This window comes from Micromonospora sp. BQ32, assembly GCF_059358895.1.
Window position 1 is genome coordinate 1 of the sequence record NZ_JCADBI010000003.1, and the last position, 115,343, is coordinate 115,343.

Annotated in this window: 94 protein-coding genes and 2 pseudogenes (1 of these 96 running past the window's edge); 64 read left to right on the forward strand and 32 right to left on the reverse strand. The window is 69.8% G+C overall.

Going from position 1 to position 115,343, the window contains the following annotated elements:
* Positions 1-83 precede the first annotated feature (83 nt).
* A pseudogene (locus tag AC5L30_RS07050) lies at positions 84-569 on the forward strand (RICIN domain-containing protein); the annotation flags it as partial.
* A 514-nt stretch (positions 570-1,083) separates the two neighbouring features.
* The gene (locus AC5L30_RS07055; RefSeq protein WP_494866102.1) at positions 1,084-2,385 is read left to right on the forward strand and encodes an RICIN domain-containing protein; all 1,302 of its coding nucleotides are present in this window, start codon (positions 1,084-1,086) and stop codon (positions 2,383-2,385) included.
* 73 nt (positions 2,386-2,458) lie between these two features.
* On the opposite strand, the gene AC5L30_RS07060 is transcribed toward AC5L30_RS07055, so the two are convergent.
* Positions 2,459-3,229, reverse strand: a complete 771-nt coding sequence (locus AC5L30_RS07060; RefSeq protein ID WP_433317442.1) for a FadR/GntR family transcriptional regulator — start codon at positions 3,227-3,229, stop codon at positions 2,459-2,461.
* A 147-nt stretch (positions 3,230-3,376) separates the two neighbouring features.
* Between AC5L30_RS07060 and AC5L30_RS07065 the strand changes: the two genes are divergently transcribed.
* The 8 genes from AC5L30_RS07065 (at position 3,377) to AC5L30_RS07100 (ending at position 11,436) form a co-directional block, all read left to right on the forward strand.
* Positions 3,377-4,639 carry an ABC transporter substrate-binding protein gene (locus AC5L30_RS07065; RefSeq protein ID WP_494866103.1) on the forward strand — a complete coding sequence of 421 codons (1,263 nt, stop codon included), beginning with the start codon at positions 3,377-3,379 and terminating at the stop codon, positions 4,637-4,639.
* A 4-nt stretch (positions 4,640-4,643) separates the two neighbouring features.
* Entirely contained in the window at positions 4,644-5,624 is a 981-nt protein-coding gene (locus AC5L30_RS07070; protein ID WP_494866104.1) for a carbohydrate ABC transporter permease, read from the forward strand.
* Positions 5,624-6,451, forward strand: a complete 828-nt coding sequence (locus AC5L30_RS07075; RefSeq protein WP_494866105.1) for a carbohydrate ABC transporter permease — start codon at positions 5,624-5,626, stop codon at positions 6,449-6,451. Before AC5L30_RS07070 ends, AC5L30_RS07075 begins: the two co-directional genes overlap by 1 nt.
* Position 6,452: 1 nt before the next feature.
* Positions 6,453-7,676: a mandelate racemase/muconate lactonizing enzyme family protein gene (locus tag AC5L30_RS07080; protein WP_494866106.1), complete on the forward strand. Its 1,224-nt coding sequence runs from the start codon at positions 6,453-6,455 to the stop codon at positions 7,674-7,676.
* 106 nt (positions 7,677-7,782) lie between these two features.
* Positions 7,783-8,808, forward strand: a complete 1,026-nt coding sequence (locus AC5L30_RS07085; RefSeq protein ID WP_494866107.1) for a zinc-dependent alcohol dehydrogenase — start codon at positions 7,783-7,785, stop codon at positions 8,806-8,808.
* A complete protein-coding gene (locus tag AC5L30_RS07090; protein ID WP_494866108.1) occupies positions 8,805-9,566 on the forward strand; it encodes an SDR family NAD(P)-dependent oxidoreductase in 762 nt (253 codons plus the stop codon). Before AC5L30_RS07085 ends, AC5L30_RS07090 begins: the two co-directional genes overlap by 4 nt.
* A complete protein-coding gene (locus tag AC5L30_RS07095; protein WP_494866109.1) occupies positions 9,563-10,435 on the forward strand; it encodes an amidohydrolase family protein in 873 nt (290 codons plus the stop codon). The genes AC5L30_RS07090 and AC5L30_RS07095 overlap by 4 nt, the downstream gene beginning before the upstream one ends.
* The gene (locus tag AC5L30_RS07100) at positions 10,432-11,436 is read left to right on the forward strand and encodes an aldo/keto reductase (protein ID WP_494866110.1); all 1,005 of its coding nucleotides are present in this window, start codon (positions 10,432-10,434) and stop codon (positions 11,434-11,436) included. Before AC5L30_RS07095 ends, AC5L30_RS07100 begins: the two co-directional genes overlap by 4 nt.
* Positions 11,437-11,525: 89 nt before the next feature.
* Here the strand turns inward: AC5L30_RS07100 and AC5L30_RS07105 are convergent, their stop codons facing one another.
* A complete protein-coding gene (locus AC5L30_RS07105; protein WP_494866111.1) occupies positions 11,526-15,068 on the reverse strand; it encodes a ThuA domain-containing protein in 3,543 nt (1,180 codons plus the stop codon).
* Between the two features lie 521 nt (positions 15,069-15,589).
* Between AC5L30_RS07105 and AC5L30_RS07110 the strand changes: the two genes are divergently transcribed.
* From AC5L30_RS07110 to AC5L30_RS07135, 6 genes are all read left to right on the forward strand, one after another.
* Positions 15,590-17,101 (forward strand): sugar ABC transporter ATP-binding protein, encoded by a 1,512-nt coding sequence (locus AC5L30_RS07110; RefSeq protein WP_494866112.1) that lies wholly within the window; start codon positions 15,590-15,592, stop codon positions 17,099-17,101.
* A gap of 55 nt (positions 17,102-17,156) precedes the next feature.
* Positions 17,157-18,128 (forward strand): ABC transporter permease, encoded by a 972-nt coding sequence (locus tag AC5L30_RS07115; protein ID WP_494866113.1) that lies wholly within the window; start codon positions 17,157-17,159, stop codon positions 18,126-18,128.
* Between the two features lie 2 nt (positions 18,129-18,130).
* Positions 18,131-19,114, forward strand: a complete 984-nt coding sequence (locus AC5L30_RS07120) for an ABC transporter permease (protein WP_091401048.1) — start codon at positions 18,131-18,133, stop codon at positions 19,112-19,114.
* Between the two features lie 25 nt (positions 19,115-19,139).
* Entirely contained in the window at positions 19,140-20,312 is a 1,173-nt protein-coding gene (locus AC5L30_RS07125; RefSeq protein ID WP_494866114.1) for a substrate-binding domain-containing protein, read from the forward strand.
* Between the two features lie 7 nt (positions 20,313-20,319).
* Entirely contained in the window at positions 20,320-21,171 is an 852-nt protein-coding gene (locus tag AC5L30_RS07130) for a sugar phosphate isomerase/epimerase family protein (protein ID WP_494866115.1), read from the forward strand.
* A gap of 80 nt (positions 21,172-21,251) precedes the next feature.
* Positions 21,252-23,645 (forward strand): RICIN domain-containing protein, encoded by a 2,394-nt coding sequence (locus tag AC5L30_RS07135; protein WP_494866116.1) that lies wholly within the window; start codon positions 21,252-21,254, stop codon positions 23,643-23,645.
* Positions 23,646-23,711: 66 nt separating this feature from the next.
* Here AC5L30_RS07135 and AC5L30_RS07140 read toward each other — a convergent pair whose 3' ends face one another.
* Positions 23,712-24,008 carry a hypothetical protein gene (locus AC5L30_RS07140; RefSeq protein WP_494866117.1) on the reverse strand — a complete coding sequence of 99 codons (297 nt, stop codon included), beginning with the start codon at positions 24,006-24,008 and terminating at the stop codon, positions 23,712-23,714.
* 16 nt (positions 24,009-24,024) lie between these two features.
* Between AC5L30_RS07140 and AC5L30_RS07145 the strand changes: the two genes are divergently transcribed.
* From AC5L30_RS07145 to AC5L30_RS07165, 5 genes are all read left to right on the forward strand, one after another.
* Entirely contained in the window at positions 24,025-26,490 is a 2,466-nt protein-coding gene (locus tag AC5L30_RS07145) for a glycoside hydrolase family 43 protein (protein ID WP_494866118.1), read from the forward strand.
* Positions 26,491-26,630: 140 nt separating this feature from the next.
* A complete protein-coding gene (locus AC5L30_RS07150) occupies positions 26,631-29,051 on the forward strand; it encodes a family 43 glycosylhydrolase (protein WP_494866119.1) in 2,421 nt (806 codons plus the stop codon).
* Positions 29,052-29,078: 27 nt separating this feature from the next.
* Positions 29,079-29,711, forward strand: coding sequence for a hypothetical protein (locus tag AC5L30_RS07155; RefSeq protein ID WP_494866120.1), 633 nt, complete (start codon positions 29,079-29,081; stop codon positions 29,709-29,711).
* Between the two features lie 59 nt (positions 29,712-29,770).
* Positions 29,771-30,850 carry a hypothetical protein gene (locus tag AC5L30_RS07160; RefSeq protein WP_494866121.1) on the forward strand — a complete coding sequence of 360 codons (1,080 nt, stop codon included), beginning with the start codon at positions 29,771-29,773 and terminating at the stop codon, positions 30,848-30,850.
* Positions 30,851-31,268: 418 nt separating this feature from the next.
* The gene (locus AC5L30_RS07165; protein ID WP_494866122.1) at positions 31,269-32,819 is read left to right on the forward strand and encodes a pectate lyase family protein; all 1,551 of its coding nucleotides are present in this window, start codon (positions 31,269-31,271) and stop codon (positions 32,817-32,819) included.
* 171 nt (positions 32,820-32,990) lie between these two features.
* Here the strand turns inward: AC5L30_RS07165 and AC5L30_RS07170 are convergent, their stop codons facing one another.
* The 5 genes from AC5L30_RS07170 to AC5L30_RS07190 form a co-directional block, all read right to left on the reverse strand.
* Positions 32,991-34,301 (reverse strand): radical SAM protein, encoded by a 1,311-nt coding sequence (locus tag AC5L30_RS07170; RefSeq protein WP_494866123.1) that lies wholly within the window; start codon positions 34,299-34,301, stop codon positions 32,991-32,993.
* Positions 34,302-34,362: 61 nt separating this feature from the next.
* Complete coding sequence (gene sodN / locus AC5L30_RS07175; RefSeq protein WP_494866124.1) at positions 34,363-34,767, reverse strand: superoxide dismutase, Ni; 405 nt, start codon at positions 34,765-34,767, stop codon at positions 34,363-34,365.
* 112 nt (positions 34,768-34,879) lie between these two features.
* On the reverse strand, positions 34,880-35,677 hold the full coding sequence (locus AC5L30_RS07180) for an inositol monophosphatase family protein (protein ID WP_494866125.1): 798 nt from the start codon (positions 35,675-35,677) through the stop codon (positions 34,880-34,882).
* Between the two features lie 69 nt (positions 35,678-35,746).
* Entirely contained in the window at positions 35,747-36,343 is a 597-nt protein-coding gene (locus AC5L30_RS07185) for a hypothetical protein (protein ID WP_494866126.1), read from the reverse strand.
* 37 nt (positions 36,344-36,380) lie between these two features.
* Positions 36,381-36,827 carry an iron chaperone gene (locus tag AC5L30_RS07190; protein WP_494866127.1) on the reverse strand — a complete coding sequence of 149 codons (447 nt, stop codon included), beginning with the start codon at positions 36,825-36,827 and terminating at the stop codon, positions 36,381-36,383.
* Between the two features lie 128 nt (positions 36,828-36,955).
* On the opposite strand from AC5L30_RS07190, the gene AC5L30_RS07195 reads away from it, so the two are divergent.
* The gene (locus tag AC5L30_RS07195) at positions 36,956-37,705 is read left to right on the forward strand and encodes a tetratricopeptide repeat protein (protein ID WP_494866128.1); all 750 of its coding nucleotides are present in this window, start codon (positions 36,956-36,958) and stop codon (positions 37,703-37,705) included.
* Here AC5L30_RS07195 and AC5L30_RS07200 read toward each other — a convergent pair.
* The 3 genes from AC5L30_RS07200 to AC5L30_RS07210 are packed head-to-tail and all read right to left on the reverse strand — an operon-like array spanning position 37,702 to position 40,515.
* On the reverse strand, positions 37,702-38,418 hold the full coding sequence (locus tag AC5L30_RS07200; RefSeq protein ID WP_494866129.1) for an NADPH-dependent F420 reductase: 717 nt from the start codon (positions 38,416-38,418) through the stop codon (positions 37,702-37,704). The genes AC5L30_RS07195 and AC5L30_RS07200 overlap by 4 nt on opposite strands.
* A 26-nt stretch (positions 38,419-38,444) precedes the next feature.
* Positions 38,445-39,473 (reverse strand): LLM class flavin-dependent oxidoreductase, encoded by a 1,029-nt coding sequence (locus AC5L30_RS07205; RefSeq protein ID WP_355421463.1) that lies wholly within the window; start codon positions 39,471-39,473, stop codon positions 38,445-38,447.
* Positions 39,466-40,515, reverse strand: coding sequence for an LLM class flavin-dependent oxidoreductase (locus tag AC5L30_RS07210; RefSeq protein ID WP_494866130.1), 1,050 nt, complete (start codon positions 40,513-40,515; stop codon positions 39,466-39,468). Before AC5L30_RS07210 ends, AC5L30_RS07205 begins: the two co-directional genes overlap by 8 nt.
* A gap of 109 nt (positions 40,516-40,624) precedes the next feature.
* Here AC5L30_RS07210 and AC5L30_RS07215 point away from each other — a divergent pair, with 109 nt between their 5' ends.
* Together AC5L30_RS07215 and AC5L30_RS07220 are read left to right on the forward strand one after the other, a co-directional pair.
* A complete protein-coding gene (locus tag AC5L30_RS07215) occupies positions 40,625-41,116 on the forward strand; it encodes a MarR family winged helix-turn-helix transcriptional regulator (RefSeq protein WP_494866131.1) in 492 nt (163 codons plus the stop codon).
* Between the two features lie 273 nt (positions 41,117-41,389).
* Positions 41,390-43,258 carry an ABC transporter ATP-binding protein gene (locus AC5L30_RS07220; RefSeq protein ID WP_494866547.1) on the forward strand — a complete coding sequence of 623 codons (1,869 nt, stop codon included), beginning with the start codon at positions 41,390-41,392 and terminating at the stop codon, positions 43,256-43,258.
* 131 nt (positions 43,259-43,389) lie between these two features.
* Here AC5L30_RS07220 and AC5L30_RS07225 read toward each other — a convergent pair whose 3' ends face one another.
* Together AC5L30_RS07225 and AC5L30_RS07230 are read right to left on the reverse strand one after the other, a co-directional pair.
* Entirely contained in the window at positions 43,390-43,878 is a 489-nt protein-coding gene (locus tag AC5L30_RS07225) for a nitroreductase/quinone reductase family protein (protein ID WP_494866132.1), read from the reverse strand.
* Positions 43,879-44,057: 179 nt separating this feature from the next.
* Complete coding sequence (locus AC5L30_RS07230; protein ID WP_494866133.1) at positions 44,058-44,822, reverse strand: hypothetical protein; 765 nt, start codon at positions 44,820-44,822, stop codon at positions 44,058-44,060.
* A 345-nt stretch (positions 44,823-45,167) separates the two neighbouring features.
* Here AC5L30_RS07230 and argS point away from each other — a divergent pair, with 345 nt between their 5' ends.
* Complete coding sequence (gene argS / locus AC5L30_RS07235) at positions 45,168-46,886, forward strand: arginine--tRNA ligase (RefSeq protein WP_494866134.1); 1,719 nt, start codon at positions 45,168-45,170, stop codon at positions 46,884-46,886.
* A gap of 21 nt (positions 46,887-46,907) precedes the next feature.
* Here argS and AC5L30_RS07240 read toward each other — a convergent pair whose 3' ends face one another.
* From AC5L30_RS07240 to AC5L30_RS07250, 3 genes are all read right to left on the reverse strand, one after another.
* Positions 46,908-47,249, reverse strand: a complete 342-nt coding sequence (locus AC5L30_RS07240) for an ArsR/SmtB family transcription factor (RefSeq protein WP_030333934.1) — start codon at positions 47,247-47,249, stop codon at positions 46,908-46,910.
* A gap of 189 nt (positions 47,250-47,438) precedes the next feature.
* Positions 47,439-48,632, reverse strand: a complete 1,194-nt coding sequence (locus tag AC5L30_RS07245; protein ID WP_494866135.1) for an endo-1,4-beta-xylanase — start codon at positions 48,630-48,632, stop codon at positions 47,439-47,441.
* 353 nt (positions 48,633-48,985) lie between these two features.
* Positions 48,986-49,816: a PIG-L family deacetylase gene (locus AC5L30_RS07250; protein ID WP_494866136.1), complete on the reverse strand. Its 831-nt coding sequence runs from the start codon at positions 49,814-49,816 to the stop codon at positions 48,986-48,988.
* A gap of 179 nt (positions 49,817-49,995) precedes the next feature.
* On the opposite strand from AC5L30_RS07250, the gene AC5L30_RS07255 reads away from it, so the two are divergent.
* On the forward strand, positions 49,996-50,901 hold the full coding sequence (locus AC5L30_RS07255) for an alpha/beta fold hydrolase (RefSeq protein WP_494866137.1): 906 nt from the start codon (positions 49,996-49,998) through the stop codon (positions 50,899-50,901).
* Positions 50,902-50,905: 4 nt separating this feature from the next.
* Here the strand turns inward: AC5L30_RS07255 and prfH are convergent, their stop codons facing one another.
* A complete protein-coding gene (prfH, locus tag AC5L30_RS07260; protein WP_494866138.1) occupies positions 50,906-51,520 on the reverse strand; it encodes a peptide chain release factor H in 615 nt (204 codons plus the stop codon).
* Positions 51,517-52,701 carry an RNA ligase RtcB family protein gene (locus AC5L30_RS07265; RefSeq protein ID WP_494866139.1) on the reverse strand — a complete coding sequence of 395 codons (1,185 nt, stop codon included), beginning with the start codon at positions 52,699-52,701 and terminating at the stop codon, positions 51,517-51,519. The genes prfH and AC5L30_RS07265 overlap by 4 nt, the downstream gene beginning before the upstream one ends.
* Before the next feature lie 172 nt (positions 52,702-52,873).
* Between AC5L30_RS07265 and AC5L30_RS07270 the strand changes: the two genes are divergently transcribed.
* Together AC5L30_RS07270 and AC5L30_RS07275 are read left to right on the forward strand one after the other, a co-directional pair.
* The gene (locus tag AC5L30_RS07270; protein ID WP_494866140.1) at positions 52,874-53,404 is read left to right on the forward strand and encodes an AAA family ATPase; all 531 of its coding nucleotides are present in this window, start codon (positions 52,874-52,876) and stop codon (positions 53,402-53,404) included.
* Positions 53,405-53,459: 55 nt separating this feature from the next.
* Positions 53,460-53,906, forward strand: coding sequence for a YybH family protein (locus AC5L30_RS07275; RefSeq protein WP_494866141.1), 447 nt, complete (start codon positions 53,460-53,462; stop codon positions 53,904-53,906).
* Between the two features lie 96 nt (positions 53,907-54,002).
* Here the strand turns inward: AC5L30_RS07275 and AC5L30_RS07280 are convergent, their stop codons facing one another.
* Entirely contained in the window at positions 54,003-55,121 is a 1,119-nt protein-coding gene (locus AC5L30_RS07280; protein ID WP_494866142.1) for an ice-binding family protein, read from the reverse strand.
* Between the two features lie 313 nt (positions 55,122-55,434).
* On the reverse strand, positions 55,435-56,091 hold the full coding sequence (locus tag AC5L30_RS07285) for a class I SAM-dependent methyltransferase (protein WP_494866143.1): 657 nt from the start codon (positions 56,089-56,091) through the stop codon (positions 55,435-55,437).
* Positions 56,092-56,220: 129 nt separating this feature from the next.
* On the opposite strand from AC5L30_RS07285, the gene AC5L30_RS07290 reads away from it, so the two are divergent.
* Positions 56,221-56,976, forward strand: coding sequence for an SDR family oxidoreductase (locus AC5L30_RS07290; RefSeq protein WP_494866144.1), 756 nt, complete (start codon positions 56,221-56,223; stop codon positions 56,974-56,976).
* A gap of 9 nt (positions 56,977-56,985) precedes the next feature.
* On the opposite strand, the gene AC5L30_RS07295 is transcribed toward AC5L30_RS07290, so the two are convergent.
* Together AC5L30_RS07295 and AC5L30_RS07300 are read right to left on the reverse strand one after the other, a co-directional pair.
* Positions 56,986-59,217: a hypothetical protein gene (locus AC5L30_RS07295; protein WP_494866145.1), complete on the reverse strand. Its 2,232-nt coding sequence runs from the start codon at positions 59,215-59,217 to the stop codon at positions 56,986-56,988.
* 153 nt (positions 59,218-59,370) lie between these two features.
* A pseudogene (locus AC5L30_RS07300) lies at positions 59,371-59,553 on the reverse strand (helix-turn-helix domain-containing protein); the annotation flags it as partial.
* A gap of 109 nt (positions 59,554-59,662) precedes the next feature.
* Between AC5L30_RS07300 and AC5L30_RS07305 the strand changes: the two are divergent.
* From AC5L30_RS07305 to mmsB (AC5L30_RS07390), 18 genes are all read left to right on the forward strand, one after another.
* Positions 59,663-60,811, forward strand: a complete 1,149-nt coding sequence (locus AC5L30_RS07305) for an FUSC family protein (protein WP_494866146.1) — start codon at positions 59,663-59,665, stop codon at positions 60,809-60,811.
* 91 nt (positions 60,812-60,902) lie between these two features.
* Positions 60,903-61,427 carry a hypothetical protein gene (locus AC5L30_RS07310; RefSeq protein WP_494866147.1) on the forward strand — a complete coding sequence of 175 codons (525 nt, stop codon included), beginning with the start codon at positions 60,903-60,905 and terminating at the stop codon, positions 61,425-61,427.
* A gap of 73 nt (positions 61,428-61,500) precedes the next feature.
* A complete protein-coding gene (locus tag AC5L30_RS07315; protein WP_494866148.1) occupies positions 61,501-62,343 on the forward strand; it encodes a DUF4097 family beta strand repeat-containing protein in 843 nt (280 codons plus the stop codon).
* 50 nt (positions 62,344-62,393) lie between these two features.
* Positions 62,394-63,371 carry an ATP-binding cassette domain-containing protein gene (locus AC5L30_RS07320; protein WP_494866149.1) on the forward strand — a complete coding sequence of 326 codons (978 nt, stop codon included), beginning with the start codon at positions 62,394-62,396 and terminating at the stop codon, positions 63,369-63,371.
* Positions 63,368-64,156: an ABC transporter permease gene (locus tag AC5L30_RS07325; RefSeq protein WP_494866150.1), complete on the forward strand. Its 789-nt coding sequence runs from the start codon at positions 63,368-63,370 to the stop codon at positions 64,154-64,156. Before AC5L30_RS07320 ends, AC5L30_RS07325 begins: the two co-directional genes overlap by 4 nt.
* A gap of 743 nt (positions 64,157-64,899) precedes the next feature.
* Complete coding sequence (gene araB, locus AC5L30_RS07330; RefSeq protein WP_494866151.1) at positions 64,900-66,582, forward strand: ribulokinase; 1,683 nt, start codon at positions 64,900-64,902, stop codon at positions 66,580-66,582.
* Positions 66,579-67,271 (forward strand): L-ribulose-5-phosphate 4-epimerase, encoded by a 693-nt coding sequence (locus AC5L30_RS07335; RefSeq protein ID WP_494866152.1) that lies wholly within the window; start codon positions 66,579-66,581, stop codon positions 67,269-67,271. Before araB ends, AC5L30_RS07335 begins: the two co-directional genes overlap by 4 nt.
* Positions 67,272-67,400: 129 nt before the next feature.
* Positions 67,401-68,405: an ABC transporter substrate-binding protein gene (locus AC5L30_RS07340; protein ID WP_494866153.1), complete on the forward strand. Its 1,005-nt coding sequence runs from the start codon at positions 67,401-67,403 to the stop codon at positions 68,403-68,405.
* Between the two features lie 187 nt (positions 68,406-68,592).
* Positions 68,593-70,134, forward strand: a complete 1,542-nt coding sequence (locus AC5L30_RS07345; protein ID WP_494866154.1) for a sugar ABC transporter ATP-binding protein — start codon at positions 68,593-68,595, stop codon at positions 70,132-70,134.
* Positions 70,131-71,201, forward strand: a complete 1,071-nt coding sequence (locus tag AC5L30_RS07350) for an ABC transporter permease (protein WP_494866155.1) — start codon at positions 70,131-70,133, stop codon at positions 71,199-71,201. The genes AC5L30_RS07345 and AC5L30_RS07350 overlap by 4 nt, the downstream gene beginning before the upstream one ends.
* Positions 71,198-72,187 (forward strand): galactofuranose ABC transporter, permease protein YjfF, encoded by a 990-nt coding sequence (yjfF, locus tag AC5L30_RS07355; protein WP_494866156.1) that lies wholly within the window; start codon positions 71,198-71,200, stop codon positions 72,185-72,187. The genes AC5L30_RS07350 and yjfF overlap by 4 nt, the downstream gene beginning before the upstream one ends.
* Before the next feature lie 26 nt (positions 72,188-72,213).
* Positions 72,214-73,716, forward strand: coding sequence for an L-arabinose isomerase (gene araA / locus AC5L30_RS07360; protein WP_494866157.1), 1,503 nt, complete (start codon positions 72,214-72,216; stop codon positions 73,714-73,716).
* Between the two features lie 344 nt (positions 73,717-74,060).
* On the forward strand, positions 74,061-76,157 hold the full coding sequence (locus AC5L30_RS07365; RefSeq protein ID WP_494866158.1) for a family 43 glycosylhydrolase: 2,097 nt from the start codon (positions 74,061-74,063) through the stop codon (positions 76,155-76,157).
* A gap of 412 nt (positions 76,158-76,569) precedes the next feature.
* On the forward strand, positions 76,570-77,556 hold the full coding sequence (locus AC5L30_RS07370; RefSeq protein ID WP_494866159.1) for a LacI family DNA-binding transcriptional regulator: 987 nt from the start codon (positions 76,570-76,572) through the stop codon (positions 77,554-77,556).
* 326 nt (positions 77,557-77,882) lie between these two features.
* Positions 77,883-79,529 carry a glycoside hydrolase family 27 protein gene (locus AC5L30_RS07375; protein WP_494866160.1) on the forward strand — a complete coding sequence of 549 codons (1,647 nt, stop codon included), beginning with the start codon at positions 77,883-77,885 and terminating at the stop codon, positions 79,527-79,529.
* 316 nt (positions 79,530-79,845) lie between these two features.
* Positions 79,846-80,988: a multiple monosaccharide ABC transporter substrate-binding protein gene (gene chvE, locus AC5L30_RS07380; RefSeq protein WP_494866161.1), complete on the forward strand. Its 1,143-nt coding sequence runs from the start codon at positions 79,846-79,848 to the stop codon at positions 80,986-80,988.
* Between the two features lie 81 nt (positions 80,989-81,069).
* The gene (mmsA, locus tag AC5L30_RS07385; protein WP_494866162.1) at positions 81,070-82,608 is read left to right on the forward strand and encodes a multiple monosaccharide ABC transporter ATP-binding protein; all 1,539 of its coding nucleotides are present in this window, start codon (positions 81,070-81,072) and stop codon (positions 82,606-82,608) included.
* Positions 82,605-83,855, forward strand: coding sequence for a multiple monosaccharide ABC transporter permease (gene mmsB / locus AC5L30_RS07390; protein WP_494866163.1), 1,251 nt, complete (start codon positions 82,605-82,607; stop codon positions 83,853-83,855). The genes mmsA (AC5L30_RS07385) and mmsB (AC5L30_RS07390) overlap by 4 nt, the downstream gene beginning before the upstream one ends.
* A 272-nt stretch (positions 83,856-84,127) precedes the next feature.
* Here the strand turns inward: mmsB (AC5L30_RS07390) and AC5L30_RS07395 are convergent, their stop codons facing one another.
* Positions 84,128-85,504 (reverse strand): CBM96 family carbohydrate-binding protein, encoded by a 1,377-nt coding sequence (locus AC5L30_RS07395; protein WP_494866164.1) that lies wholly within the window; start codon positions 85,502-85,504, stop codon positions 84,128-84,130.
* 220 nt (positions 85,505-85,724) lie between these two features.
* Here AC5L30_RS07395 and AC5L30_RS07400 point away from each other — a divergent pair, with 220 nt between their 5' ends.
* From AC5L30_RS07400 to AC5L30_RS07425, 6 genes are all read left to right on the forward strand, one after another.
* On the forward strand, positions 85,725-87,035 hold the full coding sequence (locus tag AC5L30_RS07400) for an MFS transporter (protein ID WP_494866165.1): 1,311 nt from the start codon (positions 85,725-85,727) through the stop codon (positions 87,033-87,035).
* Entirely contained in the window at positions 87,032-88,015 is a 984-nt protein-coding gene (locus tag AC5L30_RS07405) for a TolB family protein (protein ID WP_494866166.1), read from the forward strand. Before AC5L30_RS07400 ends, AC5L30_RS07405 begins: the two co-directional genes overlap by 4 nt.
* 122 nt (positions 88,016-88,137) lie before the next feature.
* Positions 88,138-89,664 carry an alkaline phosphatase D family protein gene (locus AC5L30_RS07410; protein ID WP_494866167.1) on the forward strand — a complete coding sequence of 509 codons (1,527 nt, stop codon included), beginning with the start codon at positions 88,138-88,140 and terminating at the stop codon, positions 89,662-89,664.
* Positions 89,665-89,678: 14 nt separating this feature from the next.
* Positions 89,679-90,995 (forward strand): hypothetical protein, encoded by a 1,317-nt coding sequence (locus tag AC5L30_RS07415; RefSeq protein ID WP_494866168.1) that lies wholly within the window; start codon positions 89,679-89,681, stop codon positions 90,993-90,995.
* A gap of 280 nt (positions 90,996-91,275) precedes the next feature.
* Positions 91,276-92,442, forward strand: a complete 1,167-nt coding sequence (locus AC5L30_RS07420; RefSeq protein ID WP_494866169.1) for a M23 family metallopeptidase — start codon at positions 91,276-91,278, stop codon at positions 92,440-92,442.
* A 64-nt stretch (positions 92,443-92,506) separates the two neighbouring features.
* Entirely contained in the window at positions 92,507-93,880 is a 1,374-nt protein-coding gene (locus tag AC5L30_RS07425; RefSeq protein WP_494866170.1) for an N-acetylmuramoyl-L-alanine amidase, read from the forward strand.
* A 22-nt stretch (positions 93,881-93,902) separates the two neighbouring features.
* Here the strand turns inward: AC5L30_RS07425 and AC5L30_RS07430 are convergent, their stop codons facing one another.
* Genes AC5L30_RS07430 through AC5L30_RS07440 form a run of 3 tightly spaced genes read right to left on the reverse strand, consistent with a single transcriptional unit; the run spans position 93,903 to position 97,642 of the window.
* Positions 93,903-94,481 carry a TetR/AcrR family transcriptional regulator gene (locus AC5L30_RS07430; protein ID WP_494866171.1) on the reverse strand — a complete coding sequence of 193 codons (579 nt, stop codon included), beginning with the start codon at positions 94,479-94,481 and terminating at the stop codon, positions 93,903-93,905.
* A gap of 51 nt (positions 94,482-94,532) precedes the next feature.
* A complete protein-coding gene (locus tag AC5L30_RS07435) occupies positions 94,533-95,198 on the reverse strand; it encodes a PH domain-containing protein (RefSeq protein WP_494866172.1) in 666 nt (221 codons plus the stop codon).
* Positions 95,199-95,227: 29 nt separating this feature from the next.
* On the reverse strand, positions 95,228-97,642 hold the full coding sequence (locus tag AC5L30_RS07440) for a PEP/pyruvate-binding domain-containing protein (protein WP_494866173.1): 2,415 nt from the start codon (positions 97,640-97,642) through the stop codon (positions 95,228-95,230).
* 122 nt (positions 97,643-97,764) lie between these two features.
* On the opposite strand from AC5L30_RS07440, the gene AC5L30_RS07445 reads away from it, so the two are divergent.
* Together AC5L30_RS07445 and AC5L30_RS07450 are read left to right on the forward strand one after the other, a co-directional pair.
* Complete coding sequence (locus AC5L30_RS07445; protein ID WP_494866174.1) at positions 97,765-98,424, forward strand: M23 family metallopeptidase; 660 nt, start codon at positions 97,765-97,767, stop codon at positions 98,422-98,424.
* Between the two features lie 73 nt (positions 98,425-98,497).
* Positions 98,498-98,728: a DUF2188 domain-containing protein gene (locus AC5L30_RS07450; protein ID WP_238643562.1), complete on the forward strand. Its 231-nt coding sequence runs from the start codon at positions 98,498-98,500 to the stop codon at positions 98,726-98,728.
* A 249-nt stretch (positions 98,729-98,977) separates the two neighbouring features.
* Here the strand turns inward: AC5L30_RS07450 and AC5L30_RS07455 are convergent, their stop codons facing one another.
* Both AC5L30_RS07455 and AC5L30_RS07460 read right to left on the reverse strand, forming a co-directional pair.
* Positions 98,978-100,000 (reverse strand): DUF4331 family protein, encoded by a 1,023-nt coding sequence (locus tag AC5L30_RS07455; RefSeq protein ID WP_494866175.1) that lies wholly within the window; start codon positions 99,998-100,000, stop codon positions 98,978-98,980.
* 168 nt (positions 100,001-100,168) lie between these two features.
* A complete protein-coding gene (locus AC5L30_RS07460) occupies positions 100,169-101,428 on the reverse strand; it encodes a family 16 glycosylhydrolase (protein WP_494866176.1) in 1,260 nt (419 codons plus the stop codon).
* A 381-nt stretch (positions 101,429-101,809) separates the two neighbouring features.
* Here AC5L30_RS07460 and AC5L30_RS07465 point away from each other — a divergent pair, with 381 nt between their 5' ends.
* A complete protein-coding gene (locus tag AC5L30_RS07465) occupies positions 101,810-102,208 on the forward strand; it encodes a hypothetical protein (protein WP_494866177.1) in 399 nt (132 codons plus the stop codon).
* A gap of 46 nt (positions 102,209-102,254) precedes the next feature.
* On the opposite strand, the gene AC5L30_RS07470 is transcribed toward AC5L30_RS07465, so the two are convergent.
* From AC5L30_RS07470 to AC5L30_RS07480, 3 genes are all read right to left on the reverse strand, one after another.
* Positions 102,255-103,721 (reverse strand): aminotransferase class V-fold PLP-dependent enzyme, encoded by a 1,467-nt coding sequence (locus AC5L30_RS07470; RefSeq protein ID WP_494866178.1) that lies wholly within the window; start codon positions 103,719-103,721, stop codon positions 102,255-102,257.
* Positions 103,711-105,429: an ABC transporter ATP-binding protein/permease gene (locus AC5L30_RS07475; protein ID WP_494866179.1), complete on the reverse strand. Its 1,719-nt coding sequence runs from the start codon at positions 105,427-105,429 to the stop codon at positions 103,711-103,713. Before AC5L30_RS07475 ends, AC5L30_RS07470 begins: the two co-directional genes overlap by 11 nt.
* 111 nt (positions 105,430-105,540) lie before the next feature.
* Positions 105,541-106,161 (reverse strand): TetR family transcriptional regulator C-terminal domain-containing protein, encoded by a 621-nt coding sequence (locus AC5L30_RS07480; RefSeq protein ID WP_494866180.1) that lies wholly within the window; start codon positions 106,159-106,161, stop codon positions 105,541-105,543.
* Positions 106,162-106,229: 68 nt separating this feature from the next.
* Between AC5L30_RS07480 and AC5L30_RS07485 the strand changes: the two genes are divergently transcribed.
* The 6 genes from AC5L30_RS07485 (at position 106,230) to AC5L30_RS07510 (ending at position 113,496) form a co-directional block, all read left to right on the forward strand.
* On the forward strand, positions 106,230-106,961 hold the full coding sequence (locus AC5L30_RS07485; RefSeq protein ID WP_494866181.1) for an SDR family NAD(P)-dependent oxidoreductase: 732 nt from the start codon (positions 106,230-106,232) through the stop codon (positions 106,959-106,961).
* Positions 106,962-107,208: 247 nt separating this feature from the next.
* Positions 107,209-107,589 (forward strand): alcohol dehydrogenase catalytic domain-containing protein, encoded by a 381-nt coding sequence (locus tag AC5L30_RS07490; protein WP_494866182.1) that lies wholly within the window; start codon positions 107,209-107,211, stop codon positions 107,587-107,589.
* A gap of 534 nt (positions 107,590-108,123) precedes the next feature.
* Positions 108,124-109,671, forward strand: coding sequence for a multiple monosaccharide ABC transporter ATP-binding protein (gene mmsA, locus AC5L30_RS07495; RefSeq protein WP_494866183.1), 1,548 nt, complete (start codon positions 108,124-108,126; stop codon positions 109,669-109,671).
* Complete coding sequence (mmsB, locus tag AC5L30_RS07500) at positions 109,668-110,966, forward strand: multiple monosaccharide ABC transporter permease (RefSeq protein WP_494866184.1); 1,299 nt, start codon at positions 109,668-109,670, stop codon at positions 110,964-110,966. The genes mmsA (AC5L30_RS07495) and mmsB (AC5L30_RS07500) overlap by 4 nt, the downstream gene beginning before the upstream one ends.
* A 51-nt stretch (positions 110,967-111,017) precedes the next feature.
* Positions 111,018-112,121, forward strand: coding sequence for a substrate-binding domain-containing protein (locus AC5L30_RS07505; RefSeq protein ID WP_494866185.1), 1,104 nt, complete (start codon positions 111,018-111,020; stop codon positions 112,119-112,121).
* Positions 112,122-112,233: 112 nt separating this feature from the next.
* Positions 112,234-113,496, forward strand: coding sequence for an ROK family transcriptional regulator (locus AC5L30_RS07510; protein ID WP_494866186.1), 1,263 nt, complete (start codon positions 112,234-112,236; stop codon positions 113,494-113,496).
* Positions 113,497-113,564: 68 nt separating this feature from the next.
* Here AC5L30_RS07510 and AC5L30_RS07515 read toward each other — a convergent pair whose 3' ends face one another.
* Positions 113,565-113,918, reverse strand: coding sequence for an avidin-fold protein (locus AC5L30_RS07515; RefSeq protein ID WP_494866187.1), 354 nt, complete (start codon positions 113,916-113,918; stop codon positions 113,565-113,567).
* 89 nt (positions 113,919-114,007) lie between these two features.
* On the opposite strand from AC5L30_RS07515, the gene AC5L30_RS07520 reads away from it, so the two are divergent.
* A complete protein-coding gene (locus AC5L30_RS07520; RefSeq protein WP_494866188.1) occupies positions 114,008-114,976 on the forward strand; it encodes an ATP-binding cassette domain-containing protein in 969 nt (322 codons plus the stop codon).
* A protein-coding gene (locus tag AC5L30_RS07525) for an ABC transporter permease (RefSeq protein WP_494866189.1) crosses the window boundary here: on the forward strand, positions 114,973-115,343 show its 5' end (the start). Its footprint extends 460 nt past the window's final position; only the first 371 of its 831 coding nucleotides appear in the window; its start codon is at positions 114,973-114,975; its stop codon lies off the right edge, out of view. The genes AC5L30_RS07520 and AC5L30_RS07525 overlap by 4 nt, the downstream gene beginning before the upstream one ends.

Consider the following 115,343-nt stretch of genomic DNA (forward strand, 5'->3'; position numbering starts at 1 on the left):
GGGACTGCGACTCGTGGCGTGGGTCCGACAACGCCCTGCTGTTCGACTGCAACGGCAACAAGAAGGCCGCGTACACCGCCGTCCTGGACGCCCTGAACGGTGGCTCGACCCCGCCCACCACGCCCCCGCCGGGCTCCGGGGTGGACACCAGCGCCTGGTACGTGTTGCTGAACCGGAACAGCGGCAAGGCGCTGGACGTGTACGCCTCGGCCACCACTGACGGGGCGCGCATCAGCCAGTGGACGCGCAACAACGGCGTCAACCAGCAGTGGCAGTTCGTCGACTCGGGCGGTGGCTACTACCGGGTGAAGTCCCGCAACTCCAGCAAGGTGCTCGACGTCAGCGGCTTCTCCACCGCCGACGGAGGCGCGATCGTGCAGTGGGCCGACCTCAACGGCACGAACCAGCAGTTCCGGCTCGCGAATTCGACTGACGGCTACGTTCGGCTGATCAACCGCAACAGCAACAAGGCCGTCGAGGTGCAGGGCGCGTCCACCGCCGATGGTGGAAACGTCGTGCAGTACGCCGACTGGGGCGGCAACAACCAGCAGTGGCAACTGGTCCGGATCGGCTAGCAGGCGCCACCGTTGACCTGGGCGAGAGAAGGCTGCCGGCCGATCGGGATCCGGCCGGCGCCGCCCGGGCAAGGTGTGACGAATGGCGGCCCGCCCCCGGCTGGGGCGGGCCGCCGCGGACCGCCAGGTTGTCACTCCGGGACGATCGCTCCAATCGATACCAATCGTTTGACGTATGACGTCTTAACCGCTAATTTTCACCCCGCGGGCCACCCGGCCACCGGGGCCAGGACGTCGCACCGCGCGGTTCGGCGCGGACCTGCCACGAAGCCCGGATCGTGGCATCGCCATCGACGTGCGCCGCCGACCGCAGGATGCCCGCACCCAACACCCAGACGTGCTGACGCCACCACCAGGACGCCGGCACGCACGCCAGGGCACGCGCGGGCGTTCCGCTCGTGGGTGACCCCGATCGAAGGAGTGGACCATGAAAGCCCTCGGTGAGGCTCGTCCCGCCTCTCGACAGAGACGTTGGCGGTCAGGGTTGGCCGCGGCGGCGGCTGCGGTCATGGCAGCCAGCACACTCGTCGCGGTCAACGCGGCGCCCGCGGCGGCAGCGACAGTGGACACCAACGCCTGGTACGCCCTGGTGAACCGGAACAGCGGCAAGGCGTTGGACCTGTACGCCTCGGCCACCAACGACGGCGCCCGGATCAGCCAGTGGACGCGCAACAACGGCGCCAACCAGCAGTGGCAGTTCGTCGACTCCGGGGGTGGCTACTACCGGATCAAGTCACGGCACTCGGGCAAGGTGCTCGACGTCAGCGGCTTCTCCACCGCCGACGGCGGCGCGATCGTGCAGTGGGCCGACCTCAACGGGACGAACCAGCAGTTCCGGCTTGCCGACTCGGACGGTGGCTACGTTCGGCTGATCAACCGCAACAGCAACAAGGCCGTCGAGGTGCAGGGCGCGTCCACCGCCGACGGCGGAAACGTCGTGCAGTACGCCGACTGGGGCGGCACCAACCAGCAGTGGCAACTTGTCCCCGTCGACGGTGGCAACCCACCGCCGTCGGGTGGTAGCGGGTGCGGCAAGGCGCCGACGCTGGCCAGCGGCACGCACACGATCCAGAGCAACGGCAAGAGCCGAACCTTCATCCTGCGGGTGCCCGCCAACTACAACAACAGCAACCCCTACCGGCTGATCTTCGCCTTCCACTGGCGGGGCGGCACCATGCAGGAGATCTCCTCCGGCGGCACCAGCGGGACCGCGTGGTCCTACTACGGGCAGCAGGAGCAGTCGAACAACAGCGCGATCCTGGTGGCGCCTCAGGGATTCGGCAACGGCTGGGGCAACTCCGGCGGTGAGGACATCGTCTTCGTCGATGACATGATCAGCCGGATCGAGAGCAGCCTCTGCGTCAACCCGAGGCAGCGGTTCGCGCTCGGCTTCAGCTGGGGTGGCGGCATGAGCTACGCCGTCGCCTGCGCGCGGGCCACCGTCTTCCGGGCCGTCGCGGTCATCTCCGGCGCGCAGATCAGCGGGTGCAGCGGCGGTACGCAGCCGATCGCGTACTTCGGGCTGCACGGCATCTCGGACAACGTCCTGAACATCTCCCAGGGCAGGGCGCTGCGCGACACGTTCGTCCGCAACAACGGTTGCACCGCCCAGAGCCCGCGCGAGCCGGCTGGCGGCAGTCGTACCCACATCACGACCGCCTACTCGGGTTGCCGGGCTGGTTACCCGGTGCAGTGGGCCGCGTACGACAACGGTCACATGCCCGGCCCGGTGGACGGTACCTACGCCGAGAGCGGCATCACGACCTGGACCAAGGGTGAGATCTGGAGGTTCTTCGCCCAGTTCTCGTGACACTGGTCGGCCTCAGCTGACGGCGCCCGCTCCCGTGCCTCGGGGGTGGGCGTCGTTGGTGTGCCCGGGACGGTCAGCGTTCGAGGCGGACCGGGCTCCCCGAGCCGCTGCGGCGGACCAGCCAGGCTTCGGTGATGTGGGTGAACATCGCCTCGGCGGCGCCGTTGGAGTCGTGGGCGGCGATGCGTTCGTAGATGCGTCGGTGACCCTGGTTGGACGCCACGCACAACGCGCGTTCGGTCCGGCCCATGTAGCGGGCGGTGTTGATGACCTGGCTCTCCAGCGCCCGTACGACGCCACGGGCGATGCGGTTCCCGGATGCCTGCATGATCGTGTCATGGAAGGCCCGGTCGTGGTCGTGGTAGGTGACGTGGTCGTCGACGAGTTCGTCCATCCGGTCCACCATGGCCCGCAGTCGGTCGACGGTCTCGGTGTCGGCGAGGCGAGCCGCGACGTTCGCCATGTCGGACTCCAGCACCCGTCGGGTGACGACCAGGTCGTCGAGGATGGCGAGGCTGTCGTCCACCGCGATGGTGGCCGCGAGGACGAGCTCGTCGAGCATGTCCCAGTGTGACGGCGGGGTGACCATGGTGCCGGCGCCCTGGCGGACCTGCACGAGCCCCTTCTCCTGAAGGATCTTGACTGCTTCCCGGACGACGGTCCGGCTCACGCCGAAGGTCTCGCAGAGGATCGGCTCGGGGGGCAGGGAGGTCCCGGACGGGTGTGCGCCGCGGACGATGCGCTCCACCAGTTCGGCGGTGACCGCCCTGGCGAGGTTGGTCGGCCGACGCACCCACGCCGGGGTTGCCGGGCTGTTCAGGGCTGTCTCCTGCGGTGGCGTCATGTCCCCCTCCGAATGGCTCGCCGTGGCACGACGTCCGAGTCAGTGTACGGCCGACTGTTGACGTCACACGTCATACGAGTTACCTTCCGGTCAACATTTGGCTCGCGGGACACCCGCCGGCCACCCCCCATATAGAGGTGACAATCGATGAGACAGCGCGCAATATGGTCGGCCGTCCTCGTTGTGGGCCTGGCCCTGGCCGGTTGTGGAAGTGCTAGCGATTCGGGCAAGTCAACCAGCTCGGACGGCAAGTTGGTGGTGTGGGACTGGAAGTCCGGCGAGCCGTTCGCAAAATCCTATCTGGACAAGGCCAAGGCCGACTTCAAGAAGAAGCACCCCGACGTCGAGGTCGAGTTCGTCGCACAGCCCTTCGACCAGTACTACACCCTGCTCGGTGCGGCGATCCAGTCCGGCAAGGGCCCGGACGTCATGCTGTTCAACGGTGGCGGCCAGATCCGCGACCGGGTGGACGCGCTGGTGCCCCTGGACGACTACGTCGCCGAGGACAAGCAGCGGTTGGCCGGCTGGGAGGCATTCGCCAAGGACGGCAAGACCTACGCCGCCCCGGTGACGCTCCAGGGCTACCCGATCTACTACAACAAGGAAATCTACCGGAAGGCCGGCCTCGACCCGGCGAGCCCGGCCACCACGTGGGACAAGTTCGTCGCCGACTGCGCCGCCATCGCCAAGGCCGGCTCCAAGTGCTTCGCCCTCGGCAACAAGGAGGGCGTCGGCATCCAGTTCTGGCTCTCCAGCATGGGTTCGACCACCCTCACCGCCGCGGAGTACGACGCCTGGATCGCGGGCAAGCGCGACTGGAACTCGGCCAACGTCAAGCGGCTCTTCCAGCTCTGGAAGGAGACCGGCGACAAGAAGATGAACAGCGACGGGGCCAACTCGACCGCCATGTTCAACGACTCCTTCGCGCTCTTCCAGTCCGGTAAGGCCGCCCACGTCATGGGTCTGATGTCGGACGTGGGTCACTGGCAGGACTTCAACGAGTTCCTCACCCCGGAGAAGCTCGGCGTCATGAAGGCCCCGGTCGTCACCGCCGGCACCGCGCCGACCCTCCCGTACGACGGTGGCATCGGCTACGCGGTCGCCAAGTGGACGAAGGATCCGAAGGTGGCCGCCGACCTGGCGCGCTCCCTGAGCTCGGCCGACGCGTTGAAGGCCTTCTACGCCGACGCCGGCGCGATCGCCGCCGACACCACCATCGACGTGTCGCAGGCCGGGCCGGCCGTCGCCACGATCGTCGGCGAGCTGAAGACCGGCAAGCCCGCTCTGCACGTGGCGCTCTCCTCGAAGACGCTGGACCTGATGGGGCGCCTCTCCCAGCAGCTGCTCAGCGGGTCGATCACCGTCGACGAGGTGGTGAAGCAGTTGGCCGCTTCCGACCAGGCGGGCTGACCTCGTGCCGATCGGAAACACGCAACCGTCGGTCCGTCCGGCTTCGGCCGGACGGGCCGGCGGGGCGGCGCTCACCCCCGCCGCGCATCGGAGTGGCGCCCGGCCCCGTCGCACCCGTGGCGGTCTGGGGGCCGAGCGCTACGCCCCCTACATCCTGGTCCTCCCGGCCGTCCTGATCATCGTGCTGCTGCGGCTCTACCCGCTGCTCCTCGGGGTCAACTTCTCCTTCACCGGCGACGGTGAGCAGAACGGGACGGCGGTCGGTTTCGGCAACTATCGCGAGCTCTTCGCCGACCCGCTGTTCCAGACCGCGCTGAGCAACGTCGGGCTGCTGGTGCTCCTGCTTCCGGTGGCGGTGGCGATCCCCGGTCTGCTCGCGACGTTCATTTACCTCCGGGTGCCGGGCCACCGCTTCTACCGCAGCGTCTACTTCTTTCCGGCGGTGCTGTCGCCGGTCATCGTCGGTGCGATCTTCAACCTGCTGCTCGCCTTCGACGGCCCCCTCAACGCCGTGCTCGGGTCGTTCGGTGTCGGTCCGGTGGACTGGCTCGGGGACCCGGACATCGCGATGTTCATGGTGGTGGGCGTACACATCTGGGCCACCTTCGGAATGGCCCTGGTGGTGTTCCTCGCCGGCTTCGCCACGCTGGACGCCGCGCTCCTGGACGCTGCCCGGGTGGACGGGGCGTCGCTGCGCCAGGTCGTCTGGCACGTGATCATCCCGGCCCTCTCGCGCACCATCCAGTTCGTCTTCGTGACCACGATGATCGGGATGCTGACCTCGATGTTCGGGCTGCTCTTCGTGATGACCAGCGGGGGACCGGAGGGCTCGACCTACCTGCCGGAGTACTACATCTGGATCCAGCAGGGCCAGATGAACCGTCCGGCTCTCGCGTCGGCCGCGTCGACGATCCTCTTCGTGATCATGCTCGTCGTGGGGCTTCTCCAGATCAAGCTGCTCGAACGATCCGGAAAGGAGGATTGATGTCTCGCATTCGACTGGGACGGTGGCTTATCGCCATCCCCTTGTCGCTGCTCGCCCTGGCGACGATCTACCCCCTGCTGTTCACCGCGAATGTCGCGATGAAGACCCGGCGTGACTACATCCTCGACCGGTTCGGCCTGACCGACGCCCTGCGCTGGGAGAACGTCAGCACGGCGTGGAACAGCGTCGGCATGGGCCGTTACTTCGTCAACTCGCTGTTCGTGGTGACGGTGTCGGTGCTCCTGCTGCTGCTGTTCGGGTCGATGGCCGGCTTCGCCCTGAGCCAACTGCGGTTCCGCGGCTCGTCGGCGTTGTTCCTGGGTTGCCTCGCGGGGCTCTTCATCCCGTTCCAGGTGATCATGGTGCCGCTGGCTCGGATCATGGCCGACACCGCGCTCATCGACACGTACCCCGGTTTGATCCTGGTCTACGTGGCCCAGTTCCTGCCCTTCACGGTCTTCCTCATGACGAGTTACTACAAGGGCATCCCGCCGGAGATCGTCGATGCCGCGCGGATCGACGGCAGCACCGTGTACGGCGTGTACCGCCGGATCATGCTGCCCCTGGGCACCCCGGCGCTGCTGTCGGTCGGCATCCTCAACGCCCTGTTCTGCTGGAACGACGTCCTCATGGCGCTGGTGATGATGCCCTCAGCCGAGCACCGGACGCTCATGATCGGTGTGACCTCGTTGCGCGGGCAGTACTCCGACAACATCCCCACCTTCGCCTCAGGGGTGCTGATCGCCGCGATACCCGTCCTGTTGGTCTACCTGTTCCTCCAGCGCCAAATTGCCGACGGCGTGGCCGCCGGTTCCACGAAGGGTTGACATGCGGATCACGGGATATCGGACGCTCTCCACGGTCCAGGAATGGGGCCGACCAGTCGGCGACGCCAACGGTGTGTTCGCCGACGGGGTGGTTCCGGTCTCGATCGTCATCGTCGACACCGACGAGGGCATCTCGGGAGTCGGCCTCGGGCCGCACGTCGAGATCGAGCGGATCTTCCCCGCCATCGAGGGCGAAGACCCCCGGGCCGTGACGTCCCTGTACGACCGCATGTTGCGGCACACCTTCAAGGCCGGCCACGCCGGACCGGTGTTCGGCACCATCGGTGCGCTGGACACCGCACTCTGGGACATCAAGGCGCAGGCCGCCGGCGAACCGCTGTGGCGGCTGTTGGGCGGACGGGACCGGCGGGTCACCGCCTACGCGTCCGGCCTCGACATCGGGCTCACCGACGACGAACTCGTCGCGGAGTACGAGGTCTACGCGAGCCACGGCCTACGGGCGGCCAAGCTCAAGGGCGGCCTCGACATCGAGAGCGATCGGCACCGCCTGAGCCTGGTCAAGGAGGTCCTGACCGAGGCCGGGCACGGCCGGCGGCCGGGCCTGATGCTCGACGTCAACGAGGCGTGGACCCGCAAGCAGGCCGTCCGGCATGTCTGCGAGATCGAACGCACCCTGGACCTCATCTGGATCGAGGAGCCGGTCCGGCGCTGGGACGCCGAGGGTCTCGCCGCGGTCAGCCGGGGCGTGTCCGCGTCGGTCGCCACCGGTGAGAACCTCACCGGGCTCGAACAGTACCGTCCGCTCATCGCCGCCGGCGCGGTCGACATCGTCCAGATGGCGGCCGTCTGGGGGGTCACCCACTTCCTGCGGGCGTCCGCCCTGGCCCACGCCCACGACCTGCCGGTCAGCCCGATCGGCAACAGCCCGGTCGGGCTGCTGCACGCCGCGACCTCGGTGCCGAACCACCTGACCAGCGAGTTGCAGGATCTGCACCCGCCGGTCGGTGTCTCCATCGACCTGCACGTCGAGGATGGCGCGTTCATCCTCGGCGACGCACCCGGGCTCGGGGTCCGGGTGGACGAGGAGCGGATCCGGGCGGCCAACCGACGTCCGCAGGCACAGACGGCCGACAGCCCCAACGTCCGGCCGGAGCGGGCCGGACGACGGCTGCTGGCCGGTGTCGACGGGGTGATCCCCACCCGCCAGGTGCCGGTCGTGCCGCTGAACTCCCGCAACGAGGTGTCGCCGACCGTACGGCACTGAGCTGACCATCAGAACAGGGAAGGCGTGGGTGCATCGCGACGGCGATGCACCCACGACCATGCCCGGTCGGCACGACCGACGTACCGACCGTCGAGACGGAGGAACGATGAAGGCAGTCGTCTACCGGGGAGCACGACACCTCGGAATCGAGAACCGCGACCCGGAGCCACCGGGCCGAGGCCAGGTACGGATCGAGGTGGCGTACACCGGGATCTGCGGTACGGATCTGCACATCTACCACGGGGACATGGACGCCCGTGTCGGTGACTCCGCGATCATCGGACACGAGATGTCCGGGCGGATCGCGGCCGTCGGTGAGGGCGTGACCGGTTGGAACGTCGGTCAGCCCGTCACCGTGATGCCGACCCGACCCTGCGGACGCTGCGCCGCCTGCCAGCGAGGCAACTCCCACGTCTGCCACGCGATGAACTTCCTCGGCATCGACTCACCGGGCGCCATGCAGTCCTCCTGGACCGTACCCGTGGAGCTGGTGCTGCCGCTGCCGGAGGAGTTGCCCCTCGACCACGCGGCGCTCGTCGAGCCGGTGGCGGTCGCCGTGCACGACGTACGCCGGGGGAACGTGACCGCCGACGACCAGGTGGTCGTGGTCGGCGGCGGGCCCGTCGGCGTCCTCATCGCCACCGTCGCCCGGGGCCGTGGCGCGCGGGTGCTCCTCGTTGAGCCGGACCCGTTCCGACGCGAGGTGGCGGAGGGGATCGGGATCGAGGCCGTCGACCCGCGAGCGACAGATGTCGTGGCGCTGGTCAACGACCGTACCGACGGCGCGGGCGCCGACATCGCCTTCGAGGTGTCCGGCTCCCCGGCCGGCGTCACCACGGCGGTCGACGTCCTCACCACCCGCGGGCGGCTGGTCATGGTGGCGATCCACCCCCAGCCCCGGGAGGTCAACCTGCACCGGTTCTTCTGGCGCGAACTGGAACTCCTCGGCGCCCGGCTGTATCAGCGCGACGACATGGTGGAGGCGATCCGGTTGGTCGCCTCGGGCGCGATCCCGGCACGGCAGCTCATCTCCCGGGTCGAGCCGGTCGAGGCGGCCAGCGCGGCCTTCGAGGCGCTGGAGGGTGGCGGCGTCATGAAGGTGCTGCTCGACGTGCGGGAGGGTAACCAGTGACGGCCCTGTTCGACCTGTCCGGACGCACCGCCGTCGTGACCGGGGCTCGACGCGGTATCGGCCTGGCCATGGCCGAGGCCCTGGCCCTGGCCGGTGCCGACATCGTGGGCGTCTCCGCCCAGCTCGAAGCGGAGGGCAGCGAGGTCGAACGTCGGGTGCGAGCCACCGGCCGCCGGTTCACCGCGCTGCGGGCTGACCTCGGCGACCGGGCGGCCGTGCACGGGTTGGCCCGCGACATCATCGCTCTCGGGCCGGTCGACATCCTGGTGAACAACGGCGGCACGATCGCCCGGACGCCGGCCGCGGAGCACCCGGACGAGATGTGGGACCACGTCATCGAGGTGAATCTCAGCAGCCAGTTCATCCTCAGCCGGGAGATCGGCCGGACGATGGTCGAGCGCGGCCGAGGGAAGATCATCTTCACCGCGTCGCTGCTGAGTTTCCAGGGCGGCATCACCGTCCCCGGCTACGCCGCGTCGAAGTCGGGCGTGGCCGGCCTCACCAAGGCACTGGCGAACGAGTGGGCGGCCCACGGTGTGAACGTCAACGCCATCGCGCCCGGCTACATCGCCACCGACAACACGCAGGCGCTGCGCGACGACCCCGACCGCAACCAGGCGATCCTCGGCCGAATCCCGGCCGGGCGGTGGGGCCGGGCCGACGATCTCGGCGGTGCCACCGTCTTCCTGGCGTCGACCGCGTCGGACTACGTCAACGGCGTCGTGCTGCCCGTCGACGGCGGCTGGCTGGGCCGATGACGGGCGCACAGGTGCCCGGGCGCGCCGGAATCGTGGACGCACACCACCACCTCTGGGTCCGCGCACGGCACCCGCAGCCGTGGATCGACCCGGTGACCATGGCGGCCATCGACGCCGACTTCGAACCCGCCGATCTCGTGCCGCCGGCCCGGGCGGCCGGGGTCACCGCGACAGTGGTGGTGCAGTCCATCGCCTCCGACACCGAGACGGTGGACCTGCTGGGCGTCGCGGCCGAGGACACCCTGGTCGGTGGGGTCGTCGGCTGGGTGGACCTGACCGCCGACGACGTCCCGGACCGCCTCGACCGGCTGCGGGCCGTCCGAGGTGGGGAACGCCTCGTTGGCATCCGCCACCTGGTGCAGTCCGAGACCGACCCGGCATACCTGGACCGCCCGGACGTCCGTCGGGGGATCGCGGCGGTGGGTGCCGCCGGCCTCGTCTTCGACCTGCTGGTACGCCAACACCAACTCCCCATGGCCGCGCGTCTCACCCGCGACCTGCCCGAGGTGAGCTTCGTCCTCGACCACCTGGGCAAGCCCGCGCTCGGTCGTCCGGAAATGGCGGAGTGGAGCCGGGACCTGCGGGCGTTGGCGGCCTCGCCCAACACCACGGCGAAGCTGTCCGGGCTGGTGACGGAGGTGCCGCGCCCGAACTGGACGGCGGAGGACCTTCGACCCGCCGTCGAGGACGCCCTCGACGCGTTCGGGCCGGACCGACTCATGTTCGGCTCGGACTGGCCGGTCTGCCTGCTCGCCAGTTCGTACCAGCGGTGGGTCGACACCCTGGCGGTGCTGCTGGACGGCCAGGAGGGGACCGAGTCGGTCTGGGGCGAGACCGCACGCCGCGTCTACGGACTGGTGGCGTCATGATGGCGCGCGCACTGCCGCGCCGCCCGGAGGTACGTCTCACCGAACTGGGCTTCGGCGCGGCCCAGGGCGGCAACCTGTACCGGACGACGACGGACGAGGAGTTCGCCTCGGCGGTCGACGCCGCGTGGGAGGCGGGCGTCCGGTACTTCGACACCGCGCCGCACTACGGTCTCGGGCTCTCCGAACACCGCCTCGGCGCGGCGCTACGCCAACGGCGGCGCGACGAGTACGTGGTGTCGACGAAGGTCGGGCGACTCCTGGTGCCGTCGCCGCAGGACGCGCACCTGCGGGACTCCGACGGGTTCGATGTGCCCGCGACCCACCGGCGGGTGTGGGACTTCAGCCGCGACGGCGTGCTCCGCTCCATCGAGGCCAGCCTGGACCGGACCGGGCTGGACCGGGTCGACATCGTCTACCTGCACGACCCGGACGACCACTGGGAGCAGGCCGCGCACGAGGCCGTACCCGCCCTGATCGACCTGCGGGACCAGGGCGTCGTGGGTGCCATCGGTGCCGGCATGAACCAGTCGGCGATGCTGGCTCGCTTCGTCCGGGAGACCGACGTCGACGTCATGATGTGCGCCGGGCGGTACACCCTGCTCGAACAGGGCGCGGCCGCTGACCTGCTGCCGGCCGCCGAGAACCGGGGGGTGGGCGTGGTCATCGCGGGCGTCTACAACTCGGGGCTGCTGTCGCGGGACCGGCCGCCGGCCGACGCCGTCTACAACTACCAGCAGGCGCCCGCGGAGCTGATCGAGCGGGCACGGCGGATCGCCACGGTCTGCGAGACGTACGGGGTGACCCTGCCGCAGGCGGCCCTCGCCTTCGTCCGCCGGCACCCGGCCGTGGTGTCGACGGTGGTCGGCGTCCGCAACGAGGCGCAGGCGGTCGAGACGGTGCGACGGTCCGGGGTCGTCGTACCGGAGGAGTTGTGGGACGACCTGGCGGCGGCCGGGCTGCTCGCCGCGCCGCCCGGTCGGCTTCCCCTCGGTCCCGCCTGATCGACGACGACGTTCCGGCCGGGACCGGCTCCGTTCCTCGGAGACCGGTCCCGACCGGGACGTCAGCTGTTACCGCGACAGCCGCGGGGTCACACTGCGGTGAACCGCCACTGCTGGTTGGCGGCGCTGTGGCAGGTCCACTGCAACAGCCGGGCGCCGTCGGTGGTGGCAGCACCGTTGACGTCCACGCAGAGACCGCTCAGCACGTTGCGCACCGTGTACACGCCGGAGGTGCCCGTCGCGGTGGCGGTGAACTTCTGCTGGTTGCCGTTGTTGCAGGTGGCCTGCTGGAGGAAGGCACCCGCCGCGGTCGAACTGCCGACGACCTCGACGCACTTGCCGCTGTGCACCGCCTTGAGGTAGAGCGCGCCGTTACCGGCGTCGACGGCCTGCCACCTCTGGTTGTTGGCACCGGTGGACGCCCACTGGGTGATCTGGGCGCCGTCGGCGGTGGAGACACCGCTGACGTCCATCAGCTTGTTGCTGTGCTGCGCCGTGACCGTGTAGGTCTTGCCCGCCAGGCCACCGCCGGTGCCGGGCGTCCCGACGCCGTTCCCGCCGAAGGTGTGCGAGTCCAGATCGAACGAACCGCTGCTGCCCTTGAACACCATGTAGAGCGTCTGTGTCCCGCTGAGCGCGGCGACGCTCACCGGAGTCGTGGACTGGTAGTTGTCCCAGCCGCCCGTACTGGGCACCGTGGTGGTGGCCAGCAGGGTGCCGGTCGGCGAGCCGGCGCGCAGCTCGATCGAACCGCCGCCGGAGGGCGACGACACCCGGTAACTGACCGTCGAGATGCCCGACAGGTTCATCGGGCTGAACGCGATCCAGTCGTTGGCGGAGATGTCACCGATACGCTTGGTGCTCTCCGCTGCGGCCTGGTCGATGACCCGGATGCCGGACTGGCTGCTGAAGTACTCGGACTGCTTGTGCTTCGGCTGGAGGATCGCCTGGGCGGTCCCGGTGAGCGGCGCCGCGCCACCCGCACCACCGCTGTCGGTGTACCGTGCGTTCAGCACGTAGAACAGGTTGGCGCCATCGGGGTGCCCACCGAGCAGGTCGGTGGAGATGGTGCCCGAGCAGCCCGGGTACTCGGTGGTCTCGTGGGCGTGGTCGTCGTGACCCAGCGCCGGGTTGAGGATGACCTTCGAACAGTCGACGGTGCCGCCGTCCGGATCGGTCACGGTGATCTGGTACGACACCTTGTCACCGAAGGTCAGCATGCCTCCGTTGCCCGGTGTGGTGATGGTGAGTACCGGGGCGGTGTTGCCGACGGTGATCGGGACGTTGGCGAAGCCGGCCTTACCGGTGCTGTCGGTGACCTTCAACTGGGCCGTGTAGTTGCCGTTGGAGGTGTACGTCTTCGACGGGTTGGCCGCCGTCGAGGTGGTGCCGTCGCCGAACGTCCACAGGTAGCTCAGCGTGTTGCCGTCCGGGTCGGACGTGCCCGCGCTGCTGAACTGGACGGTCAGCGGCGAGGAGCCGCTGGTGGGTGTGCCGGTGGCCTTGACGATCGGTGACCGGCCGCCCTGGATGTAGTCGATCCGGTAGAGCCCGGAGTCGCTGTTGCCGCCGCCGAAGTTGGTGCCCCACTCCAGCAGGTAGAGCGAGCCGTCCTTGCCGAACTCCATGTCCATCGGCTTGTTGAACCCACCGCCGGGCAGGAACGGGTTGGTGCGGGTCACCGCCGAGGAGGAGTCGAAGTGCACCTCCTTGATGTAGTTGCGCGACCACTCGTAGAAGAAGTGCACGCCGTCGTAGTAGGACGGGAACTTCGTCTGGGACGGGTTCGACGCGTCGTAGCGGTAGACCGGGCCGCCCATCGGCGCGGAGCCGCCGGAGCCGAGCTCCGGGAAGGTCGTCGAGGTGGGGTAGCCATACCAGATGTTCGGCATGACGACCGGCTTCAGGCTGGTCAGGCCCGTGTTGTTCGGCGAGTTGTTGACAGGTGCCGAGCAGTTGAACTTCGCGCCGACGACGCCGGTGTCCGGGTTGTACGGCGCGTAGGGCTGGTTGTTGCCGTGGCAGAACGGCCAGCCGTAGTTGCCGGGCGTCTTGATCACGTTGAGCTCGACCAGGCCCTCGGGACCACGGTTGGTGGTCGGCGGGTTGCGGTCCGGTCCGTAGTCCGCCAGGTAGACCCAGCCGTTAGCGGGGTCGATCGAGAAGCGGAACGGGTTGCGGAAGCCCATGGCGTAGATTTCCGGCTTGGTCTGCGCCGTGCCCTGGGGGTAGAGGTTGCCGCTCGGGATGGTGTAGCTGCCGCTGGCGCCGGGACGGATGCGCAGCAGCTTGCCGCGCAGATCGTTGGTGTTGCCCGCGGTCCGGGCGGCGTCCAGGTTGGACTTGCCCGAGCGCCAGTCCAGCGGGGCGTAGCCCTGCCAGTTGGGGTCGAGGTTCGGGGGCGTGTCGTCGCCGGTGCCGATGTAGAGGTTGCCGTCCGGACCAAACTTGATGTACCCGCCGGTGTGGCCGGGCTCCGGGAACGTCCGGTCCCGGTACGCCGGAATGTCGATGATCGTCACGCCGCTGGACGTGTTCAGCGTGTCACCGTTCATCGTGAAGCGGGAGACCCGGTTGATGTCGGTCGAGCTGCTCGCCGGCGAGTGGTACAGGTACACGTACCCGTTTGTGGCGAAGTTGGGGTCCAGCGCCATGCCGGTGAGGCCGTCCTCGCCGCCGGTGTAGACGCTCAGCGTCCCGGCGGTCACCGTGCTGTTGGTGGAGGGCTTGAAGATCTTCAGCTGCCCGCCGCGCTGGGCGTAGAACACGCGCCCGTCCGGGGCCACCGCCATCGCCATCGGGTCGACGGTGTTGTCGTCCAGGGTGCGCTTCTCGAAGTTGCTCCAGACGGTGCCGCCGCAGTCGCCGGGAAGGTTGCCGGCGGCCCACTGGATTCCGCCGAGGACGTGGTTGCGGAAGTTCGTCTCGCTGTAGGAGGCGATCGCGTGGCCCATCGCGGTGGCCCACACCCGTCCGCCGCCGGTGTTGCGACACCAGGAGATCGGGTGGTCCGGGCCCATCGCCCGGGCGCCCGGGTTGTACGTGCGCTCGTCGGCGGTCACCAGCACGTGCACCTTGCCACGCGGGTTGGAGTCGAAGTTGTACCACTCCTCGCTGCGGTTCCACCGATCCGGCAGACCGGCCGTCGACGGGTGCTGCTTGTCGGCGACGATGGCGGTGCCGGGCAGCACGCCGGGGGAGTGCTCCGGCATGTGGGCGCCGCCGTTGATGGTGTTGTCCCACCACGGGTATTCGGTGTCGATGCCCATGTCGGTGGCGTTGTGGACGGCCACGATGCCCTTGCCGCTGGCGAGGTAGCCCTCCACCGCCTGGCGCTGGGCGGTCGAGGTCCAGACCATGCCGGAGGTCTGGAGCATCACGATGACGTCGAAGGTCGCCAGGTTGGCAGCGGTGAAGACGCTCGAGTCCTCGGTCGCCACCACCTCGAAGTTGTTCGCTGTGGCCTGCTGCTGGACCATAGCGATCGCGGCGGGGATCGAGTCGTGCCGATAGCCGGTGGTCTTGGTGAACACCAGGGCGCGGAAGGCCGGGGCGGCCGACGCCGGTGGGGCGAGTCCGAGCGCCAGTAACAGGCCGGCGATCACCGAGATGAGCAATGTGTTACGACGCATGCCGTCTCCTAGGTTGGGCGGGCGTAGGGGATTGCGACCACGGGTCCTACGACGCGTCAGGTTGACCTGGACACGCGAGGGACACGCGCTCGCTGGCCTGTCCTCATGCCGTTCGCCGCAACGGCAGTCAGACCTGCGGGACGTCACACAGCGTGATGGTGACCGTGGTTCTCGTCCCGTGGTCCACGAGGTCAGGATGAGCTAGAGATCTAAGACTGTCAATGCACGAAGTAACGTCCGACGTCCTGCCCGGTGGACGGCGGTCGCGCTCGGCTCCCTTGCTGCGGCGCCGCCTGTCGATCGCGGCCCGGCCTGGCAGTCGGGCTTGATCGAGGATTGCGGAGCCGCATCCAAACATCTATCTTCATACGTGTGATGTTTCCTCGATGTCAAGGAAATGTTTGCACCGCAAGAACGTAAGTCTTCGCTGTTGGCACGAAAGCTTGTTGTCCAGCGCCTCGAAGCCGCCGTAGTGTGGCATTTAATCTTGTCGATAACTACTGTCTGTGAGGGCTTTCGGGATGTCAGATCCACCGCCGACGCCGCTTCTCACCCTTCGGGGCATCGGCAAGTCCTTCCTCGGAGTCCGCGTTCTCGACGGTGTCGACCTCGACGTCGCGCCGGGCGAGGTGCACGCCGTGGTCGGTGAGAACGGTGCCGGGAAGTCGACCCTCATGAAGATCGTCTCGGGCGGGTACGCCCCGGACGGGGGCACTGTCGAGTTCGCTGGTGCGCCGCGGACCTTCCGTGGTCCGCGCGACGCGCAGCGGGCTGGCATCGGCATCATCCACCAGGAGTTCAACCTGCTCCCGGAGCGCACCGTCGCGGAGAACGTCTACCTGGGGCACGAGCCGGTCCGTCGCGGGCTCGTCGATCGTCGGGGGATGCTCGACCGCACCACCCGGCTGCTCGCCTCGATCGGGGAGACCACGTTGCCGGCCGACGCCCGGGTGGGGCAGTTGGGCGTCGCGCAGCAGCAGGTCGTCGAGATCGCCAAGGCGCTCGCCCTGGACGCCCGGCTGCTCATCATGGACGAGCCGACCGCCGCGCTGGCCGACCACGAGGTCGAGCTGCTCTACGGGCTGGTGCGCCGACTCCAGGAGCGGGGCATCGGGCTGCTGTACGTCTCGCACCGGCTCGCCGAGGTCTTCGACCTGTCCAGCCGGATCACCGTTCTCAAGGACGGCCGTCGGGTCACCACCGTGGACACCGCGGACACCACCGCCGACGAGTTGGTGCGGCACATGGTCGGCCGGGAACTGTCCAGCTACTACCCGGACCGCGCCGCCCCGGAGGACCGGGGTCCGGTGCGACTCAACCTCCGCGACGCGGGTAACCGGAAGCTGCGGGACGTCAACCTCCAGTTGCGCGCCGGCGAGGTGCTCGGCATCGGCGGCCTACAGGGCTCCGGGCGCTCGGCGTTGGCTCGTGCCATCTTCGGGGTGTCGCCGTTCACGACCGGCGACGTCACGCTCGACGACCGGCCGGTCCGACTGCGCTCACCCCGTACCGCGATGCGGGCCGGCATCGCCTACGTCACCGAGGACCGCAAGGGCGAGGGGATCGTCCCCCGGCAGTCGGTGCTCGACAACGCGTTGCTGGCCAGCCGGGCGGTGTTCGCGGCTCGGTCCGGCCGGGCGGCGAGGACCGTACGGGTGCGCGAGTTGCTGGCCGCCGTGGAGGTCCGCGGCGCCGGCGACGACCAGGAGATCCGCTTTCTGTCCGGGGGCAACCAGCAGAAGGTCGTGCTGGCCCGATGGCTCGCGCTGAACCCGCGGATCCTGCTCTTCGACGAGCCGACCCGGGGCATCGACGTGGGCGCGAAGTCCGCCATCCACGACCTCGTCCGCCGCCTCGCCCGAGATGGCGCGGCCGTGTTGATGATCTCGTCCGATCTACCGGAGCTGCTGGGGATGAGTGACCGGATCGTCGTCATGCGGGACGGCCACGTCGCGGGCGAGTTGCCCGCCGGCGCGACCGAGGAGGAGGTCGTCGCGCTGGCGGTCGGCGCCGTCCGGGAGACGGTCCAGTGAGCGCGAGGAGTGAGCCGGGTTTGCGAGCCCCGCAGTCGCGAACCGAGGTGGTCCAGTGAGCGCTCTGTCGCTGCTGCCGGCCCGGCGTCCCGTACCGGGCGTGTTCGTGGCCCTGACCCTGACCCTCACGATCGGTTGGCTGGTCGTCCTGCTCGACGGCGGTCAGCTCTTCAACCAGTCCACGACGGTGAGTCTGCTGCATGTGGCTGCCGGCCTCGGGCTGGTCGCGGTCGGCCAGACCCTGGTCATCCTGGGCGGTTCGCTCGACCTCTCGGTGGCGTACGTGATCAGCCTCAGCACGCTGGTCGCGGCCGAGACGATGAACGGCAGCGACGGTGCGGTGCTGCCGGCGATCAGTTTGGTGCTCGTCGTCAGCGCCGGCGTCGGGCTGCTCAACGGTCTGCTCGTCACCAGGTTCCGGGTGAACGCGTTCATCGCGACCCTCGGCGTCGGGCTGCTGCTCAAGGGCTACCTCGACAACGGCTACGACGGCCCGGCCGGCACCACAGCACCCTCGCTGGTGCAGGCGCTCGGCTACCAGCGCGTCGGGCCGGTGCCGGTGTCGTTCCTGCTGCTGATAGCGGTCACCGCGGCGGCCTGGTTCGCGCTCTCGCGGACCCGCTTCGGCCACCATCTGGTCGCCGTCGGCGGGGATCCGGAGGTGGCCCGGCTGTCCGGTGTCCGCAACGACCGGGTCCTCGTCACCGCCCACGTCCTGTGCTCGATGTGCGCGGGGCTCGCCGGCATCTACCTCGCCAGTCGGCTCGGCTCGGGCGCCCCGCGCGTCGGTACCGAGGGCCTCTACGACCTGGAGTCGATCGCCGCGGTGGTGATCGGCGGTACCGCCCTCGCCGGTGGGCGCGGCGGCGTCATCGGCACGGTCGGCGGAGTGCTGCTGCTGGCCAGCATCGACGCCATCTTCAACCAACTCGAGGTCGACGCCTTCTTCAAGCAGGTGATCCGGGGCGTCATCATCATCGCCGCGGTCGCTGTCTACGCCCGCCGGGCCATGCGAAAGGCGGCCTAGCCATGCAGACCGTCCAGCCCCGTTCCCTGCCGCTGCGTCTGCCGCGGGTGCGTCCCGGTGGTGTCCTGCCGATCCTCGCGATCCTCGCGGTGCTGTTGGTACTCGTCGGCATTCGGCAGCCCGACTTCCTGGCCCCGCAGTCGCTGATGTCCTTCCTCGGTCGTTCGGCGCCGATCATCCTGCTCGCCGCCGGCCAGTACTTCGTGATCGTGTCCGGCGAGTTCGACCTCTCGGTCGGTTCCCTGGTCACCGCTCAGGTGGTGGTCGCCGCCCGGCTGATCGACAGCGACCCGGCGCGTACCTGGCCGGTGGTGCTGCTCCTGCTCGCCTTCGGCGCGCTGGTCGGGCTGGTCAACGGCCTGATCACGACACGGCTGCGGGTGCCGTCGTTCATCACCACCCTCGGCATGTTCCTGATCCTCGTCGGCGCGGTCTACCTGTGGTCCGACGGCGCCCCGAAGGGTGGGCTCTCCGAGGAGTTCCGGCGGTTCGGCCGGAGGGCGTTCGAGGACGTGCCGGTGCTGGGCCGCGTGCCGTACGCGCTGCTGGTCCTGGTGGTCCTGGCGGTCGCGGCCGTGCTGCTGATGCGCTCCGACTTCGGCCGGACGCTGGTCGCCGTCGGCGACAACCCGCGCACCGCCGAGCTGAGCGGCGTCCGCGTGTGGCGTACCCGGACCTTCGCCTTCATCCTCAGCGGCCTCGCGGCGGCGGTGGCGGCGATCCTCCTGGGCGGTTACAGCGGCGTGTCGTTCCAGGCCGGCGCGGGCCTGGAGTTCGGCGCGATCACCGCTGTCGTCCTCGGTGGGGTGGCGCTCGGCGGGGGTCGCGGCGCGGTCGTCGGGGCGATGCTCGGCGCGCTGACCCTCGAACTGCTGTTCGCCCTCATGAATTTCTACGGCGTCTCCGGCGCCCTCAGGTCGACCGTCCAGGGCGGCATCATCCTGCTCGCCGTGGCGGTCTCGGCAACGCGTTCTTCTTCGAGATAAAGGGGAAACCATAGTGCGACGTTCCATGGCGGCCATTGCCGCTGTCACCCTGCTGTCCCTCGCCGCCTGTGCCACCGACGAGCCGGCCGCGAGCCCGTCGGGAAGTGCGTCCGCCACCACTGGGTCCGGCACCGGGGACCAGTCGAAGTTCTTCGTGCAGGCCGACTACGACGCCGAGCTGGCGCTGCTCGACGCGGCACCGACAGGCCCGGCCGACAAGCCGTGGGAGCAGGTGCTCAACCCGACGATGGTCGACACCGCCAAGTTCAAGAAGAACGGCCCACACAAGATCTGCTTCTCGAACGCGGCCCTGAACAATCCCTGGCGGCAGGTCGGGTTCAAGACCATGCAGGCCGAGGTCGAGGCGCAGAAGAGCCGCATCAAGGAGTTCGTGCACGTCGACGCCGAGGGCAAGGACCAGAAGCAGATCGCGGACATCAACGATCTGCTCGGCAAGGGCTGCGACGCGCTCATCGTCTCGCCGAACACCACCGCCACGCTCACCCCGGCCGTCGAGGCGGCCTGCAAGGCCGGGCTGCCGGTCGTCGTCTTCGATCGTGGTGTCAACACGAAGTGCCCGGTGACGTTCATCAACCCCATCGGTGGTTACGGGTTCGGCCACGTCGGGGCCGAGTTCGTCAGCCAGAAGATGAAGCCCGGCGGCAAGATCCTCGCCCTGCGGATCCTGCCCGGCGTCGACGTCCTGGAGACCCGCTGGTCGGCGGCGAAGGTGGCGTTCGACAAGGCGAAGGTCGACGTCGTCGGTGTCGAGTTCACCGATGGTGATCCGGCCAAGACCAAGAAGATCGTCGACGACTACATCCAGCGGTACGGCACCATCGACGGGGTCTGGATGGACGCCGGAGCGGTGGCCGTCGCGGCGGTCGAGGCGTTCCAGGACGCGGGCAAGCCCGTTCCGCCGATGAACGGTGAGGACCAGCTCGACTTCCTGAAGATCTGGAAGGACAAGAAGCTCACCGCTATCGCGCCGACCTACCCGACCTACCAGTGGCGTACGCCGATCATCGCGGCGCTGCGGATCCTCGACGGCCAGCAGGTCTCCAGCCCGTGGAAGCTGCCGCAGCCGACCGTCACCCAGGACAACCTGGACCAGTACCTCGACGCGGGCATGCCGCCGCTGCACTACGCGATGTGCGGCTGCACCGACCTGCCCGGTTACCCGCAGCGCTGGAAGTAGGGGCCTGATGTACGCCATCGGCGTCAACCCCTGGGTCTGGGCCTCGCCGGTCGACGACAGGGCCCTGGCCGAGCTGATTCCGCGGATCGCCGCCTTCGGCTTCGACGCGGTCGAGTTGCCGATCGAGCAGCCCGGCGACTGGGACCCGATCCGTACCCGGGACTTGTTGGCGGCGCACGGCCTCGTCGCCGCCGGCGTCTGCGCGGCCATGTCGCCGGGGCGGGAGCTGGTCGACGCCGAGCCGGCGGTGGTCGAGTCGACAGTCGCGTACCTCGCGGGGTGCGTGGCGAGCGCGGCGGCGGTCGGCGCACCGTGCGTCGGCGGCCCGGTGTACGCCTCGGTCGGCCGCACCTGGCGGATGTCACCGGCGGCTCGCGCGGCTTGCTACGCGGATTTCCGGCGGGCCCTGGCACCGGTTGCCGAGGAGGCCGGCGAGCGGGGCGTGAGCATCGGTGTCGAGGCGTTGAACCGCTACGAGACGAGCGTCGTCAACACGATCGAGCAGACGGTCGAGTTGATTGACGGGCTTCCGCCGAACGTCGGCATCATGATCGATACGTATCACATGAACATCGAGGAGGCCGACCCCTACGCGGCTCTCGCTGCCGCTGGCCCGCACATCAAGCACGTGCAGGTCAGCGGCTCCAACCGGGGCGCTCCCGGTGCGGACCACTTCGACTGGCCCCGCTTCTTCGCCGTCCTGCGGGACACCGGTTACCAGGGTGCGATCTGCATCGAGTCGTTCACCGGGGAGAATGAGGCCATCGCGGTCGCCGCGGCGATCTGGCGTCCGCTGGCCCCCTCGCAGGACCGTCTCGCCACGGATGGCCTGCGCTATCTCCGGGAAATCCTCGGATGACCGCCGCGACCCGCAACCCCCGTGCTGGTCAAGGCCGTTCCGCCACCCCCAACCCGTTCTCACGTCAGGAGCACCGTCCCGTGTCCTCGTCTCCCTCGGCGCTGCGGCGACTGTTGGCCGGTGCCGCCGCGACAGCGGTGACCGCCGTGGTCGCGGTAACCGCCTCGGCGTCCCCGGCCCTCGCGGCCACCACCACCCTCTACGCTTCGCCCTCTGGCACCGGCACCGCGTGTTCCGCCAGCCAACCGTGTTCGCTGAGTGCCGCGCAGACCGCGGTGCGGGCGATCAACAGCACGATGTCCGGTGACATCGTGGTGGAGTTGGCCAACGGCGCGTACCGGCTCTCGTCGCCGCTGCGGTTCACCGCGGCCGACTCGGGCAACAACGGCTATCAGGTGATCTGGCGGGCCGCCTCCGGCGCACGTCCGACCATCACCGGCGCCCGGGCGGTCACCGGCTGGTCGCTCGTCGACTCCGGGAAGAACATCTGGCGGGCCAACGTTCCCGCCGGGCTCGACTCCCGTCAGCTCTACGTCAACGGGGCGGTCGCCACCCGGGCACGCACCGCCGTGAACCGCTCCGACTTCACCTTCACCACGTCCGGCATGCGGTTCACCAACGGCGCGCTCAACTACCTCAACAACCTCGGCAACCAGAACCGGGTCGAGGTGGAGAGCGTCGGCTCGTTCACCGACAGGTACTCGCCGGTGCAGAGCATCAGCGGCAACTTCCTGACGATGCAGCAGCCGGCGTGGAACAACAACACCTTCGGGTTCGACACCCTCTCCAGCCCGCACCGCGCCGGCCCGTTCTACCTGGCCAACGCGTACGAGTTCCTGGACTCGGCGGGGGAGTGGTACCTCAACCCCAGCAACGGCCAGCTCAACTACATCCCGCTCGCCGGGCAGAACATGAGCTCGGTCAGCGTGGAGCTGCCGCAGTTGCAGTCCCTGGTGAACGTCGGCGGCACCTACGACGCGCCCGCGCACCACATCTCGTTCAGCGGGATCACCTTCACCGGCACCAGTTGGCTCGGCCCGAGCAGCAGCAACGGTTTCGCCGACCAGCAGACCGGCGCCCACATCACCGGCACCTGGTCTCGTCCGTCCGACGCGCTGACCTCCTGCCAGGCCGGCTGCCCCCAGTTCGAGGCCACCCGGCCGAACTGGAACCAGATGCCCGCCGCCGTGCAGGTCTCCGCAGCCAACACCATCACCTTCAGCGACTCACAGTTCGTCAACCTCGGGCAGACCGCGATCGGCATCGGCAACGACGCCAACGCCCACGCCAGCGGTGTCGGCCTGGGGGCCAACAACATCACCGTCACCCGCTCCGAGATCGCCCGCAACTCCGCCGGTGGCGTCGTGGTCGGCGGCGTGCGGGCCGACGCCCACCACCCCACTGACCAGCGGATGGTCAACCGCAACATCACTATCAGCAACAACAAGGTGCATGATCTCGGTCTGGAGTACCGGGGCGTCGTCTCGATCCTGACCACCTACGTGAACACCTCGCTGGTCTCGCACAACGAGGTCTACAACATGCCGTACACCGGCCTGTCGATCGGCTACGGCTGGGGCGCCAACGACGCCGGCGGCAGCCAGCACTACGCCAACCGTGGCCTGTACAACTACCAGCCGCGCTACTCCACGGCGACCACCGCGGCCAACAACCAGGTCATCGGCAACTATGTGCACGACGTCATGCAGCAGATGACCGACGGCGGGTGCATCTACTCGCTGTCGGCGAACCCGGGCGGGTTGATCGCCGAGAACTACTGCCTGCGCACCAACGGCTGGTTCGGGCTCTACTTCGACGAGGGCTCGCGCTACTACACCGCCCGCAACAACGTGTTCTCCTCCACCGGCACCTGGGCCACCGCCAACTACTGGTACGCGGAGAACATGGGCAACTTCACCGTCACCAACAACTGGTCGACGAACAACAGCACCAACGTGACGAACGGTGACCGCGGCAACGTCGTCAACGGCAACGTCACGGTCAGCAACGGCAACTGGCCGTCGGGCGCGCAAACGGTGATCAACACGGCCGGCGTGCAGAGCGGCGGCAGCACCAACCCGACGAACGTGCAGATCGTTGGCGTCCAGTCGGGCCGCTGTGCCGAGATCGGCAACTCCAGCACGGCCAACGGCACGCAGGCCCAGATCTGGGACTGCATCAGTAACGCCGCCAACCAGCGGTGGACCCACACCGCGAGCCGGCAGCTCATGGTCTACGGCACCAAGTGCCTGGACGCCTCCGGCCAGGGCACCGTCAACGGCACGAAGGTGGTGATCTGGGACTGCAACGGCGGCACCAACCAGCAATGGAACGTCAACGCCAACGGCACGATCACGGGCGTGCAGTCGGGTCTCTGCCTCGACGCGAACGGTGCCGCGACGGCGAACGGCACGAAGCTGATCCTCTGGGCCTGCAGCGGCGGCACCAACCAGCAGTGGCAGCTGCGCAGCTGATCCGGTAGCTGGACACCGACAGGTCCGGGTCGGGGCGAACCTCGCCTCGACCCGGACCTGTCTGGTTCACCGCGCCACGTTCGCCCGCGCCTCGTCCACGATCAGCCCGGTCGCGGCCTCGTAGCGGACCGGGATGGGGTCGGTGAGTTCCCCGACGAATGTTCCGTCGACGTGGTCGAGGAAACCGATGACCTGGGATCCGGTAGTCCTTTTTGAACGGTGCGGGGTGTTACGGGGATACTTCGGGCACGTTTCATCGATAGTCTTGACATGGGTTGTTAGCGATAACACGATGGCCTTCACGCCGCTCTCGCGTTTGGAGCTCGCCTTGGTCGTGTCGATCCGCTCGCGTGTCCTGAACATCGCCCTCGTATCCGCTGTGAACAGCCTGAACGCCGCCGCTCGCCACGCCACCAACACGTCGGGCCGACTGGCGTCCACAGTGCACACGGATCGTCTTCGCTCACTGTGCGCGCTCGCATCGGCCGCCGTTCTCGTCGGCGCGGGCCTGGTGGCCACCCCCGCCGCCGCGCACACCGCTGACGGGTGGTCGCCCCGATCGTCGTACACCTCGACCGACACCGGCGCCGGCACCTACTCGGTGCCGCTGCTCAACGCCGACGTGCCGGACATCAGCGTCGAGCGGGTACCGGCCGCCGAGAACGACGAGGGCCGCGACCTCTACTACATGATCAGCACGACGATGCACCTGAGCCCGGGCGCGCCGATCATGAAGTCGTACGACCTCGTCAACTGGGAGATCGTCAACTACGTCTTCGACCGGGCGAGCATCGGCGACTCGTTCTCGCTGCGCAACGGCCAGAACTCGTACGGCCAGGGCCAGTGGGCGTCGTCGCTGCGCTACCACGACGGCACGTTCTATGCCGTCTTCAACACCAACAACCTCAGCGGGGCGTACCTCTACCGCACCGACGACATCGAGAACGGTTCGTGGCAGCGCACCGCTCTGGGTCGCGGTCTGCACGACCCGTCGCTCTTCTTCGACGTCGACGGCACGCCGTACATCTTCTACGGCTCGGGCGGCACCAGCGCCGTACGCCTCAACGCCGACCTGACGGCCATCGCGCAGGACTACCCGAACATCTTCACCGCGAGTAACTACGCCGGGCAGCCGTTCATCGGCGGCCTGTTCGAGGGCGCGCAGGTCTACCACATCGACGGTTGGTACTACGCCGTCATCATTACCTGGCCGTCCGGGCAGGGTCGCCAGGTGGTGATGTTCCGGTCGAAGGACCTGCTCGGGCGCTACACCTCGGCCGGCGGCGTCAACACCTACGAGGCGCGCGGAGTGCTCAACTCCAACGGCTTCGCCCAGGGCAGCCTGGTGCCGATCAGCCGCGCGGGCGGCGGGACCGACTGGCACGGCATGTTCTTCCGGGACACGTTCCCGATCGGCCGGATCCCGGCGCTCATCCCCGCCACCTGGCAGAACGGGTGGCCGACCTTCGGCACCAACGGGGTCGTGCCGGTCAACGGCCTGTTCGACAAGCCGATCCGGCTCAGCCCGGCCGAGGAGCTGTTCGAGCGGCAGAAGAGCATCGTCGCTTCCGACGACTTCGCCAACGACGCGCCGCGAAAGGCGTACCAGGACGAGCAGTGGACGGTCCCCGCGCCGCTCGACCCGGCGGAGGTCGCCCCCAACGGCTCACGGCTGGACCTGGCGTGGGAGTGGAACCACGCCCCGGACAACCGGTACTGGTCGCTCACCGATCGCGCCGGCTGGCTGCGGCTGACGGCCGGCAAGGTGGTCACCGGTCAGTACGTCTACGCGAAGCTGTCCAACCGGGCCGAGCTGGCGTGGTTCGAGGAGGCACGCAACACGCTCTCGCAGCGAACCTTCGGGCCACGGCAGTCGGTGCAGACCCGGATGGACATCTCCGGGATGAGGAACGGCGACGTCGCGGGCCTGGCGGCCTACAACCGCGGATTCTCGTACGTGGCGGTCAAGCGCGTCGGTGACGTCAACACCCTCGGCGTCGTCAACCGGTCACAGCCGTTCGCGGTCGACCTCGACCAGTCGACGCTGGAGAACTTCATCGCCGGCACGACGGTGTCGCTGGGCGACGCGACCGAGGTGCACGTGAAGGCGGACCTCGACTTCTCCTCGCCGGTCGGTCAACTGTGGACGACGTTCTACTACAGCCTGGACGGGATCCAGTGGACCCGGCTGGGCAACCGCGTCGGCCCGCAGGCGCTCGACGGCAGCCTCGCGCACTTCATGGGTCACCGGGTGGGCCTGTTCAACTACGCCACCCAGCAGACCGGTGGTCACGTCGACTTCGACGACTACCTGCTCAGCGACGTGCTGACCGCGCAGGCCAGGCCACTGGACACCACCGCCCTCGACGCGGCCATCGCCCACGCCCGGACGCTGGACGCGCGTCACTACCCGGCCGACGCCTGGGCGGCGACACAGTCCGCGCTGGCGGTGGCGACTGCGGCACGGGCCGGACAGTTCGGCACCCAGAACCAGATTGACGCGCCGGAGCGGGCGCTCAGCTACCAACTGGCCCGACTCGGCGTGCTGGCGGCGCTGCCCCTGACGGCCACCGCTGAGGTGCGCTGCCTGAGTGGCAGGGCGTACCTGGCGGTGCAGGCGCGCAACGACTCGGCCGAGCCGGTCGACATCACCGTCGAGACTCCGTACGGAAACCGGTCGTTCGCGGCGGTCGCACCGGGGGCGAACGCCTACCAGTCGTTCACCACACGGGCGGCGTCGGTGGCAGCCGGCTCGGCGACGGTCCGGGCCACCGGGGTTGTCGCTGGTCAGGACGTCACCACCGTCCATGCCGCCCAGCACCCCGCCAACGCCTGCGGCGGATAACCCCACCACGAGCCCTCGGCTCACCGACCAGCACCACCGGCGACCGGCTGGGCGGCGCGGAACAGCGGACCTGTCCCGCGTCGCCGGCCACGGCCGGACCGGTGGCGGCAGCGCACGTCAGAGATGAAGGAGGATGTCTCGTGGAACAACGAATGCGACGGGCGACCCGAGGGCGGGTCGCAGCGCTCGCGACAGTCGGCCTGATGCTGGCCACGGGGTTCGTCGCCCCGGCGGCGCCGGTCCAGGCCGCCGACACGAACCTCGTCGTCAATGGCGGGTTCGAGGACGGCCTGGCCAACTGGTTCGTCAACAACGGAAACGCCTCCGACGGCGCCCAGTTGTCCGCCACGTCGGACGCCTACGCCGGCGCGAACGCCGCGCTCGTCACCAGCCGTGCGACCACCGGCTCCGGGCCAATGCAGGACCTCAGCGGCAAGGTGCAGGCCGGCCAGGCCTACACCCTGACGGCCCGCATCAAGTACGAGAACGAGAGCGGACCGGCCACGAAGCAGTTCTTCGCCACCATGCACTACGGCGGCGGCACCTACACCAACCTGGTCAGCGTGACGGCGACGAAGGGTCAGTGGGCGCAGTTCAACGGAACGTTCACGATCCCGACGACGCAGAGCGTGTCGACGGCGCGCCTGTTCTTCGAGACCCCCTGGACGAGCACGCCGTCCACCGACCCGGCCCTGCACCTGATGGACTTCAAGCTCGACGACGTGTCGGTGATCGGCTCCGCGCCACCCGCGCCGGCGTCGAAGACCATCGAGGTCGTCGGCAAGCTGCCCGGGGAGCACAACCCGTTGATCGGGCACAAGTTCGGCGCTGACGGCTTCGGCCTCGTGCACGACGGCCGGGTGTACATGTACATGACCAACGACACCCAGGGCTACGCCCCGAACCCGACCACGGGCGTCTCGCCGGGAATCAACTACGGCGACATCAACCAGATCACGGTGATCTCCTCGGAGGACCTCGTGAACTGGACCGACCACGGTGAGATCCAGGTCGCCGGCCCGAACGGGGTGGCCCCGTTCACCGCCAACTCGTGGGCTCCGGGCATCACCAAGAAGGTGGTGAACGGGGTGGAGAAGTTCTTCCTCTACTACGCCAACGGCGGTGGCTCCAGCAACGTGATCACGGGTGCGTCACCGCTCGGTCCGTGGACCAGCGAGCGCACGAGCACGCTGATCGACGGCCGTACGCCCGGCGCCGAGGCCGTCGCCTGGAAGTTCGACCCGGCCCCGTTCGTCGACGACGACGGCCAGCCGTACCTCTACTTCGGTGGTGGCCCCGCGTCGACGAGCATGCCGCCGGCCGAGCGCTTCAACAATCCGAAGAACATCCGGTCGATCGAGCTCGGCGACGACATGGTCTCGACCGAGGGAACGGCCGCGGTGGTCGACGCACCGGTCGCCTTCGAGGCGGGTCACGTCTTCAAGCGCCAGGGCAAGTACTACTTCTCGTACTCCTCGCACTTCGGCGGGAACGACTTCGGTGGCAATCAGCAGCCGCTTCCCGGTTACCCCGGCGGTGGCCAGATCGGCTACATGATCTCCGACGGCCCGATGTCGTGGCCGAAGGAGACCTACGCCGGTGTGCTCTTCCCGAACCAGTCGCAGTTCTTCGGGGCCGGCACCGGGGGTAACAACCACCAGTCGGTGTTCGAGTTCGGCGGCAAGTACTACTTCACCTACCACGCCCCGACGCTGAACAAGCGCATCAACGGCAACACCACCCAGGGGTACCGCAGCCCGCACATCCAGGAGCTGACCTTCAACCCGGACGGCACGATCCAGCAGGTCGTCGGCACGTACGCCGGCGTGGACCAGGTCCGCGACTTCGACCCGTACCGCCTCTTCGAGGCCGAGACCTTCGGCTGGAGCAAGGGTGTCGCGACCACGAAGGTCGACGGCAGCTCCGCCCAGTTCGGCGGCGCGGCACCGAACCTGGCGGTCCGAGACATCGACAACAGCGACTGGACAGCGCTGTCCTCGGTGAACTTCGGGGACAGCGGGGCGCAGAGCGTGACGGCGCGGGTGCGGGCGCTCGCCGCCGGCGGGCAGGTCCAGGTCCGGCTGGACGACGCCAACGGTCCCGTCGTCGGCACGGTCGCGGTGGACACCCCGGTCGGACAGTGGGCCGAGGTGACCGCCGAGCTTGACGGCGTCAGCGGCGTGCACGACGTCTACTTCACCTACACCGGCCCGGCCGGCGTCGACCTCTTCGAGATCGACAACTGGGCCTTCGCGGCGGCCACCCTCGACCTGCCCGTCACCGCCACCGCGTCCACGCGCTGCGTGGGCGGCAAGGCGTACGTGGCGGTGCGGGCGCGCAACGACCATGACGCCCCGGTCGGCATCACAGTGGAGACGCCGTACGGCGAGCGGTCGTTCGCGGCCGTCGCGCCGGGGGCGAACGCCTACCAGTCGTTCAACACCCGTGCCGGGTCGGTGTCGGCGGGTTCGGCGACGGTCCGGGTGACCGGGGCGATCGGCGGACAGGACGTGACGGCCGTCCGCACCGTGCAACACCCCGCCGGCACCTGCGGCGGATAAACCCCGATGGCGGAGAACGGAGATCACATGAACACAGACAAACGGCGGCAGGCGCTCGCGGCCTGCGCGGTCGGCGCCGTGCTGACCGGGGCGGCGGTGCTGCCGTCGCCCGCACTGGCCGAGCCCGGCGACGACGCCAGCGTGCGGGTCACTGTCGACATCGACGAGATCAGGGAACCGGGCGTGCTCGCCCTGTCGATCGCTGGCGACGCCGTCGCGCTGTCCGAGGACGGCTCGACGCTGCTGGTCCGCCAGTTCGTCGGTACGCTGCCGACGGTGACGGTCACCGACACCCGCGTCGCCGACGAGGTGCCCGACGGCGCCAGCTGGGCGGTGCTCGGCAGCGCGACCGACTTCGCGGGCGCCTCCGGCCAGGCGCCGATCACCGCCGACCACCTGGGTTGGAAGCCGCGCCTGCTCGACGGCGGCGAGACCGGCCTGGTCACCGAGGGCGAGGAGGTGGTGACCAGCCTGGACGAGCCGACCCAGCCGGGCAACAACGTCGGCCTCGTCGACCAGGAGCTGTTGGTCTCGGCCTTCGACTCCGAGGCCGTCGTCAGCGACTCGTACTCGGTCAACGCCGACCTCTACCTGCGGACCCCCGCGGAGGTCGCCGCCGGCGCGTACAGCTCCACGCTCACGCTCTCACTGTTCGAGTAGTGGCCTGGGCGGGGGCCCGGACCGGGTCCCCGCCCAGCCCCGTGCCGAAGGGCCGCCTCATGACCGTCACCCCGCTGCGCCGGGCGCTCGTCGTCCTCGCCGTCGCGTCCCTCGCGGTTGCGGTCGCGCCGACCGCGGCGGCGGCGGAACCGGACCCGAAGGCCCTGACCTGGACGGTCCAACCGGCCACCGCGAATGGCCCGGACCAACGCCGATGGATCAACGCCAGCCTCGACCCGGGGCAGGCCGTGACCGAGCACCTGGCGGTCCGGAACTTCAGCCGCTCCGCTGTCGCCTTCTCCCTGAAGGCCGCCGACGGCTACCTCACCGACAAGGGCCGCTTCAACATGCTGTCGTCCGACCGCCCTTCGGTCGACGGCGGCACCTGGATCGACGTCCAGGAGAAGGTTACCGTCGGCCCCAACGAGACGCGGGTGGTGCCGTTCACGATCACGGTGCCCCAGGGCGCCACACCGGGTGACCACCCGGCCGGTATCGCCGCGACCGTCACCAGCACCGGCGGCACGGTCAACGTCGAGAGCCGCGTCGGCTTCCGGGTCATGCTGCGCGTCAACGGCTCCGCGCAGGCGGCCCTGGCCGTCCGGGGCCTCGGCGCGACGTACTCCCCGTCGTGGAACCCGTTCGCCGGTGGCACGGTGCGGGTCCGCTACACCGTCGAGAACGCCGGCAACGTCTGGGTCAGCGGAACGAGTCAGGTGGCGATGTCCGACCTGCTCGGCCGGAGCAGCCACGACGCCACCAGCGCGATCGAGGAGTTGCTGCCCGGCGGCAGCCGGACGGTGGAGACCCGGGCCGGCGGCGTCTGGGCCCTGGGGCGCCTCCGGACGACCGTCAGCACGTCGCCGACGCTGCTCGGCGACGGCCAGGCCGGGGCCGACCTCCGACCGGCTTCCGCCACCGTCACCACCTGGGTCGTACCGTGGGCGCAGCTCGCACTGCTGGGTCTGCTCGCCGGCCTGCTCCTGGGTCTGCGGGCGGCGGCCCGGCACCGGCGGCGTCGGCTGGCCGGGCTGCTGGCCCGCGCTCGACAGGAGGGCCGGCAGGAGGGTCAGGAGTCCGTGCTCGTCGGGGGCGCGCCCGCTCCCGCCGAGCCCGACGCGGGCGACGCCCGCCGGTAAACCACCGGCGCGAGAACCCGCCGGCGATCTTGCACTGACTGTCCTGACGAACCGCCCAAATCCGCGTATCTCGGCGACAGAAACCGCAAGATCGCGTGGCCGGGTCGCGGCCCGGACCACCCCGACCCGCCCCCCGCGAGCACTGCAACAAACCTGCAAGCGTCAGCTATTGCCTTCAGGGAAACCGCTTTCCTACGATTGCGTTGCATCGATGTTCCATTTAACGGTCCTGCGAGCGGTGTCACCGGGCACACCCCGCTCGCACGACACATCCCTGCTTCCACCAGGGCGCTAGCGACCTCGATGAAATTACTGCGATTTACTGTCGCCAATTCCTGAACGACGTCCGTCGACAGGTGTGGTCGCGACGTGCGTCGAGTCGAAACCTGGTACGAGACGAATGCGAAGGTGAGGCGACATGAGACGACCAGTCGTGCTGCGACGTCAGGCGGTGTTGGCCGCGACGGCCGTGGTGATCGCGGTCGGGGTGGCGCTACCGACCCCGCAGGCATCGGCGGCGGTCGGCAGCGCCACCGGCTACGCCACCCAGAACGGCGGGACCACCGGCGGCGCGGGTGGGCAGACGGTGCGGGCCACCACGGGCACGGCGATCCACGCGGCGCTGTGCGGTCGGACCAGCAGCAGCACCCCGATCACCATCGAGGTCAGCGGAACCATCAACCACGGCAACACCAGCAAGGTTTCCGGGTCGAGCTGCAACACCGCGGCGGGCGTGATCGAGCTCAAGCAGATCAGCAACGTCACCATCATCGGGGTCGGCAGCGCCGTCTTCGACCAGCTCGGCATCCACATCCGCGACTCCAGCAACATCATCATCCAGAACGTGACAGTGCGGAACGTCAAGAAGTCGGGCTCGCCCACCTCGAACGGCGGGGACGCCATCGGCATGGAGAGCACGGTCCGCAACGTCTGGGTCGATCACGTCACCCTGGAGGCGTCGGGCGGGGAGTCCGAGGGGTACGACGGCCTCTTCGACATGAAGGACAACACCCAGTACGTCACGCTGTCCTACAGCATCCTGCGTAACTCCGGCCGCGGCGGCCTCGTCGGGTCCAGCGAGAGCGACCTGTCGAACGGCTTCATCACGTACCACCACAACCTCTACGAGAACATCGACTCGCGAACGCCGCTGCTGCGCGGCGGGGTCGCCCACATCTACAACAACCACTACGTGAGCCTGCACGAGTCCGGCATCAACTCCCGGGCGGGGGCCAGGGCCAAAGTGGAGAACAACTACTTCCGCGACTCCAAGGATGTCCTGGGCACCTTCTACACCAACGAGCGCGGCTACTGGCAGGTTGCCGGCAACGTCTTCGACAACGTGACCTGGTCCAGCGCCGGCAGCGAGAACTACCCCGCCGGCCCCAACCCGACCTCCAACACCACGGTCAGCATCCCGTACCCGTACAGCCTCGACGGGGCGAGCTGTGTGCCGGACATCGTCCGTCAGACGGTCGGCGCCAACACGGGCCTGAGGGTGTCGAACGGCACTTGCTCGCCGCAGACCCCGCCGCCCACCACCCCGCCGCCGACCACGCCCCCGCCCACGACCCCGCCGCCGACCACCCCGCCGCCGACCGGCGGAACCAACCTCAGCCTCGGGGCCGGCGCCGACGGTTCCAGCAAGGCCAGCGGGACCAGCTACGGCAACGTGCGCGACGGCAGCCTGAGCACCTACTGGTCGCCGGCCGGGTCGACCGGCACGATCTCGATCAAGTGGGGCTCCGCGACCCAGGTGTCCCGGGTGGTGATCCGCGAGCCGTCCGGCACCCAGGGCTCCATCGGATCCTGGCAGCTGATCAACAACGACAACGGGGCCGTCCTGGCCGCCGGTAGCGGGGCCGGTGCGATCACCTTCCCGGCCACCGCGACGAGCAAGCTCAACTTCAAGATCAACAGCTCCAGCGGTACGCCCCGGGTCGGTGAGTTCGAGACGTACGCCAGCTAGACGAGTAAGTCCTGTCGGATCGACGGGGTGCGGCTCGGCCGATCACCCTCGGTCACCTTCGTCGGGGCGGATGCGGTTTTGAGCGGTATACCTCAGAGGTATGAATATGCCTCTGAGGTATACCGCTCCTCCTCTGCGGATCGACATGGGCGGGCCGGCCGAGCGCGTCCGTCACGAATCCGTGGACGGCAGGGTGTCCATGAAGGAGCTGACCGAGAAGACCGCTCGTCCGGGCCCGGCGGGGCCGTACCCGGGCGGGCTGGACAGGCCGTGGGCGTCCATGGTCGCCCGGTAGGCATCCAGCAGGCGGACGTGGTATTCGAGCGGCGCACCCTGCGGGTTGGTCCGACCGAGCGGTGTGGTGGGTTCCGGGCACCAGGTGGTGAACCGGGGCGTGATCCCCCGGGACATGAAGTAGTCAAGCCCTTCGGTGGTGGAGTCGATCGCCTCGTCGACGCTCGTGAAGCCGTGCGGGGCGGCCATCTCGACACCCGCCACGAAGTTCGGGATCACGTTGCGCGGGCCGAACACCTCGGCGGAGTCGAGGATGCGTCGATGCCACTCCTCCCGACCGACGTAGCGCTCCTTGCCCGGGCAGTACAACTCGAACAACCGCTTGTCCCACACCTCGTAGTTGGGGTGGTAGATGCGGATCCCGTAGTCGTGGAACCGCTGCACATCGGCTCGGGGCAGCGCCTGGGCCACGACCTTGCCAATCCACCGTCCCGGAAACCGCTCCTCGATCGCCTGCGCGTACCGGCCGTAGAAGTCGGCCTCGGCCAGCCCGTTGACCTGCGAGGTGATGCTGCCACCGGTCAGCGTGTACGCCTGCGACGCGCGGTCGACGTCGTGCCGGTTGATGATCTCCAGGGCCTCGAGGACCTCGTCGACGGGCTTGACCCCGGTGTAGGGCCGGCCGGCCTGCTTGTGCTGCCGCCAGTTGTGGTTGATGTCGCAGTACTGGCACTCCTCCTTGGCGCCGAAATACTGACAGACCCGGAACGCGGTGAGGTAGATGAGGTAGCCCCACTGGATCGTCGGGGCGACCTCCATCACCGACTTGCCGTTGGCGAGCGTGTGGCGGTAATACGCCGGCATCGGGGGCAGCCCGACATCGGCGATCGGCCGTCCGTCCAGGAACAGCCGCAGCCGACCGTCGCTGTCGGTGCCGACGCGGTACGGCGAGCTGGGGTTGGTGCGGACCGACACGACGGTGCGACGCAGCTCGTACGGACCCCCGGTGAGCACGATCTCCTCCGGTGGCCGGCGCAGCGCGGCCGTCCCCAACTCCGGCAGCGTCCGGTGATCGAAGGAGAAGATGAAGTACGACTTCGGCTTGACGTCGCCGTGCTCGTTGTCGGTCAGTGCCGCGTCGTCGAAGGCGAGCCCGCCCCGCAGCAGGTCCTCCTTGAGGACTGCCTCCCGCGGCACGTGTGGGAAACGGCCCATCAACTCTTCGACGAGGTCGGTGCGCGACGTCATGCGGTTCCTCCCGAACGCGGTACGCCGAACCGGGTGGCCGGTGCCACCCGGTGCCGGCTGATCAGCTCTGCTTGGTCTCCCAGAAGATCTTCGAGATCTCCTCGATCTTGCCGAGGAGCTGCTCGGCGACCGCCGGGTCCGCGGCGCCCTTCGCGCCGCCGGCACCTGCCAGCTTCGTCGCCTCGTTGAAGAGGCCGTGCAGCTGGGGGTACTTCTCGAAGTGCGGCTGCTTGAAGTAGTCGGTCCACAGGACCCAGAGGTGGTGCTTCACCAGCTCGGCCCGCTGCTCCTTGATGAGCAGTGAGCGGGTGCGAAACTCCGGGTCGTCGCTGGCCTGGTACTTCTCGGAGATTGCCTTGATCGACTCGGCCTCGATGCGGGCCTGCGCCGGGTCGTAGACGCCGCAGGGGAGGTCGCAGTGCGCGCTCACGACGGTACGCGGGCGGAGAAGGCGGGACAGGAACATCGGATTCCCTTCGACGGTAGCGTTCAGCTGACGCACGTCCGGGCGCGGGCCCTGACGTGATCATCTAGGGACGCTAGAACCTCAACCGCACTTCATGTCAAGACCGGGTCGATCACGAGCCTTGTTTGCGGATGAGCGTCAGCAGGGCGGCGTGCGTCCGCTCGTCCGCGGCCGCGACGAGACCGTCCCCGCCGGCGTGCAGCGGCTGGCCGTCGAGCCCGGTGACCACGCAGCCGGCCGCCTGGCAGAGCGCGATTCCGGCCGCGAAGTGGACGCTGTCGCGCAGGTCGTGGCGGTCCGTCACATAGGCGGCGCGGCGACCGGCGGCGACCCAGGCCACGGCGAGGCTGGTGGAGACCACCCGGGGCCGGAACTGTTCGATGAAGCCCTCGTCCGCGAGCATGCGAGCGGCCAGGAAGTGGTCCCGGTTGGGGAAGGGCGGGTCGAGATTGACGTCGACCAGCGTCGACTCGGCCGACGGGACGAGCCGTTCGTCCGTACCACCGCCCCGAACGTACGCGGCGGTGCCGTCGGTCCAGAAAACCTCATCGGCGAACGGGTCCACCGAGGCTGCCACGGCGACGTCCGACCCGGTCCGCAGGGCGACGTTGACCGAGGCCAGCATGGTCCGCGCGGCGAAGTTCAACGTGCCGCACAGCGGGTCGACCAGCCAGGTGCGCCCGTTGTCGCCGGTACCCGTGCGCCCGCTCTCCTCAGCCACCACCGCGTCGTCCGGGCGGGCCGCGCGCAGGACGTCGAGGATGGCCTGCTCGGCCTCGACGTCGGCGGCGGTGGCGAAGTCGCCAGCGGTCTTCATGACACGCGTCAGTGCTGAGCCGTACCGGGAGCGGACAACTGCGGCTCCAGCTTCCGCCGCCGCGATGGCCAGCGCATGGTCTGTGATCGACATGCCCGAACCATAGGAGCCATGGGCAACGTCGATGACGGCCCGGTCACCGGGCAGCGGGCACCGGGCGGGTCAGTCCGGCAGTTCAACGATCGGCAGTTGGCTGACAACCGCCGTCATGATCATGGGAGCGTCGCCGTCACACTGGTTGACCGAGACCGCGATCCACCGGCCCTCGGTCGCCGTCGGCCCCCAGACCGTCAGGTCGCCGTAGCAGTCCATGTCGCACAGCGACTGGAACAGCGCCGGCATGGGTTCGCCGGCCTGATCCCGAAACAGCGGCACCCGCATGGAGACCTTGCGGTGCGCGCCCCACCTCTGGTCCAGCTCCGCCACGACGAGGGTCAGGTTCGCCTCGGCGGTTTCCTCGGCCTGGTTCCATTCGGCACCGTAGACACCCGTCAGCGCGTCGCTCTCCCAGAGCGGGACGATCCGAAAGCCCTCGCCTCGGGTGCCGGTCCACTCACCGGTGGCCGGGTCCCCTTCGCGGACCGGTACGCCGCCCGTGGGCAGGTCCGCGGCGAGCAGCGACTGGATGTCGGACACCGTCCGACCGGTGTCGAACACCTCACCCACCCGGCCGGTCATCGGGCGACTCGTCGTACCGCCGGCGGCCTGCACCACATCGTCCGCACCACCCGTCTCCTTCAGCCTTCGGCCATCGATCATCGCACCGTCGGCCAGGCAACGAGGGGGCGGGCTTCGGTCAGGAGACCGCCGTCCGCACCAGCTCGGTGATCTTCTTTTCCACGGCCGGGCTCCACCGCTGCAACGCGTACGCCACCGGCCAGAGGTCCCCGTCGTCGAGGTTGGCCGGGTCCTGGAAGCCCAGGGTCGAGTACCGGTAGTTGAACTTGCCCGAGTCCTGGAAGAAGACGATGATCTTGCCGTCCTCGTTCGCGTAGGCGGGCATCCCGTACCAGGTCTTCGGCGTCAGGCCCGGGGCGGCGGCGGTCACCGTGACGTGCACGCGCTCGGCGAGCGCGCGGTCCTCCGGCTCCATCTGCGCGATCCGGTCGAGGACCGCTTGCAGCCCGTCCGCCTTCTTGGCGCCCTTCTTGCCCTCGGCGCGCAGCTCGTCGGCGCGCTCCTTCATGGCGGCCCGCTCCTCCGGGCTGAAGCCGTCGGACACGGTGGTGGTCTTCGCGGACATCTCGGGCTCCCTCTCGTCGTCCAGGTCGGCGTGCTGCCGTTCACCTGGGGAAAGGCTAGGCCGCCCGACGTTCCCGGGGCTTCTCGATTCCTGATCGGTTCGAAGCCGGACCGCAGGTGGCGGGCCTCGTGCCCCGTGATTTGCTGGTCAGCGTGGCGATGACCTTCAGTGAGAACGTGCGCTCGGCTTTCCGCCGAGGCGAGACCGACGCCGTGGTGCGGATGAGTGAGGCCGAGATCGAGCGGGCCCAGGCGGCCGGCGACCCGGCGGGCGAGGTCGAGGCGCGGTACAGCCTCGCCCGGGTCGCCATTCGCGGCGGTGACCTGCCGGGCGGAGCGGCCCGGGCCCAGGAGGCTCTCGCGGTGGCGCTGCGCTCCGGCGACCAGGCCCTGGAGGAGCGACCGCGGCACGTGCTCGCCGGCGTGGCTCGGATGTCCGGCGACCTGCTCCGCGCCCGGGACCTGTACCGGGAGAGCATCGCGCTCAACGAGACGCTCGGCCAACCCAAGACGGTCAACTCCGAATACCACAACCTCGCGTTCTGCGAGCTGGGGCTGGGCAACCTCGACGTGGCGCGGACGCTGTTCGCCGAGAACCGCGAGCGGGTGTTCGACAACGGGTGGGCCGACTTCGTGCCGTACGTCTGCGTTGCCGGCGCCGCGCTCGCGTCCGCCGAGGGAGACCACTCGCGCGCGGCGCGGATGATCGGTGTCGCAGATGCCGCGTTCGCGGCGCTCGGCCAGGTGCCGGACCCGGACGACGCCGCGGACCTCGCCCGGATGCGCGCCGCCGCGATCGAGGCGCTCGGCCCGACCGACTTCGACGAGAAGTACGCCGTGGGCCAGCACCTCGAACCGCGGGCGGCGTTCGGCGTCTAGGCCGCCTCGGGCGAGGTCGAGGCTCGGGCAGCGGTGATGGTCCGTCCCCGCTCCGACTCCGGGAAACGGTCGAGCATGGCGCGTACCTCGTCGGCGCTCACGTTGGCGCCGAACAACTCGCTGCCCGGTTCGAGTCGTACCCCTTCGGCCAGCGGGCCGGCGACGACCGGGTCGAAGCCGAGCGCGTCCACCAGGGCCGCGATCTCGGTGAGGTCGGCGCTGTCGTCGCCGGCGATCGCGATGGCCTTGCGCCCGGCCGCCCCCGCCGGCCGGGCCTCGTCCTCCAGGTCGTGATAGCCCATGTGGTTGAACGCCTTGACGACGCGCGAGCCGGACAGGAACGCCTGGACGGTTTCGCTCGACGAGGTACGCGGGTTGGTGAGGTCGTCGCGGATGCCGTCGATCTCCCACCAGTAGTTCATGGCGTCGACGACGAGCTTGCCGCGCAATGCCTCAGCGGGAACGCTGCGGTACTTGCCCAGGGGCAGGGCGAGGATGACGATGTCGGCGTCGCCCGCCGCGTCGGCCGCCGTGGTGGCCTCGGCCCCCGGGGCGAGGACCTCGACGGTGAGGGCGATCTTCGCCGGGTCGCCGGAGCCGGCGACCCGTACCCGGTAGCCGGCGGCGACGGCGAGCCGGGCGAGCACCGTGCCCACCTTGCCGGCCCCGAGGATGCCGAGGGTCGCAGGCCGGCTCCGGTCGTTGTCGTTCATGTCGTCCTCTCGCTGGGAAGTGCTGCTCAGGCAAGCAGTTCGCGGACCATGGGGATCACCTTCGAGCCGTACAGTTCCACGGCGCGCATGCGGGCGCTCGCCGGCTGCGCGCCGGCCGAGTAGATGAGGTCGAACCGGCCGACGCCGAGGCTGCGGATCGCGCGGGCCATCCGGCGGGCCACCGTCTCCGGCGAACCGATGTAGAGGGATCCGTTCTCCACCTCGGAGTCGAACTCCTGACGGCGGATCGGGGGCCAACCCCGCAGTTTGCCGATCCGGTCTCGCATGATCCGGTAGTGCGGCCAGTAGATCTCCTTGGCCTGCTCGTCGGTGTCGGCGATGAAGCCCGGCGAGTGCATCCCGACCGGGTGCGCGGTCGTACCGAGCTGATCGGCCGCCCGGCGGTACAGGTCGATGTAGGGCGCGAAGCGCTCGGGCGCGCCGCCGATGATGGCGAGCATGAGCGGAAGCCCGTACTGGGCGGTGCGGACGACCGACTGCGGCGAGCCACCCACACCGACCCAGGTGTCCAGGTGACCCGATTCGGTTTTCGGGAACACGTCGGCGTTCTCCAGTGGGGCACGCAGGGTGCCGCTCCAGGTGACCGGCTTCTCGTCCAACAACTTCACGAACAGCTCGATCTTCTCCTCGAACAGCGTGTCGTAGTCGCGCAGGTCGTAGCCGAAGAGCGGGAACGACTCGGTGAACGAGCCGCGACCGAGGATGACCTCGGCTCGGCCGTTCGACAGCGCGTCCACGGTGGCGAAGCGCTGGAACACCCGCACCGGGTCGTCCGAACTCAGCACGGTCACGCCGGAGGCCAACCGGATCCGCGAGGTGCGGGTGGCGATGCCGGCCAGCACCGTCTCCGGCGTGGAGACCGAGTACTCCGGCCGGTGGTGCTCGCCCAGGGCGATGACGTCGACCCCGAGCTGGTCGGCGAGCACGGCCTCGTCGACGACCTGCCGGATCGCCGCCGCGTGGGAGACGAGCTTGCCGGCGTCGTCCTCCGGCACGTCGCCGAACGTGTCCAGGCCGAACAAGAGATCAGACATGGTTGGGCTCCTTCGCCAGCAGCTCCCGGACTCGCGGCGCGACCTCACTGCCCAGCAGTTGGATGGTGCGCGCACGTGCCTCGCGGGGCAGGTGCATGATGTCGTACTTCAGGTCGAAGCGGCTCAGCCGCAGGCCGCGAGCGACAGTGGCGATCTTCTGCGCCACCGTCTCGGGTGAACCGACGAAGAGCGCCCCGTGGTCGATTTCGGCCTCGTAACGCGCGCGGTCCGGTTTGTAGAAGCCGCGTTCGGCGGCCAGGGCCGCCACGACCGGCTGCCAGTAGCGCCACCACGTCTCCACCGCCTCCTCGTCGGTGTCTGCGACAAGGCCGAGTGAGTGCTGCCCGATTGGCCGCAGGGTATGCCCGAATTGTTCGAGCGCCCTGGTATAGAGGTCGACGTGGCCGGCGAAGCGCTGAGGGCGCCCGCCGATGATCGCGAGCATGAGCGGAAGTCCGTGCCGGGCGGCGCGGATGACCGAGTTCGGGCTTCCCCCGACCCCGATCCAGGTCGGGATGCCGCCGGGTTGCATCTGTGGGTGCAGACGCTGCGCGGTCAGCGGGGTTCGTACCGTGCCGGACCAGGTGACCGGTTCGTCCTGCTGAAGCCGCAGGAAGAGGTCGAGCTTCTCCTCGAACAACCGTTCGTAGTCGGCCAGGTCGTAACCGAACAGCGGAAACGACTCGGTCGCGGATGCACGCCCGAGGACGATCTGGGCGCGGCCGTTGGAGACGGCGTCGAGGGTGGAGAACTCGTGGTAGAGCCGTACCGGGTCGTTGGTGCTGAGCACGGTGACCGAGGTGCCGAGGCGGATTCGCTCGGTTGCCGTCGCGGCCGCCGCCAGCAACACGGGTGTCGCCGAGTCGTTGTGGCCCTCGCGGTAGTGCTCACCGACGCTGAACATGTCGATTCCGGCCGACTCGGCGAGCCGTGCCTCGTCCACGAGTAGCCGTACGGTCTCGGCGTCGCTCAGGACCCGGTCGCCGTCGGTGGCCACCTCCCCGAACGAGTTGAGCCCCAGCTCGAAGTCTGCAGCTGCCATCGTCTCCTCCTCGGTGCTATCCGCCGGTGGTCCCCGGAAGCAGACCTACCGGTTGACGTGTCAATAATGCTAACTTGGCGATTGACACGTCAATTCCCGGGAGGGTGAGATGACGGAGGCCACACCCGGCCGGCGGGGCGGACGCCAACTCCCCACCGCCGACGAGCTGCGGATCTGGCGGGACTTCATCGAGACGACGGCAGCGCTCGGCTCCCGGCTCGAGTCCCGTCTGCAAAGCGACTCCTCGCTCTCGACCGGGGACTACGCCGTGCTCCTCGCCCTCAGTGAGGCGGAGGGTCAGGCGATGCGGTCGTCCGAACTCGCCGCGCACATCGGGTGGGAGCGGAGCCGGCTCTCCCACCACCTCGGGCGGATGGAGCGGCGCGGCCTCATCCGCCGGCAGGAGTGCGCGACGGTTCCCCGTGGGGCGGAGGTGCTGCTCACGACAGCCGGCGCCGAGGCGTTCAAGGGAGCCACCTTCCCGCACCTACGCGCGATCCGGGAGCTCTTCGTCGACGCCCTCACCCCGGATCAGATCGTCGCGGCCGGCGAGATCGCCACGGCCCTGCGAGCGCAGCTCGACGTCCTGGGCAAGGGCTGATCACCGGACCTCCCGGTCACGGAACGGAACGGTGCCGCAGCCAGGCATCACGTCATCCATAACCATGAGTGATCAGGCAATTGCTAAGGGCTATACCCGGGTGGTCCAATCCTCCAGGAACCCGCCAATCCGCCTGCGCTGGCTGAGACGGCGACGGCTGCCGCCCCGGGAGGTACGACCATGACCGAGACCGCCGCCGCAGAGGCCCGCCGCGTTCGACCGGGGCACTCCGGCCCTGGGCGCACGGAGTCGGTGCTGCCGGAGCTGCGGGAGATGTGGTGGGAGACGGGGGTGCGGGCGCGCGCGGAGGCCGGCGTCTTCGCCGTCTTCGCGGAGCTGCCCAGGCTCGTCTGGACAGCCCTCGGTATCAGTTGGCGCGCGGACCGGCTCCGTACCAGTGTGGTGGCCACCGCGACGGTCGGCGCGGGGGTGATGGCGGCCTTCGGCCTGTTGGCCACGCAGCGGGTGTTGGTGGAGCTGTTCGCCGGCGGGCCGACAGCGGACAAGGTGCGGGCGGCGCTGCCCGCGCTGGCCGTGCTGGCGGCGACCGTCGCGCTCCGTGCGGGGATGGGCATCGCCACCGGGTACGCGCAGAACGGGTTGACCCCCCGGGTGAGCCGTGAGGTGGAGCGGGGCCTGTTCGAGGTGTCGACCGCGGTCCGGCTGGAGGCGTTCGACGCCGACGCGTTCGCCGATGACATGGAACGCGCCTCCCGGGGCACCGATTCGACGATTGGGCTGGTGCAGGCGTCGATGAACCTGCTGGCCGGACTGGCCGGGCTGCTCGCCGTGGCTGCTGCCGTCATCATCATCCATCCGCTGCTGCTGCTGGCGCTGCTGGTCGCCACGGTGCCCAACGCGTGGGCGTCGTTGCGGGCCGGGCATCTGCGCTACCAGACGTACACCGCCGGATCGGTGCGCCGACGTCGACTGTGGCTGCTGCACAAGTTGATGGCCGAACGTGCCTCGGCCCCGGAGTTGCGCTCCTACGGGCTGCGCCGGTTCCTGCTCGACCAGTACGACCGGGTGATGCAGGTGGAGACCGACATCCAGCTCGCTCTGGCCCGGCGAGTCACCACGACCACCACGGTCGGAGCGATCGTCGGTGGCCTCGCCACCGGCACCGTCTACGCCCTGCTCGGGTTGCTGCTCCTCGACGGGCAGATCCCGCTCGCCGCGGCGGCGACCTGCGTCATCGCGGTGCAGTCCGCGCAACGATCCCTGGCCATCGCGACCTTCCAGGTCGACCACGTCTACACCGAGGGGCAGCACTTCGGCGACTACACCGGCTTCATGACCCGCGCCGCCGCCTACCTCCCGGACACCACCGGGCCGATGGCGGCGGCCGACCCCGATCGGCTGCGGGAGTTGACCGTCAACGAGGTGAGCCTGCGCTACCCCGATCGGGACGACCTCGCCGTCGACGGCGTCACGTTGACCATCACCGCCGGGCAGACGGTCGCGTTCGTCGGGGAGAACGGCTCGGGTAAGACGACCCTCGCCGCGATGATCGCCAGCCTCCGCGCCCCCACCGGGGGCAGTGTCGAGTGGAACGGCCGTCGGTTGTCGGACTGGGACGTCGACGGGCTGCGGGCCCGGATCGCGGTGGTGACGCAGGAATACCACAAGTGGCCGTTCACCGCGGCCACGAACATCGCCATCGGCGACGTCGACAGCGAGGCCCGACAGGACCGCATCGAGGCCGCCGCCGGCCGCGCGGTCGCCCACGACATGATCAACGAACTTCCGCACGGGTACGAGACGCTGCTCGACCGGACCTTCGCGCGCGGCCAGGACCTCTCCGGTGGGCAGTGGCAGCGCATCACCGCGGCCCGCGGGTTCCTGCGCGACGCCGAACTGCTGATCATGGACGAGCCGTCCTCTGCGCTCGACCCCCGCGCCGAGGACGCCCTGTTCCAGACCATTCGGGACCGCAGAGGTCGTGCCACCACGATCCTCATCACGCACCGGCTCGCCAACGTCCGGCACGCCGACCGGATCTTCGTCCTGCACCACGGTCGGCTGGTCGAGGCCGGCACGCACGCCGACCTCGTCGCCAGCGGCGGCCGGTACGCCGAACTGTTCGCCCTTCAGGCCGCCGGCTACGACGCGAACCTGGCCGAGGGCCACCAGCACACCTGAACCGTCCAGTCGAACCTTCTCCCGGGACCACTGGTGAGTCGTCATGCCGGAGTTGTCGATGGGCCTACCACCCGGGATGTACGCGCTCGGGCCGTCGTACCGTCACAGTTGTCTCCCGGCCCGGCAGCGCATCAGGGCGTTGGGGAGCCGCCATCCGATCTGGGCTCCAGCACCACCACTGTGGTTTCCGACGATCGCCGCGCCGCGTGGGCGTCGAAGTTCTTGTCGGCCTCGCGCCAGCGTGGCCACAGCCGCGACCGCTCGTCGCCGGTGGCGGCCCGGCCGCGTACCAGTCGCCGCCCGTCGACCAGATCGACGGACGCGTCCGGTTGTGCCTGGAGGTTGAGCCACCAGGCGGGGGCGCCCTCGCCCCAGCCGTTCATCGCCACGCCGACCAGGTTCGGGCCATCCTCGAAGTACGCGATGATGACGCTTCGCTGTTGGCCGGTGCGGCGTCCGATAGTGGTCAGCCGCAGCGTGCCCCAGCGGTTCTCGCGCGGTCGCCACAGCCCGACCCGGCTGCCGGTGACCCGGTACAGACCCCGGTGCACCGACCACGCCAGCCGGATGAACCACCGCGGCGGCAGCCACGGTGCCTTCGTTCCCTGACCATCCGACATGACGACCTCCTCCACCGACCAAAGCTGATGGCCCGGGTGGCTGCCGCACGCCGTCGCGTCTGCCACTGTGGACCGGAATCCTCAAGTCTTCCGGCGCGAGCGCGACTCGCGTCCGGGTGTCCATGATTCGACCGAGGATCGAACCGATCGGTGGAAGCCCCGCGTCGGTGGCGGGCGAGCTACCGCTGCCAGGCGTCGATGGCGCGGACGCCGTCCCGCACGACCCGGTCCAGGATGGCGGGGTTGCCGCTGGTGCCCTCCCACCCCTGGTCGTCGAGGACCGTCACCGTGGTGTCGACCCGGGCCACGGCGATCTGGCTGGACGCGGTGCCGCCGGTGCGTTCGCCGTTGAGGCTCGTCTCGGGCCAGGTCCGGGTCAGCAGCAGTGCCTCGTCGCCTACCCCGGGCAGCGCCTGACTCTTGACGGTGACGCGGTTCCCGGACTGCTCGTAAGAGGGGCACGCCCGCACGGCGGTGCGGAGACGGCCCAGGTAACCCGAGGCGCCGTCGCCGTCGAAGGTGAAGATGGTCTGGTGGATCATCCCCTGCGGAACGTTGCTGGAGGGCTCGCCGGCCTTCTGGTAGGTGACGGTCATCGCGGCGCTCGCGGTGACCTGCCGGCCGCCGGTGCCGAACTCGTTGCCACACAGCTTCGGCAGGGCCTCCTCGACGGGCGTCGTCCGCCGGGGAGACTTCCGCAGCTCGGCGGGCAACTCGACGAAGGCGGAGGTCGGGATGGTCACGACGCTGCTCGCGCTCGGGGATGACGGGTCTGTCGGGGGTGCTGACGCCGACGCCGTGGCCGGTGCGGCGGTCGTCGAGGTCGAGCCGGGCGGATCCTCGGTGGTGGTGCAGGCAGCGGTCAGGGCGATCGTGCCGAGCAGCGGCATCAGCGCGAGCGCGCGTCGCGTACGGGCCGGCGGCAGTGGTGTGTTTCGGCTCATCATCACCCCTTTGTCTGTCCCGTGGCAGTTCCCTGCGCTGAGCCGGCCGAAACGACCGGCACCACTCGGGAGATCGACCGGAGCACGTCATTGACGTGTCGGCGCGCCGGCCGGGCCGCTAGGCTGTCCCGCATGACCAGCGTGATCGCTCAGTGCACCGGACTGTCGTGTGACGTCCAGGTCGGTGCGGGGCGACGCCGGCGATCCGTCGCCCGCCCGCGCTGACCTGTTTCCTGCGACCGGCGGATCGAGCCGCCGGTCGTTCGCTGGTCGTCCTCGGTCCGCCCGTATCTCCCCGTCAACGGCTCGCGTGACAGTGCGGGTCCGAGCGAGATCGGCGTACTCATGGATCTTGAAAAGTTGTTGTCCGACCGGCTGGCACCGGCGTTCGCGGCGGTGGCCGGCGGCCCGGTGGACCCGCTCGTGCGGCGGTCACCGCGCGCGGACTTCCAGTCCGACGCGGCGCTGGCGCTGGCCCGGCGGCTCGGTCGCCCACCTCGGGACGTCGCCGCCGCGGTGCTGGCGCACGCGGCGCTCGACGACATCGGGGTGTCGGCGCAGGTCTCCGGGCCGGGTTTTCTCAACCTGACGGTTGCCGACCGGGCCCTGGCCGACCTGGTCGCCGGGCTGGCGGGCGACGCCCGGCTCGGTGTGCCGTCGACGGCGACACCGCAGACCGTGGTGGTCGACTATTCGGCGCCCAACGTGGCGAAGGAGATGCACGTCGGGCATCTCCGCTCCACCGTCATCGGCGACGCGGTGGTGCGGCTGCTGGAGTGGCTCGGGCACCGGGTGGTGCGGGTCAACCACCTGGGTGACTGGGGGACACCCTTCGGGATGCTGATCGAGCACCTGGTCGACCTCGGCGAGGCCGAAGCCGCGCAGAACCTGTCGATGGGGGACCTGGACACCTTCTATCGGGCGGCCCGGGTGAAGTTCGACGCCGACGAGGCGTTCCAGGAACGGTCGCGGCTGCGGGTGGTCGCGTTGCAGGGCGGCGACGAACGGACCCGGCGGTTGTGGCGGCTGCTGGTGACGCAGTCGGAGCGGTACTTCCTGACCGTCTACGACCTGCTCGACGTGACGTTGTCCGGGGACGACTTTCGGGGCGAGAGCGCTTACAACGACCTGCTCGGGGGCGTCGTCGACGACCTGGACCGGCTGGGGCTGCTGCTGTTCAGCGGTGGGGCTGACTGCGTCTTCCCGCCCGGGTTCACCGGCCGGGACGGCGAGCCGTTGCCGCTGATCGTGCGCAAGAGCGACGGTGGGTACGGCTATCCGGCCACCGACCTGGCCGCGCTGCGGCAGCGCGTCGGCGAGCTGGGCGCGACCCGGCTGCTGTACGTCGTCGGCCTACCGCAGCGGCAGCACTTCGCGATGATGTTCGCTGTTGCCCGGGCGGCCGGTTGGCTCGGCCCGCCGGCCCAGGCCGAGCATCTGGGCTTCGGCTCCATCCTCGGCGCCGACGGGCGGATGCTGCGCAGCCGGACCGGTGAGTCGGTGAAGCTGGTCGGGCTGCTGGAGGAGGCGATCGCCCGCGCCACCGATCTGGCCCGGAGCAGGAACCCGGACCTGGACGCCGCGACCGCCGACGAGATCGGCCGCGCGGTGGGCATCGGTGCGATCAAGTACGCCGACCTGTCCGTCGACCGGACCAAGGACTACGTGCTGGACTGGGAGCGGATGCTCGCGCTGGACGGCAACACCGCGCCCTACCTCCAGTACGCGTACGCCCGGATCCGGTCGGTGCTGCGGCGGGCCGGGGTCGACGCGCGGCCGGATGCGCCCGTGGTGTTCGCGCAGCCGGCGGAGCGGGCGCTCGCCGTTGAGCTGCTCGGCTTCGCCGCGGTGGTGGGCGAGGTGGAGCGGAGTCTCGAACTCCACCAGCTCGCCGGTTACCTGCACCGGCTCGCGACCGCGTTCAGCGGGTTCTACGAGCGCTGCCCGGTGTTGCGTGCCCCGGGCGAGCTGCGGGAGAGCCGGCTGCTGCTGGCCGAGCTGACCGCCCGGACCCTGCGGCAAGGGCTGGGTCTGCTCGGCATCCGCACGTTGGAGCGGATGTGACGAGCTGGCCTCCCGGCCCGGTCAGCGGGCCCTCTTCGTCGCCCGCTTCCGGGGCGGCGTCAACAGGTCGGCGATCTGCGCGATCGCGGCGGGCACCAGGCGGTAGTACGCCCAGACCCCGCGCTTGTCGCGTTCGAGTAGGCCGGCCTCGGTGAGGATCCGAAGGTGATGACTCACGGTCGGCTGGGAGAGATTGAGCGCCGAGGTGAGGTCACTGACGGACGCCTCACCTTCCGGCGCGGACTGGATCAGGCTGAGCAACCGGAGTCGCGCCGGATCGGCGAAGGCCTTCAGCACCCCCGCTAGCCGCTCGGCATCGGCCCGCTTGATGGGATCGCCGGTGAGCGGCGAGATCGCAGGCATGGCAGTTTTCGCAGTTCCCACGCCTGCCATAGTGACACCAACACCATCAATAAACCGGCAGATCCGGCACCAGACCTCCGATGGCGTCCGGATGGCGCGGCGGAACCACCGAACGTGAGTCGAACGCCGACGTCCGTGGTGGCACACGGGCCGTGTGGAGCTTCGGGAAGCTCCACACGGCCCTGGGCATCAGCGGCGCGGTTTGGGTGCGATGCGGGGCAGGACGAACGGCGGCCCGGCGAAGATCAGGTCGGACTTCAACTCCTGGTACGCCCGCTTGGGCTGGTAGTTCTCGTCGTAGATGGTGGCCAGGCCCTCCGGCGGGTCGTCGAACCAGCCCGGCACCCAGGAGTGCTTGTCACTGAAACCCCAGACGGTGTACGACAGGCAGCTCCGCACGGCGAGGCAGGCCTTCATCAGCACGCTGAAGTTGGCCGCCGACGCCTGTAGCCGGGGGTTGATCTCCTCCGAGTTTCCCGCCTGGACGCCCTCCGTCAGCTGGCTGCGGACGTCGACCTCGGTGAACGCGGTCGAGACGCCGAGCCCGCTGAACTTCTTCAGCGCGGCGGTCACCTGGAGGGTGTCGAAGTTGCCGTACTGGGTGCCCAGGTGCCCCTGGGAGCCGACGCCGTCGATCGGCACGCCCTGGGCGCGCAGGCTCTTGGTCATGTCGTACACGAACTGGGTCTTGTCGTCCGCCGGGTTACCGGAGCCGAACGCCTCGATGTTGTAGTCGTTGTAGAACAGCAGGGCCCTGGGGTCGGCGGCCCGGGCCCAGCGGAACGCGTCGGCGATGTAGCCGGGCCCGAGGTTCTGCGCCCAGAAGCCCTTGTAGTGCAGGGTCGACGGGGTGTCCCACGGGTCGCTGACCGCCTCGTTGACCACGTCCCACTGCCAGATCTTGCCCTTGTAGCGGTTGACGACGGTGGTGATGTGCTTGCGCAGCAGCTCACGCAGCTCCTGCTTGCTGATGGAGCCGTCGGCGACGCCGCTGGTCAGCCAGGCGGGCAGCTGGTTGTGCCAGACCAGCACGTGGCCGCGCACGCTCTGCCGGTTGCGCTTGGCGAACTCGACGAACTGGTCGGCCGGCGCCCAGTTGTAGGCGCCGCGGGTGGGCTCCAGGCTCTCCCACTTCATCACGTTCTCGGCGGTGACCGAGGCGAACTCGGAGGAGGCCAGCTCGCGGTACCGCGGATCGCTGGCGTCGTTGAGGGCATCCATGTTCACGGCGGTGCCGACGTGCAGGCCGTGGCGCAGGCCGAGGGTGCCGAGGCTCTGCGCCGTGGGGTCGTACGGCCGAGTCGCGGTGGCCGGAACCGTGTTCAGCGTCGCGACGGTCGCGACGGCGACCAGGCCGACGGTCGACCACTGTCTCAACTTCATGTGCCTTCCCTTCCAGACGATCAATAGACAAATGTCGATCTAGGAGGTGAGGGTCCGGTGTTGACGTGCGCAGGCGCGGGTTGAGTCGGGCGGTGCCGGTAGTTCCGGCCGGAAACCGGAAACCCGCTCGAAACGTTAAGCCGATCTATGTCTGGGCGTCAACGTTGAAAACTTCCGGAAATTCATCACATGACCTGCTCAGCCCTCAGCGGCTGACGGTCGAAACTTTCGGCGGCCGGGGCGCAGGTGCGGGGGGACGAACACCCTCGCGCGGTGACGTCACAGCGGCGAACGCCGCAGGGCACCGTCGACGCGGTGGCCGACGATGCCCTGATGCCGCTGAGGAGGATCGATCAGCGCAGGCCGGCGAAGAGGTCGTCCTCGGGGGTCGGCGCGCCGGTCCGGTCCCGGACCCGCAGGAAGGTCTCCACGCCCATCAGCTCGGTGAACCGCTCCTGGCCCAGTTGCAGGAAGAAGATGTTCTCGGTCTGACTGGCGTGAGTGGCCAGCGCGCCGAACTTCTGCGCGCCGTACTTGCTCGTGTCGACCCAGGTGGTGATCTCGTCGTCGGGAAGGCCGAGCTGCGGTCCCGGCTCCGCCGCCGCGTCCGGCTCGGCCCACTCGACGCCGAGCTCCTTCATGATCCGGCCGAACTCCGCGAACGCCGTCTGCGGCACCGTGGTCCAGTAGACCTTCGCCGGGACGTCGGTCTGCTCGACGGCGGCCATGGTGATCCGATGGGCCTGGATGTGGTCCGGGTGGCCGTAGAAACCGTTCTCGTCGTACGTGACGATCACGTCCGGCTGGTACTGCCGAATCAGCTCCGCGAGCCGGGCCGCCGCCTCCGCCACCGGCGTCGTCCAGAACGCGCCGGGCAGATCGTTGGTCGGCCAACCCATCATCCCGGAGTCGGCGTAGCCGAGGGTCTCCAGGTGGGTGACGTTCAGAGTCGCGCAGCTGGCCTCCAGCTCGGCCTGGCGCATCGCCACCACGGCGGCGGGATCGTGCCCCTCCTCGCCCGGCTTGACCCCACCCGGGCCGTCCCCGCATCGCCCGTCGGTGCAGGTCACGAGCACGGTCGTGACCCCCTCGGCGGCATAGCGGGCAAGAACGCCGCCGGTGCTCGTCGCCTCGTCGTCGGGGTGGGCGTGCACCGCCATCAGGGTCAGAGGTCGCTCAGCCATGCCAACACCCTACGGTCATCCGACCACGGCCCCGCGACCTCCACCGGTAACGCGGGGATCTTACCCAGTCCGGCAGGCGCTGAGGGGTCCTTGTCCGAACGGTGATCAGGCCCCGGGCCGATCGCTAGATTCAGCCGTGGTCAGCACCTCCGAACGGGTCCGGACGCAGGGAGAAGTCGATGGCAAAGGTTGCTGCCGGGTTCACCGACCTGCGACAGGTCGAGGCCGGAGTCCTGAACGTCGGATACGTGGACGCCGGACCGCCCAACGGGGACGCGGTGATCCTCCTGCACGGGTGGCCCTACGACATCCACAGCTTCGCCGACGTGGTACCGCTGCTCACCGCTGCCGGTCACCGGGTCGTCGTGCCGTACCTGCGTGGCTACGGCACGACCCGGTTCCTCTCCGACGACACCATGCGAAACGGCGAACCGGCGGCCATGGGGCTCGACCTCATCGCCCTGATGGACGCCCTGGAGATCGACACCGCGAAGCTCGCCGGATTCGACTGGGGCGCGCGGACCGCCGACGTGGTCGCCGCGCTGTGGCCCGAACGCTGCCGAGGACTGGTCTCGGTGAGCGGCTACCTGATCGACGGGCAGAAATCGGGCACGGTGCCGTTGCCGCCGAAAGCGGAGTTCGCGTGGTGGTACCAGTACTACTTCGCCACCGAGCGCGGTCGGGAAGGGTACGACAGGAACCGGCGCGACTTCGCCAAGCTGATCTGGCACACCGCGTCGCCCAGGTGGACGTTCGACGACGCGACGTTCGACCGCAGCGCGGCGGCGTTCGACAACCCCGATCACGTCGACATCGTCATCCACAACTACCGCTGGCGGCTGGCCCTCGCCGACGGCGAGCCACAGTACGAGGAGATCGAGAAGCGTCTGGCCGCCAAGCCGAAGATCACGGTGCCCAGCATCTCCCTGGAGGGAGATGCCAACGGTGCGCCGCACCTGGAGCCCACCGTCTACGGCAAGCAGTTCGCCGGCCCGTACCAGCACCGGACCATCGGGGGCGGTGTCGGGCACAACCTGCCGCAGGAGGCGCCACAGGCATTCGCGGACGCGGTGCTGGAGGTCTGAGTCGCTAGGGCGCCGGACGTTCCACCCGCACCGGGTCGCCGCGAACCAGCCCGTCGTGGACGCGCCACCGGGCGGTGGTGACGGCACGCCGCGCCGCCTCGTCGCCGTGCTCAAGGCGTTGGCGCAGCAGGTCCAGGGCGATCCGGCGGTTGAGACTGAACTGCCGCTCCTCGTCCACCACGACCACCATGCCGGAGGGGCGGTGGGTTGCGCGTACCGCCGTGCTGGCCTTGTTCCGGTGCTGACCACCCGGCCCGCCGGTGCGGCAGCCGACGACGTCGACGTCCGCCTCGCGGAACGGCGTCGGCCGCGCGTCGCGTTCGGGTGGCTGGGCGGTGACGTACCAGTTCTTCCGGCCGATGCCCGCCCGGTACGGGCTGGGGGCCTGCCAGCACAGCGTCCCGGTCCACGACGCCGCGAACGCCTCGGCGTCGGCGCCGGAGATCCGGATCAGCGCCGACCGGTAGGTGCCGGTGCGATCACCCGCCACCGCCTCGACCTGCTGGATCGTCAGACCTCGGCGGGCGGCCTCGCCCCGCAGACGGTGCAGCAGCTGACCCAGCGCCCAGGCGCACTCCTGCGGCCCACGCCCCGCCGACAGCAGCAGGAGCGCGCTCACGACCGGCCCCGCCTGCCGCGGGGGCCGCGCCGGTCCGGTCGGGCGGCGGAGCCGAGGTCGGGCGTCTTGTAGGTGACCAGGGGCGTCGTGCTGACCACCGGCGTGGCCAGGTCGTGCGCGACCAGGTCCGCGATCACCTGCTCGATGCGCTTGTACGCCGTCGGCGCCTCCTCGAAGAGCAACTGCCGGTCGCCGCAGACCACCAGCGACCCCACGGGCGTACGGCGTAGTTCCTCGACCGTGTGCTTGGCCCGGCCCCGCCGCAGGGCGTCGGCGCGCGACATCTTGCGGCCAGCGCCATGGGCCACCGAGTGGTTGGCCTCCGGCCCGGCGTGCGCGGCCACCAGGTAGGAGGCCGTTCCCCGGGTGCCGGCGATCAGGACGTCACGCCCGTCGCCCGGGGCCGCGCCCTTGCGGTGCAGGTAGACCCCGTCCCGGACCTCGACCAGGTTGTGGCACTGGTCGACGATCGGTGCGGTGGGCTCGGCCCCCAGCGCGTGCGCCACCCGGGCGGCCAGCACCCGGCGGTTGAGCGATCCCCAGCGCACGGCGTCGTCGTGCCTGCTCAGGTAGGCGGCGGGGTCGGGCGCCGCCCCGGCGCCGTGGACCTCGGTGTGCGCCCGCAGGATCCGCTCGCCCAGACCACGGGAACCGCTGTGCACGATGAGCACGAGATCGCCCGCGTCGAGCCCGAGCCGGCCTGCGTGCCGCACGTCGAGGATGGTGTCGACGCGGGCCAGCTCCACGAAGTGGTTGCCCCGGCCCACCGTCCCGAGGCCGTCCAGGTGACCGGCCGGAACGTCACCGACGGCGGCCCAGGCGGGGTCGTCGGCGTCCCGTACCGGGTCGAGTGCCTGGTCGAGGTCGGGGAACCGGGCGGCGAGCCGTTCCGGCACGGCACGCTTGAGCTTGATCGGAGACACGGCGATGCCGCAGCCGATGTCGGAGCCCACCAGGAACGGGTACAGCACGGTCGACGCCATGGCCGCGCCGATGGGCGCGCCCTTGCCGGGATGCAGGTCCGGCATCGCGGCGACGTGCCGCATGCCGTCCAGGGCGGCGACCTGTTGACACTGCGCGAGCGCATCGGACTCGATCCAGCTCGCGGGCGAGGCGAACACCGTAACGGTGGCCGGGGCGGACGGGGGCAGGGTCTCCCGAGGGAGGTGGTGCTGGGACAAGGAGGCTCATCTCTGGCTGCGAACGTGAAGACGGACGGCGTCACGGCCCCCGGGAGGCATCACCGGTGGCGCGGAGCAGAGGTTGGTGTCCGTCAGTACGTCATGGACGTCACTCTGGCCGAGGCGCGCCGGGCAGGACAACCGATTTTTCCTCACGACGTACGCTGCCGCGATGAGCGCACCGCGTCGCATCCTGGTCTACGGGGTGTACGGCTCCGGCAAGTCCACCCTGGCCGCGCGGTTGGCCGAACACCTTGGGCTGCCCTGGTACCCGGTGGACGACCTGCTCTGGCAGCCGGGCTGGGTCGAGGTGCCGGTCGCCCAGCAGCGCAGCCGGATCGAGGAGATCTGTCGACGGGACCGCTGGATCATCGACGGGGCGTACCACGGCTGGCGGGACGTCCCGATGGCCCGCGCCGACCTCGTCGTCGGCCTGGACTTTCCACGGTGGCGCTCGTTCGGGCGGTTGCTCCACCGCACCGTCCGCCGGGTCGTCACGGGCGAGGTGATCTGCAACGGCAACCGCGAGTCGCTGAGCAGTGTGCTGTCACCGGACTCGATCCTGGTGTGGCACGTCACCGCGTTCGGCCGGGCCCGACGGCGGATGCGGGCCTGGCAGGCCGATTCGTCCGCGCCGCCCGTGGTGCTGCTGCGCTCCCCGGCGGAGCTGAACGTCTGGCTGACCGGGCTGCCCCGCCGGTGAGGCCGCGCCTACCCTCGCCGACCCGCGGACAACCGCCGAACTGAGAGGACCGACGATGAAGTCGACGGAGACACCGGTACGCGACCAGATCATCGCCTTCCTGCACGACTACGCGCGGGCCGTCGAGGCCGGCGACAACGACACCGTTGCCGCGAGTTACGCCGAGACGTACATCGAGGGTGACCCGGGCGGGGCGGCGGCCGTCACCAACGACGCCGGGTACCGGGCCGCTCTCGACGAGCGCCACACGGCGATGACCGAGCAGCTTGGTCTGACCGGAGCCCAGGTGACGGTCCTGGACGTTCTCGATCTCGCACCGGGGTACGTCCTCGTCCCGACCGAGTGGACGTTGCACTTCGCGCCGCCGCAGGGCAGGGCCGGCAGCGCGCGGTTCGCGCAGACCTACGTGGTGCGTCTCGGCGGCGACCGGCCACAGATTCTGCTCTACCTGTCCCACCAGCGGGAGGACGACGCCATGCGCGAGCTGGGGCTCACCGACTGACCGTCCATGGTGAACGCGTCGTCGGCCCGCTCCCGGTGGGGAGCGGGCCGACGACGTGACGTGGCCCGGCCGGGATCACACCGGCCGGGCCACCGATCAGGACTCCAGGCGTCGACGCCGGGCCAGGAAGAACGCGACCGCTCCCAGCACGACCAGCACACTTCCGACGCCGGTCATGGCCGGGACCGCACCGCTGCCAGTCACCGGCAGGATGGGCTGCTTGCCGCCACCGGGTTGACCGGGTGCGCCAGGGCTGCCAGGGGCGCCGGGGCTGCCGGGCGCTCCGGGCGCTCCGGGGGGCCCGGACGGACCAGGGGCGCCGGGGCTACCGGGCGCGCCGGGTGCTCCCGGGCTACCGGGTGCGCCGGGGCTACCGGGTGCGCCGGGGCTACCGGGTGCGCCGGGGCTACCGGGTGCGCCGGGGCTGCCGGGTGCGCCGGGGCTGCCGGGTGCTCCCGGGCTGCCGGGTGCTCCAGGGCTGCCGGGCGGACCGGACGGTCCGGGCGGGCCGGTGGGTCCGGGCGGGCCGGTGGGTCCGGGCGGGCCCGTCGGCCCGGCGCAGGTCGGCGCGGTGATGACGTTGGTGTCGAGGGTGACGGCGGCGGTGCGCGCCAACGCGCGGCCCTGAAGGGTCGCGCCTGTCGCCATCGTGATCGCGGCCTGAGCCATGATGGTGCCCACGAAGGTGGTGCCCGTGCCGATCGTCGCCGAGCTGCCGATCTTCCAGAACACGTTGCAGGCCGAAGCTCCGTTGATCAGGACGACGCTGCTGTTCGACGCCGTCGTCAGCGACGAGTCGACCTGGAAGATGAACACGGCGGACGGGTCGCCCTGACCGTTGAGCGTCAACGGTCCGGTCAGTTGGGCGGCCCCGATCCGGTAGACCCCTTCGTTGAGCGTGTTGCCGCCCAGTTCTGCCGGCAGGTTGGTGAACGGGGTCCGGCCGGCGGCGTCGTTGAAGGCGATGGTCAGGTCGCTCTGAGCCTGTAGTGCGACCGCGTCGCCGAGGTGCACCTCGCCGCCGATGGTCGCCGTTTCGAACCCGGAGGCGGTGTTTCCGGGGTACCGCCCGAGGCTCTGGGCCAGGAAGCTGGGGCCGGTGTTGGTGGGCTCCGCCCCGGCCAGGACGGAGAAGTCGGCCGCCGTCCCCAGGTTGACCGGTGCTTCCTGCGCGTTGGCGGCGGTCGAGCTGAGGAGCAGCAGGCTGGCGGCCACTGTGGCGGCCGCGCCAGCCGCGAGCGCGGGCAGGACCGCCCGCCGTCGTAGCCAATGTTTGGGTTTAGCTGTCACAGAACACCCCTCCGTGGGTACTACTCGCAGGAGACGTCAGCGAGCGGCGCCCTGCGTGATACGGCCTGTATGGCGCCGATAAGCGCGGTGACTACCACATCACGCTGAGTGTTCAAATGTGGGCAAATTGGGACAATGCCTGACGGGTATCTATCTGAACTGGACTGACCTTCGCGTTCTGTTCGCCGGCTCCGTCAAGCGGGCCGTGCGTGGCCAGGGCAGCCGAGCGGATCTCGGCTCAGGGGGGCCGAACCGTCGCGAGCGGCTTGATCGCGCGGCCGAGGACGCAGGGGGAGGAGGGGCTGTTACTGGTGGCCGGGAAGCGGAACCGGCGCGGCTCCGCCACCTGGAAGCCGGCCGCGCCGATGGCGGCGACGGTGTCCCGGTTGGTGTGGCAGCCGGCGAACAGCCTCGGCCACAGGGTGGCGTCGAGGACTCGTTGGGCGCGGTGCAGACCGCTGGCCTCCTCGGCGGCCACGTGCTCGAAGAACCGCAGCTGGCCTCCGGGGCGCAGCACCCGGCTGATCTCGGCCAACGCGCTGGCCTGATCGGGCACGGTGCACAACACCAACGCGACCACGGCCGCGTCGAACTTGCCCTCCCCGGCGGGTAGCGCCTCGGCCAGACCGTCGACGACAGTGACCGGAACCGGCACGGTCGGCGCGGCGCGCTCGGCAGCGGCACGGAGACGCCGCTCCGGTTCGACCGCGAGGACCTCGGTCACCTCCGGCGGGTAGTGGGCGAACATCCGTCCGTTGCCCGCGCCGATCTCGATCACCCGACCGGAGAGGCCGGCGACCAGGTCCCGCCGGAACGCCGCCGTGCCGGCGCGGTCCATGGCGACGCTGAGCCGCTCGTACACCCGGGCGAACACCGGGTGGGACACCGTGGCCACGTCGACCTCCTGCTCTCCGTTGAACTGTTCTCCGGCGATTGTCCTGCATCCGCGCACGCTTTCCGTCTTACTGATTGGCAGCACGATTCAACCCAGTGCAGACCAGTGCAGACAGGACGTGGTGCGACCATGAAGATCGTCGTCATCGGGGGCAGCGGCCTCATCGGTTCCAAGCTCGTGGACCGCCTCGGCGCCCAGGGCCACGAGGCGGTGCCGGCATCGCCGAAGACCGGCGTGAACACTCTGACCGGCGAGGGAGTGGCCGATGCGCTCACCGACGCCGAGGTCGTCGTCGACGTGTCGAACTCGCCGTCGTTCGAGGACGCCGCCGTGCTGCAGTTCTTCGAGACATCCACCAGGACGCTCCTCGCCGCCGCGTCGGACGCCGGGGTGAACCACTACGTGGCGCTCTCCATCGTGGGGTGCGACCGGATCCCGGACAGCGGGTACATGCGCGCGAAGGTCGCCCAGGAGAAGCTGATCGTCGCGTCCGGACTCCCGTACTCGGTGGTGCACGCCACCCAGTTCTTCGAGTTCCTCCAGGGCATCATCGACGCCACCACGGTCGGCGACACCGTGCACCTCGCGCCGGTGCTCATTCAGCCGATGGCCGCGGACGACGTCGCGGCCGCGGTGGCCGAGGTCGCGCTCGGCGCGCCGACGAACTCCGTGGTCGAGGTCGCCGGCCCGGAGCAGTTCCGCCTCGACGAACTGGGCCGATCCATCCTCGCCAACCAGCAGGACAGTCGTTCGGTGGTGGCCGACCCCGACGCCCGGTACTTCGGCGCCAAGCTGGGCGAACGCTCGCTCGTCCCCGCCGACGGCGCCCGCATCGCCGGCACCGGCCTGGACGACTGGCGTACCCGGGCCAGCCGGGGGCAGTGAGCCGGTCCGCTACCTCGGCGTCCCGGGCGGGTCGGCCCGCCCGCCGAGGCGCTGCACCAACTCCCCTACCGCCTCGGTGAACGGTTCGTCGGACTCGCCCGGCCAGTGCCCGTGGATGGGTGGGGCGACGCTGTCCCCGGGGGGCGTCACCACGTCGCGGGGATCACGCAGTCGACGATCCACTGCGGCGGCCGGGTCACCGGTGCTGGCCGGCGCGGGTGAGGGATCCGGGGAGAAGACCCAGCCACCGATGGGGTCGGTGTCGCGCCACAGGTTCACCCAGCGCCAACCCACCCGACGGCCGATCTCGCGCAGCGCCGAGTCGTCGACGTAGGCGGGGAAGAGCCGGGCGTAGAGGCGGCGCAGCGGTGATCCGTGGGTGAGCAGGGCGACTCGGTCGCCGACCTGCGGCGACAGCTGGAGCACCGTGGCGGCGAGCAGGACCGAGCCGTGGCTGTGCCCGGTGAGCAGCACCGCGTTGCCGCGTTCGACGAGGTAGGTGATCCGGCGGGCCAGTTCCGGCACGGCCCGCTCGGAATAGCAGGGCGGCGCGAACGGGTGGGCGGCCCGGGGCCAGAAGGTGCCCAGGTCCCAGAGGACACCGATGTGCCGACGGTACGGCTGGCTCCGGTACGCGAAGATGCCGCCGATGATCAGGCCGAGGATGATCGCGGCGATTACCCAGCCACCGAACGCGATGGCGAACGTGATCGCCTCCGCCGGCAATCCGATGTTCCGCTCGATGACGTCGCCGGGGAACTGCCCCAGCAGGCCGATGGTGGTGGTGGCCGTGGCGAGTCCGGCGAGGCAGCCGTAGACCACGGCCAACGGCACCAGTTTCTCGGTGAAGCCGGCCCGAGCTATCGCGTCTCGGACCTGCCCCAGTCGGGGCTCGGCCTCGGCCGGCGGGTTCGGGAAGTCGCGCGCCACGATCGCCGCCGCGGCCCGCCGCCGCCCGCGACGGGAGATCAGGATGACGAGGGCGGCGACGATCGCGGTGACCAGCACCGCGCGGAAGAAGCCGTAGATCGCCCAGGTGTAGGCCCGGGGTGGGCCGGCGGCGATGCCCTCCGCGGTCGGCGCGTCACGGTCCAGGAAGTCCGCCGCCCGGCCGACCAGTTCGGCGGAGTAGGCTACCGCCATGCTGATCCCGGTGGCCGCGACAACGAGTGCGCCCAGCCCGAACAGCGGGGTGCCCTCGCGCTCCCGGCGCCGGTGCCAGAGCAGGACCACGCCCAGGGCGGCCAACAGCGTGGTCTGAGCCACGAACAGACCGGCCAGGGTCGGGTCGTAGCCGGGGAGCCCGTGCTCGTCCGGCCACGGCTGCGAGCCGGTCGGCACGTGTGCCACGACGGCCACGGTCAGGATGATGGCGGCGGTCCGCAGGGTGCGGGTGACCCGGTCGAGCCGCCGGTCGGCGGGGGCCCGGTCCATCAGCGGCGGTGTGCAGAGCAGCCCCACGCAGACCGTCAGCATCACCCCCGTGATGACCGTCAGCGCGATCGTGGCCGCCGAGGCGTCACTGTCGCCTCGGGCCAGGAGCAGGACGAGGTCCAGCGTCGCGAAGGCCGCGGCGACGTGGATGGCGCGCAACCGGCCCACCAGCGGCTCGGCGTCCCACTGACCGACCGTGCCGAGCCGGGACGCGGAGCTGCCCTGATCGGGTGCCCGAAACGCCTCGAAGGTTCGTCCCGGACGGCAGCTGACCCGCCAGATCAGGCCGATCGCGGCGGCCGGGACCAGGGCGAGCACCGCCAGCCGCAGTCCGACCGGCCGTCCACCCAACCAGGACAACCAACTGCGCCCGGCCAGGCAGTCCGGCGAGGCCAGACACTTCCAACCGACGAGATCCAGGGCGACGCCGGCGATGGCGAGCACATAGAGCACGGTGAGGGTGAGCGCCAGCACCCGGCACAGGGACTTGACCGCCGCCTCGGACCCGGGGTTCGCCGGGCGCATCCAGATCGCGACGTTGACCAGCATGAAGGGAAGCAGGAAGACCACCGCCAGGGTGCGGGCCACCGTCCCGGAGGGCAGGTCACCCCAGCGGTACGCCTCCAGCGTCACCCCGTGCGGACCCGTGGCGTCCGAGTACCGGGGGCGCGGCCGGTAGAACCCGCCACTGCGGTCACCGGCGACCTGCGCGGTCTGTTGCAGGTCCAGCATCTGGGCGGCGCTCGCGCCGGAGACTCCGTGCACCCGTAGCTCCACGACGCCGCCGGAGTCGTCCGGCCCGCTCAACCGTCCTGACCCATCCGACGTCCCCCCGAGGCGTCTCCCAGCCCTTGTCCCGCGACCCAGCCCCGACGGCAGGCGCCGAAGGCCGCCGACCGTGGTCACGGCAGAGCGGGGTCTACCCGAATCGGACGCCCTCAATCGCGGCGTGCCGGTGCGCTACCGCCCAGGCAGGGCCCGCCCGGCGCTGACCGTCGGTCCGGGCACGTCGGTCTGGGTGCTCTTCGCCAGCTCTGTGCGGTAGGCCCGCGGTGAGAGGCCGGTGGTGCGCTTGAAGGCCACGCTGAGGGCGCTCTCCGAGCCGTATCCGACGGCCTTGGCGATGGTGGCGACCGTGTCGGACGCGGCCGACCGGCTCTGGGCGTACGCCGAGAAGGCGCTCGCCTCGCGTTGAGGACGGGCCGGGCAGGCCGGCGAGGATTGATCCGGCCGTGGCGGGGTAGGTGCCGCCATGGTCGCTGCCGGTCGGCGCGGAGCGGACGCGGGCCCGTCGACCGTCGTCCGGCTCTGGGACCGCGTGCTGGCCGCGTTGCGCGAACGGATCCGTCGGGTACGGACCATCGGCGGCCTCGCCGTACAAGCCGGCCTGGCCGCGGGGCTGTCCTGGTTCGTGGCGCACACGCTGCTGCAGGTGTCGCAGCCGGTCTTCGCGCCGATCTCCGCCGTCTCGACGCTCGCCGCGTCCGTCGGCCAGCGGTTGCGTCGCACCGTCGAGCTGATCATCGGGGTCACCGTCGGAGTGCTGATCGGCGACCTGCTGCTCCTGGTGATCGGCACCGGGTGGTGGCAGCTCGCCCTGATCGTCGTACTGGCGATCGTCGTCGCGCTCTTCCTCGCGGGCAGCGCGGCGGTGGTGATCCAGGCCGGGGCGACGGCGGTGCTCATCGCCACGCTCAGCCCGGCCGTCCGGGATCTGGAGATCCCCCGGTTCGTGGACGCGCTCGTCGGGGGAGGGGTGGCGTTGCTGGTCACCGCCGTGTTGCTGCCGCTGAACCCGCTGCGGGTGCTCAACCGGGCCGCACGGCCGGCGTTGGATCTCCTCGCGACCCAGCTCGACGCCACCGCCGAGGCGCTGACCGAGCGGGACGCCGCTCGGGCCCGTACCGCCCGGGGTGAGCTGCGGCAGAGCGCCGGCCGGTTGAAGGCGTTCGTCGAGGCGACCCAGGGCGCCCGGGAGGCGAGCACCCTGTCACCGGTGTACTGGCACCAACGGCACGGGCCGGTGGGCCGCTATGCGCGGGCGGCGGAGCCGATCGACCGGGCGATGCGCAACAGCGGCACCCTGATCCGACGATCGGTGACGCTGATCGAGGACGGCGAGTCGGTGCCGGAGTCGCTGCCGACGGCGGTGGCCGATCTCGCCGAGGCCGTCCGCCTGCTCAAGCGGCAGTTCGCCGCCGGCGCCGAGCCGAACCGGGCGCGGGAGCAGGCGCTGCGGGCGGTCCGGACGGCCGGACACGCCTATCGGGACGGCGTCGGCTTCTCCGGTGCGGTCGTGGTGGCACAGGTTCGGACGACCGTGAGCGACCTCCTGGTCGCCTCCGGGCTGAACCAGGAGGACGCGAATCACCTGGTCCGGAGGGTTTTCGGTGACCTCTGAGAGTCAGCTGCCCCCGGGTGGAGCCAGGCGATGACACCTTCTTGAGCCACGCCTGTTGCATCCTGAGCCAAAGTGGTGCCATGATGGTGCCATGGAGCTGAGGTCATACGTCGAGAACCTGCGTAACGAGTTCGCCGTGGCTGCGGAGGGCGTGGACCCGGAGGCTCGGGCGCTGGCCGAACGGCTCTTCGCGCAGTTGGAGGCGGCCACCCGTCTCACGCTGCTCGAAGCGCTCTCCGACGCGGCCGACGAGATCACCCGTGACCTCGCGCCGGGTTCGGTGCACGTTCGGTTGCGCGGGCGCGAGCCCGACTTCGTGGTGACGCCGGCCAGCCCGCCGGTCGAGGTGGTGAGCGAGCCCAGTGGCCCGCCACCGCTGTCGGTGCCGGTGTCCGCGCCCGATGGTGAGGAGGGCGGCACCTCGCGGATCAACCTGCGGCTTCCCGACCATCTGAAGGCCAGCGTCGAGGACGCCGCTGGGCGCGCCGGGCTCTCGGTCAACGCCTGGCTGGTGCGCGCCGTCGCCGGTGCCATCGGGGCGGGCGACACGGAGCGTCGTCCACCCCGCCGGCCGGAGCCGCGCTCCGGCCAGCACTTCACCGGCTGGGCCCGCTAACTTCCGGTACCCCTTCCACCACCACGCCGCTGACCAGCGGCGACCTTCGCCGACCACTTTTCGGGAGACCACCATGCCTATTTTCGAGACGCCAGAACCGATTTCCGTCCAGATCGACCTGCCGATCGGCGATGCCTGGATCGCCGCGAGCGACCGCACCGACACGGTGGTGACGGTGCGGCCCCGCGACCCGTCGAGCAAGGCCGACGTGAGCGCCGCCGACCAGAGCACCGTCGAGTTCACCGCCGGGCAGTTGGTGATCCGGGTGCCGAAGACCTGGCGCCGTTACGGGTTCGGCCCCGGGCCGTCGGTCGACGTCCTGATCGAGGTGCCGACCGGGTCACGGGTGCATGCCGAGGCGTCGTGGGCGGCGTTCCGCTGCGAGGGTCGGCTCGGTGAGTGCCGGATCAAGACCGGGAGCGGCATCCGGCTCGACGAGACCGGGCCGTTGGAGATCGACAGCAGCCACGGCGAGGTCGCGGTCGAGCGTGTGCTGGGCTCCGCCCGGGTGAAGGCATCGTCCGGCAAGGTGCGCATCGGCGCGGTCGACGGCACCGCCGAGATCAAGAATTCGTCCGGCGACTGCTGGATCGGCCGCAGCGGTGGCGACGTCCGGATCAACACGGCCTACGGCGACATCACCGTGGACGCGTCGCTGGCCTCGGTGACGGCGCGCACCGCCTACGGCAACCTCCGGCTGGGCGAGGTCACCCGCGGCGCGATCGACGTGCAGACCTCCTACGGCGCGATCGAGGTGGGCATCCGTCGCGGGACCGCCGCCTGGCTCGACGTCAGTTCCAAGCACGGCCGCGTCCACAACGCGCTGGAGTCGACCGACAGCCCGGCGCAGACCGACGAGACGGTCGAGGTCCGGGCGAACACCTCCTACGGCGACATCATGATCCGCCGCGCCTGATCCATCACCCCGCCTGAGCCACCACCGCGCCGACCACAAATGAGGAGACCATGACCAGCTCCATGAACCCCGCGATCGTCGCCACCGACCTGCGAAAGTCCTACGGCGACAAGGTCGTGCTGGACGGCATCGACCTGATGATCACCGAGGGCACGATCTTCGCGTTGCTCGGTCCCAACGGCGCCGGCAAGACCACCACCGTGCAGATTCTCTCCACCCTGATCAAGGCCGACGGCGGCAACGTCCGCGTCTTCGGCCACGACCTGAACCGGGAGCCCGACGCGGTACGCGCGTTGATCGGCGTCACCGGCCAGTTCTCCGCCGTCGACAACCTGCTCACCGGTCGGGAGAACCTGACCCTGATGGCCGACCTGTGCCACCTGGACAGGGCCGCCGGTCGGCGACGGATCGTCGACCTGCTCGACCAGTTCGACCTGACCGAGGCGGCGGGCAAGCCGGTGTCGACGTACTCCGGCGGCATGCGCCGGCGGCTCGACCTCGCGATGACCCTGGTCGGCGAGCCCCGCGTCATCTTCCTCGACGAGCCGACCACCGGCCTCGACCCGCGCAGCCGCCGGGCCATGTGGAACATCATCCGCGCACTCGCCGCCGAGGGTGTCACCATCCTGCTCACGACGCAGTACCTGGAGGAGGCCGATCAGCTCGCCGACCGGGTCGCGTTCCTCGACCATGGCCGACTGATCGCCGAGGGCACGCCGCGTGAGCTCAAGCGGCTCATCCCGGGCGGCCACGTGGTGTTGCAGTTCGCCGACCAGGAGGGGCTCGACTCGGCCGCCCGGACCTTCGAGGCGGCCACCCGGGACGACAACGCGCTCACCCTCCAGGTGCCCAGTGACGGCGGGGTCGGGTCGCTGCGTTCCCTGCTCGACCAGCTCGACCGCGCCTCGATCAGCGTGGCGGGGCTCTCCGTGCACACCCCCGACCTCGACGACGTCTTCCTCACCCTCACCGGTCAGCCCGACACCCAGGCCAGCCGACCCGACCACGAAAGGGCTACCGCGCGATGAGCACCCTCTCCCTCGCCGTCCGCGACTCGAGCACCATGCTGCGGCGCAACCTGCTGCACATGCGGCGGTACCCGTCGATGACGTTCCTGCTCATCGGCATCCCGATCATCATCCTGCTGCTCTTCGTCTACGTCTTCGGCGGCACGCTCGGCGCCGGCCTCGGCCCGTCCGGTGACCGCTCCCAGTACGCCAACTACGTCACCCCCGGCATCCTGCTCATCACGGTGGTCAGCGCCGCGCAGGGCACCGCCATCTCGGTCGCGATGGACATGACCGAGGGGATCATCGCCCGGTTCCGCACCATGGCGATCTTCCGACCGTCGGTCCTGACGGGGCACGTACTGGGCAGCCTGGTCCAGACCATGCTCAGCCTCGCGGCCGTCACCGTCGTGGCGCTGCTGGTCGGGTTCCGGCCCACGGCCAGCCCGGTCGAATGGCTGGCGGCGATCGGGGTCCTTGCCATGATCACTTTTGCGCTCACCTGGCTGTCCGTCGCCCTCGGTCTGGTCAGCGACAGCGTCGAGACGGCCAGCAACCTGCCCATGCCCCTGATCCTGCTGCCATTCCTCGGCAGCGGGTTCGTCCCCACCGACTCCATGCCGACCGCCGTGCGGTGGTTCGCGGACTACCAGCCCTTCACGCCCGTCATGGAGACCCTTCGCGGCCTGCTCCTGGGCACCGGGATCGGCGCCAACGGGATCATCGCGGTCGTCTGGTGCGCCGTCGTCAGCGTCGGCTGCTTTTTTTGGGCCAAGGCCCTGTACAACCGCAACCGGACGGCCTGATCCGACCGGCGCTCGGTTTCGCCATCGCAACGAAGAGCCGGCGGCTCGGCCCACAGGGGTCGGGCCGCCGGTTCGCGGGCGTGGGGCGACCGGCGGGCCGGCGACGCGGGCGCGTGGCCGGGCGGCGGACCGTCGGCGCGAGCGTGATCGACTCGGACTTTTGACGTCGGCCGGTAACGCCGCCGAGGACCCCGCGACTTCAAGGAACACGAGTCGATCTTGCTTTTCGGCGCCGTCCCACGCGCCGTTGGAGGCACGGACCGACCCGGGCGACGCGAGCGCATCAAGACGTTGAATGTTATCGATAACACGGCTGCTTCGTCCGGCTGCGCGCTGGGCGGATCGCCCTCCAGAGCGCTCAGCCATGAGCCCGCATGGTCATCGATGGCTGTCGTGCGGTTCCGGGCACTCGGCCGTGGCGCCCCGGGGGATGTTATCGCTGCCATCATCGCCGGGGGAGAAGTGGTCGCTATCGGACGACGATGCCGCGGTGTGCGACGCACTGGACCCGTCACGCCCCCGGTTGAGGGGTCTCCGGGCGGCACTGGTTCCGGACGCCGGCCCCATTCGTCGGATGGCTGCCGTAGTTAAGGCCGGAATGGCGCGGTTTGCGCCGATCCGCTATCTACCCTCCCGAGTCGGTCCGCCTTCCGCGTTCCGTTACGGAGCTGTTGCGGGTAGATGTCTTGACGAGCCTGGATGTGAGCGTTAACACTATCCCCGTTAACGGTGGAGGTGAACACATGAACCGTGTGGACGGAGCTGACGACCGCTACGTCGTCGGTGTCGACTACGGCACCCTGTCCGGGCGAGCTCTGGTGGTCCGTGTCGGCGATGGTGCCGAGTTGGGGACCGCGGTGCACGAGTACGGCGATGGCGTGATCAGCACGGCGCTTCCGGGAGGCCGAACCCTGCCCCCGGACTGGGCCCTGCAGAACCCGCAGGACTACCGCGACGTGCTGCGGTACGCCGTCCCGGCGGCGGTGTCCGCCGCGGGGGTGGACCCGGCGGCGGTGGTCGGCATCGGCATCGACTTCACCGCCTGCACCGTGCTGCCGACGCTCGCCGACGGCACCCCGCTGTGTGAGACGCCCGAGCTGCGCGACCGACCGCACGCCTGGGTCAAGCTGTGGAAGCACCACGCCGCGCAGCCGCACGCCGACCGGATCAACGCGCTGGCCCACGAGCGGGCCGAGCCGTGGATCGGCCGGTACGGCGGCAAGATCTCCGCCGAGTGGCAGTACGCCAAGGGCCTGCAGATCCTGGAGGAGGACCCGGAGGTCTACGACCGGGCCGAGCGCTTCATCGAGGCGGCCGACTGGATCGTCTGGCAGCTCTGCGGCACCGAGACCCGCAACGTCTGCACGGCCGGTTACAAGGGCATCCTGCAGGACGGTCACTACCCCTCCGAGGGCTTCCTGACCGCGCTCAACCCCAACTTCGGGGACTTCGTGACCAAGCTGGACGGTCCGTTGCTGCCCCTCGGTGCCCGGGCCGGGGCGCTCACCGCCCAGGCCGCCGCCTGGACGGGCCTGCCGGAGGGGATCGCGGTGGCCGTCGGCAACGTCGACGCGCACGTCACCGCGGCGTCCGCGCAGGCGGTGGAGCCGGGTCGGCTGGTCGCCATCATGGGCACCTCGACCTGCCACGTCGTCAACGGCGCGGAGGTCGCCGAGGTGGCCGGCATGTGCGGTGTGGTGGACGGCGGCATCAGCCCCGGCGCGTGGGGTTACGAAGCCGGGCAGAGCGGCGTCGGCGACATCTTCGGCTGGTTCGTCGAGCACGCCGCTCCGGCCGGCATCGACTCGCACGAACGCCTCACCGAGCTGGCCGCGAGTCAGCCCGTCGGCGCGCACGGCCTGATCGCCCTGGACTGGTGGAACGGCAACCGTTCCCTGCTGGTCAACCACGACCTCAGCGGGCTGATCGTCGGGATGACCCTGGCCACCCGGCCAGCGGACATCTACCGGGCCCTGCTGGAGTCCACCGCGTACGGCACCCGGATGATCATCGAGGCGTTCGTCGACGCCGGAGTTCCGGTGAACGACCTGGTGATCGCCGGTGGTCTCACCAACAACGCGCTGCTGATGCAGATCTACGCCGACGTGACCAGGCGACCGCTGAACATCATCGCCTCGGCGCAGGGGCCGGCACTGGGCTCGGCGATCCACGCCGCCGTCGCCGCCGGTGAGTTCCCCTCGATCCACGAGGCGTCGCAGGCGATGGGTCGGGTGCACGAGGCCGTCTACCGTCCGGACCCCGAGCGGGCCCGCGCCTACGACGCCCTCTACGCCGAGTACCGGGCGCTGCACGACCACTTCGGTCGCGGCGGCAACGACGTCATGCTCCGCCTGCGGGCGATCCGCAACGCGGCGGTCGAGACCGCCGCGACCACGCACGAGGCCCCGCTGGAGGTGGTGGCGTGAACGCCGAGGTGAAACGACAGATCGGCGAGCTGCGCGAGACCGTCGCCCGCCTGCACGCCGAGCTGACCCGGTACAACCTGGTCGCCTGGACGTCCGGCAACGTCTCCGCGCGGGTCCCCGGCCAGGATCTGATGGTGATCAAGCCGAGTGGGGTGAGCTACGACGACCTCACCGCGGCCACGATGGTGGTGTGCGACCTCGACGGCGTACTCGTCGAGGGCGACTTCGCCCCGTCCAGCGACACCGCCGCCCACGCCTATGTCTACCGGGCCATGCCCGAGGTCGGCGGGGTGGTGCACACGCACAGCTCGTACGCGACCGCCTGGGCCGCCTGTGGGGAGTCGATCCCCTGCCACCTCACCGCGCAGGCCGACGAGTTCGGTGGGGAGATCCCGATCGGTCCGTTCGCGCTCATCGGCGGTGACGACATCGGCAAGGGCATCGTCGCCACGCTCGCCGGGCACCGCTCGCCCGCGGTGCTGATGCGCAACCACGGCGTGTTCACCATCGGCCGCGACGCCCGCGCGGCGGTCAAGGCGGCGGTGATGTGCGAGGACGTGGCCCGCACCGCGCACCTGGCCCACACCCTCGGGCAACCGGTCCCGATGGCACAGGCCGACATCGACTCGCTCTACGACCGCTACCAGAACGTCTACGGCCAACAACCAGTCGCACCAGCGGGTTCCTGACCCTGCACCGACCATCCAGGACCCGTCGGTCTGCACCACGACGCACCAGCACGCACCACCCGCGTACACCGCTCTTTCGCACCTCGGCGGTTGGCGCGGTTACCCACCACATCCAGCCAAGGAGATTCGATGGGAAAGATGCGAACGCAGTCCGCTCCGTGGCGCGCTGCCGCGGTCCTCGCCAGCGTGTTGCTGGTCGGCGGCGTGGCGGCCTGCGGCAACAGCGACACCGGCGGCGGCGGGACCAAGGACGACGGCAAGATCACGATGGGCTTCTCCCAGGTCGGTGCGGAGAGCGGGTGGCGTACCGCGAACACCACCTCGATCAAGGAGGCCGCGGCCGCCGCGGGCATCGAGCTGAAGTTCGACGACGCTCAGCAGAAGCAGGAAAACCAGATCAAGGCGATCCGCAACTACATCCAGCAGAAGGTCGACGTGATCGCCTTCTCGCCGGTGGTGGAGTCCGGGTGGGACACCGTGCTCAAGGAGGCCAAGGACGCCGACATCCCGGTCATCCTGACCGACCGCTCGGTGGACTCGGCCGACAAGTCGCTGTACAAGACCTTCCTCGGCTCGGACTTCGTCAAGGAGGGCCGGCTCGCCGGTGAGTGGCTGGTCGAGCAGAAGAAGAGCGCCTCGGGCCCGGTGAACATCGTCGAGCTTCAGGGCAACACCGGTGCGGCGCCGGCGAACGATCGCAAGAAGGGCTTCGGTGAGGCGATCGCCGCCAACCCGAACCTGAAGATCATCGCTTCTCAGCCGGGTGACTTCACCCGGGCCGGCGGCAAGCAGGTCATGGAGCAGTTCCTCAAGGCCAACAAGCAGATCGACGTGCTGTTCGCGCACAACGACGACATGGGTCTGGGCGCGCTTGAGGCGATCACCGCTGCCGGCAAGGTGCCCGGCAAGGACATCACCATCATCACGGTCGACGCCGTCAAGGACGGCATGCAGGCTCTCGCCGACGGGAAGTTCAACTTCATCGCGGAGTGCAGCCCGCTGCTCGGCCCGCAGCTGATGGACCTGGCCAAGAAGGTCCATGCGGGCCAGGAGGTGCCGCCTCGGATCGAGACCGAGGAGACCACCTTCACGACCGAGCAGGCCAAGGAAGCTCTGCCCAACCGTAAGTACTGATCGACGACGGGGTCGCCGCGTTCGCGTGGCGGCCCCGCCGCGTCGCTTCCCTACCCGAAACGGACCGGGCTCGGCCCGCGACGACCCCGTACCACGCCCGCCCGAGCGGCCCCCAGGGCCGACCGGGCGGGCGTGGCGGGAGCGTGGCGGCCCTTCCGTGTCGACAACCCAGAAGAGGTCTGATGGGATGACGGATAGCCGTCCGGTCCTGACGATGACCGGGATCAGCAAGTCCTTCCCCGGGGTGCGCGCACTCCACAACGTCAACTTCCGGCTCTTCCCCGGCGAGGTGCACGCCCTGATGGGCGAGAACGGCGCCGGCAAGTCCACCCTCATCAAGGTGCTCACCGGCGTCTACGACACCGACGAGGGCGCGATCACCCTCGACGGCGAGCCCGTGTCGTTCACCGGGCCGATGCAGGCGACCGCCGCCGGTGTGAGCACCGTTTTCCAGGAAGTCAACCTCTGCACCAACCTCTCGGTGGCGGAGAACATCTTCATCGGCCGTGAGCCTCGGCGCCTCGGCGCCGTCCGCTGGGGTGAGGTTCGCCGCCGCGCCCGAGCCCTGCTGGCCCGCCTCGACCTCGACCTCGACGTCAGCGCGCCACTCGGTTCGTACTCTCTGGCGATCCAGCAGATGGTCGCCATCGCCCGCGCGATCGACATCAAGGCCCGGGTGCTGATCCTGGACGAGCCGACGTCCAGCCTCGACGCCGGCGAGGTGGCGCAGCTGTTCCGCATCATGCGGCAACTGCGCGACGAGGGCATCGCGATCCTGTTCGTGACCCACTTCCTCGACCAGGTCTACGAGATCGCCGACCGGATCACGGTGCTGCGCAACGGCGGGCTCGTCGGCGAGTACCTCACCACCGAGCTGCCCCAGCTCTCCCTGGTCGAAAAGATGATCGGCAAGGAACTCGACGTCCTGGAGGGCATCGAGGAGCACTCCCGGCGGGACCTGGCCGCCCTGGAGGAGGGCACCCCCCTGGTGGCGGTGTCGAACTTCGCTCGGGCGGGTGCGGTCGAGCCGTTCAGCCTCACCATCCACGCTGGCGAGGTGGTGGGCCTGGCCGGCCTGCTGGGCTCGGGGCGTACCGAGGTCGCGCGGTTGCTGTTCGGCGCCGACAAGACCGACGGCGGTCAGGTAGCGATCGACGGCACGGCGAGCAGCCTGCGCACCCCCGCGCAGGCCATCGACCACGGCGTGGGTTTCTGTTCGGAGAACCGCCGGGCCGAGGGGATCGTCGCGGACCTGTCGGTCCGCGAGAACATGATCCTCGCCATGCAGGCCGCCCGCGGCTGGCTGCGGCCCATTCCGCGGCGCCGTCAGGACGAGCTGGTCGACAAGTACGTCAAGGCCCTCAACATCCGGCCCGCCGACCCGGAGGTGCCGGTACGCAACCTCTCCGGCGGTAACCAGCAGAAGGTGCTGCTGGCCCGGTGGCTGATCACCGAGCCACGACTGCTGATCCTCGACGAGCCGACCCGGGGCATCGACATCGGCGCGAAGACCGAGATCCAGAAGCTGGTGACGCAGCTGTCCGACGGGGGCATGGCGGTGCTGTTCATCTCCGCCGAGCTGGAGGAGGTGCTGCGCCTCAGCCACAAGGTGGCCGTGATGCGGGACCGGCAGATGGTCGCGCAGCTCGCCAACGACGAGAGCCTGGACGCCGACCGCATCATGCAGACCATCGCCAGCGGATCCCACCGGGAGGAGGCAGACCGATGAACGACACCATGAGCCGCTATCGGACGATGATCGGTCACCGGCTGTTCTGGCCCGCCGCCGTGCTGTTCGTCATGCTCGCCGCGAACACGATCTACCGGCCCGGGTTCCTGTCCATCGAGCTCAAGGACGGGCACCTGTACGGCACGCCGATCGACATCCTGCGGCTGAGCGCACCGCTGATCCTCGTCGCGCTGGGCATGACCCTGGTCATCTCGACCGGCGGCATCGACCTGTCGGTGGGCTCGCTCTGCGCGATCAGCGGCGCGATCGCCTGCATGTACATCAGCAAGCAGCCCGACCAGAACAGCCTTGGCGTGGTGGTGACCGCCCTCGCGATGGCGATGGGCGTCTCGCTGGTGCTCGGCGCCTGGAACGGGGTGCTGGTGGCCGTGATCGGTATCCAACCGATCATCGCCACCCTGATCCTGATGGTCGCCGGGCGGGGTCTCGCCCAGCTGATCACCGAGGGCCAGATCATCACCATCAACTCCGAGCCGTACCGGGCGATCGGCCTGGGCCACGCGTTGACCCTGCCGCTGGCCATCTTCATCGCGCTCGCTGCGGCCCTGCTCGTCGCCGCGTTCACCCGTCGCACCGCGCTCGGCATGATCATCGAGTCGGTGGGCGGCAACGCCATGGCCAGCCGGCTCGCCGGCATCCGGTCCGGCCGGGTCATCTTCCTGACGTACGTGATCAGCGCCGCGTGCGCCGCGGTCGCCGGTTTCATGATGACGGCCAACGTCTCCAGCGCCGACGGCAACGCCGCCGGTCTCTGGGTCGAGCTGGACGCGATCCTCGCGGTCGTCATCGGCGGTACGTCCCTCGCCGGCGGCCGGTTCTTCCTCAGCGGCACGATCATCGGCGCGTTGATCATCCAGACCCTGACCACCACGGTGTACGCCATGGACATCTCACCGCAGACCTCGCTGCTGTTCAAAGCGGTCGTCGTCATCGCCGTCTGCCTCATCCAGGCACCGGCCTTCCGGGCCCGGTTCAGCCGACGTAGGCGCAACGCCCCGCCGCCCGCCACCATCGCCGACAAGCCGAAGGAGCAGGTGCCGGCATGACCACTGGAACGCTTACCGCCGGTCGTACCCGGTTCCGGCTGCCGAGGAAGCAGATACCGGTCCTGGCGACGCTCGCCCTGCTGCTGGTGATGTACGGCATCGGCGTCTCGCAGTACACGGCGTTCTCCAACGTCCAGGTCATCTTCAACGTCTTCATCGACAACGGCTTCCTGCTCGTCGTCGCGGTGGGCATGACCTTCGTGATCCTCACCGGTGGCATCGACCTGTCGGTCGGGTCGGTCGTCGCCATGACGGCGATGGTGTCAGCCGCGCTGCTGCAGGACGGCATGCCGGCGGCGCTGGTGCTGGTCATCGCCCTGCTCATCGGCCCGACGCTCGGCCTGTTGATGGGCTGCGTCATCCACTTCTTCGAGATCCAGCCGTTCATCGTCACACTCGCCGGGATGTTCTTCGCCCGGGGCATGTGCACCTTCATCTCCGGCGCGTCGATCCCGATCACCGACGGGTTCTGGACCTCGATGTCCCAGGAGCGGATCGGCGACCCCCGGGGCAACTTCGTGTCGATCAGCGTGCTGATCGCCTTCGTGGTGGTCGCCATCGCCGCGTACACGCTGGCCTACACGCGGTTGGGACGCAACGTGTACGCCATCGGCGGAAACCCGCAGTCGGCGCTGCTGATGGGCCTGCCGGTGGGGCGGACCCGGATCGCCGTCTACACGATCAGTGGGCTGTGCTCGGCCATCGGCGGGATCCTGCTGTCCTTCTACACCCTCTCCGGCGCGCCGCTGATCGGCGTGGGGATGGAGCTGGACGTCATCGCCGCCGTCGTCATCGGTGGCACGGTGCTCACCGGCGGCGCGGGTTACGTCTTCGGCACGGTGCTCGGCGTGCTGGTCCTGGGCGTGATCCAGACCCTCATCACCTTCGATGGGAGCCTCAACTCCTGGTGGACCAAGATCGTGATTGGCGGTCTGCTCTTCGCGTTCATCCTCCTGCAGCGCCTCATCGGAATCCGTTACAAGTGACCGCCCCTCTCGCGGAAGGCAACCCCATGGCACCACACACCGAACCCGAGATCTGGTTCCTCACCGGCAGCCAAGGCATGTACGGCGAGGAGACGCTCCGCCAGGTGGCCGAGCAGTCCCGCCAGATCGCGGCCGCGCTCGACGACTCGCCGCAGATTCCCGCCCGCGTGGTCTGGAAGCCCGTCCTGACCAACAGCGGTGAGATCCTGCAGGTCTGCCGGGACGCCGCCGCTCAGGGTGCCGTCGGGGTCATCGCCTGGATGCACACGTTCTCGCCGGCCAAGATGTGGATCTCCGGTCTGGACGCGTTGCAGACGCCGCTGCTGCACCTGCACACCCAGGCCAACGTTCTGCTGCCGTGGAACGACATCGACATGGACTTCATGAACCTGAACCAGGCCGCCCACGGCGACCGCGAGTTCGGGTATATCCAGACCCGTCTGGGGGTGGCCCGCAAGACGGTGGCCGGGCACGTCAGCGACCCGCGGGTGACCATTCGGATCGGGGCGTGGGCGCGCGCCGCGCTGGGCTGGTCGGCGATGCGGTCGCTGCGCCTGGCCCGTTTCGGTGACAACATGCGCGACGTCGCGGTGACCGAGGGCGACAAGGTCGAGGCCGAGCTGCGGTTCGGGGTCTCGGTCAACACCTACGGCGTCAACGACCTGGTCGAGGTGGTCGGCGAGGTCACCGACGCGCAGGTGGACGACCTGGTCAAGGAGTACGAGGACACCTACCGCATCGTCGGCGAGCTGCTGCCCGGCGGCGAGCAGCACGACTCGCTGCGGTACGCCGCGCGCGTGGAGCTGGGCATGCGCGCCTTCCTGGACGCGGGCGGGTTCCGGGCCTTCACGACGAACTTCGAGGACCTCGGCGGGCTGCGTCAGCTGCCGGGCATCGCCGTACAGCGGCTGATGGCGGATGGCTACGGCTTCGGCGGCGAGGGCGACTGGAAGACCTCGGTCCTGGTCCGCACCCTCAAGGCGATGTCGGTGGGCGTGAGCGGCGGCACGTCGTTCATGGAGGACTACACCTACGACCTCACCCCGGGCAACGAGCTGGTGCTCGGCGCCCACATGCTGGAGGTCTGCCCGACCATCGCCTCCGACGTGCCCAACGTGGAGATCCACCCGCTGAGCATCGGTGGCCGGGAGGACCCGGTCCGGCTGGTGTTCGACGCCGCACCCGGTCCGGCCGTGGTGCTCGGGCTGGCCGACATGGGGGAGCGCTTCCGGCTCGTGGCCAACGAGATCGACGTGGTGGCCCCGCCGCAACCGCTGCGCCGGTTGCCGGTCGCCCGCGCGGTCTGGCGTCCGCGCCCCGACCTGCCGGTCTCGGCCGAGGCGTGGATCACCGCGGGCGCCCCGCACCACACTGTGCTGTCGCAGGCGGTGGGCGTGGAGGAGCTGCACGATCTGGCGGAGATGAGCCGCACCGAGCTGGTCGTCATCGACGCCGCCACGGAACCTCGCCGCTTCGCCGACGAGTTGCGCTGGAACCAGGCCTACTACCGGCTGGCCCGCGGCTTCTGATTCGCGCGGCTCGGCCGCGCCCCGGACGGGTGGTCCGTCCCTGCCTGACATCCCTCGGGCAGGGGGCGGGCCACCCGTTTGCGTATCCGCTAGCACGGTCACGAGCCGTTTGGGTTACGTCTTGACTAAGGCCGTGTTATCGCTCACAGTCTATAACCAAGACGGTCGATGTCTGTGGCTGGTCTGGCCGCGATCACTTCTCTCCCCGTGTTCGATAGATCAGTGCCTCGGACCACGATGAGTGATGTTAACGATCACATTCCGCGATCAGGCCAGCTCGGCACACCGCCCAGTGCCGTGGATGCCGACCCGGGCCGTTCGGAACGCAGCGTCAAAGGAGGATCATGGTTGCCATCGGTCGGGTTCCCTGGAGAACACCAGCGCGGGGGCGTGGTCGGCTGTCCCGACTCGTCGCCGCCGCGGTCGCGGTGGTGGTCGGCGGCGCCCTGGCGGCTGTCGCGCCGACCGCCGCGTCAGCGGCGACGGTCGACACCAACGCCTACTACGTGTTGGTGAACCGCAACAGCGGCAAGGCGCTGGACGTCTACAACCAGGCGACGAACGACGGTGCGCGCATCACCCAGTGGGCGCGTAACGACGGTGCCTGGCAGCAGTGGCAGTTCGTGGACTCCGGTGGTGGTTACTACCGGCTGAAGTCGCGGCACTCGGGCAAGGTGCTCGACGTCTCCAACTTCTCCACCGCCAACGGCGCGTCGATCGTGCAGTGGTCCGACGGCAACGGGACCAACCAGCAGTTCCGGCTGGCGGACTCGGCCGGTGGTTACGTCCGGCTGATCAACCGCAACAGCAACAAGGTGATGGAGGTGCAGGGCGCGTCGACCGCCGACGGTGGCAACATCGTGCAGTACGACGACTGGGGCGGCAACAACCAGCAGTGGCAGCTCGTCCAGGTGGGCGGCGGTGACCCCGGCACCCCCGGCACGTCGTACTCGAACCCGGTGGTCTGGCAGGACTTCGCCGACGTCGACATCATCCGGGTGGACAACGCCTACTACATGTCGGCGTCCACCATGCACTACTCGCCGGGCGCGCCGGTCCTGCGCTCGTACGACCTGGTCAACTGGGAGTTCGCCGGTCACTCCGTGCCCCGCCTCGACTTCGGGTCGAAGTACGACATGAGCGGCGGTAACGCGTACGTCGACGGGATCTGGGCGTCGACGCTGAACTACCGGCCGAGCAACCGGACGTACTACTGGGCCGGGTGCATCGACTTCGCGCAGACCCACATCTACACCGCGTCCGCCGTCGACGGCGCCTGGAGCAAGCACGCCACCATCCCCAACTGCTACTACGACGCGGGGCTGCTGATCGACGACAACGACACCATGTACGTGGCGTACGGCAACGGCACCATCAGCGTGGCGCAGCTGTCCGCGGACGGGAAGTCCCAGGTTCGTGCCCAGCAGGTGTACACGACGCCGTCGAGCATCGGGACGCTGGAGGGCGCCCGCTTCTACAAGCGCAACGGCGCCTACTACATCTGGCTCACCCGCCCGGCCAACGGCCAGTACGTGCTGAAGTCGACGAACGGCCCGTTCGGCCCGTATGAGCAGCGTCAGGTGCTGCTCAATCTGCCCGGCCCGATCTCCGGTGGCGGGGTGCCGCACCAGGGTGGGCTGGTGCAGACCCAGAACGGCGACTGGTACTACATGTCCTTCGTCGACGCGTACCCCGGTGGTCGGATGCCGGCCATGGCCCCGATCACCTGGACCGGCGACGGTTGGCCCGTGCTGCAGACGGTCAACGGCACGTGGGGCAGCTCGTATCCGAAGCCGAACCTGCCCGCGCCGCCCCGGGCGGTCAAGCCGCTCACCGGCACCGACACGTTCGCCGGCACCACCCTCGGCCCGCAGTGGGAGTGGAACCACAACCCGGACAACAGCAAGTGGTCGGTCAACAACGGGCTGAACCTGCAGACCGCCACCGTCACCAGCGACCTGTACAAGGCGCGAAACACGCTGACCCACCGCATCCAGGGCCCCACCTCGACCGCCACCATCGAGTTGGACTACTCCACCATGCGCGACGGTGATCGCACCGGCCTGGCGGTGCTGCGCAACTCGTCGGCCTGGATCGGAGTCCGACGCGACAACGGGTCCACCCGGCTGGTCATGCAGAACGGCCTGACGATGGACGGCAGTTGGAACACCACCAGCACCGGCAGCGAGGTGGCGAGCACCACCGTCTCCGGCGGCCGGATCTGGTTGCGCGCCAACGCCGACATCAGACCCGGCTCCGGCCGGCAGGCCCGTTTCTCGTACAGCACCGACGGGGTCAACTTCACCTCGTTCGGCAACGCCCTGACGCTGGCCAACAACTGGCAGTTCTTCATGGGCTACCGGTTCGCCATCTTCAACCACGCGACGCAGGCGCTCGGCGGCGCGGTCACGGTGCGGCGGTTCGACCTGACGACCCCGTGACACCAGTCACAGCACGATCGGTCTGACCGGTGGCGCTGGCAACGCATGCCGGCCGGTATGTCGAGTCCGCGCCACCGCGTCAGGTCCTCGCCGGCCTGCTCCACGCTCTGTCCAGGAGCGAGGGCAGGCCGGCGTGCCACATCAGGGCCGTGCCCCGGACCGACTGGCCGCGTACTCCGGGTGGGCGCCGCGTTGTCCGGCTCGGCGCGTCGCGCAGTCCCCGCAGAGCCGTGCCGTGTTCAAGGCCGTTGCTGGCGTAGACTGTCGGCGATCCAGCGCTGGTCACCTGGGATTCAGCACCGGCGTGGTGGCTGAGCGAGGGGGATCGGGCCGGGCCGCTCCAGTCGACGTCGACGGGCCGCGGGACCGGCGATGTAGCGGGGGGAGTGAAATGGCCGTCCACGGTCCCGCGATGACGGACGTTGCTCGTCTCGCCGGTGTCTCCCATCAGACGGTGTCACGGGTGCTCAACGGGCACCCCAACGTCCGTGAGCAGACCCGGCTTCGGGTGCGGGCGGCGATCGCCGAACTCGGCTACCGCCCCAACGGCGCGGCACGCGCCCTGGTGACCGGTCGATCACAGGTCATCGGTGTGGTTGCGCAGAACACGACGCTCTACGGGCCGGCGTCGCTGCTGGCCGCGTTGGAGCAGACCGCCGCCGAAGAGGGTTTCGCGGTCAGCGTCGGCAGCGTGCGTAACCTGGACCACCGTTCCATCTCGGCGGCCGTGGAGCGGCACCTGTCGCACCGGGTCGCCGGCATCGTGGTCATCGCCCCGGTCGAGTCGGCCGGTGAGGCGCTGGAGCGTCTGCCCAAGGATGTCCCGCTGGTGACGGTCGACGGTGACCCGAGCCGGCCGGTGCCGCTGGTGACGGTCGACCAGGTGGCGGGCGCCCGGGCGGCGACCCAACACCTGCTCGACGCCGGGCACCGCACCGTCTGGCACGTCTCCGGGCCGACCGACTGGTTCGACAGCGTCGGCCGGATCGACGGTTGGCGGCAGGCGCTGCTGGCCGCCGGGCTGGATCCGCCGCCGCCGATGCCGGGGGACTGGTCCGCGGCGTCGGGTTACCGGTGCGGGCAGATGTTGGCGCGGATGCCGGAGGTCACCGCCGTCTTCACCGCCAACGACCATCTCGCGCTGGGCGTGCTGCGGGCGTTGCACGAGTTCGGCCGGCGGGTGCCGGACGAGATCAGCGTGGTCGGCTTCGACGACGTGCCGGAGGCGGCGTACTTCATTCCGCCGCTGACCACTGTCCGACCGGACTTCGACGCGGTGGCGCGGGCGAGCCTGCAGATGCTGCTGTCCCAGATCGAGTCGGGCACCGGTGGGGCGCTGCGGCAGACCGTCGCCCCGACTCTGGTCGCCCGTCAGAGTGTCGCCCCGCCGCGTCGCTGACGACGGCCGGACCAACCAGAGGCCGCTCTGAGCGCGACGCGGGGGATCAGGCCCGCCGCCGCTCCCCGGTGAACGGGGGCGCGTGCCGACGTTGTCGGCGTGCGTCAATTCCCGGCGTCGCGGGTGGATAAGACGTGGTTCGATGGGTAGCGGAGTGTAGCCAATCGATGTCGGGCGATACGGCACCGTGAAGGTATTGAACCTCGTGAAACGTGGCCGTAATATGATGGGCGTCTCTGTTAACGCTAACAAAAATTGGCGTACAACTATCGGCGCACCGGCCAGGGATCGTAGTCGCGGGCGGGCGCCACCGACAAGGAGGCTCGATGAACCGCATTACCCGAGGTCGTCGCTGGGGGAGCGTACTGGCGGCCGGAATACTGCTCGCCGGCACCCTGGTCGGCCTTCGCGCCCCGACCGCGCAGGCACTGGACAACGGCGTGGCGCGCACTCCACCCATGGGTTGGAATTCGTGGAACCAGTTCGGCTGCAACATCAACGAGGCGCTGATCCGGCAGACGGCGGATGCGATCGTCAGCAGCGGTATGCGGGACCTCGGCTACAACTACGTCGTGGTCGACGACTGCTGGTTCAACCCCAACCGGGACAGCTCCGGCAACATTCAGGGCGACCCCGGCCGGTTCCCCAGCGGGATGAAGGCGCTCGGCGACTACCTGCACGCCCGAAACCTGAAGTTCGGCCTGTACCAGGTGCCGGTCGACAAGACCTGCGCACAGTACTTCGGCGCCTACCCCGGCGCGACCGGCAGCCGGGGCCACGAGGTGCAGGACGCGCGCCAGTTCGCCGCCTGGGGTGTCGACTTCCTCAAGTACGACTGGTGCTCGCCGGAGGGCAGCATCAACGACCAGGTGGCCACCTTCGCCAAGATGCGTGACGCGCTGGCCGCCACCGGTCGACCGATCGTCTACAGCATCAACCCGAACAGCATCCACGCCAAGACCGGCCCGCTGCGCAACTGGGGCGACGTGGCGAACATGTGGCGAACCACCGAGGACATCACCAACGCGTGGGACACCGGTCAGACCAACGGCTACCCGATGGGCATCCAGAACATCATCAACGTGACCGTTCCGCTGGCGTCCTACGCGCGGCCGGGTGGGTTCAACGACCCGGACATGATGGAGATCGGTCGCGGCGGCATGAACGACACGGAGATGCGCAGCCACTTCGCCATGTGGGCGATCATGGCGTCTCCGCTGATCGCCGGCAACGACGTGCGGAACATGAACACCGCGACGCAGGCCATCCTCAAGAACGCCAACCTGATCGCGATCAACCAGGACTCGCTCGGGTTGCAGGGGACGCAGGTGTCGTTCGACGGCACGCGCCGGGTGCTGGCCAAGCGGCTCGCCAACGGTGACGTCGCCGTCGCCCTGTTCAACCAGGGCGGTTCGACGACGACGATCTCGACCACGGCCGCGGCCATCGGCAAGTCCGGCTCGTCGTTCACGCTGGTGGACGCGTGGACCGGGGGCACCAGTTCCAGCAGCGGGACCATCAGCGCCAGTGTCCCCGCGCACGGCACGGTGGTGTACCGGGTCAGTGGCGGCGGAACGACGACGCCGCCGCCGACCACGTCGAGCGCGTACGCCAGCGCCGCCTCCGGCCGCTGCCTCGACGTGCCGAACAGCAGCACCACCAACGGCACGCAGCCGGTCATCTGGGACTGCAACGGCGCCGCCAACCAGCGCTGGACCAGCAGCGGTCAGACCCTGCAGGCCCTCGGCAAGTGCCTGGACGCGCCGCCCAACGCCGCGGCCGGCGCCAAGGTGCAGATCTGGGACTGCAACGGCGGGGCCAACCAGCAATGGACGGTCAACGCCAACGGCACGATCAGCAGCACCCAGTCGGGGCTCTGCCTGGACGTCAACAACAACGGCACGGCCAACGGCACCACGGTGATCCTCTGGACCTGCACCGGAGCGGCGAACCAGCGGTGGTCGCAGCGGTAGCCGATCGGGTCCACCGACCGTCGAGGTCGCGGCGACCCACCTGATCCGACGGTGGTGCTGATGCCCGCGGACGACAGACGTCGTCCGCGGGCATCGGTCTGTCTGTAGGGTGCTGCGGACGAGCACGCTCAGTCGCCGCGTCCTGCCCTTCCGGCGGGTCGGCCGCATGACTACGCTCGCCTGGATGCTCCGTTACGAGACCGTGACACCGGTATTTCGGATCTGGTGTTGACGCAATCTATGTGAGCGCTAACACTACCCGAAAGATGACAGTTGGCCCCGGCAGTCGGCGGGGGAGTCCAGAGAGGAGAAGCCCGTGGGCAGGAAATTCCTGGTTGCTCTCGGCGGCGCGGCACTGGCGCTGAGTTTGACGGCGTGCAGCGGCGGGGGTGCGGGCAGCGGTGGCAACACCGGCGGCGAGAAGCCCAGCGAGTTGACCATCGGTGTGTCGATGCCGACCCAGACCTCGGAGCGGTGGATCGCCGACGGCAACGCGGTGAAGTCGAAGCTGGAGGCCAAGGGTTACAAGGTCGACCTCCAGTACGCCGGTGACGACATCCCCACGCAGTCGCAGCAGGTCGATCAGATGATCACCCAGGGTGCTGATGTCCTGGTCCTCGCGGCAATCGACGGCACCGCCCTCAGCAGCCAGTTGCAGGCCGCCGCGGCCGCGAAGATCCCGGTCATCTCCTACGACCGGCTGATCCGCGGCAGCAAGGACGTCGACTTCTACGTCAGCTTCGACAACTACAAGGTTGGCGTCGCCCAGGGCACCGCGCTGCTCGTCGGTCTCGGCCTGCTGAACAAGGACGGCTCGAAGGGCACGGCCAAGGGGCCGATGAACATCGAGCTCTTCGCCGGGTCGCTGGACGACAACAACACCCAGTACTTCTTCGGCGGCGCGATGGACACGCTGAAGCCGTTCATCGAAGACGGCACGCTGGTCGTCAAGTCCAAGCAGACCACCCCCGAGCAGGTAGCCATCCTGCGGTGGCAGCAGGAGACCGCGCAGAAGCGGATGGAGAACCTGCTCACCTCCAGCTACAACGACGGCTCGAAGGTCGACGGGGTGCTGTCGCCGTACGACGGCATCTCCCGGGGCATCATCACCGCCCTGCAGAACGCCGGCTACGGCAAGGGCGCGAAGAAGCTCCCGGTGGTGACCGGCCAGGACGCGGAGATCGCCTCGATCAAGCTGATCAACGACGGCGTGCAGAGCTCCACCGTCTTCAAGGACACCCGCCTGCTGGCCGAGCAGGCCGTGAACGCGGCCGAGGCGTTCCTGCAGAAGAAGCAGCCGCAGGCCAACGACACCCAGACGTACAACAACGGGGTCAAGGTCGTCCCGGCGTACCTGCTGCCGATCGCGACCGTCTACAAGGACGACATCAAGGCGACGCTGATCGACTCCGGCTACTGGACGGCGGAAGAGGTCGCCGCCGGTCAGGCCAAGAAGTAAGCCACTCGTCGGGCCCGGCGGTCACCCGCCGGGCCCGACGCCTGGGCGTACCACGTCCAGACCTGACGGAGGACAGTGACCATGGACGACACCATCCTCGAGATGCGTCGCATCACCAAGACCTTCCCCGGCGTGACCGCGCTGGAGGACGTCACCCTCGCAGTGCGCCGCGGGGAGATCCACGCCATCTGCGGTGAGAACGGCGCCGGCAAGTCCACCCTGATGAAGGTGCTGTCCGGCGTCCACCCGTCCGGCTCGTACGACGGCGAGATCCTCTTCGACGGCAAGCCGATGCAGTTCCGTGGCATCCGCGACAGCGAGGCCAACGGCATCGTCATCATCCACCAGGAGCTCGCCCTGGTGCCGTACCTGTCGATCGCGGAGAACATCTTCCTCGGCAACGAGCGGCGCGGCCGCAGTGGGCTCATCGACTGGAACTTCGCCAACGCCGAAGCGGCGAAGCTGCTGGCGTCCGTCGGGCTGCACGAGAACCCGGTCACCCCGGTCATCCAGCTCGGCGTCGGCAAGCAGCAGCTGGTGGAGATCGCCAAGGCGCTGTCGAAGAAGGTGCGCCTGCTCATCCTGGACGAGCCGACCGCCGCGCTCAACGACATCGACTCGGCGCACCTGCTCGACCTGTTGCGGGCCCTCAAGGAGCAGGGCATCACCTGCATCATGATCTCGCACAAACTCAACGAGATCACTGCCATCGCGGACTCGACCACCGTGATCCGCGACGGGCGCGCGGTGGAGACCCTCGACATGAGGTCCGACGACGTGACCCAGCAACGGATCATCCGGGGCATGGTCGGGCGCGACCTGGACAGCTTCTACCCCGACCGCGAGTCGTCCCCCGGTGACGAGGTCCTCCGCATCGAGGACTGGACGGTGCGGCACCCCGTCCAGGACCGGATGGTCGTCGAGGGCGTCGGCCTGTCCGTACGCGCCGGTGAGGTCGTCGGCATCGCGGGCCTCATGGGGGCCGGGCGGACCGAGCTGGCCATGAGCGTGTTCGGTCGGTCCTACGGGCGCGACATCCGGGGCCGACTCTTCGTCCACGGGCGGGAGGTGCAGGCGCGCACCGTCGCCGAGGCGATCGACAACGGCATCGCCTACGTCACCGAGGACCGCAAGCGCTACGGCCTCAACCTCATCGACGACGTGCGGCGCAACGTGTCCGCCGCCGCGTTGGACCGGCTGTCCCGCCTGGGCTGGGTGAACGGCAACGAGGAGATCAAGGTTGCCGAGACCAGCCGCAAGGAGATGAACATCCGGACGCCGAGCGTCATGGCGGTGGTCGGCAAGCTCTCCGGCGGCAACCAGCAGAAGGTCGTGCTGTCGAAGTGGCTGTTCACCGACCCGGACGTGCTGATCCTCGACGAACCCACCCGGGGGATCGACGTCGGCGCCAAGTACGAGATCTACACGATCATCAACCGGCTGGTGGCCGCCGGTAAGGCGGTGATCGTCATCTCCTCCGAGCTACCGGAGCTGCTCGGCATGTGCGACCGCATCTACACCCTCGCCGCCGGCCGGATCACCGGCGAGATGCCGGTGGCCGAGGCGACTCAGGAGAGCCTCATGGAGCTGATGACCAAGGACAAGGAGCTCGTCGGATGACCAGCATCAAGACCCCTTCGACGGAGCACCCCACGCCGCCGGACAGCACGCCCACCGCCGCCCTGCACAGTGGGACGAACGACCTGCGGGCGCTGGTGTTGAACAACCTGCGGCAGAGCGGGATCTACGTCGCCCTGGTCGTCATCGTCGCGCTCTTCGCGGTCCTGACCGACGGGGTGTTGCTGAGCCCCGGCAACATCACCAACATCGTCCTCCAGTACTCGTACATCCTGGTCCTCGCGATCGGGATGGTCATCCTGATCATCGGTGGGCACATCGACCTGTCGGTCGGATCGGTCGTCGCACTCACCGGAGCGGTCTCCGCCGTCCTGGTGATCCAGCAGGGCCATCCCTGGTGGATCGGCGTCGTGGCCGCGCTGGTCGTCGGCGTCGCGGTCGGCGCCTGGCACGGGTTCTGGGTGGCGTACGCCGGCATTCCGGCCTTCATCGTGACCCTGGCCGGCATGCTGCTGTTCCGGGGTCTCACCCTGCGGGTGCTCGACAACATCTCGCTGTCGCCGTTCCCGTCCGAGTACCAGCAGGTCGCGGCGGGCTTCCTCAACGGCCTGCTCGGCGGGCAGGGCTTCGACGCCTTCACGTTGCTGATCGGCGCCATCGCCGTGGCCGGCTACGCGGTCAGCGGCTTCCGCACCCGCGTGGCGCGGATCCGCTACCAGCAGCCCGTCGAGTCGTTCCCGCTGTTCGTCGCCCGGGTCGTGCTGGTCGGCGCGGTCCTCATGTACTTCGCCTGGCAGCTGGCGCACGCCCGGGGCCTCCCGATCGTGCTGATCATCCTGGCGGTCCTGGTGCTGGTCTACGGGCTGCTCACCCGCCGTACCGTCTTCGGTCGCCAGGTCTACGCGATCGGCGGCAACCTGTCGGCGGCGGCGCTGTCCGGGGTGAAGGTCCGCACCGTCAACTTCTGGATGTTCGTCAACATGGGCTTCCTGGCGGCGGTGGCCGGCGTCATCTACTCGTCGCGGTCGAACGGCGCCCAGCCCGCCGCCGGCAACATGTTCGAGCTGGACGCGATCGCCGCGGCCTTCATCGGCGGCGCGGCGGTCACCGGTGGCGTGGGTACCGTGGTGGGCGCGATGGTCGGTGGTCTGATCATGGCGGTGATGAGCAACGGCATGCAGCTGATGGGCATCGACCAGTCGACCCAGTCGGTCGTGAAGGGTCTCGTCCTGCTCGTCGCGGTCGCCTTCGACGTCTACAACAAGCGTCGCGCCGGCACCGCCCGCTGACGCTCGGTCCGTACGCACGTGTGCCCCTGCCCGTCCCACGGGCAGGGGCACACGTCGTCCCGGGGGAAGCTCACGCCGAGGGCGTGAAAGGGCCGCGGTGACGATTGCTGTGGCACACGGTCCTGTTCGCCATCGGTGCACAACTCGCCGCCCCACCCGTCGAGGGAGACGGGCAGCGACGTCGCGGATCGGCGTGATCGGCGGGTGGCCCTGCCGGGCCGCGGCTGGGGACGATCCCGCTGCGCCACGAACGGCGCAGCGGGATCCCGTGATCAGTGGCAGGTGCCGGTGCCGGTGTCGGTGTAGGTCTGGCCGGCTACTGGCACGAACTGCCAGTCGTAGCTGCCGGAGTGCAGGGAGAACTTCAGCACCCCGTAGGCCGAGCTGTTGCGCGCCTCGCTGTTGGGCTGGATGGTGCCGAAGCCGTAGTGGCTCGCACCGCCCATCCCGGCGACGAAGCTGCGCAGACCCCGGTTGGAGTCGGCGCCACCGGCCGGGTTCATCGGCGCGAACCGCTCGTACACGTGGTTGTGCCCCCACACCACGACGTCGGCGTTGTAGTCGTAGAGGGCCTGGTACAGCGGACGCGTCGACGTCGACGGCGCGTGGTTGGAGCTGGACGTGAACAGCGGGTGGTGCCAGTACGCGAGCGTGCACGGCTTGCCGCTGGCGGCCAGATCCGCCCGCAGCCACTGCTCCTGGGTCGACCCGGCCGACATGCTGATGTTCGAGTTCAGCGACACGATGTGCCAGTTGCCGAGGTCGTACGAGTAGTAGCCGCGACCGCTCGGGCCGGCGGACGTACCGAAGTAGTTGTAGTAACCGGTAGCGCCCGACGTGTTGTAGTCGTGGTTGCCTGGCGACGGCCGGGTGCGCGCCTTGTGCCGGCCCCAGGTGGGCTCGTAGTAGCTGTTGAACTGGGACGCCGTGCCGTTGTCGTAGACGTTGTCACCGGTGGTGAAGACGGTGCCGGGAATGTTGTCGAGCAGCGCCGCGGTGGCGGTGTCGCCGGAGCCGGAGTTGGCGATGTCGCCGGCACCGACGAGCACCGGGTCCCCGGACGGGGGCGTCGTGGTCCCGGTGGTGACCACCAACTGCGGGGCGTCCGCGCCACTCTCGCGGGTGTCGTAGTAGGCGCCGTCACCGCTGGTCGAGGTGGCGCCGAAGCTGTACGTGCCGTTGCCGGTGACCGCGGCCGTGACGTCGACCTCGTACCAGGTGTTGCCGCTGACCGCGCCGATGGTGCCGAGCGTCGCCCCGTCGATGGCCGGCTGGTTGTTCCAGGTGGTGCCGGTCTCCGACCAGGTCGTGTTGGACATCCGGCGGAACGTGCCACCGGCGTCGCTGCCGCTGTTGCCGCTGATCGTGCGCAGTCGCAGCTTGGCGCCGGTCACCGTGCCGCTGACACCGCTCACGGTAAAGCGCAGGAACGAGCGCCGCGCGGGCGAGTTGTCGACCACGACCTGCGTGGACGTGCCGTAGTTGGTGGCGGCCGCGTCGCTCTGGACGTAGGTGTCGGCGACCGGCGTGAAGGTCACGCTCGCCGCCGACGCCGCGCCGGCGCCGGTCACGACGACGGCGGCGGTCGCGGCGACGATCACCGTGACCACCCCCAGCGTCACCGGCGGGCGGGGGAATCGAATGTCCATCCAGGACTCCTTACCTCGTGGGAAGAGCGCAAGGAATGTAGGAAGGTCGATGAGCCGGCGGGCGACGGGCGGATGAACAGTGCGTCCCGCCAGGCGAACACCTCGGTGTTGGGGACCCGTTCACCGGCACCTCGCCCGGATGCCACCGGCGGTGCGTTGTGCGCTCTCCACTGAGTACGGACGATGGCTGCCCGTCAGCCGTCGATCCGAGGAGATGCTCGTGTACTTGTCGACCGTCTCCCGACCGGTCGCCGACCAGCCCGCAGCGGGGCCTCGACGCCGCCGGTTCGCGATGGTCAGCGGCAACGTCGTCGCGCTCGGTACGGTCAGTCTGATCACCGATGTGTCGGCCGAGATGGTGGCCGCGGTCCTGCCGCTCTATCTGGTGCTGGGCCTGCACCTCAGCCCGGTGGCCTTCGGCGTGCTGGACGGCGTCCACACCGGCGCCACCGCGCTGCTGCGGGTCGTCGGCGGTTTCGCCGCCGACCGGTTCCGGCGGCGCAAGTTGATCGCCGGCGTCGGGTACACGCTCTCGGCGGTCGCGAAGCTGGGCCTGCTGCTCGCCGGCCGGTCGATCCCGGCGATCGGCGCGGTCATCGCCGTCGACCGGCTCGGTAAAGGGATGCGGAGCGCGCCGCGCGATGCGCTGATCACCCTCTCCACGCCACCTGAGGCGCTGGGTCGGGCGTTCGGGGTGCACCGGGCGATGGACAGCTTCGGCGCGTTCCTCGGGCCGCTCGTCGCGTTCGCCGTCCTGCTGGTCGTCGGGCAGTCGTACGACGCGGTCTTCGTCACCAGCTTCTGCATCGCGGCCCTGGCCGTCGTGGTGCTCGTGCTCTTCGTCCGGGAGCGGCCACCCGGCGAGGCAGCGGACGGCGAGGCGGCGGACGGCGAGGCGGCGGACGGGCCGAACGACCCGAAGGTCACCGTCCGCGAGGCGTTCGGGCTGCTGCGCGGCGGGCCGGCCCGGCGACTGGTGCTGGCCGCCGCGATGCTCGGGCTGGCCACCATCGGCGACGGCTTCGTCTACCTGCTGCTGCAACGCCGGATGGACCTCGACCTGCGCTGGTTCCCGCTGCTCGCGGTGGGGACCAGCCTGGCCTACCTGGTGCTCGCCGCCCCGCTCGGCGTACTCGCCGACCGGATCGGTCGCCTGCCCGTGGTGATCGGCGGCTACACCGCCCTCGGTGCGACGTACCTGCTGCTGGCCGGCCCGGTCGACGGTTGGCCACTGATCGCCCTGGCGCTGACCCTGTACGGCGCCTTCTACGCGGCCACCGACGGGGTGCTCATCGCCCTCGCCGGTCCGGTGCTGCCGGCGCGCCTGCGGACCACCGGAATCGCGCTGGTGCAGACCGGGCAGGCCCTCGCGTACCTGGTCTCCTCCGTGCTGTTCGGTCTGGCCTGGCAGGCGTGGGGGCCGGAGAACGCGATCCGCGCGGCGGCCGTGGCCGTCGCCGGCGTCCTGGTCGGCACGCTGCTCCTGCTGGCCTCCCCGTCCCGACTCACCACCCGGAAGGTGCCCCGATGACCGCGATGTCGACCCGAGCGAAACTCGGCGTGGTGGTCGCCTCGGCCGTGCTGTTGGGCGCCGTGGCGGCCGGTTACGCCGCCACCGCCGCGCAGGCTCCCGCGGGGCCGCCGCCCGCCGGCGGCGAGCAGGCGGTCACCCTGACACCCGGGCCGCGCCTGCTGGCGATCACCGACCGGCACGTCTCCACCGTCGCCGCGACCGACCCCGCCGGGCCGCGCACCGTCGCCGGCCTGGAATGCCTCCGGGTGTACGCGGCGGCCGGCACCGGGGTCTGCCTGAAGCCGGAGACCGCCTGGTCGTACCAGGTTGTCGTGCTCGACGCCGCGCTGCGCCAGACCCGGGCGGTCAGTGTGCCGGGGCTGCCGAACCGGGCCCGGGTGTCGGCCTCCGGCCGGATGGTCTCCTGGACCACGTTCGTCGGTGGCGACTCGTACACCTCCAGTGGCTTCTCCACCCGCACCGGGATCCTCGACACCCGCACCGGCGCCACGGTGGCCTCGCTCGAGGAGTTCGCGATCACCCGGGACGGCCGGGGCTACCGCAACGCGGACGTCAACTACTGGGGCGTCACCTTCACCACCGACGACAACCGCTTCTACGCGACCATGTCGACCGGGGGTAAGAGGTATCTCGTCCGGGGTGACCTCGCCGCCCGTAGGGTCGAGACGCTGAAGGAGAACGTCGAGTGCCCGTCGCTGTCACCGGACGGCACCCGGCTCGCGTTCAAGGAGGCGGTCGACGCCGACCCGGCGAAGGGCTGGCGGCTGTCGGTCCTCGACCTGGCGAGCCTGCGGGTGACCGCGACGGCCGAGACCCGCAGCGTCGATGACCAGGCCGCGTGGCTCAGCAGCGGAGAACTGGCCTACACGTTGCGCCGGGACGACGGCCAGCCCGACGTCTGGAGCGTCCCGGCGGACGGGTCCGGCACCCCGACGCTGGTGATCCCCGGCGCCGAGTCGCCGTCGCCGCTCGCCTGACGGTCCGACCCCCGGCCCCGGCGGTCCGGACACCTGAACGCCTTGGCGCGGACAGCATCCCGTCATGTCGGATTCCGCCTCGCACCCATCGCCGTTCATCGACGTTCCCGAGGCTGTTGACCATGACAAGGCTGAGCCGTCGCATTTTTGTCCTCAGTGGACTCGTCACCGCCGGAGTCGCGGTGACACCCCGCCAGAACGCCCGCGCCGCGGTGCCGTACCCCTTCAGACTCGGTGTGGCGTCCGGTGATCCGGCGCCCGACAGCGTGGTGCTCTGGACCCGGCTGGCACCATCTCCGCTCAACGCCGACGGGCAGGGCGGCATGGCCAACGCCGACGTGACCGTGGAGTGGCAGGTGTCCGCCACCGACCGGTTCACCTCGCTGGTCGCCTCCGGCTCGGTGGTCGCCCGGTACGCCGACGCGCACTCCGTGCACGCCATCGCCGGCGGGCTCGCCGCCGACTCCGACTACTACTACCGGTTCCGGGCCCAGGGCCAGATCTCGCCGGTCGGGCGGACCCGGACCACCCCGGCACCCAGCGCCTTCGGCCGCGACCTGGTGATGGCCTTCGCCTCCTGTGCCCACTACGAGGCCGGCTACTACACCGCGTACCGGCGGATGGCCGAGGACAACCCCGGCCTGATCCTGCACCTCGGCGACTACATCTACGAGGGCGGCGTCGGCACCTCCGGGGTGCGGCAGCACGTCGGCGCCGAGATCGTGTCGCTGGCCGACTACCGCCGCCGGTACGCCCTGTACAAGTCCGACCCGGACCTACAGGCGGCCCACGCGGCGGCACCCTGGCTGGTGGTGCCGGACGACCACGAGGTGGAGAACAACTACGCCACCATGGTCCGCAACGACAGCAGCCCGACGCTGACCGCCGCCCAGTGGACCGCCCGGCGCACCGCCGCGTACCGGGCCTACTACGAGAACATGCCGCTGCGGCCGGCGTCCGCCGCCAACGGCAACAGCATTCCGCTGTACCGACGCGTCCGCTGGGGGCAGCTCGCCACCTTCCACATGCTCGACACCCGACAGTTCCGCGACGACCAGGCGTGCGGGGACGGCTGGAAGGTCTGCGCCGACGCGGACCTGGCCTCCCGGTCGCTGACCGGCGCGACCCAGGAGGCGTGGCTGCTCGACGGGCTGGCCCAGCGCTACGGCACCTGGGACATCCTCGGCCAGCAGGTCTTCTTCGCCCAGCAGCTCGACGCGAATGGGGCGACGAGCATGGACGCGTGGGACGGCTACCGGGCCTCCCGCAGCCGGATCCAGACCGGCTGGCAGCAGCGTGGGGTACGCAATCCGCTGGTGCTCACCGGCGACGTGCACCGGTCGTGGGCCAACGACCTCAAGGCCGACTACGCCAACCCCTCCTCGGCCACCATCGGCACCGAACTGGTCTGCACCTCGATCAGCTCCACTGGCAACGGTAGCGGCAGCACCACGGTCCCGAACGCGGCCGCCAACCCGCACCTGAAGTTCTACTCGGACCGGCGCGGCTACGTCCGTACCACCATCAGCCGCAGCCAGGTCCGCGCGGACTTCCGCGCGGTGAACACGGTGACCGAGCACGGTGCGGCGGCCTCCACCGTGCGCTCGTTCGTCATCCTCGACGGCCAGCCCGGCCTGCAGGCCGGGTAAGGGAGAGAGCCACCATGACCGCGATCACCGCACTGCTCACCGCGTCCCTGCTGGTGCCGAACGTGGTGTCAGCCCCGACCGCGATGACCGCCGAGGCGGTCACCTGGACCACCGCCAACAGCGTCGCCACCGGCGACCAGGACCTGCCCTCCATCGCCATGAACCGCAACGGTCACGTCGCCGTGGCGTGGGAGGACGACCGGGACAGCTCCGCCCCGGAGGACGACACCCACAGCGAGATCTACCTGCGGCTGTTCCGCGACGGCACGCCCGCGTACGAACTGAAACTCTCCACCGGCGGAACCAGCGGGGCCGCCTGGCGACACCTCAGCCCCGACGTGGGGCTCGACGACCGGGGCAACGCCGTGGTGGTCTGGGCCGCCGACGGCGACGGCAACGGCGTGTACAACATCCAGTACCGGGTGGTGTCGCCCGCCGGCGCGGTGCTCGGCTCGGGACAGGCCAACGCCAGCGACGCCGGGCAGCAGATCTGGCCGAAGGTCTCGGTCGACCCGGACGGCGCGCCCAGCAACGCCGCCGCCGTCGGCTTCACCGTGGTCTGGGAGGACGTACAGGGAACCGCTCCCGCCACCGTCAAGGCCGCCGGCTTCACCGCGGCCACCACCAAGGCGTACGAGGTGACGGCGTCGCAGACGACGGGCACACACCACCGTCCCGACGTGGCGGTGTCCGCCTCCGGTGAGGCGCTGGTGGTCTGGGACGAGGACGCCGACGCGAACGGCTCGTACAACATCGGGCTGACCCGGCTGGCCCGGTCCAACGGTGCCGTGGCACTGTCGCGGCGGACGGCCAACGCACAGAGCGGCGGGCAGCAGCAGCGCGCCTCGGTGGCGACGAACTTCGCCGGTGACGTCACCGTCGGGTGGGAGTCCGACCACACCGGCACCCGGGGTGTCTGGGCCCGATCGTTCACCGCGACGGGAACGGCCCGGCACGACGAGGTCCCGGTCTCCACCGGCACCGGTGCCGTCGCTCCTGTGGTCGGCATCGACGACCAGGACAACGTGGTGGTGGGCTGGACGGTGTCCGGCGTCAACCCGGACGTCTGGGCGCGGGGTCTCAACCCGGACGGCACGTCCACCGGCCGGCTGGCCGCCCAGGCGCTGAGCCAGACCACGACGGGTCGCCAGGAGCACGTCGCGGTCGCCGCGTCGCCCTGGGGTGAGGTCAGCGTCTGCTACACCGACGACAACGACGGCAACACCTTCGACCAGGTGCTCCTCGGCCTGGGCACGACGAACTCGACCTGGCTGATGTCCGCCGACGAACTGCGTCGACTGAAGGCGCGGGCGGGCGTCACCACCCACTGACCCGGGTTGATCCACTCGGGTTGGGCGAAGTCGCGGTGTCCCGCTACCGGGGACACCGCGACTTCGGCAAGACCGGCGAGCAGGGCGGCGCGCGCCCGAGGACGGCCAGCGTGGGCGGGAAACGGGGATGAAGAAAACCTTCGATGAGTTCGTTGACTTCGACGATTTGCTACACAACAATCAGTGTCAATATTTACGGTTGTCTCTGGATGATCATCCGGAAGGAGGCACCCGTGGCGGACACCGACGGCCCGAGACTTCATCCGAAAGTGAGGCCACGATGAGACACGCTCGGCTACTGGTCGGCGGCGCAGCCGCGGCCCTGTTGATGGTCACGAGCCTGATCGGGGCGGCGCCCAGCGCCGCTGCCGCCGCGGTCCCCCCCGCGCTCAGCGCCGCGGTGACCGCCAAACTGCTCGGCTCCGCCGAGCTGTCCACGGCCGACGCGCGACCGGACACCCGGATCACCGTCAGCCGCACCAGCGGCCGCTGGGCGTTCGGCACCGCCGTCGCTCTCGCCCCCCGGCGGGAGGACGCCCACCCGACCGGGTCGATCTTCATCGCCCGGTCCGAGCCCGCCGGGTGGCGGATCGCCTTCGACGGCGAGGCCGCCTTCGGCGAACTGGCCGCCGAGTCGCCCCTCATGACGGCTCCGGAGAAAAGCGTGCTCACCACCACGCCGGCCCCGATGTACGCGGGCGGCGACTACCGGACCGGAATGGCCCTGCCGTTCGGTGTGGGCCAGACGTGGACGCTCACCAGTGGCCCGCATGGCTGGGGCGGAAGCGAGTTGCCGTACAGCTCGGTCGACCTGGCCGGTGGTGACCAGGTGGTCCGCGCGGCGCGGGCCGGAGCGGCGTACACGATGTGTCAGGGGTGGATCCGGGTCATCCACGACCGGGGCTACTCGACCGACTACTACCACCTGTGGAACAGCATCTCCGTCAACGGCGCCAGTGTCGGCCAGGGCGCCGCCCTGGGTAACACCGGCACCGACGTGACCTGCGGCGGCGCCGCCTACGGCCGGCACGTCCACTTCGGACTTCGACAGAACAGCGCGTACGTGCCGATCGCCGGCCACGACATCGGCAAGTGGGTGCTGGCCAACGGTGCCGCCGCCTACCAGGGCGGGGCGCGGCACGGGTCAGCGTGGGCCGGTGCCGGCGCGGGCCTCTACAACTACGGCGCGCTCGGCTTCAACCAGGGGGTGGTCGACGCGAACGGCGGCGGGTCGCTCACCCGACGGGCCGGGCCGGGGGCCGGCTACGGCTCGCTCGGCTCGGTGGCCGACGGCGCCACCGTCACCATCTCCTGCTCCGCCAACGGCACCTCCCACACCGGGCGGTACGGCACCACGGCGCTGTGGAACCGGTTGAGCGACGGCAGTTGGGTGTCCGACGCCTACCTGTCGACCGGTGTGAACGGTCCGATCAACGGCTGGTGCTGACGAGTTCGACCGCCGAGGGTGGCGGCTCACCGGCCGCCAACCTCAGTCACCGCAAGGAGTGCTCATGTCCGTTCGTAGCTTCCACCGAGGCCGGATCCTGCTCGCCCTGGCCAGCGCACTGACCGGAGTCGTCGCGGTCGCGTCACCGGCCGTCGCCGACCCCGTCGGGACGCCAGCGCAGGCCGCCCCGCTGGCCGTCGCGTTCGACACCGCCGCCGCGCGGTACGACGTTCCGCGCGACCTGCTGGTGGCGCTGGGGTACGCCGAGTCGCGGCTGGACATGCACGCCAGCACACCGAGCGCGGCGGGCGGCCACGGGCTGATGCACCTGGCGAGCAGCCCCGGCGTGCGCACCCTGGACGAGGCCGCCGCGCTCACCCGGCTCAGTCCGGCCGCGCTGCGGACCCAACCCGCGGCGAACGTGTTCGGGGCGGCCGCCGTGCTGCGCTCGTACGCCGACCAGGGTGGCCTCACCGCCGCGGAGCGCGACGACGTGAACGGTTGGTACGGACCGGTCGCCCGGTACGGCGGCGCCAGCGAGGCGCCGGTCGCGCGGCTCTACGCGGACACCGTCTACGACCTGCTGCGCACCGGGTTCGTCGGGCGCGGCGAGGCGGTGGCCGGGCGGCCGGTCGCGCCCCGGCGGGGTGGCCTGGAACGGGCTGCCGTGCTCGGCGGGATCGGCACCCTCAGCACCGACTACGCACCGGCCGCGTGGGCGCCGGCCAGCACGAGCAACTACACGGTGGCCAGCCGCCCGGGCAGCCACCCGGTCACCCGCGTCGTCATCCACCTGACGCAGGGCTCGTACGCCGGCGCTGTCAGCTGGTTCCAAAACCCGGCGGCAAAGGTCAGCGCGCACTACACCTTCCGTTCCTCGGACGGGGCCGTCACCCAGTCGGTGCGGGAGAAGGACATCGCCCACCACGCCGGCAACTGGACCTACAACACCGAGTCGATCGGCATCGAGCACGAGGGGTACGTGGACAATCCCGCCTGGTTCACCGACGCGATGTACCGCGCCTCGGCCGCGCTCACCCGCAGCCTCGCCACGAAGTACGGCATATCCAGGGATCGGGCGCACATCATCGCCCACCGTGAGGTGCCCGGTGCCACCCACACCGACCCGGGCCCGAACTGGAACTGGACCTACTACATGCAGTTGGTGAACGGGATCACCGGCATCGGCTCCGGCACGGTGAACACCGAGGCGTCCAGCCTCAACGTGCGCTCCGGCCCCGGTGCCAGCTATCCGGTCGTCGGCTCGGTCGCCGACGGCGCCACCGTCGCCGTCTACTGCCAGGCCGTCGGCAGCACGGTCACCGGCCCGTACGGCACGACCGCCGTCTGGAACCGGATCGGCACCAACCGCTACGTCTCCGACGCCTACGTGCTGACCGGCTACGACGGGTACATCCCGAACGTGCCGCGCTGCTGAAGCGCGGTACGACCACGACCGCTCAGGCGGCCGCCGACGAGCCGAAGAGCAGGTCCAGCTGGGCGTCCAGCGCGCCCAGCGCCTGCTCGGCGGTGTACTGCCCACCGAGCAGATAGACGCCCAACCCCTCCATCAGCGCGAGCAGGCCGGCCGCCTCGGCGGCGTCTCTGCTGGGCAGGACGCTGGCGATGAAGCTGGTCAGCTCCATGGTGTCGGCGCGCAGGCCGGTCGCGGACGCCGGTCGTACTGCGGTGTAGGCGAGAAATGCCAGTGCCACCCGCCCGTCGTCGCGGGTCCGGTCGTCGAGCGGCAACAGCGCCGCCATCATTGTGCGCAGCAGCAGCCGTGGGGCGGGGTTCTCGCCCAGGCGTGCCAGGGCCTCGGTGACCCGGACCTGGCCGCGCTCGCGGACCACCGCCATCGCGAACGCCATTATCTCGTCCTTGGTCCGGAAGTAGTGCTGGACCATCCCGGCGGACACGCCGGCCTCGGTAGCGACGTGTCGGAGGCTGACGGCTTCCAGCCCCTGATCCGCGGCGACCCGCATCAGGGCGTCCGCGATGAGGGTGCGTCGCTCCTGGTGATCGACCTTCTTGGGCATGGCCTCGATCGTTTCACAGTGGGTGATCCGGATACCCCGCCAGCGCGGCGGTCACCGGCTGACGGTGGTGCTCGCGGGGGCGCCCCGCGCGCTGCGCAGCAGGCCGTCCGGGTCGTCGGCGTACAGTCGCAGCTCGTTCATCGGAACGGACCCGGTCTTCGGCAGGTCGAAGGTCAGCGGCCGACGCAGCAGGACGTCGATGCTGGTCTGGCTGCCGACCGAGATGGACACCACCCGACGATCGCCCTCCTGCTCGACCTGCACCGATTTGCTCGACGGCAGCGAGCGGTAGCGCTTGCGAAGCGCCTCGATGTCCGACCACGGGATCCAGATGTCGATGCCCCAGCTGAGCCGCACCCGCAGGCCCCGGTCGCCCACGACGTGGGGGTGGATGGTCATGCTGGCGAACAGGCCGATCATCCAGAGCAGACCCCAGATGCCGAGGCCCAGCACGATCCAGCGGGCCGGCCGCCACGGCACCACATGGGTGACCACGATGTCGAAGATCGGGATCTCCACCACGGACAGGCCGATGAAGATGCCCAGGATCGGCTTGACCACGCCGAGGTAGCCGAACGGTTCGTCGCCGGGCTTCAGCGGCAGTGGGCGCCGCCGCGCCCACACGTACAGGCTGCGCCACGTCGCGGCCTCGGCCTCAGCCGCCCGCCGCAGCAGCGGGCCCACCCGCGTCCTGGTCGGTGCCTTCGTGTCGGTCATGGTCGTCCTTCTCGCTTGAGGGCCGGCGGTCAGTGGAGCGTGACTGTTCCGGCGCCACCGTCCACGGTGACGAGCTGTCCCGTGGAGATGGTCCGGGTGGCGTCCGGCACGCAGATGACGGCGGGAATGCCGTACTCGCGGGCCACCGTCGGGCCGTGCGCCATGATCGCGCCGGTCTCGGTGACCAGCGCCGCCGCGGTGAGGAACAGGGGGGTCCAGCCGGGGTCCGTGGTCGCGACCACCAGGACGTCACCGGGCTCGACGTGGGCGGTGCTCGGGTCGCGGACGACCCGGGCGGGGCCGGTCACCCGGCCCGCCGACGCACCCACTCCGGCGAGCGCCCCGTCGCCGGGCGGCGCCGTCGGCAGGACGGTCTCGACATCCGTGCCGTCGGAGAGCAGCGCCACCGGCACCGTCCGACGCCGCAGCTCCCGGCGGTGCACCGCCCGTCGGGCGGTGACGGTGTCGCGCAGATCAGCACCCTGGTGTACGGCGGTGTGCACCTCGTCGAGGGTCAGGAACATGATGTCGTCGGGCTGGTCCAGCAGCCCGCAGCCGTGCAGGTCGGCGCCGATGAGCAGCAGTTGGCGGCGCGTCTCGCGCAGCGGGTACAGCCCGGCGAACTTGCCGGCCTCGCGCAGGCCGGCCAGCGACCGCGCCCGGCGCAACAGGAAACCGGCGACCCTGCCCCGCACCGGCCGCCGCCGCCGGGCTCGGGCGACCAATTCCTCCAGCGCTGTCTCCGCCGCCGATGCGGCCCGCTGAAAACGCTGGTCGGGGCCCTGCTGCGGATCGGTGACCCGCAGGTAGTTGGCGACCGCGGCGAAGACCGGCGTGGGGTCCTCCGCCCAGCGCGGCACCCCGAGGTCGACTTCGGCGACGCCCCGGTGACCGTAGCTGTCCAGGAAGGTCGCCATGCCGATGTCGGGCAGCGTGCCGTCCAGGTAGCGCGCGGCCAACTCGGTCGGTGGGGTGTCGAGCAGAAGCCGGCGGTGCTCGCCCGCGTCCTGGGCGAGCCGCCACAGGGCCAGGTCCATCTCGATGGTGACGTTGTGCGGCATGCCGCCCAGCACGGCGTGGATCTCGTCCGGGCCGGCGACGCCCTTGAGCAGGGCGGTTGGCAGCGCGGCGGCGAGCATCCCGGCGACGATCGGCCACATGATCGCGTCGGCGCTGTCGTCGGCGTCGGCGTCGGCGTCCCGCGCCTGCACGAAGCGCAGCCGGTCGGCGGTGGTACGCAGGTCGGTGGGGGCGGCTGAGCGTACTCTCAGCTGCTCGATCGCCTCGAACATCCGGGCCCGCGCGGTCTCGGGACGGGTCAGCGCCCGCAGGATCCCCACCACCGCGCGGCCGGCCGTCCGCAGCGACGCGGCCCCCGATGCCCCGCCGCGCCGGGCGCCACCGCTGGTCGGGGCGAACCGGGGATCCGTCAGCACGTGCTGCATCACCGCCTGGGCGCGCGGCCCGAAGTCGACCGCCAGGAGCTTCACCAGACGCTTGCGGGACGACCGGTCGCGCGCGAGGTCGGTCAGGTCGCCGTAGAGGCGGCCGCCGATGTCGACGATCTCGACCCGCACCCCAAGCGCGGCGAGCATCGCGGCGATCTGCGTCCGCAGGGTCGACATGCCCATCGGGGTGACCGGTTGCAGCATGCCCTGGACGTGCCCGAACTCCAGGTAGACGCGGGGCAGAGGCTTCCCGCTCGGCGGTGGGGCGGGGAACAGGCTGGTGATCGGCCGGGACTGGAGGAGCCACAGCACGTCGTCCGCGTCGATCGCCCACTCGACATCCTGCGGGCAGCCGAAGTGGGCCTGCAACCGTTCGCCGGTGGCGCGCAGGCGGGCCAACTGCGCGGCCGTCAGGCATCCCGCTTCGGTGTGCGGGACATCGTCGAGGACGTAGTGGTCGACCGCCGCGGCGCCGTCCACCACGGTCGTGCCGAGGCCGGCAGCGGCGTCGACCGCCATCTCGTCGCGGCGCCCGGTCAGCGGGTTCGCGGTGAACAGCACCCCCGCCACCGCAGGGGTGACCATGCGCTGCACGACGACGGCCATCCGTACCGCCTGATGATCGATCTGGCGGGCCTCCCGGTAGGCGGTCGCGCGGTCGCTGTGCAGGGAAGCCCAGCATTTCTCGATGGCGGCGACCAGCTCGGCGGCGCCCGTGACGTTGAGGACGCTGTCCTGCTGTCCGGCGAAGCTCGCGTCCGGCAGGTCCTCGGCGGTGGCGCTGGAGCGCACCGCCACCGGACCCGCGCCGAGCCGCTGGTACGCGGCGACGACCTCGGCCGTGGGGACGACGCCGAGCCGGTGCGCCTCGGTGGTGACGCAGAAGCCGTCGGGGACCTGCTCGCCGTGCCGGATCAGCTCGCCCAGCCCGGCCGCCTTGCCGCCGACCAGGGCGGTCATGGCGGCGGTCACCTCGGACAACGCGATCACGTGCATGGCAGCCCACTCTCTTTGCAATACAACTGCATTGGATGTGACCGTACCCTCTTCGCGATGCGACTGCAATGTCACCGCCGCGGGAGCGTGACCTCGGGGCTGGGAGGTTGCCGGGATCTGCCATGCTCGGGCCGGTGACGACCGGCCGCCCGACCAGAGCCCGTTCCCACCGCCGCCCGCGAAGCCGAGCCATCCGCGTTGTCCTCGCGCTCGTCGCGGCGGCGGCGGTCCTGGGCGTCGCGGTGGTCGTGGTGCCGATGCTGCGACCGGCGGGGCCGCGCCCGCTCTTCCAGATGCCGGTGACCTGCGGCGAGACGTGGCAGCTGAGCACCTACCCCGGCCACGACGACTACGACGTCGATTTCTTCCCGACCGAGGGCGAGACCTGGGGACGGCCGGTGCTCGCGTCGTACGCCGGCACGGTCACCGTGGCGGGCATCAACGGCTCGCTGGGGGGCCGCACCCCGGAGAACCCGGATGGCCCACGGGGGCGCGGCGGCGGCTACTGGGTGAAGATCGACCACGGCGGCAAGTGGGAGACGCAGTACCTGCACATGCTCGAACCGCCACTGGTCACGGTCGGTCAGAAGGTCGCCCAGGGTGACCAGATCGGGCGGCTCGGCAGCACCGGCAACTCCGGCGCGCCGCACCTGCACTACGAGCAGCGCCGTGGCTGGGAGAAGGTCGAGACCTACTTCGACGGCGTCCCGTCGGGCATCACCACCGACGAACGCGAACAGATCCTCCGGCGGGTGAGCAACAACTGCCCGGCCGTCTCCTGAGGACCGCAGTTTGCCCGGCACGGCTCGGGGGCACTGATTCGGGGACAGTTCGGACGCAGGGAGGGAGCCGGCCATGGCCAAGGGTGACGTCGAGACCTACCACGAGGACGGGCAGTGGAAGAACAAGCCGGAGGGCCACGAGCGGGCCAGCAGTACGCATGACGTGAAGGCCGACGCGCAGGCCCAGGGCCGCGAGATGGCGGCCGACCGCGGCGTCGAACACGTGATCAAGAAGCAGGACGGCACGATCGGGGAGAAGAACACCTACCCCCGCAGCCGTGACCCCCGGGACATCGAGGGCTGACAGCCCCCAGCCTCAGCGGACCGACCTCCTCGGCGTGACCGAGGAGGTCGGTCCGTTTGTACCCGATCGGCGTCGAGCCGCTTTATCCCCGTACGAAAAATACGGGTGTTTTAGGGAGATATAGTCCGTTTCGGGGCTGGAGTGAAAGCTGGGAGTGGGCATGTCGTTTCGGGGCCGGCATCGTCCGAGCAGAATCGCAGCGCTGGCGGTAGCCGGCGCCGTGCTGGCCGACGAGCCCTGCGAGCAGTTTCAGGCCGCTACCACGTACGGGAACGTGGCGGAGCGGGCGGCCTTGGTGACCTCCGGGGTGAGGCCGGCCGTGGTGCCGGTGTTGAGGACCAGGGAGAACATCACCTCGGGTGCGTTGTCGGCCAGGGTGCGGCCGTTGCGGACCGCGAAGCCGAAGTTCGCGGCCGTGCCGACCTTGTACGACAGCAGGTCCGGGTAGAGCTGGCGGGCCACGCTCCAGCCGTACGCCTGCGGGCCCGGTGCGGTGCCGTTCGCCTTCACGACCCCGGCGACCGCGTTGGCGATCTCCTCGCCGCCTTCGGTCAGGTCGTTGCTGGGGTGCCGGAAGTTGGCGGGGCCCGAGAAGTCGGTGTCGTGGGGCCAGAAGATCGGCCACATCATCGGGTGCCCGGCGCGGTTGATCTGGCGCCAGCCGCCGGCGTCGGTGGCCAGCATGGTGCGACACCACACGCCGATCTCGGTGCCGTCGCGCAGCAGTGGCTCGTCATGGGAGACCTCAAGGACGATCGACTCGACGGTCGTGCCGGCGAAGCTGTTCTTGGCCTGGTCGACCCGCCACGCTGAGCGGTCCACCCGGGAGCCGTTCTTGACCGCGCCGTTGATGGTGGCGAGTTCCTCGAGGTCGACGAAGAAGGGGTCGGTGATCCGGCCGGCCCAGATCCGCACGTTGCCGCCGGTCGTCACCTCGCCGGTTCGACCCTCGGCGATGGGGGTGCCCATCGCGGCGTCGTCGCGGGCGTCCGCCCCGCTGAGTTCGTACAACTGGAAGACCTGCCGGGCGTCGCCGTCCGGCTCGCCAAAGGCGAACCGGTAGGTGAGGTCCTCCCTATCGCTGCCATTGATATGAATCTTGATCTCGTAGCGCGCCTCGGCGTGGAAGCCGCGCTTGATGTCAGCCTTGGTCACCGAGCTGTTGACGTCCATGACGAACACCGTGGCGCGGTCACCGTCGAAAACGTACAGGTCGTCGATGTACAGCTGACCGCCCTGGGCGGCGAGGGGGGTATCGAGGTGGTGCGACATGAGCTCACTCCCGGAACTGCCGGATTCTGGACTAATCCGAACATAGTGGGCACAAGCCGGGGCTCCCCGCGCATCGAGGCAATCGGTTGGGTGAGGTGAGCGCAGGCACCGACCGCGATGGGCCGCCCGAGTTGTTCTCGGACGGCCCACTCACCGGTGCCCGTGTCGTCAGACGCGAGACCACTTCTGGTTGGCGGCGCCGAGGCAGTCCCACAGGTGCAGCTTGCCGCCGTTGTTGGGGTTGGCCTCCCGTACGTCCACGCACTTGTTGGAGTTGAGGTTGACCAGGTCGCCGGCGGCGTTGAGAGTGAAGCGTTGCGCGGTGTTGCCGTTGCAGCTGACCAGGTTGACCTCGGTGCCGTTGGCGGTGCCGGCCCAGGCGGGGTCCATGCACTTGCCCATCGCGCGAATGGTCCCGTCGGAGGCGAAGGTCCAGCTCTGCGCCGCCGTGGTGTTGCAGTCCCAGATCTGGAGTTTGGCGCCCTCGACCGGGTTGGCGCCGGGGATGTCGATGCAGCGCCCGCTCTGCGCACCCCTGATCCGGTTGGTGCCGGGAGTCGGCTCGCCCCCGCCCCCGGAGGTGTAGCTGGACACCCGGACGTAGTCGACGAGCATCTGCTGCGGGAACTGGGTCGAGCCGTCCGGGTAGCCGGGCCAGTTACCACCGACCGCCACGTTGAGGATCATGAAGAAGGGGTGGTCGAACACCCAGCGGTTGCCGCCGAGCCGCGCCGGATCGACCCGGTGGTACTGCACCCCGTCGACGTACCACGTGATCACGTTCGGCTCCCAGTCCACCCGGTAGGTGTGGAAGGCGTCGGCGAGCGGCGCGCCCAGGGTGCGGCTGCCCGTGATGCCGCCACCGCCGGAGTAGCCGGGCCCGTGCACGGTGCCGTAGACGGTGTTCGGCTCCCGGCCGATGTTCTCCATGACATCGATCTCGCCAGCGTCGGGCCACCCGCCGCCGGTGCCGAGCATCCAGAAGGCCGGCCAGATGCCCTGGCCACGCGGGACCTTGATCCGGGCCTCGAATCGCCCGTACGTCTGGGTGAAGGTGGAAGCCGTCAGCAACCGCGCCGAGGTGTACTCGCAGCGCCCGTAGTGGCACTGGTAGTTGGCGGGGTTGTCCCGGCGGGCGGTGATGACCAGGTTGCCCTGGCCGTCGTGGACGGCGTTGCTGGTGCTGTTCGTGTAGTACTGCCGCTCGTTGTTGCCCCAGCCGCCGCCGCCGATGTCGAACCGCCACTTGTTCTGGTCGACGGGCGTGCCGGCGGGGGAGTTGAACTCGTCCTGCCAGCTGATGGGGCCGATGGCGGCCTCGGCCCGGTCGGGGTGCGCCGGGACGACGAGCGCCGTCGCGGTCGCGACGAGGGCGGCCGCCAGGAGTGCGAGGGGGCGGAAGCGGAGGCTGGGCCGGGCTGTGAACACGGGAGGCTCCTCAGCTTGGGGGTGGTGGTGAAGGCGGTTTACCAGGATAGAGAGCGCTCTCTAAAGCGAAGCATGTCGATATCGTGTCTTTCTGTCAAGACTGTTTCCAATATCACGACCGTCCGTTACCGCCCGATGCTGACCGGTGAGCGGTGGAGCGCCGAGCCCGGCCATCACGGTGCGACTGATCGATGCCTCCGAGATGGACGGCGCTGACCCATCGAAGGAGTTCGGCACGGCCGGGCGTTACTCGATAGCGGTCGAATCGACCCTTCCTATTGCCGTGGGGCGTCCACCCGGGACAGGATGACGAGGCGTGCCGGAAACGTTCTCGTAACCTGCGCGCTGCTGGTCTCTGTCACAAGGAAGTGGGAGTCAGTCATGAGCGAGGCGTCGACGGCGCTGGGTGTGCGCCTCTACCCGGATCTGGTCGAGCGGGGTGGCCTGGCCCCCGCGCTCATCGAGACCGCTGCCCGGCACGGGCTCGATGTCGGCCGGGTGACCGCGCCGGAGCAGGGGCGGGCCCGGTTCACCTGCGCGGAGCTGCACTCCGCCGAGGGCGTGGTCTGCGTGGGGCTGGGATCGCAGGCCCGCTACTTCATGATCGACGTTCGCGTCTCGGGAGAGGTTCTCGCGCGCGGTGACGTCATGGACCTGGTGCAGGTCGCCCAGGTGGCCGCGGCCTGGCGAGCCGGCCTGACCTTCGCCGAGCTGACCGCCCGATTCCCCTTCATGGAGGAGATCAAGCACCGCCCGGCGCCGGTGGCCCAGGTCAGCTGAGCCGCCCGGCAGGGCCGCGCCGCCGACCCCGACGGCGAACACCCGTTCAGCAGCGCAGCCGAGGTGGCAGTGGTGACTCGGCCCCGACGTCCCGGTTGAGGTAGGTCGACTGGGCGAAGGCGACGAAGCGTTCCGCGTCGGTTGCCGTGGAGGCCAGTCCGAACGAGACACGCACCGCGCCGCCGGTCGGCAGCCGCAGCGCGGCGAGGTACTGGTCGATCGTGTCGACCCCCGCCAACAGTCGCTGCCGGGTGGACGTCCGGCTGATCCCGAACGCGCCCTCGCCCGCGCCCGGGTTGCAGAAACAGCCGGTACGCAGGGAGAAGCCGGCCGCTGCCGCCTCCCGCGCGACGAGCCGTTCGTCGACCAGCGTGCCGTCCGGCTGGCGGAGGTTGAACGTCACCGTGCCACCGCGCCCCGCACCCGAAGTCGGCCCGTACACCTGGACCAGCGGCCCGCCGGTGTCGTGCCGCAGCGTGGCCAGCCGCTCCAGCAACCATTCGGTGAGCAGGCCGACCCGGGCGTGGACGAGGTCCACGCCGATCGAGTCGAGCCAGCGCAGCCCGAACTCCACGTCCGGGATGCTCAGGAAGTTGAGCGTGCCGTCCTCGAACGCCGACTCGTCGTCCATCGGCCGGTGCCAGTCGCCCTGCACGCTGACCGCGCGGATCGTGCCACCGGCGAACCACGGCCGGCGCAACCGGGCCAGCGCGGTACGGCGGGCCAGCAGCGCGCCGACCCCGGTGGGGTAGCCGAAGAGCTTGTACCAGCTCAGGCAGACGAAGTCCGGCCGGACGACGCTGAGGTCCAGCCGGTTCGTCGGCGCGAAGGCGGCAGCGTCGAGCAGCACGTCATAGCCCTGCTGCTGGGCCAGCTCGACCCAGCCCAGCGGGTGCTGCACCCCGGAGAAGTTGCTCTGCGCCGGATAGGCGAACAGCCCGCGACGACCGGGCCGACCCCACCGACCGGCCAGGCTGCTTCGGCCGGCGTCGAGCGCGGCGACCAGGTCCGTTTCGGCGACCCGCAGCTCCGGCCCGCTCAGCGGCACGTAGCGTACGGACGCGCGGGCCGACCGGGCGTACTCGCGGATGCCGTTGACCGAGTTGTGGTTGTCCCAGGTCAGCACCAGCGGCGCGGCCCGGCCGAAGTCGTACGCCTCGCCGACCAGCCGGCAGGCGCCGCTGGCGTTCGGGGTGAAAACGACCGCGTACTCGGCCGGGTCGGCGCGGAAGAAGTCGAGCACCGCGCGGCGTGCCGACTCCACCAGCGAGCCCGCCGCCACACTCGTGGGGTTCTCCGAGTGGGGGTTGCTGTACAGGCCGGCGAGCAGCCGATCGTGGTGGGCCCGAATCTGGGACCGGGCCGCGACCCCGGCTCCGGCGTAGTCGAGGTACACCTGCCCGTCGGTGTCCAGGTGTCGGTACTCGGTGGCGCGCAGCTCGTCGATCCGGCCGGTGGCGGCGTACCCCGGCAGTGCCGCGGGGGAGGTGTGCGGCGTCGGGTCAGGACGCACGACGGGAGTCCCGTCGGACCAGGACCGCCCAGGCCGCGCCCAGGAAGAGCAGCACGAAACCGCCGAGCACCAGCCAGTCGACCCACACCGGCCGGGAGAAGCTGTCGCCGTACGTGGCCAGCAGCGGCGGGCCGAGCGGGGAGCCACCGTCGCGCCAGAGCCGCTCCACCCCGGCGGTGTGCCCCAGGCCCTCGAACGCCCACCGGTTCGACATCGCGTAGCTGAGCCACTGACCGCCGACCGCCATGGCCGGCACCGGCAGGATCGCGCCGACGAACAGCACCTGCGGGAAGCAGAGCATCGGCAGCATGAGCGTCGCCTGGGCCGCGTCGGACACGGCCGCCGAGCACAGCAGACCGAGGGCGAGCGCCGCCGCCGAGGAGAGCAGCAGGGTCGCGTACAGGGCGGCGAAGTCGGCGCCGCCGACCGGCGGCAGCCGGTCCATGCCGCGTAGCACCCCGAGCAGGGCCAGGTCCACCAGGGCCAGCACCGGCAGCAGCACCGCGACCTTCGCCAACAGGTACGGGACCAGCCGGACGCCGGCCAGCCGCTCCCGGCGCAGGATCGGCAGCTCGGTGCAGATCTGGAGGAGCCCGTAGGTCAGCCCGAAGAAGAAGCCGCCGAACGCGATCCAGAACAGGATCATCACGGTCACCGTCGGGCTGGGTCTGGTCGGCTCGAACGCCCCCGGACGGAACAGCAACGCGAACATGCCGAGCACCATCAGTGGCGAGCCGAGCAGGATCGCCAGGGTCAGCCGGTTGCGGGCGACAATCTCCGCGTTGCGCGTGGTGAGCACCGCCCACTGGCGCAGCCGGCCGACGCGTCGGGGCGGCGTCGGGGCTTTGTCACCGTCGCCGGTGGCAGGTGACGGCTGCTCGGTGTCGCGCTGCTCGGTGTCGCGCTGCTGCTCGGTGTCGCGCTGCTCGGCGAAGCGATCGGGCCACTCGTCGGGTCGCGTCGCTTCGTCGAGCCGGAGGTGCACCTCGACGAGGGACCGCAGGCCGAAGAACTCCCGGGCGGCGGCCGGGGTGCCGGTGAACGCCAGGCGGCCCTGACGGGTCAGCACGACGACCCGGTCGCAGTGGTCCACGTCGGTGACCTGGTGGGTGGTCAGCACGACGGTGGCTCCCGTGTCGGCGAGCGCGCGGAGCACCCGGAGCAGTTCCACGGCGATCGCCGGGTCCAACCCGGAGGTGGGCTCGTCCAGGAAGAACACGCCGGGTCGGGTGAGCAGCTCGACGGCGATGCTGGCGCGCTTGCGTTCACCGCCGCTGAGCAGGCCGACCGGCGTGGCGGCCCGGTCGGTGAGTCGCAGCTCGGCGAGGACCTCCGCGACCCGGTCACTGATCTCGGCCGGTCCGGTGGTGGAGGGGAGACGCAGTCGGGCGGCGTACCGCAGGGTGCGGGCCAGGGGCAGCTCGCGGTGGATGATGTCGTCCTGCGGAACGACGCCGATGGTGCCGGCCGCGGCGGTGCCGTCGTACGTCACGGTGCCCGCCGCCGGTTGCTGCACCCCGGCGAGGATCTCCAGCAGGGTGGTCTTACCGGCGCCGCTGGCACCGATGATCGCGACCAGCTCGCCCGGGGCGATGTTCAGGGAGATATCGGCCAGGATCTGGCGACCGCTCCGGACGCTCTGGCCCAGCCCCTGAGCGGCGATGCCGACACCGGCACGCGGGGGAGACGTGGTCTGCTCGGTCGTCATGTCGGCGCTCGATCCGGTCGGGGAGTGGTCCGCCTGAATATCGTCCCTCGCCGATGTTACTGAGCGACCGCGCAGTGCGCCCGGAGTGGACGGTCAGCGACAGTCGTCCGTTCAGCCGGTGGTGGTCCGCGCCTGCGTCGGCACCTGGAGGAGATCCAGGCAGTTGCGCCACAGCGTCTCCAGCTGGGTCGGGTCGTTGAGCAACTTCGCCAGCAGGACCCGGCCCTCGATCTGGGCGACGATCGATCGGGCGGCCTCCCGGCTGTCGACCGACGGGCCCGCCAGGCCGTGCTCCTTCGCCTCGACGACGACCTGCTCGATGAGGTTGATCTGTTCCTCGAAGATCTCCTGGAGCCGACCGCGGATCTCCTCGGCCTGGTTGCTGAGTTCGAGGGCGAGGTTGCCGAAGAGGCAACCGGCGACCACGCCGGCTTTCTGCTGGCCGACGCGCTGGATCTCCTCGGTGGCCTCGAACAGGTCCCGGAGCCGCTGTAGCGGGTCGCGCTCGCTGCCGAGCAACTGCTCCCACTGGCGGCGCTGGCTGACCCAGTGCTCGTCGATGACCGTCCGGGCGAGCGCCTGCTTGGATTCGAAGAAGTAGTAGAAGCTCCCCTTCGGCACACCTGCCGCCGCGCAGATCTCGGCCACGCCGAGCGCCGTGTAGCCGCGCTGCTCGATCAGCGTGGCGGCGGCGTCGAGGATCTTGTTCTTCGCGTCACTCGTCCGACCCATGCCTCGACGATACACGACCGGTCGGCTAGCTTTTAGTAGACCAGTCGTCTAGTGAAGGTGGTTCCCTCATGAACAGCAGCCGCATGAACAGCAGCCAGGGACAGCGGGTCGTGGTGATCACCGGCGCCTCGCAGGGCATCGGCGCCGACCTCGTGGACGCCTACCGCAAGCTCGGGTACGGCGTCGTGGCGACCTCGCGCTCGATCGGCGCGTCCGACGACCCGGAGATCGTCACGGTCCGGGGTGACATCGCCGAGGCCGACACCGCCGAACGGGTGGTGCGTGCCGCCCTGGACCGCTTCGGGCGGATCGACACCCTGGTGAACAACGCCGGCATCTTCGTCGCCAAGCCGTTCACCGACTACACCGACGAGGAGTTCGACCTTGTCACCGGGATCAACCTCGCCGGCTTCTTCCACCTCACCCGACGCGTCCTGCCGCATCTGCTGGCCGGGGGCGCCGGGCACATCGTCAGCATCACGACCAGCTTCGTCGACCAGCCCAACTCGAACGTCCCGTCGGTGCTCGCGTCGTTGACCAAGGGTGGCCTCAGCTCGGCGACCAAGTCCCTGGCCATCGAGTACGCGACTCGCGGTGTCCGGGTCAACGCCGTCGCGCCCGGCATCATCAAGACCCCGATGCACCCGGTCGAGACCCACCAGACGCTCGCGGGCCTGCACCCGGTCGGCCGGATGGGCGAGACCAGCGATGTGGTCGACGCCGTCCTCTACCTCGAGTCGGCGCCGTTCGTCACCGGCGAGATCCTGCACGTCGACGGCGGCCAGAACGCCGGTCACTGACCTCCGGCCGAGGATCCCCGCGGTGGCGGGGCGTCCGCACCGGTGGTGTGGATCCTGCCCGGCGGCGACCGGTGGGACACCCCGCGCGGGGATAGGTGAGTGGTGCCCTCACCGCCTCGCGCGCCGGTGGATCACCGGTCGCCGCCGGTCGGCGTGATGGGGTGACGCCGGGGACGTCCTCGCCCGAGGCATGAACGGCCCAGTCGGGGGAAGACCGGCCGTTCCACCACCGAACAGGAGAGCCGGGATGAGAGCCGTCGTCTACCTCGACGTCCGGACGGTCGCGGTGCGGGAGGTGCCCGACGCGACACTGGAGGCGGAGACCGACGCGCTCGTGCGGATCACCTCCACCGCCCTCTGCGGCACCGACCTGCACATGTACGACGGACGGACCAGCGCCGAGCCCGGCCTGGTGCTCGGTCACGAACCGTTGGGCGTGGTGCAGGAGGTGGACGCCGCGGTGCAGACCGTCCGGCCGGGCACCCGGGTGGGGCGATCTGGTCGTCGCGGGCCGGGCGCGGCCCAGCATGATCGTCACCACGGCACCCTCGCCGACGCCCCCGAGCTGTATCGCCAGTTCGACCGGCGTGAGCACGGCGTGATCAAGGCGGTGCTGCACCCGAGTTGACCGGCCTGCGCGGGGCGGTGTGCGTCGTCGTGATCTTCGCTAAAGGGACGCCAGGGCACTGACCTGTCGTCCGGCACCCGTCGCTCCGAGCTGACGACGGTCGATGCGCACGGTCGGCAGAGGCGTGGGTCACATCAGCCGCCTGGAGCTCTTGGTGCGCCTCGCGTACGGCGTTGCGGCCGGTGCCCGATCATCATCGTTCGATGGCGTGACGTGTGCGCTGCGTTACCGGGCGAGCCGTCCCCGGCGCGTCTTGCCTGGTGGGAAGGCTGCGGGAACGGCCGGGGTCGATTGGCGCGTTGTCGCAGGTCGGCGTGGGTGCTGCGGTCAGACGGGGGCCTCGGGAGGGGCTGCGGTGGCGGCTGTGGCTGGCGAACACTGTGCGACATCTATATTGCCGGATTGTTACTTTTTCAACAGTCCCTCGCCTTGCGGATGGCCCTCCGGCCGCAATACGTTGCCGTCAACAACAAAACCAAGTGAAGGTTCAACCTTCCGGAGGCAACCGATGACGTTGGCGAGGTGGTACGAGCGATGAGCGACGTGCCCATCCTCCTTGAGATGCGCTCCATCACCAAGGAGTTTCCCGGAGTCAAGGCCCTCTCCGACGTCAACCTGGTGGTTCGCGCCGGCGAGATCCATGCCATCTGCGGCGAGAACGGCGCGGGCAAGTCCACCCTGATGAAGGTGCTCAGTGGGGTGTACCCGCACGGCACCTACGACGGCAAGATCATTTACCAGGGGTCGGAGAGCAAGTTCTCCGACATCCGGGCCAGTGAGAACGCCGGAATCGTGATCATCCACCAGGAGCTCGCGCTCATTCCAGGGATGTCGATCGCCGAGAACATCTTCCTCGGCAACGAGCCGCGCAAGCGGGGCGCGATCGACTGGAAGGCCGCGAACCGGATGGCGCTGGACCTGATGGCCCGGGTCGGTCTGCAAGAGGACCCGGACACCCTGATCAAGGACATCGGGGTCGGCAAGCAGCAGCTCGTCGAGATCGCCAAGGCGTTCGCCAAGGACGTGAAGCTGCTCATCCTGGACGAGCCCACCGCGGCTCTGAACGAGGCCGACTCCCGGCACCTGCTGGACCTGCTGCGCGGGTTCCGCTCCCGCGGCATCACCTCGATCATGATCTCGCACAAGCTGAACGAGATCGAGGCGATCGCCGACCAGATCACCATCCTGCGCGACGGCCGGACCGTGGAGACCCTCGACGTCAAGGCGGACGGGGTCGACGAGGATCGGATCGTGCGGGGCATGGTCGGCCGTGAGCTGAGCAGCCGGTTCCCGGACCACACCCCGAAGATCGGTGACGTCTTCTTCGAGGTCCGCAACTGGAACGTCCGGCACCCGATCTCCGCCGACCGGCAGGTCTGCAAGAACGAGAGCTTCGTGGTGCGCCGGGGCGAGATCGTCGGCTTCGCCGGCCTGATGGGCGCTGGCCGCACCGAGCTCGCGATGAGTGTCTTCGGCCGCTCCTACGGGGTGTACGAGTCGGGCACGATCATCAAGGACGGCAAGGAGATCGTCCTGAAGTCGGTCGCCGACGCGATCGACAACGGGCTCGCGTACGTCAGCGAGGACCGCAAGGCGATCGGCCTCAACCTGCTCGACGACATCAAGTCGTCGACGGTGGCCGCCAAGCTGTCCAAGATCTCGCACCACGGCGTGCTGAGCGAGGTCGAGGAGTACCAGGCGGCTGAGGGGTACCGCAAGGAGTTGCGGACCAAGGCCCCGACGGTCGACGAGAGCGTCTCCAAGCTCTCCGGCGGCAACCAGCAGAAGGTCGTCCTGGCCAAGTGGATGTTCACCGACCCGGACCTGCTGATCCTCGACGAGCCGACGCGCGGCATCGACGTGGGTGCCAAGTACGAGATCTACGGCATCATCCAGCGGCTCGCCGACCAGGGGAAGGGCGTCGTCGTCATCTCCTCGGAGCTGCCTGAGCTGATCGGGCTCTGCGACCGCATCTACACCGTGTTCGAAGGCTCCATCACGGGCGAGATCGCCCGGGCGGACGCCACCCCGGAAAACCTCATGAAGCAGATGACCTCGACGAAGAAGATGCTGACACGATGAGCCGATTGAAGGACCTTCAGAAGAACCTCTTCGGAGGCACCACCTCCAACGCTCGCCAGTTCGGGATGATCTTCACCCTGGTGGCGATCGTCGTCCTGTTCCAGATCCTGACCGATGGCCTCACCCTACGGTCGGACAACCTGATCGCGCTGTTCCAGCAGAACTCGTACATTCTGATTCTGGCCATCGGCATGCTCATGGTGATCGTGGCCGGGCACATCGACCTCTCGGTCGGCTCCGTCGCCGCCTTCGCGGGCATCCTGGTGGCCAAGTCGATGGCGGACTGGTCGCTGCCCTGGCCCGTGGCCATCCTGTTCGGCCTCGCCATCGGCGCGATCATCGGCGCCTGGCAGGGCTTCTGGGTGGCGTACATCGGGGTGCCGGCGTTCATCGTCACCCTGGCCGGCATGCTGCTGTTCCGGGGTGGCAACCAGTACATCGGTAACGCCAACACCATCCCGGTGCCGGAAGGCTTCCGGGAGATCGGCTCCGGCTTCCTGCCCGAGTTCGGTCCGAACACCGGCTACAACAACGCCACGCTGCTGCTCGGCCTGGTCGCGGCGGTTGCGGTGGTGTGGCGCGAGATCCAGGCCCGCAAGACCCGTCGGGCCATGGACGCCGACCCGGCGCCCATGTGGATCTCCATCCTGCGGATGGCCATCATGGTCGGGGTTATCGCCTTCGCCGCGCTGCGCTTCGCCAGCGGTCGCGTCGGTACCAGCTTCCCGATCTCCGGCATCATCCTGCTGGTCCTGGTGATCGCGTACTCCTTCTACACCCGCAACACGGCCGGTGGCCGGCACATCTACGCGGTGGGCGGCAACTCCCGGGCGGCCGAGCTGTCCGGCGTGAAGCTCAAGCGGGTCAACTTCTTCGTCATGATGAACATGTCCGTCCTGGCCGCGCTGGCCGGCATGATCTTCGTGGCCCGTTCGGCGGCCTCCGGACCGCAGGACGGCAACGGCTGGGAGCTGGACGCCATCGCCGCGGTCTTCATCGGCGGCGCGGCCGTCTCCGGCGGCATCGGCACCATCAGCGGCTCGATCGTCGGCGGTCTGGTCATGGCCGTGCTCAACAACGGCCTCCAGCTCATGGGCGTCGGCACCGACCGAGTCCAGATCATCAAGGGCCTGGTCCTGCTGCTGGCCGTGGCGATCGACGTCTACAACAAGAGCCAGGGGCGCTTCTCCATCATCGGGAGCCTGATGCGGCCGTTCCGCCGCGACGACTCCGCCCCACCCGCCTCACCGCCGGACGCGGAGCGCGAGCCCGCCAAGGCAGCGGTGTCCGGCTGACGGCCACCGACCTCTCCACCCGCCTCACATCAAGAAAGGCAAGTCCTCACCATGCGTAAATTCTTCGGCACGTCGGTAGTGGCCATCAGCGCCGCCGCCATGCTGGCCCTCGCCGGCTGCGGTTCCGGCCGCGACGGCGACAGCGGCTCCAGCGGCGAGGCAGCCAAGGGCTTCCCGGCCAACTCGCTGATCGGCGTGGCCCTGCCGGCCAAGACCTCGGAGAACTGGGTCCTCGCCGGTGACCTGTTCACCAACGGTCTCAAGGAGGCCGGTTTCCAGGCTGACGTGCAGTACGCCGGCGCGTCGACCACGGTTGCCGACCAGCAGGCCCAGATCACCGCCATGACCACCAAGGGCGCCAAGGTCATCGTCATCGGCGCGACCGACGCCGCGCAGCTGTCGACCCAGGTCGCGGCGGCGCACGCCGCCGGCGCCAAGGTGATCGCGTACGACCGACTCATCACCAACACGCCGGACCTCGACTACTACGTCGCGTTCGACAACTTCAAGGTCGGCCAGCTCCAGGGCCAGGCCCTGCTGGACGGCATGAAGGCCAAGAAGCCGAACGGCCCGTACAACATCGAGCTGTTCTCCGGCTCGCCGGACGACAACAACGCCGGTGTCTTCTTCAACGGCGCGATGAGCGTGCTCAAGCCGGAGATCGACAAGGGCACCGTGGTCGTCGCCTCGGGTCAGAAGGACGTCAAGCAGACCGCCATCCAGGGCTGGAAGGCCGAGGGTGCGCAGGCCCGTATGGACCAGCTGCTGACCTCGACCTACGGCAGCAAGGAGCTGGACGGCGTCCTCTCCCCGAACGACACGCTGGCCCGCGCCATCCTGACCTCGGTCAAGGGTGCTGGCAAGCCGACCCCGATCGTCACCGGTCAGGACTCCGAGGTTGAGTCGGTCAAGTCGATCGTCGCTGGCGAGCAGTACATGACGATCAACAAGGACACCCGCAACCTGGTGAAGGAGACCATCAACATGGTCAAGGCCCTCCAGGCTGGCAACACCCCGCAGGTGAACGACACCAAGTCCTACAACAACGGCAGCAAGGTCGTCGACACGTACCTGCTCCCGCCGGTCGCCGTCACCAAGGCGAACGCGGCTGAGGCGTACGCCAGCGACCCGAAGCTCGCGCCGCTCACCAAGTAATCACCGCACGGTAGGTAGTAACGCCGATGGGTCCCGGGTCTCCTCTACCGGGACCCATCGTCGTCCCCGCACCCCCGCACCAACCGGCATCGACCCGGAAGGAGGTCTGACCGTGGCGACACCAGTACGGGCCAGGCCAGCCGGCGTCGGCCGCAACACCGAATCCCCGCTGCCGTCGGTCCCCGGCGCCAGCCAGGAGGAGATCCGGCGGCAGAACCTCGGCGCTGTGCTGCGCTACGTCCACCTGCACGGACCGACGTCCCGCGCCGAGCTGACCAGCCGGCTCGGCCTCAACCGAAGCACCATCGGCGCCCTCGCGGCCGACCTGGTCACCAGCGGCCTGGTCACCGAGGATGCGCCGGCCACCACCCGCCGCGCCGGTCGCCCCTCACTGGTGGTCAGTCCCCGCTCCGACCGGGTCTACGCACACGCCTTGAGCATCGACGCGGACCGGCTGCGTGCCGCCCGGGTCGGCCTCGGCGGGCAGATCCTCGATCTGCGGGAGATCCCCCGACCCAGCGGCATGTCGGCGATCGAAGCCGTCGGGCCCCTCGCCGAACTGGTCCGCGACATGGAACGATCGGTGGCCGGCGACGCGCTGCTGGTCGGCGGCGCCGCCGCGGTCACCGACACGACCCGCGACCCGGACGGCAGGCTCCGGATCGCCAGCATCGACGAGACGCTCGGCGCCGCGCTGGAGGCGGAGTTCCGCTCCGGCCCCGGTTTCGTGGCCGGTGACCTGGCCGACATCGCCGGTCTGGCCGAGCACGTCCGGGGCGTCGCGGTCGGCATCGACGACGTCATCTACCTGCACGGCGACCTGGGCATCAGCGCCGGCCTCATCGTCGGTGGCCGACTGGTGATCGGTCACCGGGGCCACAGCGGCAAGGTCGGCCACATGGTCGTCAACCCCAATGGCCTGCCCTGCGGCTGCGGTTCGCGCGGCTGCTGGGAGACCGAGATCTCCGAGGCCGCGCTGTTGCGGCACGCGGGCCGTGACCCGAGCGACCGCGCGGCGGTGGCCGAGGTGCTGCGCGCGGCGGCGGACGGCGACCCGACTGCCCGCGCGGCGGTCGAGCAGGTGGCGGACTGGCTGGGCTTCGGCGTGGCGAACCTGGTCAACGTGGTCAACCCGGACGCCGTGGTGTTCGGTGGCTCGCTGCGCGACATCTACACCGCCGGGGCGGACGTGGTCCGGGACCGGCTGGACACCATGCCACTGCCCGCCTCCCGCGAGCACCTGCGGTTGCGCGCGGCGGCACTCGGCCGCGACGCGGTCCTGATCGGCGCTGCCGAGTTGGCGTTCGACAAACTCCTGGCCGACCCGCTGAACGTCGGCGTCGCGGGCCAGCCGGGCACCGCAGACTCGGCGTAGTCTTCCCCGCTCGGCAGGTCCCCGTGGGCCCGAGTGGACACCGCCGGACATCGGCGATGTCGAGTGGGTCACCGGGTTGACCTGGGCGGCAGCTCCTCCACCACGCTGCTGCCGCTGCCCGGCCGGGACTCCCACGACCAGGTCTCGTGCAGCCGGACCCGGCCGTCGGGCAGCACCGTCACCTCGGACACGCAGTGCCCCGACGAGGTCTCGCCGTCGGTGTTGAGCTGCACGTACCGGAAGTCCAACCGGTCGCCGTCGCGGGTGCCGACGAGCCGGCCGCGGCGGATGGACCCGCCCACGTACTCGGCCCACACCTCGCCATCCCGCTCGTGGTACGAGAAGACGGTCTCCGTGCCCACCTCGCCGGCGACCACCTCCGCCACGGCGGCGAACCGCCGCCCGTCCAATGAGAGCGACATGTCGCCGAACCTAGTCGATCCACCCTTGGCGTATCAGCTACCGTACGTTGTACGATAGCGGTCGTTGTCGGTTGGACGAGGGGAGCGTTGTGGCGACGAGTGGTGACGCGATAGTGGCGGAAGGGCTGCGCAAGCGGTATCAGGACCGGTACGCGCTGGACGGTTTCGACCTGCGGGTGCCATCGGGAACGGTGTGCGGCCTGCTCGGCCCGAACGGGGCCGGCAAGACCACCTCGGTACGGATCCTGTCCACCCTGCTCCGACTCGACGAGGGTCGCGCCGAGGTCGCCGGCTTCGACGTGATCCGCCAGCCCGACCAGGTGCGCTACCGCATCGGGCTGGTGGGGCAGCATCCCGCGCTCGACGAGGCGCTGAGCGGTCGGCAGAATCTGGTGCTCTTCGGTCGGCTGTTCCATCTGGGCCGCCGGCGGGCCCGGCAGCGGGCGGTCGAGCTGCTGGAACGTTTCGGTCTCGCCGACGCCGCCGAGCAGCCGGTCAGCACGTACTCCGGGGGTATGCGCCGACGACTCGACCTGGCGGCCGGCATGATCCTGGCCCCCTCGGTCCTCTTCCTCGACGAGCCCACCACCGGGTTGGACCCGCGTGGCCGCAACGAGGTGTGGGAGTCGGTCCGGGAGTTGGTGCGCACCGGCACCACCGTGCTGCTCACCACCCAGCAGTTGGACGAGGCCGATCAACTCGCCGACCGGATCTCCGTGGTCGAGGCCGGCCGGGTGATCGCCGAGGGGACCCCGGACGACCTGAAGGCCCGGCTCGGCGGCGATCGGATCGAGGTGGTCGTCGCGGCGCCGACCGACCTTCCCACTGCTGTCGCCCAGATACGCCGGGCGGCCGACGATGAACCGACGGTCGACGTGGACCGGCGGATGGTGAGCGTCCGGGTCGGTCACCAGGCCGGCGCGCTCGTCGACGTGCTGCGTGCGCTCGACGCCGTGAACGTCCCGGTGGCGGACGTCGCGCTGCGCCGACCGACCCTGGACGACGTGTTCCTGCACCTCACCGGGGACCGGGCGTCGACGGCCGAGGTGGCCGCATGAGCGCGGTGAGCATGCCGGCCCCGGCGGTGGATCTGACGCCCGGCCGGCCCGCCCTCCTGGCCGACAGCAGCACCCTGATCTGGCGCGCTCTCGCCAGGTGGCGACGCGATCCTGGGCCGCTGATCGCCTCGCTCGGCTTCAACATCCTGATCGTGCTGATGTTCGCCTACCTGTTCGGCGGCGCGTTGCAGGTGCCCGGCGGTGGCAGCTACCGGGAGTTCCTGATGCCCGGCATGTTCGTGATGACCATGGTGTTCGGCATCAGCCTCACCACGATCGCCGTTGCCGAGGACCTGGAGCGCGGGGTGACCGACCGGCTCCGGTCGATGCCGGTCTCGCCGCTGGCGCCGCTGGCGGCCCGGGCCGT

Bases quoted from the DNA above. Each gene is read 5' to 3' on its own strand.
- AC5L30_RS07325 (WP_494866150.1), top strand. From the start codon at position 63,368: ATGAGCACCCTCTCCCTCGCCGTCCGCGACTCGAGCACCATGCTGCGG.
- sodN (WP_494866124.1), bottom strand. From the start codon at position 34,767: ATGTTCCTGTCCCGCCTTCTCCGCCCGCGTACCGTCGTGAGCGCGCAC.
- AC5L30_RS07160 (WP_494866121.1), top strand. From the start codon at position 29,771: ATGACCGTCACCCCGCTGCGCCGGGCGCTCGTCGTCCTCGCCGTCGCG.
- AC5L30_RS07055 (WP_494866102.1), top strand. From the start codon at position 1,084: ATGGCAGCCAGCACACTCGTCGCGGTCAACGCGGCGCCCGCGGCGGCA.
- AC5L30_RS07445 (WP_494866174.1), top strand. From the start codon at position 97,765: ATGCTCGGGCCGGTGACGACCGGCCGCCCGACCAGAGCCCGTTCCCAC.
- AC5L30_RS07140 (WP_494866117.1), bottom strand. From the start codon at position 24,008: ATGTTCAGGACACGCGAGCGGATCGACACGACCAAGGCGAGCTCCAAA.
- AC5L30_RS07315 (WP_494866148.1), top strand. From the start codon at position 61,501: ATGCCTATTTTCGAGACGCCAGAACCGATTTCCGTCCAGATCGACCTG.
- yjfF (WP_494866156.1), top strand. From the start codon at position 71,198: ATGACCACTGGAACGCTTACCGCCGGTCGTACCCGGTTCCGGCTGCCG.
- AC5L30_RS07240 (WP_030333934.1), bottom strand. From the start codon at position 47,249: ATGCCTGCGATCTCGCCGCTCACCGGCGATCCCATCAAGCGGGCCGAT.
- AC5L30_RS07205 (WP_355421463.1), bottom strand. From the start codon at position 39,473: ATGTCTGATCTCTTGTTCGGCCTGGACACGTTCGGCGACGTGCCGGAG.
- AC5L30_RS07245 (WP_494866135.1), bottom strand. From the start codon at position 48,632: ATGAAGTTGAGACAGTGGTCGACCGTCGGCCTGGTCGCCGTCGCGACC.
- AC5L30_RS07105 (WP_494866111.1), bottom strand. From the start codon at position 15,068: ATGCGTCGTAACACATTGCTCATCTCGGTGATCGCCGGCCTGTTACTG.
- AC5L30_RS07480 (WP_494866180.1), bottom strand. From the start codon at position 106,161: ATGGGTCGGACGAGTGACGCGAAGAACAAGATCCTCGACGCCGCCGCC.
- araB (WP_494866151.1), top strand. From the start codon at position 64,900: ATGAACCGTGTGGACGGAGCTGACGACCGCTACGTCGTCGGTGTCGAC.
- AC5L30_RS07440 (WP_494866173.1), bottom strand. From the start codon at position 97,642: ATGCACGTGATCGCGTTGTCCGAGGTGACCGCCGCCATGACCGCCCTG.
- AC5L30_RS07155 (WP_494866120.1), top strand. From the start codon at position 29,079: ATGAACACAGACAAACGGCGGCAGGCGCTCGCGGCCTGCGCGGTCGGC.
- AC5L30_RS07110 (WP_494866112.1), top strand. From the start codon at position 15,590: ATGTCAGATCCACCGCCGACGCCGCTTCTCACCCTTCGGGGCATCGGC.
- AC5L30_RS07430 (WP_494866171.1), bottom strand. From the start codon at position 94,481: ATGCCCAAGAAGGTCGATCACCAGGAGCGACGCACCCTCATCGCGGAC.
- AC5L30_RS07230 (WP_494866133.1), bottom strand. From the start codon at position 44,822: ATGAGCCGAAACACACCACTGCCGCCGGCCCGTACGCGACGCGCGCTC.
- AC5L30_RS07425 (WP_494866170.1), top strand. From the start codon at position 92,507: ATGTCCGTTCGTAGCTTCCACCGAGGCCGGATCCTGCTCGCCCTGGCC.
- AC5L30_RS07405 (WP_494866166.1), top strand. From the start codon at position 87,032: ATGACCGCGATGTCGACCCGAGCGAAACTCGGCGTGGTGGTCGCCTCG.
- AC5L30_RS07345 (WP_494866154.1), top strand. From the start codon at position 68,593: ATGACGGATAGCCGTCCGGTCCTGACGATGACCGGGATCAGCAAGTCC.
- AC5L30_RS07350 (WP_494866155.1), top strand. From the start codon at position 70,131: ATGAACGACACCATGAGCCGCTATCGGACGATGATCGGTCACCGGCTG.
- AC5L30_RS07060 (WP_433317442.1), bottom strand. From the start codon at position 3,229: ATGACGCCACCGCAGGAGACAGCCCTGAACAGCCCGGCAACCCCGGCG.
- AC5L30_RS07185 (WP_494866126.1), bottom strand. From the start codon at position 36,343: ATGATCGATGGCCGAAGGCTGAAGGAGACGGGTGGTGCGGACGATGTG.
- araA (WP_494866157.1), top strand. From the start codon at position 72,214: ATGGCACCACACACCGAACCCGAGATCTGGTTCCTCACCGGCAGCCAA.
- AC5L30_RS07310 (WP_494866147.1), top strand. From the start codon at position 60,903: ATGGAGCTGAGGTCATACGTCGAGAACCTGCGTAACGAGTTCGCCGTG.
- AC5L30_RS07225 (WP_494866132.1), bottom strand. From the start codon at position 43,878: ATGTCGGATGGTCAGGGAACGAAGGCACCGTGGCTGCCGCCGCGGTGG.
- AC5L30_RS07340 (WP_494866153.1), top strand. From the start codon at position 67,401: ATGGGAAAGATGCGAACGCAGTCCGCTCCGTGGCGCGCTGCCGCGGTC.
- mmsA (WP_494866183.1), top strand. From the start codon at position 108,124: ATGAGCGACGTGCCCATCCTCCTTGAGATGCGCTCCATCACCAAGGAG.
- AC5L30_RS07255 (WP_494866137.1), top strand. From the start codon at position 49,996: ATGGCAAAGGTTGCTGCCGGGTTCACCGACCTGCGACAGGTCGAGGCC.
- AC5L30_RS07415 (WP_494866168.1), top strand. From the start codon at position 89,679: ATGACCGCGATCACCGCACTGCTCACCGCGTCCCTGCTGGTGCCGAAC.
- AC5L30_RS07305 (WP_494866146.1), top strand. From the start codon at position 59,663: ATGGTCGCTGCCGGTCGGCGCGGAGCGGACGCGGGCCCGTCGACCGTC.
- AC5L30_RS07410 (WP_494866167.1), top strand. From the start codon at position 88,138: ATGACAAGGCTGAGCCGTCGCATTTTTGTCCTCAGTGGACTCGTCACC.
- AC5L30_RS07085 (WP_494866107.1), top strand. From the start codon at position 7,783: ATGAAGGCAGTCGTCTACCGGGGAGCACGACACCTCGGAATCGAGAAC.
- AC5L30_RS07485 (WP_494866181.1), top strand. From the start codon at position 106,230: ATGAACAGCAGCCGCATGAACAGCAGCCAGGGACAGCGGGTCGTGGTG.
- AC5L30_RS07465 (WP_494866177.1), top strand. From the start codon at position 101,810: ATGAGCGAGGCGTCGACGGCGCTGGGTGTGCGCCTCTACCCGGATCTG.
- argS (WP_494866134.1), top strand. From the start codon at position 45,168: ATGGATCTTGAAAAGTTGTTGTCCGACCGGCTGGCACCGGCGTTCGCG.
- AC5L30_RS07165 (WP_494866122.1), top strand. From the start codon at position 31,269: ATGAGACGACCAGTCGTGCTGCGACGTCAGGCGGTGTTGGCCGCGACG.
- mmsB (WP_494866184.1), top strand. From the start codon at position 109,668: ATGAGCCGATTGAAGGACCTTCAGAAGAACCTCTTCGGAGGCACCACC.
- AC5L30_RS07290 (WP_494866144.1), top strand. From the start codon at position 56,221: ATGAAGATCGTCGTCATCGGGGGCAGCGGCCTCATCGGTTCCAAGCTC.
- AC5L30_RS07100 (WP_494866110.1), top strand. From the start codon at position 10,432: ATGATGGCGCGCGCACTGCCGCGCCGCCCGGAGGTACGTCTCACCGAA.
- AC5L30_RS07375 (WP_494866160.1), top strand. From the start codon at position 77,883: ATGAACCGCATTACCCGAGGTCGTCGCTGGGGGAGCGTACTGGCGGCC.
- AC5L30_RS07475 (WP_494866179.1), bottom strand. From the start codon at position 105,429: ATGACGACCGAGCAGACCACGTCTCCCCCGCGTGCCGGTGTCGGCATC.
- AC5L30_RS07275 (WP_494866141.1), top strand. From the start codon at position 53,460: ATGAAGTCGACGGAGACACCGGTACGCGACCAGATCATCGCCTTCCTG.
- mmsA (WP_494866162.1), top strand. From the start codon at position 81,070: ATGGACGACACCATCCTCGAGATGCGTCGCATCACCAAGACCTTCCCC.
- AC5L30_RS07435 (WP_494866172.1), bottom strand. From the start codon at position 95,198: ATGACCGACACGAAGGCACCGACCAGGACGCGGGTGGGCCCGCTGCTG.
- AC5L30_RS07215 (WP_494866131.1), top strand. From the start codon at position 40,625: ATGACGGAGGCCACACCCGGCCGGCGGGGCGGACGCCAACTCCCCACC.
- AC5L30_RS07270 (WP_494866140.1), top strand. From the start codon at position 52,874: ATGAGCGCACCGCGTCGCATCCTGGTCTACGGGGTGTACGGCTCCGGC.
- AC5L30_RS07065 (WP_494866103.1), top strand. From the start codon at position 3,377: ATGAGACAGCGCGCAATATGGTCGGCCGTCCTCGTTGTGGGCCTGGCC.
- AC5L30_RS07220 (WP_494866547.1), top strand. From the start codon at position 41,390: ATGTGGTGGGAGACGGGGGTGCGGGCGCGCGCGGAGGCCGGCGTCTTC.
- AC5L30_RS07210 (WP_494866130.1), bottom strand. From the start codon at position 40,515: ATGGCAGCTGCAGACTTCGAGCTGGGGCTCAACTCGTTCGGGGAGGTG.
- AC5L30_RS07075 (WP_494866105.1), top strand. From the start codon at position 5,624: ATGTCTCGCATTCGACTGGGACGGTGGCTTATCGCCATCCCCTTGTCG.
- AC5L30_RS07080 (WP_494866106.1), top strand. From the start codon at position 6,453: ATGCGGATCACGGGATATCGGACGCTCTCCACGGTCCAGGAATGGGGC.
- AC5L30_RS07515 (WP_494866187.1), bottom strand. From the start codon at position 113,918: ATGTCGCTCTCATTGGACGGGCGGCGGTTCGCCGCCGTGGCGGAGGTG.
- AC5L30_RS07180 (WP_494866125.1), bottom strand. From the start codon at position 35,677: ATGTCGATCACAGACCATGCGCTGGCCATCGCGGCGGCGGAAGCTGGA.
- AC5L30_RS07320 (WP_494866149.1), top strand. From the start codon at position 62,394: ATGACCAGCTCCATGAACCCCGCGATCGTCGCCACCGACCTGCGAAAG.
- AC5L30_RS07395 (WP_494866164.1), bottom strand. From the start codon at position 85,504: ATGGACATTCGATTCCCCCGCCCGCCGGTGACGCTGGGGGTGGTCACG.
- AC5L30_RS07200 (WP_494866129.1), bottom strand. From the start codon at position 38,418: ATGAACGACAACGACCGGAGCCGGCCTGCGACCCTCGGCATCCTCGGG.
- AC5L30_RS07125 (WP_494866114.1), top strand. From the start codon at position 19,140: ATGGCGGCCATTGCCGCTGTCACCCTGCTGTCCCTCGCCGCCTGTGCC.
- AC5L30_RS07190 (WP_494866127.1), bottom strand. From the start codon at position 36,827: ATGTCCGCGAAGACCACCACCGTGTCCGACGGCTTCAGCCCGGAGGAG.
- AC5L30_RS07130 (WP_494866115.1), top strand. From the start codon at position 20,320: ATGTACGCCATCGGCGTCAACCCCTGGGTCTGGGCCTCGCCGGTCGAC.
- AC5L30_RS07370 (WP_494866159.1), top strand. From the start codon at position 76,570: ATGACGGACGTTGCTCGTCTCGCCGGTGTCTCCCATCAGACGGTGTCA.
- mmsB (WP_494866163.1), top strand. From the start codon at position 82,605: ATGACCAGCATCAAGACCCCTTCGACGGAGCACCCCACGCCGCCGGAC.
- AC5L30_RS07455 (WP_494866175.1), bottom strand. From the start codon at position 100,000: ATGTCGCACCACCTCGATACCCCCCTCGCCGCCCAGGGCGGTCAGCTG.
- AC5L30_RS07420 (WP_494866169.1), top strand. From the start codon at position 91,276: ATGAGACACGCTCGGCTACTGGTCGGCGGCGCAGCCGCGGCCCTGTTG.
- AC5L30_RS07170 (WP_494866123.1), bottom strand. From the start codon at position 34,301: ATGACGTCGCGCACCGACCTCGTCGAAGAGTTGATGGGCCGTTTCCCA.
- AC5L30_RS07365 (WP_494866158.1), top strand. From the start codon at position 74,061: ATGGTTGCCATCGGTCGGGTTCCCTGGAGAACACCAGCGCGGGGGCGT.
- AC5L30_RS07490 (WP_494866182.1), top strand. From the start codon at position 107,209: ATGAGAGCCGTCGTCTACCTCGACGTCCGGACGGTCGCGGTGCGGGAG.
- AC5L30_RS07250 (WP_494866136.1), bottom strand. From the start codon at position 49,816: ATGGCTGAGCGACCTCTGACCCTGATGGCGGTGCACGCCCACCCCGAC.
- AC5L30_RS07505 (WP_494866185.1), top strand. From the start codon at position 111,018: ATGCGTAAATTCTTCGGCACGTCGGTAGTGGCCATCAGCGCCGCCGCC.
- AC5L30_RS07120 (WP_091401048.1), top strand. From the start codon at position 18,131: ATGCAGACCGTCCAGCCCCGTTCCCTGCCGCTGCGTCTGCCGCGGGTG.
- AC5L30_RS07095 (WP_494866109.1), top strand. From the start codon at position 9,563: ATGACGGGCGCACAGGTGCCCGGGCGCGCCGGAATCGTGGACGCACAC.
- AC5L30_RS07450 (WP_238643562.1), top strand. From the start codon at position 98,498: ATGGCCAAGGGTGACGTCGAGACCTACCACGAGGACGGGCAGTGGAAG.